Source organism: Halomonas sp. BLK-85 (assembly GCF_044792155.1).
In the GTDB taxonomy this organism is placed as follows: Bacteria; Pseudomonadota; Gammaproteobacteria; order Pseudomonadales; family Halomonadaceae; genus Vreelandella.
In genome coordinates, this window is the sequence record NZ_CP087731.1 from 1 (window position 1) to 115,343 (window position 115,343).

The following is a 115,343-nucleotide window of genomic DNA, read 5'->3' on the forward strand; positions in this document are numbered from 1 at the left end:
GTGTCTCTCGCGCTTTGGCAGCAATGTCTCGATTATCTGCAGGACGAGCTGAATTCGCAGCAGTTCAACACCTGGATCCGCCCTCTTCAGGCCGAGGAAGGCGAATCCAATGAGCTGTGTCTTTTAGCACCTAACCGGTTTGTACGTGATTGGGTCAATGATAAATATGCGAAGAGAATCAGTGAGTTAGTTAGAGAGCTTGCACCGGCAAAGCCGCCCAAGGTAAGTCTGACAGTGGGTAGCCGGCGCGTGGTGGCTGCCGCACCGCAACCGCGTCAGCTGGGCACTCCTGTCTCAGCCTCATCCAACAGGCCACCGTCACCCTCTGTTGCTACGTCTTCACGCACTCATATGAACGATGATCGCGAAATTGATCAATTACGCGAGGAGTCTGCTTCCAAACGCGCGGGTGAGCGTCAGGTGCAGGTTGAAGGCAGTCTGAAACACACGAGTGGCCTTAACCCTAACTTTACGTTTGAAACCTTTGTTGAAGGTAAATCCAACCAATTGGCGCGAGCGGCATCACGTCAGGTATCAGAAAACCCTGGTGGGGCTTATAACCCATTGTTTTTATATGGCGGTGTAGGTTTGGGTAAAACCCACCTGATGCATGCGGTGGGTAATGCGCTCGCTGAGCGGCGTGAAAATGCGCGGGTGGTGTATTTGCACTCAGAGCGTTTTGTCGCGGATATGGTCAAAGCCTTGCAATTGAATGCCATCAATGACTTCAAGCGTTTCTACCGGAGTGTTGATGCTCTTTTGATTGATGATATTCAGTTCTTTGCTGGCAAGGAGCGCTCTCAGGAAGAGTTTTTCCATACGTTTAATGCTTTATTGGAAGGTGGGCAGCAGATGATTCTCACCTCTGACCGTTATCCTAAAGAAATCAGTGGCGTTGAAGAACGTTTGAAATCACGCTTTGGCTGGGGACTGACGGTGGCTATTGAACCACCCGAGCTTGAAACCCGTGTGGCTATTCTGATGAAAAAAGCGGATCAATCGAAAGTCGATCTTCCTCATGATGCGGCCTTCTTTATCGCCCAGAAAATTCGCTCCAACGTCCGTGAGCTTGAAGGGGCCCTGAAAAAAGTGATTGCTGACTCACACTTTATGGGCAAGACCATCACTCAGGACTTTATTCGCGAATCGCTGAAAGACCTTTTGGCTCTCCAGGACAAGCAGGTGGGTGTGGATAATATTCAGCGCACAGTGGCAGAATATTACAAAATCAAGGTTGCCGATCTGCTGTCCAAAAGGCGTTCTCGCTCTGTTGCAAGGCCGCGTCAGGTGGCGATGGCACTGGCCAAAGAGCTTACTAATCACAGTCTGCCGGAGATTGGCGACGCCTTTGGTGGGCGTGACCACACCACTGTGTTGCACGCTTGCCGTAAGGTAAAAGCTCTACAGGAAGAGAATGCGGATATCCGCGAGGACTATAAAAACCTGTTGCGTCTGCTGACCAGCTAATTACCGTTTAATCTGGAGCGTTAATGAAATTTTCCATTTCCCGAGAGGCGTTGCTGCGTCCACTGACACTGGTAGCCGGCGTGGTTGAGCGTCGCCAAACGTTACCTGTCCTCTCGAATGTACTCATTGAAATCGAAGGTGATCAAGTCGCCTTGACGGGCACAGACCTTGAGGTTGAACTGATAGGGCGCACGGTCGCCAGTGCTGTTGAACAGGAAGGAGCCGCGACTGTTCCTGCCCGTAAGCTGATGGATATCTGTAAATCGCTGCCCGAACAGGCTGAGGTTCAACTGGCTGTCGAAGAGGGTCGAGCGGTATTACGTAGTGGTCGCTCACGCTTTACACTTTCTACGCTTCCAGCGGCAGAATTCCCGAGTATTGAAGAAGCGGAAGGAGGTCAGGAATTAAGCGTTCCAAGAGGCACGCTCAAACACCTGATAGATTCGACGGCATTTGCCATGGCTCAGCAGGATGTACGCTATTATCTGAACGGGCTGCTACTGGAAATACAGACCAACCTGCTGCGTGCTGTTGCCACTGACGGGCATCGTCTGGCGATGTGTTCACGTTCGGTAGAGGTTGTTGTCGAGCAGTCACAGAAGTTGATTGTGCCGCGTAAAGGTATTCTTGAGCTATCTCGCTTGCTGGATGACAGCGACGAGCCGGTCAGTTTGACGCTGGGCTCAACGCATGTGCGTATACATACCGGTGATTTCACTTTTACGTCCAAATTGATTGATGGCAAGTTCCCTGATTACGAACGGGTTGTACCGCGTAACGGCGACAAGGTACTCCTTGCTGAACGCGCGGATCTGCGCCAGATGCTGTCGCGCACAGCCATTCTTTCCAATGAGAAATACCGGGGCGTGCGGCTCTACCTGGAACCCGGCAACCTCAAGGTCATGGCAAACAACCCTGAGCAGGAAGAGGCTGAGGAAAATATTGCGGTTGAATACAATGGTGCCGCGATGGAAATCGGTTTTAATGTCGGTTATCTCGTCGACGTGCTTTCGGTATTGAATGAAGATCGCATGCAAATGACGCTGGCAAATTCAAACAGCAGCGCTTTGATGGAAGAGCCCGGTGGTGGTGATGCCCTGTATGTTGTTATGCCAATGCGTCTGTAGTGATTGGCTTGGCGTTTTTTCCATTCATCATCGTATTTTTGATTCGGCGGCGCCACTTCTTCATGGTGGCTGCTGTCTGTGTAATCATGCCTGCCAATAGCACCTCCACAGGGTTGCGTCTCTGATGAGCATCCAGCAGCTCAATTTTCATGGTATAAGGAACCTCCAGCCGGTTACTGCCTTTCCCTCAAGCCGGATCAATATCATTAGTGGTGTCAACGGGAGTGGTAAAACCAGTCTGCTTGAAGGAATCCACATCCTCGGACTGGGGCGTTCATTTCGTACTCGTCAGCTAAAGAATGTCATCCAGCAAGGCGTCTCTGAAATGACATTGTTTGCTCGGCTCCATGACGATCAGGCAACTACCCTGGGTGTTCGTCGCCTACGTGAACAACGCGAATTAGAGCTGCGTATTAAAAACCGCAAACAGGTTCGTCTGGTTGAACTTGCTGAAATAATGCCACTGCAACTCATCAACCCGGATGCATTCCGCTTGCTTGAAGGCCCACCTGCCGGAAGAAGAGAGTTTCTGGATTGGGGGGTGTTTCACGTGAAACATGAATTTTTCAGTGTCTGGAAACGGGCGAGGCGAGCACTGAAACATCGGAATGCGCTTCTCAGGCGTGGTAGAATACAACCTGACGAGCTTGATGTATGGGAGAAAGAGCTGGCAAACAGCGGTGAAAGAATCGACCAGCAACGTCGCGAATGGTTTAGCAATTTTTTGCCGGTGTTTGAAGAAACCTTGCAATCATTATTATCGTTACAAGGCTTGACGCTCCATTATGCGCGAGGGTGGGATAAAAATCGCCCATTGGCGGATGTCCTGGCATCAAGTCGTGCAACGGATGAGCAGATGGGATTTACTCAGCAGGGCCCGCAGCGCGCCGACCTGAGAATAAAGATTAACAAGCAGCCAGCCATTGAGGTGCTTTCCAGAGGTCAGCAAAAGTTAGTAGTGAGTGCCCTTAAGCTGGCACAAGGTCGATTTCTGGAAAGAACGGCCAAGAGGCATTGCGTGTACCTGATTGATGATCTGCCAGCTGAACTGGATGAGCAACACCGCCAGCGGTTTTGTCAACTTCTTGAATCTATTCAATGTCAGGCATTTATAACGAGCGTCGAACCAACCGCCTTACAGAGTCAATGGCTTTCCGATACTGAAGTGAAGATGTTTCACGTGAAACATGCCGAGCAGAATGGGGGAGTGCACTCATTGTTAGGCCAGCTAAATGAAACTGGGCAGTGAACTTTGCGAGATACGTAAATCACCAGGCAAAAGTGAAACCAGGCGGTTCGGTGAGACGGACAAGACAGAATTCACGATGGAGTGGTCAATGAGCGAGCAGGCTTACGATTCATCAAGTATCAAAGTGCTCAAAGGGCTGGACGCAGTTCGCAAACGTCCAGGGATGTATATCGGCGACACAGATGACGGGACAGGTTTACACCACATGGTGTTTGAATTGGTGGATAACTCCATCGATGAAGCCTTGGCAGGTCACTGCAGCGAAATTCGCGTTATCATCCATCCTGATGAATCTATCAGCGTTAGCGATAATGGTCGAGGTGTGCCCACCGAGCTGCATGAAGAAGAGGGTGTATCAGCCGCCGAAGTCATCATGACGGTGCTTCACGCCGGTGGTAAGTTTGATGATAACTCCTACAAGGTCTCGGGTGGCCTGCATGGGGTCGGGGTATCGGTTGTCAACGCACTCTCATCAGAGTTGCGATTGACGATTTGGCGCCAAGGTGACGTGTTCGAACAGATCTACCACCACGGTGTGCCACAGGCACCACTTTCTATAGTGGGTAAAACGGAGCAAAGTGGTACCAAGGTTCATTTCCGGCCCTCAACTGATACGTTTGCCAATATCGAATTTCACTACGATATTCTCGCCAAGCGTTTGCGTGAGTTGTCATTCCTGAACTCAGGTGTCGCTATTCGGCTGATGGATGAACGCAGCGGCAAAGAAGAGCTTTTCCATTACGAAGGTGGCCTTAAAGCATTTGTCGACCACCTTAATAGTAAAAAGACTGTGCTCAACCCTGTGTTCCATTTCAATGCCGTGCGCGAAGATGGTGTCGAGGTGGAGGTTGCCATGCAGTGGAGCGATACCTTCACTGAAAGTATCTTCTGCTATACCAACAATATTCCCCAGCGGGACGGTGGCACCCACTTGGCGGGTTTTCGTGCTGCGTTGACACGTACGCTCAATCACTATATCGAAGCGGAAGGCCTGCTCAAGAAATCCAAGGTGAATACGTCAGGTGATGATGCACGTGAAGGGTTAACGGCAATTATCTCTGTCAAGGTGCCTGACCCCAAGTTCTCATCCCAGACCAAGGAAAAACTGGTATCCAGTGAGGTTAAAACAGCTGTAGAACAAGAGATGGGGCGGTTGTTTTCTGACTACCTGATTGAAAAGCCAAACGAAGCCAAGTCCATCGTTAACAAGATGCTGGATGCTGCCCGCGCCCGCGAAGCCGCGCGCAAGGCGCGCGATATGACGCGTAGAAAGGGCGCACTGGATATAGCAGGGCTACCTGGAAAGCTGGCCGATTGTCAGGAAAAGGATCCCAGCTTTTCTGAACTCTATCTGGTCGAGGGTGACTCTGCCGGAGGAAGTGCCAAGCAGGGACGTGATCGTCGGACACAGGCCATATTGCCGCTGAAGGGTAAAATCCTCAACGTCGAAAAGGCACGTTTTGATAAGATGCTGTCTTCAGCTGAAGTGGGAACGCTGATTACGGCCTTGGGCTGTGGTATTGGACGGGAAGAATTTAACCCGGACAAGCTACGCTACCACTCAATTATTATCATGACCGATGCGGATGTGGACGGTTCACATATCCGTACCCTGTTGCTGACATTTTTCTTCCGGCAGATGCCAGAGCTGATTGAACGTGGCCATGTGTTTATTGCTCAGCCGCCGCTGTACAAAATCAAGCGGGGCAAGCAGGAGCTTTATCTCAAGGATGAACAGGCCATGGTGGATTACCTGACATCTACCGCGTTAGATGGCGCTCGCTTGCATGTCAATGCGGATGCGCCTGGTATTGCCGGCTCTCAGCTGGAAGCTCTGGTGACTCAATATCGTGGTGTGATGAAGCGCATTGATCGCTTGTCTCGGGTTTATCCTATCGAGGTGCTAAAGCAGGTGGTGCATGCGTCCGGGCTTATGGGTGAAGAAAGCCTGAAAGATAACCTGACCATGCAGAACTGGATTGCAGAATTGCAGAAAGCCATGGATGATCAGGTTGCCTATGAGGGCGGGCCTCGCTATCACTTCCATCTTAAGGAAGATACTGAGCGCGGCCTTTTTCTACCCACCGTGTCTTTGCTTGCTCATGGTGTCACCACAGACTATATCTGGGGCCTGGATTTCTTTGAAAGTGCTGACTATCGCGCCATGGTAGCTTTGGGTGAAACGCTGAATGGTCTATTGGAAGAAGGCGCCTATATCGCTCGAGGTGAGCGCCAGAAACCCGTCAGGCAGTTTGCTGATGTGTTGACCTGGCTAATGCAGGAAGGGCAGCGAGGCCTCTCTGTACAGCGTTATAAAGGGCTGGGCGAGATGAACCCGGACCAGCTATGGGAAACTACCATGGACCCGGACAGCCGGCGTATGCTCAGGGTTACCATTGAAGATGCCGTAGCCGCTGATATGATGTTCAATACCCTGATGGGTGACGAGGTTGAGCCGCGTCGCGACTTTATTGAAACCAACGCGCTTGTTGCTAACCTTGATATATAGTCAGCAATGAGCCTGAGAAAGTAGACGATGTTTCACGTGAAACATCGTCTGCCTCTCTGATTTAAAGTAGATTACGCAATCGAAAACGCCGTTGAACCATTGGGTTCGGCGGCGTTTTGCTTTTATCCATGAAGAGTCAGTAACCAGTCAGCAAAGGCCGCGAGATCATCAAAGATTTTGCCTGCTCCAGGCCTTGGGCCTTTTACCTGTGTTTGCCTGCTTTGCCCTAGGTTGTAGTAAGCGATATGAGCAATTTTTCGCATAAATTGGCATGACGCGGTTCAGTGTTTCACGTGAAACATCGTCAGTGAGTAAGACATAAAAAAACCCGGCATAGCCGGGTTTTCGATTAGCATATATAAACTTAATGCGTCAGCGTATTACTGAGGCAGTTCAGAAATATCGGCAACTTCAAGGAATAACGCCTGCAGGCTGGCCAACAATGCCAGGCGATTGTTACGCACGGCAGTGTCGTCTGCCATCACCATTACCTGATCAAAGAAGTCATCAATTGGTCGGCGTAGTGTTGCCAAGGTGTCGAGAGCTTCCATGTAATGACCCCCTGCAAGCAGCGGAGCAACACTTTCCCGCCGATTGGTAATTTCATGGTAAAGATTCTGTTCAGCCTCTTCATTCAACAGGCTGGCATTTACCTGGGCGCTACCCTCATGAGGTTGCTTGGTCAGGATGTTGGAAACACGCTTGTTGGCAGCGGCGAGGGCGGCTGCTTCTTCACGCTGAGCAAAGGCTTTTACCGCACGTAGGCGGCGGGCAAAATCAAGGGGCTTGGTAACCGGACGGGCACGAACAGCAAGGTACATTTCAGCGCTGATACCTTCTTCCTGACCCCAGGCGCGGAAGCGATCCATCACATAGGTCAATACATCCTCTACCAGGCCCTCTGTTTTGGGAAGATCATCATGTTGCTCAGCGGCACAGGCGAACAGCTCGCGCAAATCCAGATTCAGCTCGCCCTTGATCAGGATGTTGAGCACACCAATAGAGGCGCGGCGCAGAGCGAAGGGATCTTTGGCGCCGGTTGGGCGTTGCCCAATCCCAAAAATGCCTACCAGGGTATCCAGGCGGTCAGCAAGCGCCAGCGCCTTGCCGGTCGAGGTATGTGGGATATCATCGGTGGCAAAGCGAGGTAGGTACTGTTCTTCCAGCGCTGTTGCTACTTCGTGGGGTTCGCCATCCTGTTTGGCATAATAGTGGCCCATAATGCCCTGCAGTTCAGGGAATTCCAATACCATTTCAGTGACCAGGTCACACTTGGCAAGTTCGGCGGCGCGTTGGGCCAAAGCCGGATCACCGCCAATCTGAGTGGCAATCAGTTGGGCAATGGTGCTTGTACGGCGCGCCTTATCCGCCAGGGTGCCCAGCTTCTGCTGGAAGACAACGCTTTCCAGCATGGGAATACGGCTGGCCAGGGTGCGCTTGCGGTCTGTTTCATAGAAGAAAGCAGCATCAGCCAGGCGGGGTCGAATGACCTTTTCGTTACCCTGGATAACCTGATCCGGATCCTGGCTTTCGATGTTGGCAATGGTGATAAACAGCGGTTTGAGCTGGCCGCTGTCATCGACCAGGTGGAAGTATTTCTGGTTGGCTTTCATCGAAGAGATCAGACATTCGGCAGGCACTTCCAGGAAACGCTCATCGAAGCTGCCGGTCAGAGCAACGGGCCATTCAACCAGGCCACTGACCTCTGCCAGCAGTGACTCGTCAATCACGGCGGTGGCTTCCTGAACTTCCGCCTCAGACAGGACCTGTTCACGAATTCGCTCCCGGCGCCTGTCGCGGTCGGCCAGTACATAGGCATCTTCAAGCGCTGCCAGGTAGTCATCTGCATGAGCCAACTGGATGGCATCCGGGGCGTGGAAGCGGTGGCCGAAGGTGGTGCGGCTGGCTTCAAGGCCCAGGGCTTCAGCGGCAATGACATCACTGCCATACAGGGCGACCAACCAGTGAACCGGTCGGGAGAACTCAACCCGTGAGGCCCCCCAGCGCATGTTCTTGGGTACGGGTAGCCCGCCAATGGCCTTGCGCACGATCTCTGGCAGTAAAGCCTGAACGGTCTCACCGGCTTGCTGTTCGTGATAACCCAGCCAGGTACCTTTATCGGTTTCGAGGTGGATCAGCTGATCAACCGTAACACCGCAGGAGCGCGCAAAGCCCTCAGCGGCCTTGGTGGGTTGGCCATCCTTGAAGGCCGCGGCCAGGGCTGGCCCGCGGCGCTCCACGTTACGGTCCGGCTGTTTCTCGGCCAGTTCGCGCACCTGGACGGCCAGGCGGCGTGGGGTGGCATAGGCGATGACGTTATCAAAGGCGACACCGGCGTCTTCCAGGCCGCGCTGAATGCCATTGGCAAAGGCATCTGACAGCGTATCCAGCGCCGAGGGCGGAAGTTCTTCTGCGCCAAGTTCCAATAGAAGCGTATTAACAGCCATTATGCGTCTCCCAGATCGGCCAATAGTTCACGCCGTAAGGCCTCTGGCGCCATGGGGAAACCTTCGGCTTTGCGTGAGTCATAATAGGAATGGGCAACATTGCGCGCCATGGTACGTACCCGCAGGATAAAGCGTTGACGCTCGGTCACTGAGATGGCGTGACGGGCATCCAGCAGGTTGAAGGTATGAGATGCTTTCAGCACCTGTTCGTAAGCGGGTAACGGTAGCTTGGCGTCAAGCAGCTTGCCGCACTCCTGTTCCTGATGGTCAAAGGCCTTGAACAGTTGCTCAACGTCGGCATATTCAAAATTATAGGTGGATTGCTCCCGCTCGTTCTGAAGGTAAACGTCGCCATAGGTGACCTTGCTGCCATCCGGTGCGACGGTCCATACCAGATCATAGACGCTGTCCACGTCCTGCAGGTACATGGCAATCCGCTCGATGCCGTAGGTCAACTCACCGGTGACAGGGAAGCACTCAATGCCGCCTGCCTGCTGGAAATAGGTAAACTGGGTGACTTCCATGCCGTTCAGCCAGATCTCCCATCCCAGGCCCCAGGCGCCCAGAGTAGGGGATTCCCAGTTGTCTTCGACAAAGCGGATATCATGCACCAGGGGGTCGAGCCCCAGACGCTTCAATGAGCCCAGGTAAAGCTCCTGAAAGTTGGCCGGTGATGGCTTCATTACCACCTGGAACTGGTAGTAATGCTGCAGGCGGTTAGGGTTTTCACCATAGCGGCCGTCAGTAGGGCGGCGTGACGGCTGAACATAGGCAGCATTCCAGGTTTCAGGACCAATGGAGCGCAAAAAGGTGGCCGGATGAAAGGTACCCGCGCCAACTTCCATATCCAGTGGTTGTAGCACAACACAACCTTGCTCTGCCCAATATTGCTGCAGGGCAAGAATTAGTCCTTGAAAGGTCGACACATCAGGTGCCGCGCTAGGGGTTGAATCACTCATCGGAAAAAGCACCATTGGCCATGAATTCAAAGAGCGTCAAGTATACAATTACTCGCAGGCAGGTTATAGGCACATACAATATCCGGTACTGTCAGTTAAGCCATGCCCATCCTTTTTCGTACTTCGGAGCACGTGATGAATGAATGAGCCTGTAAAGCGGCTATTGGTCATGGGTCCAAGCTGTCTGGCAGAACTTGTCATGGCGCAAAGTCTATTCATCACCCTGAAACAGCGTGAACCGGAGGCGACGCTGGGTGTAGTGGCGCCTGCGTGGTCCCAACCGATTATGGCGCGCATGCCAGAGGTAGATGAGGTATGGTCGTCAGGCCTTCGGTATGATGAGTTCGATATCAGATCAAGCTGTGAACTGGCTGCCAAGCTTAAAGGGCGCTATGACCGCGCAATAGTACTTCCGCATTCTTGGAAGGCCGCTCTGATACCATTTCTGGCGCGTATTCCTGAGCGTATCGGCTTTTTAGGTAAGCAACGCTATGGCGTGCTCAACGAGCGTCGCAGACTCGATAACCTGGTGCTTGACCAGACGGTGAAGCGTTTTGTGTCATTAGGATTGCCGGAGGACGAAGTCAGTACGGGTCAGTTTGCCATTCCACGCCCGCGCTTGACGATTGATCGCGATAATCTGGTCAATCTACGCATTGCCCATCAACTGTCTTCGCGGCCCGCGATCGGCCTGATGCCTGCAACTCAATGCGGCTCTGCCCAGCAGTGGCCACCGGCCAATTTTCATCAGCTGGCAGAGCGTCTGGTGAATGACGGCTATGAGGTGCGTATCTTCGGTGACCCCAAGGATCAAGTGGTCGGTGATGCGATTGCCCAAGGGTTGCTGCATACCCATAATCTGTGTGACAAGACGGGCCTTGCGGATGCCGTTGATCTTTTGGCGGATTGTGTCCAGATGGTGACCAACGATTCGGGGCTGATGCACGTTGCCGCTGCAGTCGGTACTCGGGTGCATGCTGTTTGTTCTTCATCACCTGCCTGCACGCCACCCTTGACTGCCAACGCACAGATTCACTATCAGGCACTGGAAGGTTCTCCCAGCTTTCAGCGTGAATGCCCGCTGGGCCACACAAACTGCTTGAAGAACCTGGACGTTGAGAGTGTCTATACGGCTGTTAGCGCCACGCCACGTCCAGTGAGGTTTAATGCGCAATAGGATGTTCTTCCGGAGTGTCCTGCGGGGTTTCGAGTACCTGTGACTCTGTGCCTGGTCGGCTGTCGGATTCTGACGACCTTTGAGGCGCCAGCCCTTCCCAGAGTCGCTCCTGAAGCTCGCTTTCTGCATGTAAACGTTCATTGATAGATTGAACCCCGTGACGCTCAACCAGTGTTTCCGCATCACTGAGCAGAGAAACGCCCAGGCCTGCCTGTGAGTCATTGGGAGTATAACCAAGCGCATCCAGCAGGGTCGGAAAAATGTCCATGGTGGAAGCACTGCGCGATATACGCTGTGGCGCCTGATCGGTACCCAAGAGAATAAACGTATTGTCCCGATCCAGAGTGGTCAGCTCATCCCACACTGAAACGCGCATGGTGAGATGATCACTGAGAATCGCTACCACGGTGTTATCAAGCAGACCACCTGCTTCGAGGCGTTCAACAAGGTTGCGCGCCAGCCAGGCCGAACATTCCACAGAATACAGGATATCAATCTCATCCCATGCGCCTTGTCTTTCAACACAGCTCTGGGCTGGATATCCGTTGGGCGCATGACCGGTAATACTCAGGTTAACGACCCCCCAAGGCTGGTCAGACTGGCTTTCCATGCGTTCAATCTCTTCCACTGTCAGGTCATAGAGGGTGTCATCATAAAGCCCCCAGTCATTGACGTATTCGGGATCTTCCAGACGGCTCTGTAGCGCCTTAAAACCGAAGACATTCTCAAACCCGTGATCGCTGTAAAAACGTCCTTTACCGGCGAACTCGGTACTGGCACCGCCCAGAAAGCTTAGCTGATAGCCTTGTGCACTGAGCAGGTCGCCCAGGCATTCAACCCCGGGTACCACCGATGAAAGGGGCTCAAACTGTCGGTCATGCAGGAGTCCGGCAGGCATCAAGGGGGCTCCGCACTGGCTGGCAATCATGCCGGCCATTGTCCAGCCGGTATTATCAAGCTGCTTGACACCTTCAAATACCAGGCCCTCTTCACCCAGATGGGCGAGATCTGCATAGGCATCACCAAAGACAGGATGACTATAAGTGCGCTCAATGCTTTCCAGGTATAACACCAGCAGGTTGGGAGGCGAAGACTGTGAAGAAATCTCAGGCGTGATATAACGCCTTTCCAGCCAACCATGGTCATCCGCCACCACCACCGCACCGCGCTGGCCGAGGCTGTAAAGCAGCGGATTCGTAGCCAGCAACAATACGGCGAGAAAGGGTTCTGAACGTCGCCAGCGCCAATCATTGCGTGCCAGCCAGGTGATTGAGATCAGCATTGCCAGCATGGTCAGGGTGTACAGAACTGCTGCCACGAGTCGCCCCGAGCCTCCATGGTCTTCCATGCCTGCCTGGAGATGGTAAAAAACAGCTCCGATGTCCACATCTCCGAAGCTGTCAGCCAGGTAAATGTACAAGCCCCAAAGGCACAGTGGCAGCAATGACCACGGAGTCAGCTTGCGATAACGACGATAGCATGGCTGCCCGCTTCCCAGACGGCGTCCAAGCCAGACAAAGGCGATGGCTACAAACGCAAACGACCACCAGGGTAACCGGGTCAATATGACAATGGCATAGCCCAGCCCGATACCGATAATAACGAGTGGTAACCAGGTGCCAGGTGGCGGAAGTTTGAATCGGGGCATGGGGCTCCTACATAGCTAGGATTCAAATGGCTACTCAGCCTATGCCAATGCTTCTCACGGCATGGCTGTTAAATACAGTGAAAGCTTACCATGAGAAAGGGCCTGGCGGGCGATGAAGGGGGTGTGCGGCCAGGACAGATCAGTCACCCACTACGCTGGATAAGCGCGTCAAGGCGGGGAACTACACACACTGAACGGGATCGATGAATTCTGTTTGCGCTTTAGCCTGGAAATGATGCCTCAGCGGTTAAGAGAAACCGTCAGATATGCCAGAATGCGTTGTCATGAAAGAAGAGAAGTGCCGTCGAAGGCCGATTGTGCAAGAATTATAAACCTGTGACTGCTCGTTTGAGCTTTTTTTTAACGTTTATGGAGCATCCATTTGACTACTCTGGTGACTGGCGCGGCAGGATTTATTGGGTCTGCAGTCGTGAAGCGCTTGCTTGAAAATGGCGAGAGTGTTGTCGGTCTGGACAATCATAATGCGTATTACGATCCCGAACTGAAAGAAGCGCGGGTGTCACGTCTTGTTGGTCATAGCGGCTATGCACATCTGCGCATCGATGTAGCAGACCGGGAAGCAATGGCAGATGTATTTCGGCGGTATTCCTTCAGCCGTGTGATTCATCTGGCCGCCCAGGTAGGCGTGCGCTACTCACTCGAGAACCCTGCTTCCTATATTGACAGCAATCTGACTGGGTTCGGCAATATCCTTGAAGGTTGCCGACAACAGGCCGTCGATCATCTTGTTTACGCCAGCAGTTCCAGTGTATACGGCGCCAATGAAGAGATGCCCTTTTCTACCCATCACACTGTCGACCATCCGATAAGCCTTTACGCAGCGACCAAGAAAGCCAATGAATCCATGGCGCACAGTTACAGTCACCTGTATGGCATTCCGACCACAGGTCTGCGTTTCTTTACAGTCTATGGCCCATGGGGACGCCCTGACATGGCTCTTTTCAAATTCACTCGAGCGATTTTAGCCGGAGAAACCATCCCGGTGTATCACTTTGGTCAGCATCGGCGCGATTTCACCTATATTGATGACATTGTGGAAGGCATTATTCGCGTACTGGAAAAGCCTGCGCAACCCAACCCTCAGTGGTCAGGCCAATCCCCGGACCCGGCCACCAGTATGGCTCCCTGGCGTCTTTACAATATCGGCAATCAGGAGCCTGTTGTGCTGATGGATTATATTGCTGCCCTGGAGGGTGCGCTGGGTATCAACGCCAACAAACAGTTGTTGCCCATGCAGCCCGGTGATGTGCCGGATACCTATGCGGATGTGGAGGATCTGGTTGAACAGTTTGGTTACCAGCCTGCCACCCGCGTTGAGGATGGCGTAGCAAAGTTTGTGGCCTGGTATCGGGACTTTTATTGTGTTTGATTTGCTGATTAATACCAAAATCATAATGAAATATTCTGTAATAAAGAAAATATTATGAATACAAGAGTTGAATTACGAAATAGCTATTACAAACCGGTAATCCATATTGTTGTTATTGAGTTTCATCACCACAGCGAGCTCATATGTAACCTTATAAGGGTGCTTGAGCTTGAGAGCTTCAAAATTTCTTTAATCACAGTGCCAGAAGTGCTACAGCAAATTGATAGAAAAGCTCTAGACGAAATAAGCCAGTTAACTGTGTTTTGCAAAAATGATAACGAAAATATAAATTCATTCATAGAAAGCATGAATTCTGTTTTTGAGTCAGCAGATATACTCTACTTTAATACAGTAAGGCATTTTTGGTCTGAGTTATGTAACATACCCATTAAGGCACCGGCAATCATTCGTATTCATAACTCTCACGCGGATCTTGCACCGTCCAGCCATTTTTATCGGCCGATGTTAAACTTTCCTGCCATATTTTCACATATGGTAAGAAAGGTTTGGATTTCTGGCGAATGGCGAAATAGAGAGAGGTTTCTTAGTCAGATTGACTACTTCATGTTTCCTAACCAAGCAATAACTGATTATGTTTCAGGTAAAGGTTGGGTAAATAACGATAGAATACTGCCACCTGTTATGCCATTTGGTTTTCTCGGAAATGCTGAGGTTTCTATAGATAAAAAAATAAATGAACGTATAACTATAGCAATTACGGGTAAAGTAGATAGCACAAGAAAAAATTATAATCTTGTTTATGACGCGCTAAAAATCTGTATTAATAGACTGCATTATCCTGTTCGTCTGGTGTTGCTTGGGAAAGCAAGTGGTAAGCAAGCCTCCCGTATTATTGAAAATTTAAAGTCTCTTGAGTCTGATAGGTTTTCTCTAGAATATAGTAATGACTATATTTCACAAAAGAAATTTAATGACATCATCTCTGAAGTTGATTTTATATTGGCGCCAATAGAAGTTCAGACCCGGTTTAGAAAATATAGAGAAATATACGGTAAAAGTAAGATGTCAGGCATTGAAAACGATATTCTTTTGTATAGAAAACCTTCTATCATAACGTCTGAGTACATAATTAAAGGAGAAATTAGTAAAGTTGTTAAATTCGTGGAACCTTTACCTGAGGATTTAGCGGATGCAATAGTTGAGTGGGTGAACAAAAAAAGGTACGTTAAGTTAAAAAGAAATTTCTCCGAGATGAAAGCTTATCAACCCGAATCCGTGGCCAAAATGTTTTATGAACTGTGCTCAAATTTAATTCGCAAGTAGCCTGGGCTTCTAAGTGTAAAGTTGTTTAAATAACGCTTTAAATTTTTTTAAGAAAGTTTTATTACAAATTTTTTACAAATGATCATAAAGCCAGTATATAGCTTGCTTAAAAATCTTGGTTTTTACAATACTTACCATTGTTTTTTGTAATTATCATCACAAATACCGTCTTGCTATTGTTTCAAGCTGGTTGAACTTTTTTAGGAAGCTAGTTCTAGTCAGTGGATTATATGACCAAGGCTTTGGTGGTTCGTACTGTACACAATGTAGAAAATCTTCAGCAATAGGCAGGATTTCATGAGGTCTGTGTTTTAGATTATTTGCTTCTTGTTTAGTCAGTGGCATGAAAGGATAGTAACCGCACTTTCTTTTCTTTTCTGCTATTTTCAGGGCAATGGTTTTCTTTTTTCCTCGATAAGCAGGTACTTCAGGAAGCCACATTGCAAATGGAGCGTAGAGGTACCCTAATTTTGAGAATCTTTTTTCTGCTGCGCTATTATTTGCGGGTTCTGATCTTAAAAAGGACCATTGTGCAGTAATAAGGCGTTCTGGTTTTGTTATCAGTAGAGCAGAAAAATATGTACCTGAACTACGCTTTGAATTCTCTCTGAAGTAAAGGTTGAGATCTTTATTATATGAGTATTGCGCTCCTTTTGTAAGATTTATTCCACGTATAAAACATGGACTGATAAATCCTAAAGAAGGTGAACTTGCGAATGCTCTTTTAATCTCAATTATATCTTCTTCATCAATAGGTCTTACTAGTTGGGTGTCATCTTGTAGGTAGCAAAGCAGTTCAGCACTTGAATATGCCTCAAATGCTTTCTGCATATTTCCATACAGCCCTCCCAGGTGATGTCTTGAATTAATATTTTCATCAGGCTGATAAACCATATACTTTTTTTTAATTTCTTTCAGTATTTCAATTGTTTCGGGGTCATCGCTATTGTCATCAAATATAGCGACTGTGTGATTTGGAGCACACTTTTCTATTGAAGATATACAGTTTTGTAGAAAACGCCCTCTGTTAAAAGAGAATACGCAAAAAATCATTTTATTTCCTCAAGTTGTCTTAAACCGCAAGGTGTCTGTTTGATATTATTCTTTTTTGAATTAATTCTGAGTGCTTTGTTTTCAGCTACTAATTCAGGATCTTTATATCCACGTTTATGATCTAGATGAATGACGATAGCATTATAGCGAACATGTTTTGGACGGACCCCTGAATTTACAAGCCTTATACCAAATTCTCGATCGAGCCCACCCCATGGCATTCTTTCGTCAAACCCATTGACGTTGATAATATCTTTAAGCCAAACAGAGCCATTAGATCCTTTAAAGTTACAAGAGGTTGGTGTTAGTTTGTTATAAATTTTTGCTTTGATCTGACCAGCGGTAAGTTTGCTGTTTTTATAGCTCTTTTTCAGCCCGTGTTCTTTCAGCCAATCAATATTAAAGCACTTACCTGAGGTGATGTGTTCACGAGTAATTGCTTTGCTCGTACTCATAGGTAATTTATGGTATCCACCCGATAAGTAAGTGTCAGGACATGCCTCTTGCGCGTGTACTTTTAAAAAATCAGACCGTGGTATACAATCTCCGTCAGTGAAAACTACGTATTCCGAATCTACCTGACGAATAGACTTATTGAGTATGCGACATTTACGAAAACCCTTGTCTTCTTGCCACACATGTTTTATTAGCAAATTCGTTTCGTTGCGTAATCGATCAATTACCTGTCGTGTCTCTTCACTTGAACCATCATCACCGATAATGATTTCGAAGTCTTTATGCTGTTGGACACTGTAGCCCCATAATACCTTTTCAAGCCAGACCGGTGAGTTATAAGTCGTCATAATAACTGATAGTTTCATTTTCTTTCCTGATTCAGCCCGTGATGAGGGTTGTCAAAAAAAACCTAGCTTTAGCTTTTTATCATTATCTTGTAAATAAAATATGTTCTAATATATCATATTGATTCTTAATGTTGAACCTTGGTGAAACACTTGCGCTGATTCTTTTTATATACGCTTATGATAACATTGCTTTTTTTAACCCCTGTCATTTTAATTGGTGCTGTAAAGTCAGACTTTGACCAATAAAATATCCCGAACCTCTGCCTGTATCGGGCAAGAATTTATGAGCTATTTAGTTACGATTTATTTTTGGCTACTGTCTTAAACACTTGATTCGGGACGCGGGCAATATGCGGCGAGCATTCTCTCATATACTTGCCTACTTGGTATAGTGGCATTCTACCAAGTTATGAGCTAATTGTATGAAAGGCATGAGGCACCGCCTTACTTAATAAGTATCGTTCCGAAGTAAAGTAGGTGGTACTTTCACTTTAATTCCGAATATCTATTTAGTTTGCACCACATCCAAATATAAACTACAGGAAACCAGATTATTATCCAGTACGTCTTCACTGAGTATATTATTCCTTGGCCTGTAGTAGAGCCTAGTAAAGAAACAAGTAATAACAGGCTTAAGAGCCTGATTTTTATACTAGTGCTATATGGAACATAGAAAATACTTTTTATTACTATTATGCACATGGTTATCATAAATAGCGAGCCAATGATGCCTGTTTCGAATAAAGTTCCCAAAAAAATACTGTGGGGGTGAGTAACTACGACATCGTTAGGCTCCCAATACGCGTTTGTTGCAGGCAGCATTTGAGGATCATTGTCCAGCCCAAAACCTATCCACCACGAGTCAGGCGGAAAATTTAAGTAACCATACCAAATATCTAACCGATATGACATGCCTCTTGATAAAAGATCAGCAACGTATTGTTCAGTACCATTTATAGCTACTGCGATTATGCATCCTGCCAGAAAAAAAGAAAGAACAGATAGACCAAACTTTATATTCGCCCTAGCCCAAATTTCGATAGATGCTATAAATATAGTGTATATAAATAATGCTCCTATTGGACCTCGGCTCTCTGAAAAAAGCACTGCCAAGACAACACTTAATGCAGTGACTGAAAATAATATAAGGTGAGGTTTATTATTCAATTGCTTGTTCGTGACCAACATGAAATGGGAAATCGCCAAAAGTATAATCAGGACGCTACTAGCCTGAATTGGATTATGGAGACCTCCAAGGCCCGATAGTCGCCCCTCTAAATTATCGAATAGCAAGAATTTAAAAATGGCAGCAAGTGCTGAAAATAAAGTAATCCACAGCAGGAATTTAGACCACCATTCCTGTTTTGTAATAACATTTGGCATCCAAATCCAGAAAGCAAGTAAACAGAATGATACTTCGATTGTCCAACGTATTGCCCTTATTTGAGATTGGGTATTACCATAATCTGTAAAAAACGTAGCTGCAGCTGCGTATAAAAAAAAGAGTAATGCTGTAAACAGCAGTGGGTCCTTATAGTTCGTTATATTCTTTCTTTTAAAAAATAAAATTACTAGGGAAGGAATAACTATTACATGAAAAAAAATTTTATACATTTCTTGGTGTGGAGCCAAAACAGCTAAAAACAGCCAAATTGGTAAAAGAAGCTGTATTTTATCTTCGACTAATTGAGATGCATATTCCCAAACTGTCGTTTGCGGGTTATCTTGCTTCATTTATGAGTAAGGCCTTTATAATATAAAAAATTTTAGCAAATTTTATTTTTTTTATCCCGCCAACGAGATTGCCACACGCGTAATATCTTTCTTAACTTACTGTGTGCTTTATTTTCACCATACCGCCCTTTGGCCACATGTCGGATTCGGTAGACGCCGGGTATGTTGATAGGCTTTCCCTGGGTTCTGAGTAACCAGCGGAAAGCGCGGTCTTCGTGACATTTGGCGAAGCTGTTCACCGGTTGTTGATACAAGCCAATGGCTTGGCAGTAGCCCACTTTTCGGCACACATCGCCGTGGGCAATCTGTAACGGTCCGGTGGCTTTAGTAATGGTTCTGGACGTAAACGCTGTCGTATCAATATCCAAGACCTTTGGTTCTTTGTTTCCTGTCTGCAGCATGGGATTATTTTCTGCCAGCAGGTCTGTTGTACGTTCTTCTTGTGGAAACAGTAATGCATCCTGGCGACCCTGAAGGCTGGCAGCGAGGCTGTCGAGGCAGTTTTCGCGGAACATAAGGTCACAGTCAGTAAACCAGACCCAGTCCGCGGTTGTTGCAAGCGCTGCACGGTTTCGTCCAATGCTCCGCCGAAATAACGACTGTTTTGGAATAGGCTGCCAGTTCCAGGTTACCCCGGGCACCTGCTGTGTTTTGAAGAAGGCCAGCAGCTGGGCTGTGTGTACATCCTCGGGGCTATAGAACACCGTCATGGTGACATCAAGCTTGTGAGGCGGAAATAAAACCAGTGAACTGAGCTGATAAACAAGGAAATGAGAATAATTCCAGCAGTGGCTGACAACTTCCAACTGAAGCTGTCCGGTGTTAGCTGCCCTGTTCTGTCGCAAGGGGAGGTTAGGTTCGAACCATTGTGCTGGTACCTTACCGCCGGCTGCAAAACGGAAGAAAGCCAGTTTTATCGTATTCCACATCATTAATTTTCCTGGCAGTGCTGTTTCATGTGGCTGAAGGTAAATCGTGCTTTGCAGCCGCGCCGTCAAGGGGGCATGGATATTAACATAGCAGATTAATTCATATCATCTTAAGACAAGCGTGGAGTGCCTAATAATGGCGTTGCGATCACCATGGGTCAGTCGGTTGTTCGGTATCCTTGAAGTAGAGGCGTGACCGAGACGCTTGGATCAAATTTGTGTATGGAGCTTTCAATTCTGTTCAGGTTTGCTTTTTTCCATTCCCCGGGGCGTCGTAACCGACATCGGTCCAGATCAATCAGCCAGGGTTTGTGTTGTGAATCAATCAGAATATTGCGTGCGTTAAGATCTACATGATCCAGGCAGTGGTCATGGAAGCGGCGAATCATGCGCCCAACGGCTATGAGCAAGGCTTTCAACGTGTCTTTTGATATCTGCTGGTCGTTTAAGCAATCTGCCAACGCGCGGGCACCCGGTATGCGCTGGGTAATAAGCGCAGCCTCATAGGTGAGTCCATGACGACTGACCCAGGCGGCAATTGGACGAGGAACGGGCAGTCCCCGTTCAAAAAGATGTGCATTCAGGCGCATTTCAGCAAAGGCGCGAGTGCGTTCGCGTCCCATCCATAGATACTGGTTACGGCTTAGCCTGGCAATCAGTCCGCCGCGCAGGTAATGGCGAATGACCCATTCCTGGTAGCAATCGGGATCTGGCTTCACGAAAAGACTGTTGCCACGGCCGGGGGCCTCACCGGTTATGCGGCCACGTCTCTGCCAGTAGGAGGCGGTAAACAGTGCTGGCTGAATCTGGTGCGACCCTGCTGCATCACATAAACTGTCTGCATCGTATAAGATCAGGCAGTCCTGCTGTTGTATAGTGGTTAAGCGCATGAGGTTCTCTTTGCTCGGCCAAGCCCGTTCAGGCTTCGTCATCAGACGAAATATGCAACAGGGTGCCGGCCGTTCGGGCTTGCCAGTGTTATTGTCATCAGGCGCTTATTACCTGAATAATCAATTTGATGGTGTACAGTTTACTGGCTTGGGGGTGAGCGGTCGAGGTGGTCGTTTCTGGTAGATTCTCTCCCCATTGATTGAAACCCCATGCTGGACATATTGCTGGGGAGAACCGCCATGCGCCAGAGGAGGCGACGTTATAGTGCTTAGCTTTGAAGGCCGAATTTTCATCACGGCAATGATCGCCACCATACTGGATCGTGAAGGGTGAGGGTGGACTGGCCGCGTTTAGGTTATTCAGCCGCTCTGTATGCGCTGTCCCCGTTGGTCTGGTGGCGGGTGTGGGGTGAGCAAGTGCCCACTTACCAACGCCGGCAGCGGCTTGGCATTGAGTCGTCAGCACGTTCAGGGCATGCCTATATCTGGCTGCACTGCGCGTCAGTGGGTGAAGTGCGCGCCGCCCAGCCGCTTATCAAGGCGTTGCTGGCGCGTTATCCAGGCCATCATCTGTTGTTGACTACCATGACCGCTAGCGGCGCACAGCAGGTGCAAGCACTTACTCACCTATCCTCGCGATTGATTCACCGTTTTATACCACTAGACTTCCCTGGCAGCGCCAAACGCTTTATACACCACTGGCAGCCTGCGTTGGCCATCCTGTTTGAAACCGAGCTTTGGCCCAATCTGATTGCCTGCTGTCGGCTAAATCACATCCCCGTCGCTGTGGTCAATGGCCGACTGTCGCCCCGGGCATTCGAGCGTTATCAGCGAATTCGCCCGTTAATGGCCAATACCTTACGTCGTATTAACTGGCTGGCAGCCAAGTCTCAAGCCGATGCCGAGCGTTTTGAGTTACTCGGCATGTCAGCCAAACGGACTCAGGTCGTTGGCTCGCTCAAGTTTGAAATTACCCACAAAAAAGGCACTGAAATTGATAGTAAGTGCTTACTTCGTGAGCTGGGGCTGGATACCAGTAAACGCCCTGTCTGGGTCGCTGGCTCAACTCGGGAAGGAGAAGAAGCCGTGCTGCTTGCGGCCCACCGCAAGCTTTGCCAGCGGTACCCTGATGCGTTATTGATACTCGCGCCGCGTCATCCGCAGCGCTTTGGCACGGTGGCACAACTGTGTGAGGCGGCGGAGTGTGTTACAGCGCGTAGAAGCCTGCAGCAGCCGGTAACATCACAAACCCAGGTGTACCTGGCAGATACCCTGGGTGAACTGGAGCAGTTCTACACAGTAGGGGATGTGGCCTTTGTCGGCGGTAGCCTGGTGCCTTTAGGTGGCCATAACGTGGTGGAACCGGCAAGCCTAGGGCGCTTCACCCTCTGCGGTCCGTCTCTGGAGAACTTTGAGGATGTGGCCAAGCCTCTGCACGCTGCCGGAGCGCTGGAAAGCGTGGCCGATGAGCAGGCACTTGTGGCAGTACTGGTAGACGCTTTTGATGACCCCGAGGAGGCGGCGCGCAAAGGGACCTTGGGGCAGCAGGTTGTCGAACAGCAGCGCGGCGCGCTTGAGCATACGCTGGCAGGTCTGGTTCAGTTACTGCCAGCGGATGGGCAATATCCGGATTAGCGCAGCGCAGTTCGCTCGACGCCCTTTGGCGTGCCCAATAGCAGCGTATCGGCACCACGAGCGGCAAACAGGCCATTGGTCACCACGCCGACAATATTGTTCAGGCGAGTTTCCATGCCTTCTGGATCATCAATCATGAATTCATAGCAGTCGATGATCTGGTTGCCGTTATCCGTCACCACCCCTTCACGGTAAACCGGCTCAGCGCCGAGTTTGACAAGCTCACGGGCCACATAGGAGCGTGCCATGGGAATCACTTCAATGGGCAGGGGGAATTCACCCAATCGAGCCACGGACTTTGAGCCATCCGCAATGCAGATAAAGCGCTCAGCGCAGGCGGCGACGATTTTTTCCCGCGTCAAGGCTGCACCGCCGCCCTTGATCATATGTAAGTGAGCATTTACTTCGTCTGCGCCATCGATATAAAAAGGGAGCGTGCCAACCGAGTTAAGTTCGAGCACGTCAATGCCCTGTGCTTTCAGGCGGCTGGCACTGGCATCAGAACTGGCAACAGCGCCCTTGAAACGGTCACCCAAACGTCCAAGGCGGTCGATAAAGAGGTTGGCTGTGGAACCTGTGCCAATGCCCAGCACAGAATCTTTTTCAAGCCATGGTTCGATTTCCTTGATAGCGGCATCTGCTACTGCCGCTTTGAGTTCATCCTGGGTCATGGTCAGCCTTTTTAAGCAATAAAAACCAAAAAGTGTGTCGTCATACATGCAGTATAAAGGTTCAAACAGTCCTAGACGACACTGGCCAGAATCTGCTAACAATATCCGCTTTATCTTAAATCAGTCTGATAAGCCGCCAACGAGAAACCTACATGCTTGAAGCTACAGTGAAAAAGATCCTTAACGCTCGCGTTTACGGCGCTGCGCGTGAGACCCCCATTTCTTCCGCGCCTCTTCTGTCACGTCGCTTCAACAACAAGATTCTGATAAAACGCGAAGACCTGCAGCCGGTGAATTCTTTCAAGATTCGCGGCGCCTTCAACAAGATGTCCCAGCTGACAGAAGAACAGAAGGCCAAGGGCGTGATAGCGGCATCAGCGGGAAATCATGCCCAGGGGCTGGCCATGGCAGCCAAGCAGATGGGTGTCAAGGCGGTGATTGTCATGCCGCGTATCACGCCGGAGATCAAGGTACAGGCTGTACGCGGTTGGGGCGCCAAGGTGGTACTGAAAGGTGATGCCTTTGCCGCTGCGGCTGAACATGCCCAAACGCTGATAGCCGAGCATGGTTATACCTACATTCCCCCCTTTGACGATATTGATGTGATTGCTGGCCAGGGCACCATAGCGGTGGAAATGCTGCGCCAACATCCCGAACCGATCGATACCCTTTTTGTGGCGGTGGGCGGCGGCGGGTTACTGGCCGGCGTTCTGGCTTATGTCAAGTATCTTCGTCCCGAGATCAAGGTAATAGGTGTGGAATCAGAGGATAGCGCCTGCCTCAAGGCCGCCATGGACGTCGGTGAGCGGGTGGTGCTGGATCAGGTGGGGGTCTTTGCTGAAGGGGTGGCGGTTGCTCAGGTCGGAGAAGTGCCTTTCAGCATTATTCAGGGGCTTGTGGATGATGTCATCACTGTCAATGCCGACGAAATGTGTGCTGCCGTTAAGGATATTTTTGAGGATACACGGGCAGTTCCCGAGACGTCCGGAGCGCTTTCCCTGGCGGGGTTGAAAAAATATGTTCAGCAAACAGGGGTCGAAGGCCAGACGCTGATGTGCATCAACTGCGGGGCCAATATCAATTTTGATCGCCTTCAGCATATTGCCGAACGTGCCTCCTTGGGTGAGCAGCGTGAAGCTATTCTGGCGGTCACCATTGATGAAAAGCCCGGCAGCTTCAAGAAGTTCTGTCGCACTCTTGGCAAGCGCATGGTAACGGAATTTGGCTACCGCTATTCGAATGCCAGCGACGCACATATCTTTGTGGGTGTGCAGGTCAAGCCGGGGGGAGAAGACCGCCTGGCGGTTATCGAAAAGCTGGAAGAGGCGGGCTATCAGGTTGAAGACCTGACTGAAAACGAACTGGCCAAACTGCATACCCGTCATCTGGCAGGTGGGCGCCCAAGCGAGCACTTTGAAGAAGAACTTTATCGCTTTGAGTTTCCTGAGCGTCCGGGGGCACTCATGAACTTCCTGACCAAGCTGCCTCATGATTGGAACATTTCACTGTTTCATTATCGCAATCATGGCGCAGCTTATGGGCGCGTACTGGTGGGTATGCAAGTGCCTAATGGTCACCGAAAATATGTTGAAACGAATCTGGATGCCATCGGCTATCGCTATTGGAAGGAAAGCGACAATCCGGCGTATCGCCTGTTTATGGCCTAGGGTCTGTTGACGGCATGTCAGTTGATTGTTGATGGGTCTGACGCCCTGAGTGATGCCAATAAAATTAATCAGAGTTAAGTTTACGTTGAAGAGCGTTGGGATTCCTGATTGGGCATTGATTGAAGGTACCCATTGGCTCTATAGTCGACGCATCAACTTATCTACTATTCATTTGTTCTCGCCATGGGTGATACGTCATTATCAGGCTTGAACCTTTTGAAGTGCACTTGAATAGTCATCTTGATCACTGCAACCATTCTTGGAGAAGGACAACATGCGCCGTAAAAAGCCGGATGCGATCATGGCATTATTCGTGATCTTTGTACTGGGAGTCTTGGTCACCGGGTACGCTCAGGCGTTATCCGGTAACTGACAGGCGAGTATACAGGGCTGCATTCTTCCCAGGGTGCGTCTTCTTCTGGAACTTCTGGCGTCCGTGTCGGCTACTGACTGACACGGACGTTTTTATTGGCTTGAATGTCACTGCTGCGGAGAGGGGCTGGGCGGATAACTCTCTTATCTGTCACGATCGCGCTGAGCGGGATGTCCCAGGGTTCGACAGGAAGCGAGTCAACTTCCTGGCAGGCGTGGGCAACTCCCATCAAGCGTGGCGCAGGTCGACGGTGACGAACAAATGCCAGGGTGCGATCATAATAGCCCCCTCCCATTCCCATCCGGTTGGCCTTTGCATCAAAGCCGACCAAGGGCACCAGCATCGTATCCAGTGCCCAGGGGGGGATACGGTTGCGCTTGTGAGCACTGAACTGGGCGGCAGGTTCCCAGATGCTATAACGGTTCTTTACCATGGGCGTATCTGGCCGGTAAGCGACAAACCATAATGTATTATCTGCCAATGGACGCAATACAGGTAGGTAAACCTTAACACCTCGGCGATATAGCCAGGGCAGCAAAGGCCTGGGGTCAATTTCACCGTTGAGCGGTAAATACAAACTGATGCGACGGGCGCGCTGGATTTCGGGCAATTGCTTTAATTGCGCGCATAGTTTGTGCGAGGCAAGGCGTTGAGCCTGGATTGAAAGGCTTTTCCGGCGGCGTCTGAGTTCGCGGCGTAAAGAAGCCTTGTCTTTACCTGATGCCAGAATCACTGTGGGCGCCTGAGGCAGCGCTGGCGAGGCGAAGCTGTCGTGCGTCATATTAAGGTTCCCCAGAATGCCGCTGTCGTTCTGGCCCTGAACCCAAAGGTTCAGGTGGGTGGCCGCAGCCAGCCCATCAGGCTTTCCGTCACGCGGACATGCACACAGGACTGGCTAGCATTTGGCCCCCTAGGTATTGCGCATAGGCTCAAGGGACGTAAACGACTGGCGAACACCCCAGGGAACTGGACCATACTAACAGAGCCACTCCATATCCCAAAGATGAGCTGCACATTTTGCGAACTGATTGTGCAATGGTTGGCTAACCCGCATTTGGAAACAATACGTTGTGGTTGTCATGATGGTTTATCGGTGCCGCTGGCCGGTTCGCGGCTTTTTGTCAGTGCGGTTTCCAGGCGTTCACTCAGTCGGGTGATATCGGCCTCGTAATTTCGTTGGGCGTCTCTGGTTTCCAACAGTTCATTGGTAATGTTGAGCGCGGCCATAATGGCAACCCGTTCGGTACCCAACACACTGCTCTGTGCCTGGATGCCCTGCATGGCACGGTCCAGGTAGCGAGCGACCCGCTCGAGTTTCTGCTCTTCACCCGGGTCACAGGCAATGGTGTAGTACCGCCCTAACAGGGTGATATTCGTGGTTGGACGCTTGGCGTCACTCATTGATAGCTCCGGCGCGGGCCAGCGTGGGCCCGATGCGTTAATATCAACGCATGGAAACATGCGCACAACCTCAACTATAAGGAGCCACTGTTGCGGGGTCAATCCACGCCGTCAGCAAGACGAGCGCAGGCGACAGTCGCACCAGGGTAATACGCACTCTTACATACCCCAACACCTGATGGATTCTTTTATGTCCCTGATCGATGAACGCCAAGAGTTTTCTGATATTGCTGATGTATTTCTGCTGCATGGCAGCATGCAGTCGCCCGCTTTTCTTGACGGTCGCTTATGCGGGCTGTTGGCGCTTCGAGATATTTCAGCGTCGGCATGGCTGGAAGAGGTATGCCTGAGTCTGGGCGTCGAACAGCCGGCGGATACCCGCAGTGGTGAGCGTCTGCTGGGTTGGCGCAAGCAGACGCTGGAGGCCTTGAGTGCCAGCGATCTCAACTACACCCCCTTGCTGCCGGATGAGCTTTTCTCTCTGGCAGAGCAGGCACAAGGGCTGAAGGACTGGGCGCAAGGTTTTAATGAAGTCATTGACGATGTGGTGGATGATGAAACGCGTAAGCGCTGGTCCCAGCCCTTGTGCGAGGCCCTTGATGATATGCCAGCCATTGCAGGGATCGACGCCGATATTGATGATAGCCCTGAAAATGAAAACGATCTGTTTGCGCTGACCGAGCACGTGCGTATGACGGCAATGTTGCTGTATACCGAACAGCACCCCGGCCAGCCGCAGGTTGAACAGGCCGATGCGCCCACTCACTAGATAGAGGCAGGTTACTGGACACAAGCAAGATATTGAAAAGCTGACATGACTGGAGACGCTATGCAGTCCGATTTGATGTTACCGCCCGCCCCGATTGCACCACAGGTTTATCAGGCACGCCGTGCGCGGTTGATGCAGAAGCTGCCAAGCCACTCGGCGGCCTTGATCCCGGGGGCATGCCTGGTAACCCGCTCCCGCGACAGTGAATACCCGTTCCGCCAGGACAGTGATTTTTATTACCTGACCGGCATCGTCGAGCCTGACGCCCTTCTGGTGTTGTTGCCTGACGGTAGCGATGAGGGGGGGCAGAGCGTGGTGTTCTGCCTGGATCGTGACCCGACCATGGAGGCCTGGACGGGTCGACGCCTGGGGGCTGAAGGCGTTATGCGTGAGCATTTGATTGAGCAAGCATTTGAAAACGCAGAGCGTGAGAAGCAGCTCAACAACCTGCTTGGTGGGCGTGAAATGCTTTATTTTCCCTTATCCAATCCAGAGGCTCAAAGGTTGGCCGAACAAGCCTATCGGCAAGCGCAGGCGGCTCAAAGGCGCGGGCACCCGACGCTACAAGGTTGGTTGGATATTGCGCCCTTGATCCATTCCATGCGACTTATCAAGGGTGAAGAAGAGCTCACCTTGCTTCGTCATGCGGCCGCTATTTCGGCCCGAGCTCACTGTCGTGCCATGCGCGTTGCCGCACCCGGGCTGCATGAATATCAACTGCAGGCTGATCTGGAACATGAGTTCGTGTGGCAGGGCGGCAGCGGTCCTGCCTACAGCACCATTGTGGGCAGTGGTGCAAACGCTTGTGTTCTGCACTACATTGAAAATGCTGCTCCGCTCAAAGCGGGGGAACTGGTGTTGATAGACGCTGGCGCAGAATATGCCCTTTATGCCGGCGATATCACGCGCACCTTCCCTGTGTCAGGTGTCTTCAGCACGCCACAGCGGGCACTTTATAGCCTTGTTCTCGAAGCTCAAAAAAATGCGGTTGCAGCTGTTCGCCCTGGGACAACGCTTAATGAGATTCATCAGGGCGTCGTGGATGACCTGACAAAAGGCCTGATAGCGCTGGGATTGCTTGAAGGTGAGCTTGATGAGTGCATCAAGGCTGAAAGCTATCGGCGCTTCTATCTGCATTCCACTTCTCATTGGCTGGGTCTGGATGTCCATGATGTGGGCACTTACCGCCTGGACCCTGACACCCCTCGTCCCTTGGAGGCGGGTATGGTGATCACTGTTGAGCCAGGGCTTTACATACCGAACGACGATGACATTCCTGACGACTATCGTGGCATCGGCATACGCATCGAGGATGATGTGGTGGTGACTGCTGAAGGCCACGAGGTGATCACCTCTGATGTGCCTAAGGAGATGGACGATATTGAAGCTCTGATGGCTAATAAATAACCGTCTGCCGGCATGGCTTATTATCTATTATGTAATTTACATTACGATATAAATAGTTGATTTTTAATTATTATGCTTACTGCTGAGCTTTCAGCCTGGAAAGCATAACGAAGGTCTAGGACTGAGAGGGCGCAACGATGGCGATGTCCAAGCAAACAGTCACTCACGATATTGTGATCATAGGAGGAGGACTGGTGGGTGCCAGCCTGGGCTGTGCGCTGGCACCCCTGATCAAGCAATACGGGTTGCGCGTGGCGGTGATTGAAGCAACCACCCTGCCTGAGGCTACTGAACCGCCTGGCTGGCAGCCAAGTTTTGATGCCCGTGCCAGCGCAATAGCCGAGGGTTCAGCGCAGCGTTTTCGTCGCTTGGGTATATGGGAGGCGATGCAACAGGAAGCCTCTCCGATCCGGCGCATTCACATCAGTGAGCGTGGGCGGTTGGGCGCAACGCGGTTGAATGCGCAAGATGTTGGCGTTGCGGCGTTGGGGCACGTCATTCCGAATGCCTGGATGGGACGCGTCTTGCATCATGAACTAAGCGGTTTGCCGCTTGAATGGCATTGCCCGGCGCGCGTTGAGCAGCTGGCTCCGGTGGTTGAGGGGCACCATCTGACATTATCGGATGGCAGTAAACTGGTAGCAGGACTAACGGTGCTGGCGGATGGTGGTCGCTCAGGGCTCAAGGAACAACTGGGTATTCCCAGTGCGCAGACGTCCTATCAACAGACGGCCCTGATTACTCATGTAGGTGTCAGCCAGCCCCATCAAGGCATTGCCTATGAGCGTTTCACAACGGATGGCCCCATTGCACTCCTGCCGTTGCCGGGCAATGCCATGGAACTGGTATGGACGCACCCCAGCGGGGATGAAAAGGCCAGGTTAGCGCTGAGCGACAGTGATTTTCTTGCCCAGTTGCAAAAGGCGTTTGGTGACCGCGCCGGGCGTTTCACCCGGGTAGGCAAGCGGCATGTCTATCCGCTCAAACTCACTACCGCAGATGAGCCGGTCAGGCCCGGCCTGGTGGTGTTAGGTAATGCGGCGCATGCGCTACACCCAGTGGCCGGGCAAGGCTTTAATCTGGCGTTGCGAGGGGTGATGGATCTTGTCGACACCCTGACTCAAGCCCTGGCACAGGCCCGTTTTGAGAAAGCGGAGAATCACTTGAATGTTGCGGATACTCTGGGTGCGATGGAGACGCTGACCCGCTTTGAACAGTGCCGCGAACGCGATCGCGCTAACGTGATCCGCTTCAGCGACGGTCTGGTAAAGCTGTTTGGCCTCGATTGGCCGCTGTTGGGACATGCGCGTGCGGCGGGTTTGATCGGCCTTAATCTGGCCGGGCCGCTGCGCCGCAGCCTGGCTCGCCGGGCAATGGGTATAGAACGTTGAGTAAGCAGCTGTCAGAAAAAGGACGACCAGAAACGTATTGCCATAGGATGTCGAGTCAATGCAATCAGTGGATCAACAACGAGCGGCATTTGATGTCGTGATAGTGGGAGCCGGTATGGTGGGCGCCAGCTTGAGTGCTCTTTTGAGCAATGCCGGCATGCGGGTTGGGCTGGTAGAAACCCGGCCAGCGCCGCTGATGCCAGCAGAGCGGGGTGTTGATACACCGCCAACGCCCAGGGTCAGCGCCTTGACGCCTGTTTCCCAGCGTTTGCTGGCCCATCTTCAGGCATGGCCCGATATGCAGGCTGACCGTGTCACGCCTTATTTCTTCATGCACGTCTGGGATGGAGAGGGCAGCGGAGATATTCATTTTTCAGCCGATGAAGCCGGGGTGGCAGTGCTTGGGCATATTGTTGAAAACGACGTCACCCTGGCGGCACTGAATCAGCAGTTGATCCATCACCCCAAGGTGACACGTTTTAATGGCGCAACGGTGCAGGCCTTGCAGACGGGCGCCAGGCAGCGCTATCTGGTACTTGATGATAGCCGCCAACTTCAGGCGCCTCTGGTCGTTGCAGCGGACGGAGCGCGTTCACTGCTAAGGGAGATGGCAGAAATCGAAGTGCGCGAAGAAGATATGGGACACACTGCAGTGGTGGCCACGGTGCGCTGTGAAAAGCCTCATGGCAATACCGCGCGGCAGGTGTTTGTGGAGGGTCAGCCATTGGCCTTTCTACCCTTGACGGTACAGGGTGATGATCATTATTGCTCGATTGTCTGGTCTGTTGAGCCCTCCAGGGCTGAAGAGCTGTGTGCTCTATCCAGCGATGGTTTGGGCAAGGCGCTGGCAACCGCCCTTGAGCATCGACTTGGCGAGGTCGACGTGCGTGATCAGGCCCATTGCTTTCCATTGGTTCAGCGCCATGCGCGGCATTACGTGTCAGCGAATTTTGCACTCGTGGGTGATGCGGCACACAGCATTCACCCGCTAGCCGGGCAAGGGGTTAACCTTGGCCTGATGGATGCAGCTGTATTGGCAGAAGAGGTTATCAATGCCTGGCAGCGTGGTGCCGCCTGGGGTGATGAGCGTATCCTCAGCCGCTATGAGCGTCGCCGCCGTACAGACAACACGGCCATGCTGGCGCTGATGAAAGGCTTCAAGGCATTGTTTGGCTCGCGGCATCCAGCCCTGATGCTGGCGCGGAATATGGGCATGAGCAGTGTCGATCACCTGGCGCCTCTCAAGCGTGCTCTTATGCACCAGGCAACTGGCGAGCGGGGCCGCCTGCCCGCCAGCTGCCGCTGAGGCTTTTGTCAACGTCGGCGGCGTTCCACCACATTCAGCGCTTTGAGCAGGTTGAGTGCTTCGCCCAGCTGATAATCATCGCGCAATCGCTGCGACATTGCCTGGCGGTCGCGGGCTTCATTTTGCGACTCAAGGTGTCCTTCAAGGTCGGCTTCGCGAACTTCCCGACGGCTTTCAGCGACTTCCAGCCGACCGCGCACAACATCAACATCGGGGCTGATGCCTTGTGCCTGAATGGAGCGACCGTCAGGCGTGTAATAAAGCGCAGTGGTCAGCTTCAGGCCTTCGCCATTGTCCAGCGGCATAATCTGCTGTACTGAGCCTTTACCAAAGCTGTCAGTGCCCATGATGACACCGCGGCGTTGATCCTGAATGGCACCTGCGACGATTTCTGCCGCTGAGGCGCTACCGCTGTTGATCAGCACCACCAGTGGAACTTCGGCAGCCGGCGTATCAGTAGTCGCTGAATAGGACATCTGTGTATTCGACAGGCGCCCCTCGGTATAGACGACCAGGCCGTCATCCAGGAAAAGATCAGCAATATCCACAGCACTTTGCAGGATACCGCCAGGGTTATTACGTAAATCCAGCACCAGGCCCTTAAGCGCTTGGTCAGCGGACATGCGTTGTAGTGCCTGACGTGCCTGCTCGGCAGTACGCGACTGGAACTGGCTGATACGCAGGTAGCCATAACCGCTTTCGAGCAGTTCATGCTTGACGCTTTCGCTGCGAATGGCTTCACGGATCAGGGTGACATCCCGTGGGGTCTCCTCACCAGGGCGCAGGATGCCCAGGGTCAATTCGCTGCCTGGTTCGCCGCGCATCAGGCTGACGGCTTCCTGCAGCGACATGCTGTCAGTCGGTGCGTCGTCAATACTGATGATCAGGTCTCGCGACATCAGCCCTGCGCGGGAAGCTGGGGTGTCGTCAACCGGCGTAATAATGGTTAACTGGCCATTTTCCATGCCCACCTCAATACCGATACCGCCAAATTCACCCTGTGTCGACTCTCTCAGGCTGGTGAACTCGTCTTCATCCAGGTAGGCAGAGTGTGGGTCGAGCTCACTGAGCATTCCGCGCATGGCATTACGTAACAGGGTACGGTCATCAACGTCTTCGACATAGGCGCGCTTGATGCGCTCAAACACTTCGGCAAAGGTCTTGATTTCCTCAAGTGGAAGATCGTCAAACTGACCTTCTGCATCAGGGCTGATAGAATCAGGCGACTGTGCTGTGGCAATGACCGGAGCCGTCAGCAGAGTAACGGGAATAAGTACCGCCAGTGCCTGCTTGACGAGGGTTCTTACCACCTCAACTGATAGCGTCATGATGACTCCGCAAAGCGTTAGGCAGTTATGCTGCCGAATGTATGTTGGCTAATCATGCCGTTCGCACAGCAGACAACACATTAGCCGCCCCAGCTTATCCCGTCAGCGCCGTGCAATCCATTGCTCTGGATTGGTAGGCTTACCGCTCTGGCGTACTTCAAAGTAAAGCCCTGCTCGAGGCTGCCCGCCAGTGTCACCCACCCGGCCTATTTCATCACCGCGCTCAACGGCTTGGCCCGGGCTGATACTAAAGCGCTGCAGGTGAGCGTAAAGCGTCATCATATGGTCACCATGGTCAATAATCAGCAGGTTGCCAAAACCGCGCATCCAGTCAGCAAAGACCACACGCCCTTGGTGCACGGCGGTGACCGGGGTGCCGGCACTGGCCTGAATCATGATGCCCTCACGGTGTACCCCGGTGTCCTGATGAAAACCTTGTTGCAGGCGACCCTGAACCGGCCAGGGCATATCGCCCTGAGTCTGAGTGAAACGGGTACTCGGTGATGGGCTGGAGAGGTTCACCATTTCCTCTCGAATGCGCTGAAGTGTTTTACGTGCTGCTTCCTGATCCGCCTCTAATGCAGCCAATCGTTGTTCTTCGTTTTGATGGCGGGCATCCAGCTGACTGACCAGCTGCTGTCGCTGAGCGGTTCGGCTGGCCAGTGCTTCACGCTGCGTTTCCAGCTCGCTGGCAAGTTCATCCAGACGGGCCTGGTGGGTCTGCAGTTCATCCGCAGAGCTGGCCAGGCGGGTATCCAGTTCGGCAATTGCCGCCATGCGCCTTTGGCGTGCCTGGCCAAGCCGGTTCAGATAGGCTTGCATGCGGTCCAGCTTTGCTGGGTCTTCCTGGTTAAGTAGCAGCTTGATCTGTCGGGTTGGCCCCAGCCGATGAAGCGCGACGAGTTGTTCACTCAGAGCCGCTGTCTGCCGGTGGCGCTCTTGTATTAGCTGCTCACGCTGTTGACGCACTTGGCTGGCTTTGTCGTCAAGCTCTCTTCGTTCGCGCTGAAGTGCGTCCAGGCGCTTGTGTGTCTCGGCAAGCTCAGTTTCGATCGCCTGGAGCTCGCGGCTGGCCTTGTCGCGCTCTGAGCCTGTGGCGGTCAAACGTTTGGCGACGTTTTCAATCTTCTGACCAATGCTTTCCAGTAGTCGTTGGGCACCGGATTCACTTTCCGCCTGCCCCAGGGCTGGTGTGACCAGCCCTATGCAGCATATAAAACCCAATGCGGCAAAACACTTCATGATGATCTCTCAGTCGAGGGAGATCAGCGGGGTTCCCGTCATGGCGTCGGGCACTGGCTGATCCATCAGCGTAAGCAGGGTAGGGGCAAGATCACAAAGCCGTCCATTGGTTAATGTTCCCGAGCGTTCACCCACATAGACAAGCGGCACAACAAAAGTGGTATGGGCCGTTTGAGGCTCACCGGTTTGCGGGTGAACCATCTGTTCGGCATTGCCGTGATCCGCCGTGATCAGGCAGGCGCCATGGACGCGCTCAATGGCCTCAACAACACGGCCAACGCATTCATCAACGGTTTCAATGGCTTTGACGGCGGCAGCAAAATCACCGGTATGGCCGACCATATCGCCATTGGCGTAATTGCAGACAATCAGGTCAAAGCGATTATCGTCAATGGCATCAACCAGTTTGTCGGTAATGTCCCGTGCACTCATTTCGGGCTTTTCATCATAGGTGCGCACATCCTGTGGAGATGGCAGCAGGATGCGTGTTTCGCCGTCGAATTCGTTTTCCCGGCCACCCGAAAAGAAGAAAGTCACGTGCGGGTATTTTTCTGTTTCAGCAATGCGCAGCTGGGTCAGCCCACGCTTGGCGACCACTTCACCCAGCGTATCGTTGAGATCTGATGGCGGGAACGCCGTTGGTGCAGGGATATCAGCGGCGTAGCGGGTCATCATTACCAGGCCATCGCCTGCCAGCCGGGGGCAGGTGCGGCGCTCAAAACCACTAAAGTCGGGTTCAGCGAAGGCGCGGGTCAACTCACGTGCCCGATCAGCGCGGAAGTTGGCAAAAATCGCGGCGTCACCGTTTTGCAGCGTGACTGACTCACCGTTATTGACAATACGGGTCGCTGATACAAATTCGTCGGTTTCTCCGCGCGCGTAAGCCTCCTGCAGAGCCTCTTCAGCACTGGCGGCGGTAAAGTCGGCACGGCCTTCGGTCAGCAGTTCATAGGCCTGACTGACGCGTTCCCAGCGATTGTCACGATCCATGGCGTAAAAACGCCCAATCACTGAGGCAACAAAGCCATTATCGGCCCCAACCAGCGTTGCCAGGTGAGCATTGGCACGTTCAATAGACGGGCGTGCGCTTTCCGGCGGCATATCGCGACCATCCAGAAAGGCATGGATATAAATGTGCTTGGCGCCGCGCCGTGCCGCGAGTTCAGCCAGGGCCAGTAAATGATCTTCATGGCTGTGAACACCGCCGGGTGAGAGCAGCCCGATCAGGTGGACGGGGCGCTGGTTAGCCACGGCAGCGTCAATCGGCTGAGTGAAGACCGGATTGCCATCCAGGTCGCCGTCTTCAATGGCCTTGGTAATGCGGGTGAAATCCTGGTAAACAATGCGTCCGGCACCCAGATTCATATGACCGACTTCCGAGTTGCCCATCTGGCCGTCAGGCAACCCGACATGGCGACCATCGGTATGTACGAAAGCGTGGGGGCGCTGAGACAATAACGCATCCATGACAGGCGTATTGGCGCTGGCGACAGCGTTATGTTGAGCATCAGGGTTGTGGCCGTAGCCATCCAGGATAATCAGCGCAACTGGGCGCGGTGTACTTGTTGTGTCCATTAAAGCCTCTTTATTGCCGAATGCAGATCGGTTCGGGGGTCGCGACTCACCGACGCTTCGGGCATCATAGCGCAGGCCGTGCGGGTTCGTCATGATATCAGCCTGCGCACAACCGTATGTGGCGTGTATACTGTGGCGTTTAAACGGCGGCAGTGCCGCTTTATTTCCGCATTGACCAAGAGATTTTGCACGCGATGATCGATCAGCTGTTCGAATTCGTACAAAACCATCCCTTGCTGGTGGGCGCTTTTCTGCTCGTTCTTACCGCCTGGCTTGTCTATGAAACGCGTAATGCTGCTACCAGCGGTGTGACGTCTACTCAGGCGACCCAGCTTATCAACCGTGAAGATGCAGTGGTGCTTGATCTGCGCGAAAGCAAGGATTACAAGGCCGGGCATATCGCGGGTGCGTATAATATCCCGCAAAGCAGTCTTGATAGCCGCATGAACGAACTGGAAAAGCATAAAAGCAAACCGGTAATCGTTGTCTGCAAACATGGCCAGAGTTCAGGCGCCGTACAGGCGAAACTGACCAAAGCCGGGTTTGAGCGTGCGGTGAAGCTCAAGGGCGGCATGATGCAATGGCAGGCGGATAGCCTACCCATGGTGAAAAAATAACCCCCGATCCAAATTGAATTCAAGGAGTCTCCAATGGCAGAAGACAACAATACCAACCAGGCAGCCGGTGCCCAGTCTGAAGACAAGCCGCAGCTGAAATTCTCGCTGCAGCGCATTTATGTCAAGGATATTTCGTTTGAAGCGCCGAATTCGCCCGAGGTCTTCAAGCAGCCGTTCAAGCCCAAGGTGAACCTGGATCTGAACACTACCAGCAATCAGGTGGCAGATGATCAGTTTGAAGTCGTCGTCAAGGTCACTGCGCGGGTCGATGATAACGAAAGCGGGACGGCATCCTTCCTGGTTGAAGTCGAGCAGGCCGGCCTGTTCCGTATTTCCGGTATTGAAGGGGCCCAGCTGGATCAGACCCTGGGTGCATTTTGCCCGAACCTGCTGTTTCCCTACGCACGTGAATGTGTCGATAGCCTGGTCAACCGTGGCGGTTTCCCGCCGCTGATGCTGGCGCCCGTCAACTTCGAGGCCATGTATGCCCAGCGCAAGCAGCGTGAAGCACAGCAGGCAGAAGACACTCAAGCCTGATCAGCATGGATAGCGTTGAGTGGTCTTCTGAATATGCCAGAATGCCACGTATCCATGTGCCAGCGGCTCTGACTGAAGGGGCCACATTGGCCTTGCCCGAAGGACCGGCGCGTCACATCACCCGCGTGTTGAGAATGTCGCCGGGGGCGCCGCTGGTGATCTTCGACGGTCACGGTCTTGAGGCCGGCGTGCGTCTGGCAGAGGTGACACGCAAGCAGGTCACGGTAAGCGTGGAAGCCTTGTGGCCCGGGCAAGGTGAGTCGCCGCTGATGATTCACCTCGGCCAGGCCGTTTCCAAAGGTGATCGTATGGACTACGCCATTCAGAAGGCGGTGGAGTTAGGCGTGAGCTGTATCACGCCGCTCTATACGCAACGCACCGAGGTGCGTCTGAAAGGCGAGCGGCAAGCACGCAAGCAGGCTCACTGGCAGGCTGTTGCGGCCAGTGCCAGTGAGCAGTGCGGGCGCGCCGTGGTTCCTGAAGTACATCCTCCCCAAACGCTCGCGAGCTGGCTTGAGCAGCGCGATGAAACGCTGCGATTGATGCTGCATCTGGCCACCGGGCGTCCTTTTCATTGTGCTGAGACACCTGCCAGTGTGGCCTTGCTGATTGGCCCGGAGGGTGGCCTGGCAGCTGACGATATCAAGGCAGCTGAACGTGTCGACTTCACCCCATTGACGCTGGGGCCGCGTGTGTTGCGCACTGAAACCGCCCCTGTTGTTGCCCTGTCGCTGCTTCAATATCATTTCGGTGATCTTTAGCCCTGATGCTGGGCAGACATGCTTCTCTTTTCTCATTATCTTCAGGACACCTTCGCCATGGCTTCTGATCCACGCTCTTCTTCCCCTCCTGCCTCCGCCGTCAGCGCGTCAATCGGAGAAGTTGCCTACCTGACCGTGACGGCTGTCACCAGCGTGGGTGCCTTTCTGCGCTGGGGGCCACCCAAGGATGTCCTGCTGCCTTACAGCGAGCAATCATTCCGTCCGGAGGTTGGCAAACGTGTTCTGGTCAAGTTGTATGAGGATGATCAGCAGCGTCCGGTGGCCTCGATGCGCCTTGAGCGCTTTTTACAGGATGAAGCCTGGTCGCTTTCCCAGGGTGACCAAGTGACTCTGGTGGTGGCAGAGCGCACAGATCTGGGCATGAAAGTGGTGGTTAATCACACCTATTGGGGGCTGATCTATCAGGATGATCTCACTCAGCCACTGCGTCGTGGTCAGGGGCTGACCGGTTTTGTCAAAAGGCGTCGTGAAGATGGCCGTCTGGATATCTCGTTGTTACCCCCCGGTGAGTCTCGGCTGGATGTGGTCGGGGAAAAAGTGCTTCAGGCGTTGCGTGAAAGTGGGGGGTATCTGCCTCTGGGCGATAAAAGTAGTGCCCAGGAGATAAAGGCGCGCCTGGGTGTCAGCAAAAGTGCCTACAAGCAGGCGATAGGGCGCCTTTACAAGCGTGAACTGATCACTATTGAACCGTTGGCCATTCGCCTGCAGCCGGGTGTGGCCGCTACCCTGATGCAGTAATCAGCCCGATAGGCGTCAGGTTTGGCGTCAGGCACACCCTGTTGCATACTGCCTGTCAAGAAAGCAGAACCTGTTTACCAGGGGCAACTACTTACCTGTCTAATTCCGGAAGCACTGTTCAATGAGTCAATCAAGTCTCCGTCTGGGCGTGGTGATGGATCCCATCGCCGATATTGCCTACAAGAAAGATACTACCCTGGCTTTGCTGTGGGCCGCTCAGGATCGCGGCTACCAGCTTTATTACATGGAGCAGGAAGACCTGTTCCTTCAGGAGGGGAAAGCATTTGCCCTTATGCGCCCGCTGAATGTCCATCGCGATGCCGGGCACTGGTATGATCTGGGGGATGCTGAAGCACGCGCGCTGTCCGAGTTGGATACTATTCTGATGCGCAAGGACCCGCCGGTCGATGCAGACTTCGTCAATGCGGTTCACCTGCTGGGGTTTGCTGAGCGGGAAGGGGTTCAGGTTGTTAATCCCACCGCTGCCTTGCTGCAATGCAATGAAAAACTGTTTGCCCAACAGTTTCCGCAGTGCTGTGCGCCTACCCTCGTCTCCAGCCGAGATGAGGTGCTCCGTACTTTTCAGGCAGAGCATGGCAACGTGATCTTCAAACCGCTAGACGGTATGGGCGGTACTGGCATCTTCCATATTGGCCCGGATGGTCGCAATATTGGTGCTGTGATTGAACAGCTGACCCTGCGTGGCCAGCGTCAGATTATGGCCCAGCGTTATCTGCCGGAAATCAAGGATGGCGATACGCGTATTCTTCTGGTGGATGGCGAGCCTGTGCCCTTTGGTCTGGCGCGCATACCCTCAGCGGGTGAAACCCGTGGTAATCTGGCTGTCGGAGGGCGGGGTATCACCCGAGAACTAACCGAGCGCGATCATTGGTTGATCCAGCAGGTACAGCCGATGATCCGTGAAAAAGGACTGCTGTTTGTGGGGCTGGATGTGATCGGTGACTACGTCACCGAGATTAATGTCACCAGCCCTACCTGCGTACGCGAAATTGACGATCAGCGTGGTACCCATATTGCCGGTCTGCTGCTCGATGCTATTGAGCGCCGAGTCATACCGTCAGCCCGAGACTGAAAAATTTGCCCGTAAAGGTAAATGTTAGGAGCCGCATGCAAAGTCTGAAACATCATTTCCTGTTGGCCATGCCGCATATGGAAGATGCCAATTTTGCTTCCAGCCTGGTGTATCTCTGCGACCACGATGACAATGGTTGCATGGGTGTCATTGTCAATAAACCACTGGAAGTCACTCTGGATGCGCTGTTTGATCAGCTTTCTCTGGGAGGCGAACGTAGCCTGCATCGCAGTGAGCCTGTTTATTATGGCGGTCCCATGCACAAGGATCGCGGTTTTATCCTTCACCAGGGTAGCAGTCAGGAGTGGGATTCAAGTATTCAGGTGACCGCCGATATCGCGCTGACAACGTCCATTGACATACTTCAGGCACTGGCCAATAACACAGGGCCGAAGCATTTCTTGATCTGCCTGGGATGCGCCGGTTGGGATGTGGGTCAGTTGGAAGACGAACTGAAGGATAACGCCTGGTTGACGGTTGATGCTGCCCTGGGCGTGCTGTTTGAAACGCCGCCTGCCGAACGGCTCTCCGGCGCCGCAGGCATTTTAGGGGTTGATCTTAATCTGATGACCCGGGATGCGGGGCACGCCTGATGGCGACCTTGGGGCAACGCCTGGTGCTGGCATTTGATTTTGGTACGCGGCGTATTGGTGTTGCCGTGGGTAATGAACTTTTAAAAAGCGCCAGAGAACTCACGCCGCTTCCAGCGCGTGATGGCATTCCCGACTGGAACCAGTTAGCACGACTAGTCGAAGAGTGGCAGCCGGATCTTTTCGTGGTGGGTTTGCCGCTTAACATGGACGGCAGTGAATCAGCCATGAGCACTCGGGCACGCAAGTTTGGCAACCGTCTGCATGGCCGCTACGGCAAACCATGCACGCTGGTGGATGAGCGTGGCACCACACGAGAAGCCAAGCAGATTGCGCATGCATCCGGTCATCGCGGCAACTATCGCGAAGACAGCGTTGATGGCATTGCCGCTGTGCTTATTCTGGAAGGCTGGTTTGCTCATCTGGAAGGGTTGCCAGAGGGGCGTGAATCTCAGTAGCCAACCCCCTCTCATCACGCCTGCAGTCAAAGCCTGGCGACAACCGCGATAGCTTGCGTAGGTTAGCGGTCCAGCGTGCCCGTCTGCTCAGGAACAAACCAGCGCACTGGTCGCATGTCTTTTTCGATCAATTCATCGACCTGTAATAGCGTAGCGAAAATCGCCATGCGCATTGGAATACCATTGTCTGTCTGGCGGAAGATAGCCAGACGCGGGTCACCGTTCAGGTTCACATTCAGATCATTGGCCCCCGGGCGGCTATCGCGGGGCAGCGGGTGCATGATAATGGTGCTTTGGCTACAGCGCTGATCAACAAAGTCCCGGTTAACCATGTAGTCCTGAGAGAGCCCCTGAAAGCTCTCATTCATCTCATCGGTAAAACGTTCTTTCTGGATGCGAGTGGTATAGACAACGTCCAGATCTGAAAAGTCGCAGGCCAGGGAATCACGCTGCTCGACACTGTGGCCGCGGGAGATGACCCGGTCAATCAAGGTTGATGGCATTTCAAGGCCTGGCGGAGACACCAGGGTAAAGCGCAGCGGGTCATAAAGGGAAAGCAGCTTGATCAACGAATGCACGGTGCGTCCATACTTCAAATCACCGGTAAGCAGGATATGGGCGCCCTTGAGTGATTTACCCAGTCGCTGGAACTCTTTGTCAATGGTGTAGAGATCCAGCAGTGCCTGACTGGGGTGTTCGCCCGGGCCATCACCACCATTAATAACCGGCACGTTGGTCGCTGCTGCAAACTCTGCCACTGAACCCTGATCTGGATGACGCATGACAATGGCATCGCAGTAGCCGCTCATGACACGGCTGGTGTCATAGAGTGACTCCCCCTTGGCCATAGAAGAAAAGGTAAAGCCGGTAGTATCACAGACGCTGCCGCCCAAACGGCAGAAGGCCGCGTTGAAGCTTACCCGTGTGCGTGTGCTGGCTTCAAAGAACAGGTTACCGAGTACCGCACCCTCTAGTACTCGCGTAACCTGACGGCGACTGGCAATCGGCTCCATGCGCGCGGCGACGCGTAACAGGTGATCGACACTTTCTCGGTTTAAAGAATCGATGGTTAGCAGGTGCTGGCTCATCGTGGACCTCGGGTTCAGGCAAGAATGCGGATATCAACAAAAATAGATGCATAGTGTAACTGGCAACCAGCCAATGCTCGAAGCGCTTTTCATCGGCGTTTTTGATGAAGGTGAGTTCAAGGAAGAAATCGATCAGGTGACGTTTTTCCATAAAGCCCTTGCATCCTGTGCAGCGAAGCCTTAGAGTACGCATCCGCTGCCGGGGACGCACACTGTCACCTGCGGTGGATGAAGGTAAAACCTTCGGTTTGTCAATAAGTTAGCGAGTGGTGGTAATAAAGCACGCTGGCGACGCCGCTGAAATCAGTCGTTGACAAACACACAGGAAGCCGTAGAATATGTCTTCCTCGCTGAGGCAAGCCAATCAGGTCATCGACTGGCAAGGCAGTATCGCCGCCTCGCGAACAGCTCTTTAACAATTTGATCAGGTAATTCATGTGGGTGCTTGCCGATGAGGGTGATAAATCACCAACTATCAAGGCAAGCGGTCATGACAATGTAAATTGAAATGAATTCGTTTGACCCTTGAGCCAAGTTTGATGCGCTTCTGTTGCCCCAGGGTGACAGGTAAGCATCACAATGATTTTAAACTGAAGAGTTTGATCATGGCTCAGATTGAACGCTGGCGGCAGGCCTAACACATGCAAGTCGAGCGGTAACAGATCCAGCTTGCTGGATGCTGACGAGCGGCGGACGGGTGAGTAACGCATAGGAATTTACCCGATAGTGGGGGATAACCTGGGGAAACTCAGGCTAATACCGCATACGTCCTACGGGAGAAAGGGGGCCTTGGCTCCCGCTATCGGATGAGCCTATGCCGGATTAGCTGGTTGGTGAGGTAATGGCTCACCAAGGCGACGATCCGTAGCTGGTCTGAGAGGATGATCAGCCACATCGGGACTGAGACACGGCCCGAACTCCTACGGGAGGCAGCAGTGGGGAATATTGGACAATGGGGGCAACCCTGATCCAGCCATGCCGCGTGTGTGAAGAAGGCCCTCGGGTTGTAAAGCACTTTCAGCGAGGAAGAACGCCTGGCGGTTAATACCCGCCAGGAAAGACATCACTCGCAGAAGAAGCACCGGCTAACTCCGTGCCAGCAGCCGCGGTAATACGGAGGGTGCAAGCGTTAATCGGAATTACTGGGCGTAAAGCGCGCGTAGGTGGCTTGATAAGCCGGTTGTGAAAGCCCCGGGCTCAACCTGGGAACGGCATCCGGAACTGTCAGGCTAGAGTGCAGGAGAGGAAGGTAGAATTCCCGGTGTAGCGGTGAAATGCGTAGAGATCGGGAGGAATACCAGTGGCGAAGGCGGCCTTCTGGACTGACACTGACACTGAGGTGCGAAAGCGTGGGTAGCAAACAGGATTAGATACCCTGGTAGTCCACGCCGTAAACGATGTCGACCAGCCGTTGGGTGCCTAGCGCACTTTGTGGCGAAGTTAACGCGATAAGTCGACCGCCTGGGGAGTACGGCCGCAAGGTTAAAACTCAAATGAATTGACGGGGGCCCGCACAAGCGGTGGAGCATGTGGTTTAATTCGATGCAACGCGAAGAACCTTACCTACTCTTGACATCCTGCGAACTTGGTAGAGATACCTTGGTGCCTTCGGGAGCGCAGAGACAGGTGCTGCATGGCTGTCGTCAGCTCGTGTTGTGAAATGTTGGGTTAAGTCCCGTAACGAGCGCAACCCTTGTCCTTATTTGCCAGCACGTAATGGTGGGAACTCTAAGGAGACTGCCGGTGACAAACCGGAGGAAGGTGGGGACGACGTCAAGTCATCATGGCCCTTACGAGTAGGGCTACACACGTGCTACAATGGCCGGTACAAAGGGTTGCGAACTCGCGAGAGTCAGCGAATCCCTTAAAGCCGGTCTCAGTCCGGATCGGAGTCTGCAACTCGACTCCGTGAAGTCGGAATCGCTAGTAATCGTGCATCAGAATGGCACGGTGAATACGTTCCCGGGCCTTGTACACACCGCCCGTCACACCATGGGAGTGGACTGCACCAGAAGTGGTTAGCCTAACGCAAGAGGGCGATCACCACGGTGTGGTTCATGACTGGGGTGAAGTCGTAACAAGGTAGCCGTAGGGGAACCTGCGGCTGGATCACCTCCTTAAACGATGCATCATCCTCGCGGTAAGCGCTCACAATGAATTACCTGATCAGATAATAGAGCAAACGGTAGAAGCTTGACCCCCTCTTGGGTCTGTAGCTCAGTTGGTTAGAGCGCACCCCTGATAAGGGTGAGGTCGGCAGTTCAAGTCTGCCCAGACCCACCAAATTCCTGCGATACTGCGTTAAAATGCTCCTCGTATAGCAGGCTATACGTCGTCGCATTTTGCCTTGTCTCACAGAAATTTATGGCAAGAGGAGGGCTTATTAGCAAAAGCTTAGCAAAAACATTGGGGCCATAGCTCAGCTGGGAGAGCGCCTGCCTTGCACGCAGGAGGTCAGCGGTTCGATCCCGCTTGGCTCCACCATTACGTCCGATGCTGGGCTGACCATGTTGGGTCAGCGGTTCGAGCGAAACGTCGCACCGCCCGCTTGGTTCCACCATTACCTGCCATGCTAGCAACCGTTTGTTGTTGTTTTGTGACCATTGATAAGTCAGTTCGCCCGCGGGCGTTGCCTTATCACTGTTCATCGAACAGTCGCTCTTTAACAAGATATAGCAATGCTGATAATCCTTCTGAAGGTCAGCGATTCACAACGCACCGCGTGGTGAGTCCCTGCCCGACGAAGGTGTACGTAATAGTGTTATGTGATACGTCTCAAGCGTATCCGGCACTCGTTATCATTGTGCGACCAGACTCCTTCGGGTTATAGGGTCAAGCAATGAAGCGCACACGGTGGATGCCTAGGCAGCCAGAGGCGATGAAAGACGTGGAAGCCTGCGATAAGGCTCGGCGAGGTGGCAAACAACCTGTGACCCGGGCATTTCTGAATGGGGAAACCCACTCACCAACAGGTGAGTATCTTGCGCTGAACACATAGGCGCAAGAGGCGAACCAGGGGAACTGAAACATCTAAGTACCCTGAGGAAAAGAAATCAACCGAGATTCCCCCAGTAGCGGCGAGCGAACGGGGAGCAGCCCTTAAGCATGTGACTGATTAGACGAAGGCGCTGGGAAGCGCGGCCATAGCGGGTGATAGCCCCATAGTCGAAAATCTGATCATGTGAAATCGAGTAGGTCGGGGCACGAGAAACCTTGACTGAAGACGGGGGGACCATCCTCCAAGGCTAAATACTCCTGGCTGACCGATAGTGAACCAGTACCGTGAGGGAAAGGCGAAAAGAACCCCGGAGAGGGGAGTGAAATAGACCCTGAAACCGTGTGCGTACAAGCAGTCGGAGCGGACATGTTCCGTGACGGCGTACCTTTTGTATAATGGGTCAGCGACTTATATTCCGTGGCAAGGTTAACCGATTAGGGGAGCCGTAGCGAAAGCGAGTCTTAACTGGGCGAAGCAGTCGCGGGATATAGACCCGAAACCGAGCGATCTATCCATGAGCAGGGTGAAGATTGAGTAACATCAATTGGAGGCCCGAACCAGGATCTGTTGAAAAAGATTTGGATGACTTGTGGATCGGAGTGAAAGGCTAATCAAGCTCGGAGATAGCTGGTTCTCCTCGAAAGCTATTTAGGTAGCGCCTCAGGCAGCACCACCGGGGGTAGAGCACTGTTTCGGCTAGGGGGTCATCCCGACTTACCAACCCGAGGCAAACTCCGAATACCGGTGAGTGACGCGTGGGAGACACACAGCGGGTGCTAACGTCCGTTGTGAAAAGGGAAACAACCCAGACCGTCAGCTAAGGTCCCGAAATCCTGATTAAGTGGGAAACGATGTGGGAAGGCTCAGACAGCTAGGAGGTTGGCTTAGAAGCAGCCATCCTTTAAAGAAAGCGTAATAGCTCACTAGTCGAGTCGGCCTGCGCGGAAGATGTAACGGGGCTAAATCAGGTACCGAAGCTACGGGTTCACACTTAGGTGTGAGCGGTAGAGGAGCGTCGTGTACGCCAATGAAGGTGAGTTGAGAAGCTTGCTGGAGGTATCACGAGTGCGAATGCTGACATGAGTAACGATAAAGGGTGTGAAAAACACCCTCGCCGGAAGACCAAGGGTTTCTGTTCGACGCTAATCGGAGCAGAGTGAGTCGGCCCCTAAGGCGAGGCCGAAAGGCGTAGTCGATGGGAAACGGGTCAATATTCCCGTACCGGACATGATTGCGATGGGGGGACGGAGAAGGCTAGGTGAGCCAGGCGTTGGTTGTCCTGGTGAAAGCATGTAGGCCGAGCGCTCAGGTAAATCCGGGTGCTCAACGCCGAGATGCGAAACGAACTGACCACGGTCAGGAAGTCATCGATGCCACGCTTCCAGGAAAAGCCTCTAAGCTTCAGATCATGTGCGACCGTACCCCAAACCGACACAGGTGGTCAGGGTGAGAATCCCCAGGCGCTTGAGAGAACTCGGGTGAAGGAACTAGGCAAAATGGTGCCGTAACTTCGGGAGAAGGCACGCCGGCCTAGGGTGACAGGACTTGCTCCTCGAGCCCGAACCGGTCGAAGATACCAGGTGGCTGCAACTGTTTAGTAAAAACACAGCACTCTGCCAAGTCGCAAGACGACGTATAGGGTGTGACGCCTGCCCGGTGCCGGAAGGTTAAGTGATGGTGTTATCCTCGGAGAAGCTCCTGATCGAAGCCCCGGTAAACGGCGGCCGTAACTATAACGGTCCTAAGGTAGCGAAATTCCTTGTCGGGTAAGTTCCGACCTGCACGAATGGCGTAATGATGGCCACGCTGTCTCCACCCGAGACTCAGTGAAATTGAAATCGCCGTGAAGATGCGGTGTACCCGCGGCTAGACGGAAAGACCCCGTGAACCTTTACTATAGCTTCACACTGGACGCTGATGTTGCCTGTGTAGGATAGCTGGGAGGCTTGGAACCCCGGACGCCAGTTCGGGGGGAGCCAACCTTGAAATACCAGCCTGGCATCATGGGCGTTCTCACTCAGGTCCGTTATCCGGATCGAGGACAGTGTGTGGTGGGTAGTTTGACTGGGGCGGTCTCCTCCCAAAGCGTAACGGAGGAGCACGAAGGTACCCTCAGCACGGTCGGACATCGTGCAATGAGTGCAAGAGCATAAGGGTGCTTGACTGCGAGACAGACACGTCGAGCAGGTGCGAAAGCAGGTTCTAGTGATCCGGTGGTTCTGTATGGAAGGGCCATCGCTCAACGGATAAAAGGTACTCCGGGGATAACAGGCTGATACCGCCCAAGAGTTCACATCGACGGCGGTGTTTGGCACCTCGATGTCGGCTCATCACATCCTGGGGCTGAAGTCGGTCCCAAGGGTATGGCTGTTCGCCATTTAAAGTGGTACGCGAGCTGGGTTTAGAACGTCGTGAGACAGTTCGGTCCCTATCTGCCGTGGGCGTAGGATGTTTGAGAAGGGCTGCTCCTAGTACGAGAGGACCGGAGTGGACGCACCTCTGGTGTTCCGGTTGTCACGCCAGTGGCATTGCCGGGTAGCTAAGTGCGGACGGGATAACCGCTGAAAGCATCTAAGCGGGAAGCCCCCTTCAAGATGAGACATCCCTGAGGCCTAGAGCCTCCTGAAGGGCCCAGCGAGACCAGCTGGTTGATAGGCACGGTGTGGAAGCGCTGCAAGGCGTTGAGCTAACGTGTACTAATGGCCCGTGAGGCTTGACCCTATAACACCCAAGGGGTCTGGTCGCAGTGATAACGACGCGCGAAAGCGCAGAGCTTGCAACAGCAGAACTTGCAACAGCAAGAAAGCGAAACGCAAGAAAGCCGGATACGAAGAGACGATCACAGACATTACGCAGTGGCCCAGAACGCCGCTGAATCAGCCTGCTATATCACCTGTTACGCCTGACGACCATAGCGAGTGGGAACCACCTGATCCCTTGCCGAACTCAGCAGTGAAACCGCTTAGCGCCGATGGTAGTGTGGGGCCTCCCCATGCGAGAGTAGGTCATCGTCAGGCACTTATTAAGAAAAACCCCGGACAGGTACCTGTTCGGGGTTTTTTGTGTTCACGAATCACGACTCACGATTCACCATTCGATGGATTCACCCGCCCAATCCCAGAAGCTACCTGTGTCATCGGGTGTACGTTGCGACATGACGTCCAGGAGACTTGCCGCCACAAAGTCAGGTGTAAACAGCTTATGCTCAGGAACACGCCCCTGAAAAGGCCTGGAAAGCCCCGTATCTGTGGTGCCTGGATGCAAGCTAAGGACAATAGACTGCTTGTTGAGCCGTTTAAGCTCGATCGAAAGCGTCTTCATCAACATGTTGTGGGCTGACTTGCTGGCACGATAGCTGTACCAACCTCCAAAGCCATTATCGCCAATAGACCCCACGCGCGCTGACAGACTGCCAATCACGACAGGATGTTTACCTTGCAGGGAACGCTTGATAGCGGCCAACAGCAAGGCAGGCGTGGCCGCATTGATATGCATGACCCTGGCAAAATGATCAGCGTCGATGTCGTCCATGCGCTTTTCAGGGGCGATACCATCAGTGTCATCATGAAGGATACCGATGGCATTGAATACCAGGTGGACGGGTTGTTTATCGAGATGCTGTTGAAGAGCAGTACGGCCATTTTCCTGACTGAGATCAGCAGTTAATGCTTCGATACGCGGGTCAGAAAACGTTAGGGGTGAGCGACTGACAGCAATGATACGCGAAGGTCGCTGTGAATCAGATAACGCCTTGACCACTGCCTGACCGATACCACCGCCAGCGCCGACTACCACGGCAGTAAATGCATCAGGTAAATGGGGCAATAACATAACAAGCTCCAGTCAGTAAGTATCCTACTATTGAAGCTTTTTGTATAACATTTGTCCATGCCCAATACAAATACTGGGAAAAAACCAGGATGTTGAACCGCGCTGATGAGTCAGTACTTGCTATGGTGTCGGTCAGCGCCATGGGACATAGTATGGCTTGCTATAGTAAAAGCTGGATGACGTCAGAGTCATCATGGATTCCTACTTACGGCCAAACATTGGGCGATAAAGCATAGGTGGGGGTAACCGTTTGACAACCGGAAGACCGCTGGGAACTCCTGGTGGCCTTGGCTGATCAGGCCAAGAACCTTAACAACATGCCGTGCCTAGCCGGTTAGATGGGGCTGAAGGGGGTCTAGCATAATGTTACGCGCTCTGCTGAGCCGCTGGATGTCACCACGCCGCGCCACCTGGAGCGCTTGTGCGCTGCTGGCCGGTCTGCTGGGACTGGTTGCCTGGGAAATGCGCCATTATTATTACAATCAACAGCAACTGGCTCAGGCGCGTACCGAATCCAGCGCCCAGATGGTAGCCCAATGGCTGGAGAGCGCGCTAAAGACTTCGCTGCATTCACTGCGCGGGGTCAATGAACTGTATCAACTCATGGCCTTAGGGCATCTGTCGGCTCATGAGCTGAACAGGCTGATGGACAGCCGCCGCCATAGCCTGCCGGTCTGGAACGAGGTGACGCTTATCACGCCGGAAGGCAGCGTCATAGCCGGCACTCATGGCATTTCTCTTTCTGCGGAAGATTGGACGCTACTGCTTGCCTTGAACACCGATAACGGCCAGCAAAGTGGTGTCTCTCGGGTTTTTCACGTCAACGATGACGAACAGACGCCCTACCTGCTGCATGCGTTACGAATTGAAAACAGTGAAAGGCAATTGGAAGCTCTGGTGGTGGCCTGGCTATCGCCCAACCATCTGGTGAATCTGGTCAATCAATTGCCCTTAGGTGACGGTAACAGCATAGCGCTGTTGGACACTTCCCGGCTTTTGATGGTGCAGCGCAGCGGCGAGGATGGTCAGGCGTCCACCCTGATTGACAAAAGGGTAGACACACCGCAACTGGCCAGGTTTCTGGAATCCCACCATCACAGCGATAGCTGGATACGTCGGTCACCGCAGGATGGCGATCAGCGCCTGTTTACCGGCTACAAGTTGGCAATGGCGCCTTGGTTGGTGATCGTAGGAGAAAATACCACTGTCTACCTGTATGACTGGTGGCGGCGTTTCTGGGCATTGCTGATAGGATGCCTATTATTGATTGGCACGGGCATCCTGGCATTGCGCCACTATCGCCAGCTGTATGAGGCCGAGCAGGATCTGCGCGAGCATCGCAACCAGCTGGCCAAGGAAGTAGCTGCTCGCACCCAGGCCCAGCAGGCTACCGAGCTTGAAGCTGCCCAGCTCAAGATTGCTGCCATGGCGTTTGAAACTCATCTGGGCATGTTTATCGCTGATGCCCACAACCGCATTATTCAGGTTAACCACACTTTTAGCGATATCACCGGCTACCGCGAAGACGAGGTAATGGGTAAAACCCCAGCGCTGCTCAGCTCCGGTCAACATGACAAGGCCTTCTACCGTGCTATGTGGCACGATCTGAACAAGTACAACCGGTGGCAGGGTGAAGTGTGGAATCGGCGCAAGAGTGGCGACGTTTACCTGCAATGGTTAACCATCAGTGTGGTGCGCAATGACCAGCATGAGGTGACCCACTATGTAGCCACGCTGAGCGATATTACCCAGCGTAAGGCCGCCGAGCAGGAGATTCATCAGCTGGCCTTTTACGATTCGCTGACCCTGTTACCCAATCGCCGCCTGCTGATCGACCGCCTGGAAGCCGCCCTCAAGGAAACTCAGCGGGAAGGGCTCTATAGTGGGCTGATGTTTATTGACCTGGATAATTTCAAGACCATCAATGACAGTCTCGGCCATTATCTGGGAGATGAACTGTTGAAAGGGGTCGCTGAGCGGCTGGCAAGTATGGTCAGAGACAGCGATACCGTGGCGCGCCTGGGCGGAGACGAATTTGTGGTCTTGCTCCACGAGTTGGGCGAGAGTGAAGCGGCCGCCACGCAGGGCGCCGACGCCACTGCCCGGAAACTGCTGGATGCCCTGCTGGAACCCATTGAGGTAGAAGGCCACACCTTGCAGATCAGTGGCAGTATCGGGATTACCCTTTTTCATGGCGATGCTATCGGGGTCAGCGCGATTCTCCAGCAGGCCGACCTGGCCATGTATCAGGCCAAGGCCGCCGGACGCAACGCGCTGCGCTTCTTCGACCCCTCGATGCGTGCAGCGGTGGTTGACCGCGCCCAGCTGGAAGGTGATCTGCGCTATGCCTTTGAGCGTCACGAATTGGCGCTTTTCTACCAGACCCAGGTCAACGCAGAAGGCGATGTGATGGGCGTTGAGGCACTGGTGCGCTGGCATCATCCTGTTCGCGGTGTAGTGCCTCCAGATATTTTTATTCCGGTCGCTGAAGAGAGCCACCTGATCGGTGAAATCGGGGAGTGGGTGCTCGAAACGGCTTGCCACCAGTTGGCGCAATGGGGCTGTTCAGCGGCCACCCAAGGATTGACGGTAGCGGTCAATGTCAGCCCCAATCAGTTCCGCCAGCCGCATTTTGTTTCTCAGGTGGAAGCGGTGCTTGAGCGAACCGGCGCCAACCCTCACCGGCTCAAACTGGAAGTCACCGAAAACCTGCTGATGGAGGATCTTGACGTGATTCGCGCCCGGATGAAGCAGTTGCGCCAGCTGGGGGTGCGCTTCTCGCTGGACGATTTTGGTACCGGTTACTCATCACTGGCGTATCTCAAACGTCTGCCGCTGGATCAGCTAAAGATTGATCAGTCCTTTGTACGCGACGTATTGGAAGACCCGGCGGATGCGGCGATCGTACGCACCGTCATTGCTCTGGCCCACAGTCTGGAACTTGAGGTCATCGCTGAGGGCGTGGAAACCTGCGCCCATCGCGATTGGCTGTACGCTGAAGGCTGTCGGACCTATCAGGGTTATTGGTTCTCGCGACCATCTCCCATCGAGACGCTTTCGCTGTAAAGTGACGTCGGCGGGTGGAACTCGTCTCGTTCATCCTTACGACCATCATTGGAGCAGCCTGCCTGGAGGCGGGTCAAAGCGGCGCCGGCGCCTTGCAGGCTGAACGTCATGTGCCAGGGGTCGCGCTCATCCTGTTCAAAGGCCACAAACAGCTGATCGCCAGCTGGCATTTCTTCCAGCAGATTATTCAGGTCGTTCAGGTAAAAGTGAACGTAAAAGCCGTCGTCGCCACGCTGGGTGATAAACTCGGCTACCCCCTGATGAATCGGTCGGTCGTCGACACGTACCAGGGTAGGCACCATATTCACAGTGGTGTCCTCACCCTGAAGGTTTTCCAGGGTAACGCGCAACTCAAGCCAGGGCAGGTCACAAATGCCCTGGGTGGCATTGACGCTGAAGGTGGCATCCGAATAGCTATGGGTTTCTACCGCGCGAAAATGCCGCTCATCCCCAAGCGATAGCGCCATTGACTGCCAATGTTGATGGCGCTGGGCCTCGCTGATGTTGTAGGGCGTGGCCAGCGCCAGGGCGGGTAAACAGCCAATAGCCAAAAGGGTAAAGGATAATGTCTTACAAAAGGTGCGCGTACCCATGGCAGGTTCTTCCCAGGCAAAAATGCTAGCCTACAACGGCATTGGCTGAGGCAAAAGGCTAAGCTGCTGATTTTTCTATATCTAGTATTTTTTTACAAAAAAATTAGCCTATATGGTGTCTATCATGTCTATACTTCTGAGTTGTTGATCGTATAATGCCCAGCGTTTTGGGCCGAGAATAACCCGTAGATGAAGGAGTTTTGCCACATGAGTACTGCTGCCAACGCCGTAAAGACATCCAATGCTGTTCCCTTGCAGGCGCCTTCACAGGAAATCTGGGACTCCAAGTATCGGCTCAAGGACCGCCACAGCCAACCGGTGGATCAGGATGTCAGTGCCACTTATGAGCGCGTGGCCCGCGCCCTGGCAGCGGTAGAAGGTGACAAGGCGGATGAGTGGCTGCCGCGCTTTCAATGGGCGCTGGAGCACGGCGCCATTCCGGCAGGGCGGATTCTGTCCAATGCCGGGGCTGAAGCGTACAAACCTGCCGTCAGTCTGATCAACTGCACCGTGTCGCGCACCATCCGCGATTCCATGCGTGATATTCTCGACTCGGTTGTTGATGCCGGCATGACGCTGAAGTCCGGGGCGGGCATTGGCTATGATTTCTCGACCCTGCGCCACAAGGGCGCTTTTGTGTTCGGTGCCGGTGCCGGCACCAATGGCCCTCTGGCGTTCATGGATATCTACGACAAAATGTGTTTCACCGTGGCTTCCGCCGGTGGTCGTCGTGGTGCCCAGATGGGCACCTTCGATGTCGGCCACCCGGACGTGCGTGAGTTCATTCAGGCCAAGCGTGAGTCTGGTCGTCTGCGTCAGTTCAATCTCAGCCTGCTGATTACCGATGAATTCATGGAAGCGGTCAAGGACAATGCCGATTGGCCGCTGGCGTTCCCGCTACATCCGGGCGAGAAGGACGACGTCAAGCCGGAAGACTTGATCTACCGGGACTGGCCGGTAGTAGAAGACGGCTACACGCTTGACGATGAAGGCCGAGTGGCCTGTCGCATCGTGGAAGTTATCAAGGCGCGCGAGCTGTGGGACACCATCATGTCGTCCACCTATGACTACGCAGAACCGGGTTTCATCCTGATCGATCAGGTTAACCGCATGAACAATAACTGGTTCTGCGAGGATATCCGGGCCACCAACCCTTGCGGTGAGCAGCCGCTGCCGCCGGAAGGTGCGTGCCTTTTAGGCTCTGTCAACCTGACCAAGTTTGTGATTGACCCCTTCGGTGACAAGCCCCGCTTTGACTGGGAGCGCTACCGTAAAGTAGTAGCGGTGTTCACCCGCATGCTCGACAACGTAGTGGAAATTGCCGGCCTGCCGCTTGACCAGCAGCAGCGTGAAATCGAAAACAAGCGCCGTCACGGCATGGGTTTTCTGGGCCTGGGATCCACCATGACCATGCTCAAGATTCCCTATGGTTCCAGGGAATCACTGGCCTTCACCGAGGAAGTCAGCCGCCACCTGGCGCTGGAAGGCTGGAAGCAGGCGCTGGAGCTGTCCAGGGAAAAAGGTATGGCGCCGGTGCTGGCAGAAGAGCACACCATTACCGCCAAGATGATGCGTGAGCGCCCCCAGCTGAAAAAAGACGGCTACGAAATCGGTGATAAAGTGCCAGGGCGCATTCTGCATGCCCGTTACAGTCAGTATATGGCCAAGGTCGCTGAGCTTGAACCGGAACTGGTTGCCCAGCTGGCGGAGCACGGCGCGCGCTTTACCCACCATAGCTCGATCGCCCCGACCGGCACCATTTCGCTGTCGATGGGCAATAACGCCTCCAACGGCATCGAGCCTTCGTTCTCGCACCGTTATTTCCGCAATATTATCCAGTCAGGCAAAAAGACCAAGGAGCAGGTCGAGGTTGTCTCGTTTGAGCTGGCCGCCTACCGTCACTTTATTGCCTCGGACGCGGTAGAAAGCGATCTGCCGGATTACTTTATTACCGCTGATGCGGTGACCCCTGAGCAGCATGTTGCCGTTCAGGCGGCTGCCCAGCAGTGGGTGGATTCAGCGATTTCTAAAACCGTTAACGTGCCCACTGAATTCCCGTTCGAGAAGTTCCAGGATCTTTACCTGCAGGCCTATGAAAGCCGTTTGAAAGGCTGCACCACCTTCCGCTTCAACCCGGAGGCCTTTCAGGGCGTACTGGTACGCGAAGATGACCTGAAAAACACCACCTATGTGTTTGAGCTTGAAAATGGTGAAACCGTCGAGCTGAGCGGTGATGAAAAAGTCATTTACGATGGTGAAGAACACAACGCCGCCAACCTGTTTGATGGCTTGAAAGAAGGCACTTACGGCAAATGGTAAGGGCCGCCCGCTGCGCCGCCGGGCGTAGCGGATGCCCTATACTGCTACCATCACTTGCTTGGTTTCGTGGAGAACACACATGACGGTTGAAATTACCTCGAAGATTGTCGGTTATCGCATCAAACAGGACGAGCCTGCCCCTCAGGCGGCAGCGTTGCTGGAAGAGGACCCGCTGACGGTGCGCATTCCGTCGCGTCCGGAAGGCACTCTGGAAGCGGTGTCTGAAAAGATTTCCTATGTGGGCGCTGAGGGCCGCAAGAAAGTCTATTTGCTGGTGTCCTTCATGCCGGTAGAGGGCGTGGTTGGTGGCAAGCGGGTGGTGATTGAGCGCCCGGTAGAGTTCTTTTTCCCCTCCGGCCAGCTTTCCAGCGAGCACCAGTGGATCACCGCGACCATGCGTAGTCTGTCACTGGCCGCACGCGGTGGTTATGTGACTCAGGCTGTGGCCGATCTGCGCAAGGTCGCCTGGGACAAGGGGCTGGTGCGCTGCGGTTGGAACCGCTGGGGCAAGCCCATGTTCCACGATTCGGAAGTCTCGGCGATTGCCTGGTCGATCCAGCAGATTCTTTACCGCCGCGGGTTTCTTGACCAGGACGGAAATCAGGTGCCGGTGGAAACCCTGGTGGAGCGCTATCATCACCGTATGCAACACGGCCACGCCTGGCAGCCGCCCGCGAATGAGCCGGAAGCGGATACCGCAAGCGGTGCCGTTGAGCCGATCGGTGGCGCGGCCAACGAGGCAGATAGCAGCGCAAAAAAGCCTGAAGGCAGTGGCCCCGCTGTGGTTGGCCACTGCCCGGAATGCCGCGGCGAGCTGATCATGATGGACGGCTGCCCCACCTGCTATGCCGGTTGCGGCTGGTCGAAATGCGGTTGAAGTCTGGCTAAATAGCCCATCTGAAAGCCCGGAAGCGCTCCTCGTTTCCGGGTTTTTCTTTTTCAGCCCAGCAAGTGTTCGATCAGCCGATGGTAAAGCGGTATGCCTAACATGACGTTAAGCGGGAAAGTAATGCCCAGCGACGCCAGCATGGCCAAACCGATATTGGCCTGGGGAACCGCTGCGCGCATGGCGGCAGGCGCGGCAATATAGGAGGCACTGGCGGCCAGGGCGGCCAGAATCACCACCGAGCCCAGCGGTAAACCAATCAGCATGCCGACCAATATGCCCAGCATTGACAGCACCATCGGCGTGACCAGGGCAAAGGTGACCAGCCGCCAGTGGTGCCAGGGAACAGGGCGCAAGGTCTGTGCGGCGGTCAGGCCCATTTCCAGCAGGAAGAGCGCCAAAACGCCCTTGAAGGCATTGGTAAAAAGATCGGTGACCGCAGCGCCTTGAACAGGGCCGTAAAGTGCACCGATCAGCACACCGCCGGTCAGCAGAATCACCCCTCGGTTGGTCAGGGTTTCATGCCATAGCTTGCTGGTGCTTTCCTTGACGGCAGCGCCCTGGTGGCGCCGGAACAAGGCAATCGCCACCATGATGGCCGGCAGCTCCATGGCCACCAGGTACAGCGTCACCTCGCTGCCGACTGTCAGTTGACGCGCTTCCACATAGGCCAGTGCCACTGCGAAGGTGCCCGCGCTGACCGAGCCGTAGTGGGCCGCAATGCTGGCGCTATCAGCAGAAGACAGGCGTACCACACGGCGCAGTATCGGCATCAGCATCAGCGGAATGAAGGCTGACAGCAGCGCCACTCCCAGCAGTTCGGGCACCAGCCCCCAGTGGATATTGCCGTAAAGTGCCATGCCGCCCTTCAGGCCGATGGTCAGCATTAACAGCAGGCTCAGGGTGTCGTAGGTGGCCTTGGGCACTTCAAGATCGGATTTCACTGCCCCGGCAACCAGCCCCAGCAAGAAAAACATCACCACAATATCCGGCATACAAGGCGCTCCTTAGCGTCGGCAAAGCTTGAACCACAAAAAAGAAGCTGCATTTTGCGAGCGAGTTCACTAGATAACTAATAATATATTCAATGAACAGTATAGATAATTATCTATGTAAACCCAGGAAGCTTTGCTGTGAACATACGCCATCTCACGTTTCGGCTGCTGCAAGTCTACGTCACCGTTGTCCGCTGCGGTTCAGTGAGCGCGGCGGCACGCCAACTGCATCTTACCCAGCCCACCGTGTCGCAACAGCTCAAGCGGCTGAGCGAAGCGGTCGGCAGCCCGCTGCTTGAACAGCATGCTCAGGGGCTAACTCTGACGGCAACCGGCCAGGCACTGTATCAGGCCAGTCGGGACGTGCTGGGGCGCTTTGACGATTTAGCCGACCAGCTGAGTGATTTGCAGCATGGTCGTAAGGGCCGCTTCAGCATTGTGCTGGTGAATACCGCCCAGTATGTGCTGCCGCGGCTGCTGGGGCCCTTCAGCCAGGCGTTTCCCGATGTGGATGTGACCGTGCATATCGGCAATCGTCGCCAGGTGCTGGCACGTTTTGACCGTCATGAAGATGATCTGTATGTGTTCAGCCATCCGCCTGCATTGGCCCATGCGGTGGCAGCGCGTTTTATGCGCAACCCTTTGGTAGCCATTGCGGCCGTAGACCATCCGCTGGCACAGCAGCCGGCGATCAGCCTGGAACAGCTTTTAACAGAACGCTTACTTCTGCGGGAGCCCGGCTCAGCCACCCGTATGCTGCTGGATAGCTGGTTGCAGGAACAGGGCGTGAGCATGCAGAAGACCTTGCAGATGGCCAGCAATGAGGCCATCCGCGTGGGCGTTGCCGCCCGTATGGGCGTGGCGGTGTTGTCAGAGCACGTCTTGCCCAAGGAGCACCCCGAGCTTGCCGTGCTGCCAGTGGAAGGCTTGCCGATTGAAAGCCACTGGCAGTTTATCGTGCGCAGCGATCAACGCCTGCCGCAATCAGCCCAGCGTTTTCTGCATTACGTCCATGAGCACCTTGGCCACTGGATCGAACCGCGCTTTGTGTGTAACGAACTGGATAGCCTGCTCGCCGCCTACCCGGCTTTTCCCCTGCGCAACTGACGCTCCAGCAGTGGCTTGAGAAAACGCCCGGTGTGGGAAACATCCTGTTGGGCGACCTGTTCAGGGGTGCCTTCAGCGATGATCTGCCCGCCGCCGGAGCCGCCTTCCGGGCCAAGGTCAATCAGCCAGTCAGCGGTCTTGATCACATCCAGGTTGTGCTCGATCACCACAATGCTGTTGCCATGATCACGCAGGCGATGCAGGACCGTCAGGAGTTGACGGATATCCTCGAAATGTAGCCCGGTAGTGGGCTCGTCAAGAATATACAGGGTCTTGCCGGTATCACGCTTGGCCAGCTCTCGAGCCAGCTTGACCCGCTGGGCCTCGCCGCCAGATAGCGTGGTTGCGCTCTGCCCAAGACGAATATAGGACAGCCCCACATCGAGCAGAGTCTGCAGGCGTCGGGCGATGGCAGGCACCGGGCTGAAAAACGCCAGAGCGTCTTCCACGGTCATTTCCAGCACCTGATGGATGGTTTTGCCCTTGTAGTGGATATCCAGAGTCTCGCGGTTATAACGCTTGCCTTTGCACACATCACAGGGCACGTAGATATCCGGCAGAAAATGCATTTCCACCTTGATCATGCCCTCACCCTGGCAGGCCTCGCAGCGTCCGCCCTTGACGTTGAACGAGAATCGCCCCGGCTTGTAGCCCCGCGATCGGGCTTCCTGGGTGCCCGCAAACAGCTCACGAATGGGGGTAAAAATGCCGGTATAGGTGGCCGGGTTGGAGCGCGGTGTGCGGCCAATCGGGCTCTGATCGATATCAATGACTTTATCGAGTTGATCCAGCCCCGCGATCTTGCGGTAAGGCGCGGCCTTCAGGGTAGTGGCCCGATTCAGCTCGCGGGCGGCAATCGGCATCAGGGTGCCGTTGATCAGCGTCGATTTGCCCGAGCCGGACACCCCGGTAATGCACACAAAGCAGCCCAGCGGCAGGTTCAGGGTGACATCCTGCAGGTTGTTGCCGGTGGCACCGCTTAGCACCAGCTGCTTTTCAGGGTTAGCGGGGATGCGGTGGGGCGGCACGGCAATCTCGCGGTTACCGGAAAGGTATTGGCCAGTCAGCGAATCCGGGTTATCCATGATCTGTTGGGGCGTACCCTGGGCAACGATCTGGCCACCATGTACCCCGGCGCCGGGGCCGATATCCAGCACATGGTCGGCGGCGCGGATAGCGTCTTCGTCGTGTTCCACCACGATCACGGTATTGCCCAGATCACGCAGGCGCTCCAGGGTTTTCAGCAGGCGATCGTTGTCGCGCTGGTGCAGGCCGATGGAGGGCTCATCGAGAATATACATGACCCCGACCAGGCCGGCGCCGATCTGGCTGGCCAGGCGGATACGCTGGGCCTCACCGCCGGAAAGGGTATCCGCGCTGCGCTCCAGATTGAGATAATCCAGCCCGACGTTGACCAGGAATTCCAGCCGCGCATGGATTTCATTGACGATCTTTTCAGCGATTTCACCCTTGCGGCCGGGCAGTGCCAGAGAAGCAAAATAGCGCCAGGCCTCGCCGATGGGGAAGTGGACGATATCGGCAATGGTATGGTCATCGACAAACACATGGCGCGACTCCTTGCGCAATCGCGAGCCCTGGCAGGTGGCGCAGGGCTGCACGGCAATGTATTTGACCAGATCATCGCGCACCATGTTGGATTCGGTTTCCCGATAACGGCGCTGCAGGTTGGGCAATACCCCTTCAAAGGGGTGTTCTCGGGTAACCTTACGGCCTCGGTCGCTGACGTAGCTGAACGGCACCGGCTCATTACCGCTGCCGTTAAGAATCAGGTCCCGGTCATACTGAGTAAGTTCCTGCCAAGGAGTTTCCAGCTTAAATCCATAGTGCTTGGCCAGCGCCTGCAACTGGGTGAAGTAATAGACACTGCGCCTGTCCCAGCCCTTGATCACCCCTTCGGCCAGGGAAAGTTCCGGGTGGCTGATGAGTTTTTCAGGGTCGAAATACTGCTGCACGCCCAGGCCATCACAGGTCGGGCAGGCGCCTGCGGGGTTGTTGAATGAGAACATGCGAGGTTCAAGTTCAGCCAGGGAGTAGCCGCACACCGGGCAGGCAAACCGCGACGAGAAGGCCAGGTCTTCCTGGTCGCCGTCCATAAAGTGGATCATGGCCGTGCCGTCGGCCAGATTGATGGCGGTCTCGAAGGATTCCGCCAGGCGCTGGGCAATATCATCGCGCACCTTGAAGCGGTCAACCACCACGCTGATATCGTGTTTCTTGCGTTTGTCCAGCGGTGCAATATCGTCCAGTTCCAGCACCTGGCCGTCGATCAGCACGCGCACAAACCCCTGGGCACGCAGTTCCGCCAGCAGCTGCAGATGTTCACCCTTACGGCCTTTTACCACCGGCGCCAGCAGCATCAGCTTGGTGCCCTCGGCCAGGTTCATGACCTGATCGACCATCTGTGAAATGGTCTGGGCCTCGAGGTCCTCACCGTGTTCCGGGCAGCGTGGCGTTCCGGCACGAGCAAACAGCAGGCGCAGGTAATCGTAGATCTCGGTGATGGTGCCCACAGTGGAACGCGGATTGTGGGAAGTTGACTTCTGCTCGATGGAAATTGCCGGTGACAGGCCTTCAATATGGTCAACGTCGGGCTTTTCCATCATTGACAGAAACTGGCGTGCATAGGTCGACAGCGATTCCACATAGCGCCGCTGGCCTTCCGCATACAGGGTGTCAAACGCCAGCGAAGACTTACCGGAGCCGGAAAGCCCGGTAATCACGATCAGTCTGTCGCGGGGAAGCTCAACATCGATCTCTTTGAGGTTATGGGTGCGGGCACCCCTGACCAGAATGCTGTCCATCAACACCTCGTGGTGTACGGCAAAAGGATAATTATACGTTTCTTATACCTCATGGGGCAAAAAGGATGCGTAATCAAACCACGTCTTTACCGCGCGGATAATGTCAACGTTGCCCGCAAAGCGTTAGAATAGCAGGCTGCCTTGCGTACTTGTGCGGTGTTTTTTGATTCGCGCGGTGTTCGGATCAAGCCTGTTTTAATCAAGACTGTTTTCAAGGACTCAGTCCCTCAAGGACCTTATGCGACACGTTTTTGCACACTTGCTGACGTCTGAGCGCCGCGCGATCAGTGGCCTGGCCGGGCTTTATGCCTCGCGCATGCTGGGGCTGTTCATGGTGTTGCCGGTGCTGGCGCTCTCTGCAGATGAGCTGGCTGGCGCCACCCCGCTGTTGGTTGGCCTGGCGCTGGGGATTTATGGCTTGACCCAGGCGTGCCTGCAGATTCCGTTTGGCTGGCTGTCGGATCGTTTTGGCCGCAAGCGCATGATTGTGATTGGCCTGGTGCTGTTCGGGCTGGGCAGTGTGGTTGCGGCGCTGGCGGATTCCATGACCGGGATCATCATCGGCCGCGCCCTGCAGGGCAGCGGTGCCGTGGCGGCGGTGATCATGGCGCTGCTGGCCGACCAGACCCGCGAGCAGGTGCGTACCCTGGCCATGGCGGCCATCGGTTTGTCGATCGGCCTTTCCTTTGCCCTGGCCATGGTGCTTGGCCCCTGGCTGGCCGCACGCACCGGGCTTGCCAGCGTTTTCTGGTTTACCGCCTTGTTGACGCTGGTGGGGCTGCTGGTGCTGTGGCGTTGGGTGCCGGCCGCTCCCCGGCGGCTGAAGCACCGCGATGTCGGTATGGATCATCGCCAGTTGCGCCATGTCATCACCCGGCCTGACCTGTGGCGCCTGGATATATCGATCTTTGCGTTGCACCTGGTACTGATGGCGATCTTCGTCGCGGTGCCGTTTCGTCTGCTGGACGCGGGTATTGGCGTGGAGCGTCATGGCATGGCCTATCTGGCCATCATGGGGGCTGCCTTTGTGTTGATGCTGCCTCTGGTGGTCATCGCCGAGAAATATCAGCATATGAAGGCGGTCTGCCTGTTGGCCGTGGGCGCCATTACCCTGAGCCTGGCGGCGCTGGGCCTGCCGTTGGCGGAGGACAGGGGGCTTTTTGTCTGGCTGCTGGTGTTTTTTACCGGGTTTAACTTGCTTGAAGCCACCTTGCCTTCCATGCTCAGTAAACTGGCGCCTGCGGGGGCAAAAGGTACGGCCATGGGGGTTTATTCCACCGGGCAGTTTCTGGGCGCCTTTATAGGCGGCACTCTGGGCGGTTTTCTGGCCCATCACTGGGGGCTGGATGCGGTTTTTTTCGGCAGTGCCGGCCTGGCCCTGCTGTGGTGGCTGGTCATGTGGTCGATGCCTGCGCCGCCGCCGCTTTCCAGTGAAGTGGTTGCCCTGGGTGATAACCATGGCGACACGCTTGACACCCTGATGGCGCGTCTGGCGGATGTGGCCGGCGTGGAAGATGTCATGGTCGTGCCGGAAGAGCGTCTGGCTTACCTCAAAGTGAATCGTAAGCAACTGGATCAGGACGCATTAACGCGTCTGCTGACACCCCCACGGCAGTAAGGCGGCCAAGCGAGTGGGCGGCCCTCACATTATTACGAATGGTATCAAGGAGCATTATTTATGGCGCGCGGAATCAATAAAGTCATCCTGATCGGCAATCTCGGCCAGGATCCAGAAGTACGTTTTACCCCCTCGGGCACGGCCGTGGCCAACCTCAGTCTGGCGACCAGTGATACCTGGATGGACAAGCAGACCGGCCAGCGTCAGGAACGCACCGAGTGGCATCGCATTGTGCTGTTCAACAAGACGGCAGAAATCGCCCAGCAGTACCTGAAAAAAGGTTCCAAGGTCTACATTGAAGGCCGCCTGCAGACACGCAAATGGCAGGATCAGAACGGCCAGGATAAATACAGCACGGAAGTGGTTGCCAACGACATGCAGATGCTTGACTCGCGCGGCGGCGGTGATTTTCAGGGCGGCGGTAGCTACCCGAACAATCAGTCCCAGCAGGGTGGCGGCTACCCGCCGCAGGGTAATAACCAGTTCCAGGGCAATAACCCGCCCCCACAGCAGCAGCCACAACGCCCGCCTCAGCAACAGCCAGCACCCCAGCCACCTCAGCAGGGCGGCCAACCGAATCACCAGCAGAATAATCAGGGTGGTCAGTACGGTGCGCCTGATCCGGGCAGCTTTGATGATTTTGATGACGAAATTCCCTTCTAGCCTAAAACCAGCTGAGCGACTGCGTCTGTCTCGACAAAGCCTCTTTTCAGAGGCTTTTATGGTTTAGGCGCCGTTGCTGCAGCTCAGATGTTTGAAACAGCAGACTCAATTTTCTGAACGCAGTTGTTCCAGCTCGGGGCTCAGGGTCACGGAATAACCACTTTTGCCGTCATCAAGCGCAAGGGCATCGGCTGGCAGCTGTGTCAGTGCCTGGGCAACGCGCTCCCTGGCATCATCGGCGTGGGCCATCTCGTCGGCGTCGAGCTTGCCTGCCACTACCAGGGGCCGAAGTAAGGGCTCACATCGTTCAGCGCTGTTGTCCAGGGCTTCATCGCGCAGGGCGATCACATCACCGAGATAGCCGCCGTCGTCGGCGTAGCGGCGATAGACCTGCTTGCCACAGGGCAGGTTGGTCTTGCCGGTGGAGTGCTTGACGCGTGGTTGGCCAGCGTAAGCCACCAGCTTGTAGGAAAGGTCAATCACGGGCGCATCCGCCGAGACGCCCATCTGGGTGCCCACACCAAACGCATCAATGGGGGCGCCGTCTTCCAGCAGGGTATTGATAGCATGCTCATCAAGGCCGCTGCTGGCGATGATACGCACCTTGCTGTGCCCGGCGTTATCCAACAGCTGGCGGGCCTGTTTGGCCAAGTCGCCAAGGTCGCCGGAATCCAGGCGGATGGCCTGCACCCGTATGTCGGGCTCCTCACGCATCAGCTCAATCACCTTGCGGACGCCTTCCAGAGTGTCGTGGGTATCAACCAGCAGGGTGGTGTCCGGGTAATGGCGGGCGAACAGCCGGAAGGCCTCGTATTCATCGTCGTGGGCAAGTATATAGCTGTGGGCCATGGTGCCGTTGATGGCCAGGCCGTGGCGCAAGCCGCCCAGCACATTGCTGGTGCCCGCCAGCCCGGCAGTGCGGTAGGCCCGCACGCCGCGCACGGCGGCATCGATGCCGTGCATACGGCGCATGCCGAAATCCACTACTGGGCGGCCCTGGGCAGCAATTACCAGGCGCACCGCCTTGGAGGCGAGCACGGTTTCCAGCTGCACCAGGTTCATCAGCAGGCTTTCCAGCAACTGGGCATGGGCAATCGGCGCATCCACTTCAAGCAGCGACTCGTTAGGAAACACCGGGGTGCCTTCGGGCAGGGTGTGAATATCCCCTTCAAAGCGCCAGTCGTGCAGCCAATCCAGAAAGCCCGTCTCGAACAGGCCCGTCTCAGCAAGTTTTGCCAGCGCGGCCTCGCCAAAGCGCAGTTCATTGACCAGGGCAGCGGCATGCTGCTGGCCGCAGGCAAGCATGAAGCGCCGCGCCGGTGGCAGTTTGCGAAAGAACAGGCTGAAAGTGGCGCGCTGGTCATAGGCTTCTTTCCAGTACGCCTGGGTCATGGTCAGCTGATACAGATCTGTGAGCAGGGCCAGTTCGCTATCGTCGACCCTCGGGGAGCCCATCATGCGCGCACCTCGGCACCGGCGTCGTGAAATGCCTGACGACAATTCGGCACGGCCTGCGGGTCAACGGCAGCACTCAGGGGTTCCAGCAGCAGGGTGGCAAAGCCTTCCTGGCGGGCATCCAGCACGGTGGCGTGAACGCACACATCGAGTGCCAGCCCGCACACGACTACGGTCTTGATGCCTTTTTCCCTGAGATAGCCACCCAGGCCAGTGCCATCGAAACCGGAGTAGGCGTCCGCATCAAAGGCGCTGGCCTTGCTGACGCGAATGACCTCAGCGGGCAGTTGCAGATCCGGGTGGAAATCCGCGCCCGGGGTATCCTGCACGCAGTGTACCGGCCAGGGCCCACCGCGATGCGCAAAACTCACATGGTCGACCGGGTGCCAATCGCGGGTCGCCACCACCAGCGCACCAGCGGCTTGGGCGGCCTCAATTTCAGCGTTGATACCCGGCACCAGGGCAGCGCCACCGGCCACCCCCAGGGCACCGCCTTCACAGAAATCGTTTTGCATGTCGACCACAATCAACGCAGTCGTCGGTGTGTAATTAACCTTCATGCTCATCAGGCACCTCCCGAAGGGGTTGTGGCTAAGTTACCAGAGGTTTCAGTCTCGCAGTGTGACGCCCGAGACTCAAGGGTGGCTTATCTCACCAGCCCCCAGGCAAAAAGAAATTTCCTTGCTATTTTTTACTTCCCTCGTTGTGTGAGTCCGCGCCTACCTTCTTTCAGTCAAGGTTACTCAGCGACCTTACCGCTGAACTGGTAGAGTATGCGCGCGTGTCAGGTTGCCCACCCGCTGGGCAACCGTCATACACCTCTGCATACCACAATAGGGAGAGCTGGCAAATGAAGCCACCCAGGTTGCCCGTGCCCCGAAAGGCCGGGTTAATTCAGCGCGCCGGCCATTACCGCACGATTGGCCGGGGCTTGCTGGTGTGCGTGACCATTGCGCTGGCGACCACCTTCATTGCCGATCATTACGGTGGTCCGACGCTGCTTTATGCGCTGCTTTTGGGGATGTCGTTGCACTTTCTGAGCGAGGAGGGGCGTTGCCAGGCGGGCATTGAATTTGCCGCACGTAGCGTGTTGCGCCTGGGGGTGGCCTTGCTAGGGGCGCGGATGACGTTCGAGCAGGTGGGCGCGCTGGGTATCGGCCCCGTGCTGATGGTGGTTGCCACGGTGGTCTGTGTAATTCTGGCCGGTGCCGTGATGGCCAGGATGCTGGGGCTTTCGCGTGAGCTGGGGCTGTTAACCGGCGGTGCGGTGGGCATCTGTGGTGCCTCGGCGGCGCTGGCGCTGTCGGCGGTGATGCCGCGCGACGCGAACACTGAGCGCAATACCATTCTTACCGTGGTGGGGGTCACCACCCTGTCAACGCTGGCCATGGTGATTTACCCCCTGATTGCCGGTGGGCTGTCATTGGCCAACCCCCAGGCCGGTATTTTTCTGGGCGCTACCATTCACGATGTTGCTCAGGTGGTGGGCGCCGGGTATATGATTTCCGAGCAGACTGGTGATACCTCAACGCTCGTCAAGCTGGTGCGGGTGGCCATGCTGGTCCCCGCGGTCATGGCGTTTATGTGGCTTTTTCGCGCCTCGCGCCAGGTACAGGGCGGTGCGACCAGGGTGCCCATGCTGCCCGGTTTCCTGGTCGGTTTTGTGGTGCTGGTGGTGATCAATAGCCTGGGGCTGATTCCCGAGGCAGTCAGCGAGGGCATGTCGACGCTGTCCCGCGGGTGCCTGGTAACGGCCATTGCCGCCCTGGGCATCAAGACCTCCTTCCAGAAGCTGGCCGTGGTGGGGTGGAAACCGGTGATCCTGATGGTGCTGGAAACCCTGCTTTTACTGGGCCTTGTATTGGGTGTGGTGGTGTTGGCAGGGCTGGGTACCTGAGCCGCTGAAAGGCGTGCGCCGCGCGTCAGCCTTGCCTTGCAGCATGGCGGTGATCACACGGCATGTGCCGATTTGTCCGTTAGGGTTTAGAATGGTCATCCACAAACACTATCGGATACAGCGTGGTGATCAACACGCCCAAAGGGAGAGGCTTTCGTGAAGCTGCTGATTCTGGATGCGGGACACTGTCTGAGCCTGGCGCTGGCGCGGGAAGCCTGCCGCCGCTCGGATACCGAGTTGGTAATAGAAGCAGGAACGGCGCTGAGTGCCAAGCGGGTGGCGGCAGTATCGCCCGATGCCGTGATTATCCCGCCCTTGGCGCATCCTCTGAACATGGTGCCTGCCGAGGTGACCGCCCATGCTGATGCGGTGGATGCCTGCCTGGATGCCTGCAAGGCTCATCAGACAACGCTGGTGTGGTGCGTCTCTGATCAGCTCTATGAGGAGGGGTTTGAGGTACCGATTGACGAGCACCTGGTGCCGGCACCCAGGGATGAAAGCCTGCGCCGCCTGGTCAGGACCGGGGATCGTATTCGCGCTGAATATGCCCAGCACCTGATTGTGCGCCTGGGGCCACTGTTTGCGTTGGAAGGCAGCCATGCCTGGCTGAACGAGGTAATCGACAGCCTGGTCATCGGGGAGAATGTCAGCGCCGCCGAGGATGTGATTTTCTGCCCCACCAGTACCGATGCCGTGGCGCTGGCGCTGGTGGGCATGCTCCAGCAGCTTGGCTGTGGGGTACAAGCCTGGGGGGCCTATCATCTGGCGGGCACGGAGCCGGTCAGTGCCTTCACCTTTACCTCCATGGTGCGTACCCAGCTGGGGACCCGCCTGGAAGGTCGCGGTGAAGAGGTGGCGCTTGGCGAAGTACAGGCACAGAAACACCATCACGATGCCAAGTTGCGCCGAGTGTTGAACTGCCGGCGCGTACTGGAAACCTTTGGTGTCCACCAGAAGCCCTGGCGGTTGGAAGTCGGACGCATGCTGGATGCCTGGTGCATGATGCGCGATGACGACCATACCCGCGCAGCGGAGGGTCGCCCGCGATGAATGTGCTGCGCAGTGTGATTTTTTATATCGGCTACTTTGCTGCCATGCTGTTGATTGGCCTTCTGTGTTTGCCTGTCGCACCCTTCCTGCCGCTTGCCGGGCGCTATCGCCTGCTGAACCTCTACAACCATTTTTTGATGGTCTGGTTTCGCGTGGCCTGCGGCGTGCGCTATGAAATTGAAGGACGAGACAACCTGCCTGATGGCCCCTGCGTGATACAGGCCAACCATCAGTGCGAGTGGGAGACGGTGTTTTTGCAGGTCATGAAGCCGCCGGTATGCACGGTGCTGAAGCAGGAGCTACTGCGTTTCCCGATTTTCGGCTGGGCGCTCAGGCTGCTCCATCCGATCGCGCTTGACCGTTCGCGGCCTGCCCGTGCCATGAAGCAGGTACTCACTCAAGGGGTCATCCGGCTGCAGAGCGGGCTATCCGTGCTGATTTTCCCTGAAGGCACGCGGGTGGAGCCCGGGGTTCGCAAGCGTTATAACAAGAGTGGCAGCGTGATTGCCTGCCGTGCCGGCGTGCCGGTGCTGCCCGTGGCGCACAACGCGGGTGAGCGCTGGCCGGGGCGTCACTGGGTCAAGCGCCCGGGCGTTCTGCGCGTACGCATTGGCGCACCGATCACCACGCACGGTAAAACGTCTGATAGCGTGAATGCCGAAGTGGAAACCTGGATTGAAGCCCAGCTGCAGGAAATTTCAGACGTGCCGCGTCCGCTTAAAGTGTCCTGACCGCAACCGGGCTGCAAGCTCTGGAACCAGAACGGCGCCAACCTTGTGGGTTGGCGCCGTTCTGTCAGTGCCGGATTGTCGGATGCGATAGCCGATCAGCTGGCATAGCGCTGGAACACCAGGCAGGCATTGGTGCCGCCAAAGCCGAAGCTGTTGGAAAGCACGCGCTGCAGGTTAACGCCATCCCGGCGCTGGGTGACGATATCAAACCCATCCGCCTGTTCATCAAGCGTGTCAATGTTCGCTGACGCAGAGACAAAGTCATGCTTCATCATCAGCAGCGAGTAGATGGCTTCCTGCACCCCGGTCGCCCCCAGTGAATGGCCGGTAAGTGACTTGGTAGAGCTCATCGCCGGGGTAGTATCGCCGAACAGCGCACGCACTGCCTGAAGCTCGGCGACATCCCCCACCGGCGTTGAGGTCCCGTGAGTGTTGATGTAATCAATGTCGCCGTCGACAGTATCCAGGGCCTGCTGCATGCAGCGCACAGCGCCTTCGCCGGAAGGCGCGACCATGTCGTAGCCATCGGAGGTGGCGCCATAGCCCACCAGTTCGGCGTAGATGTGGGCACCCCGCGCCTTGGCATGCTCAAGCTCTTCCAGTACCAGCATGCCGCCGCCGCCGGCAATCACGAAGCCGTCGCGCGTCTGGTCGTAGGGGCGCGACGCTTTCTCAGGGGCCTCGTTATATTGGGTGGACAGGGCACCCATGGCATCGAACAGGCAGGTAAGCGTCCAGTGCTCCTCTTCGCCGCCGCCGGCAAAAACAACATCCTGCTTGCCCAGCTGGATCTGCTCCATGGCACTGCCGATACAGTGAGCCGAGGTGGCGCAGGCCGAGGAAATCGAATAGTTGACGCCCTTTATCTTGAACGGTGTGGCCAGACAGGCGGATACCGTGCTGCCCATGGTACGGGTCACGCGATAGGGGCCGACCCGGCGCAAGCCTTTCTCACGCAGTACATCAGCCGCTTCTACCTGATTGGCACTGGAGGCACCGCCCGAGCCGGCAATCAGGCCGGTGCGTTCGTTGGAGACCTGTTCTTCCGAAAGGCCAGCGTCTTCAATAGCTTGCGCCATGGAGACATAGGCATAGGCGGCCGCGTCGCCCATGAAGCGCAACAGTTTGCGGTCAATCAACTCATTCAGATCAATATCGACGCTGCCGGCAACATGACTGCGCATGCCGCGTTCGGCGTACTCTTCCTTGAAGCTAATGCCACTGCGCCCGTTCTTGAGCGCATCCAGGACCTGTTGCTGATCATTGCCGAGACAAGACACGATGCCCAGGCCGGTGACTACCACTCGTCGCATGGGAGCCTCCTGTTAAAAATTCGCAGTGGAGGTAAATAGGCCAACGCGCAGGTCGTTTGCCTGATAGATTTCACGCCCGTCGACGGTCACTGTACCGTCGGCAATGCCCAGTATCAGGCGACGGGTAATGATGCGCTTGATATTGATGTTGTAGGTAACCTTTTGAGCGCCGGGCAGAATCTGGCCGGTGAATTTGACGTCACCACAGCCCAGGGCTCGCCCGCGACCCGGGTGACCCAGCCAGCCGAGATAGAAGCCGACCAGTTGCCACATGGCATCCAGACCCAGGCAGCCAGGCATGACCGGATCGCCCGGGAAGTGGCAATCAAAAAACCACAGGTCCGGGGTGATGTCCAGTTCGGCAATAAGCTCACCTTTATTACTTTCACCGCCGTCTTCGGTAATGCTGGTAATGCGATCAAGCATCAGCATGTTGGGTGCTGGCAATTGGGCATTGCCCGGGCCAAAAAGCTCGCCGCGTGAGCAGGCCAGCAGTTCATCGCGATCAAAAGAGTGTTGCTTGGTCACTGAAACGTTCCGAATATCGAGATTATTGTTGGCCGCGTGCGGCACCCAAGCCGAAGCGGAGTGCCAGTGCACAGGCCGCAAGGCCATCACTAGTTTACTTCCCGACGCTTGCGAATGCACGTCGACTGTTCAGCCAAGACTGCCAGAATGCCTTCTTGCAAAGCCATACAAGGCACTAATGGCTTGCAGCGTGACACTTTCAGGCCGGGTGATGCAAACAGCGTTGAGGCCGGCTGATCAGCAGCACTGCGCAAATGATGCCCGATCATCGCTCAGGAAGCGAGGGCCCGTCAGAGATCTCGCCATTTTGTCATCATGGTTTACATAGCCGAAAATGGAAAAAGCCTATAAGCGATAGCCAGCTGATCCTCTAGGGTGTCTTTCTTGCATCTCACAGTGATGCCTCCTAGACTTCCTGTTCAACAGCTTGACGGGGTGCCGGTGAATCCGGCTGAGATAGCGCAGGGCGTATCCTTCTGATATTTGCCAAAGCGCTGGTCCCGCTGAACCTGATCCGGCTAATGCGCTGCGGCTTACACAAGTTCGCAGCGCGGGTACCGGCGTAGGGATCAAGCGATGGCCGCGGCTATCCTCACGCCACCTTCCGGGCCATTTTCTCGGTCTTGTGCTTACGCCTACCCTCCGGATCCTTATTTCTGGAGGCCTTATGGGTTATTGCTTTACTGATCTGACGACTAGTTGCCACACCGACTGGCGCGCCTATATTGAGCATGATTTTGTGCGTCAACTGGGCATTGCCACGCTTCCCGAACCCGCGTTTCGCCACTATCTGAAACAGGATTACCTGTTTCTGATTCACTTTGCCCGCGCCTATGCCTTGGCCGCCTATAAAAGCCCGACGCTGGCTGATCTGCGCCAGGCCCATGAAGGGTTGAAAGCCATTGTGGATGTCGAACTCGGCCTGCACGTGAGCTTTTGCCAGGAGTGGGGCATTTCCGAAGACGAGCTGGCCCAGCTGCCGGAAGCGCGCGCCACCCTGGCCTATACCCGCTACGTGCTGGATACCGGCAACCGCGGTGACCTGCTCGATCTGCACGTGGCACTTGCCCCTTGCCTGGTGGGCTATGGGGACATTGCCAACTGGCTGAATGCCCAGCCTTTTACCCTGCGTGGTGCGAAAAACCCCTATGACGCCTGGATCGCCATGTACGCAAGCGAGGAGTATCAGGCCGCCAGACAGGCCGAGCTGGAATGGCTCAACGCCCGTCTGGCTGATGTGACCCCCGCCCGCTTTGCCGAGCTTAGTCGTATCTTCCACGATGCCACTCGCCTGGAAATCGACTTCTGGCAGATGGGGCTGGATCTTGCTCATTAACCCCGCGAAGCCAGACATCACGACGAAATCCTGCCCAAGGATTCTGCCAAGGTGGCGCACTTCTGCTCCCACCCGTTCAATCGGTAAGCACTGCGCAAGCCGGTTGTTGGTCAGCGCGCGCGTGACAACCCCAGCACGATAATCCCACCGATGACCACGGCGCCGCCTACCAGCTGGCCAGGGGTCAGCATCTGCCCCAGAAAGAGATAACCCAGCAGTAGAGACGCCACCGGTTCGAAATTCATGACCGGTGCGTTTCTCGCCATATCCAGGCGCGGGACACTGATAAACAGGATGGAAAACGCGCTGCCGTACAACACTGCCAGCAGCATCAGCCCTGTCCAGCCGGTGGTGTTGTCCGGCAGGTTCATGCCGCCGGGCATCGCGCCCAGCAGCCCACCCAGGATCATGGCAATAAACACCGTCTGCATGGTCAGCCAGCTGCGTAGGGTACTGCCTACCCTGGCCAGCCGGTGTTCGGTAATCCATAGGGTGCTGGCCAGGGCGAAGGCGGCGGCCAATCCAAAGCCAATACCTGTCAGCCATTCAGGCCCCATGGCCGCCGCATTGGCCAGCCAGGCAGGAATATCAAGCACCACAAGGAGCCCGATCAGGATGGTGCCCATGATCAGGCAGCTGCGCAGTGAAGGCCGTGGCCCACCCAGCGCCCAGGTCAATAGCGCCAGCTGGAGGGGAAAGGTGTTCACCAGCAGCAGGGCGATGACCACGGGCAGGCGGGCAACCGCTGAATAGAGGCAGACGCTTTGAATGGCAATCAGCACGCCTGCGGCAAGCTGCCATGGCCAGGTGCCGGGTGGCAGCCAGAAACGCTTTTTCTGCATCATCAAAAGCGCCAGCAGGATCAGGCAGGCCACTCCTGAGCGCATCAATACCGCAAGCAACAGGCCCGTGCCATTATCAAATGCCAGCCGCGCCGCGACATGGTTGGCGGCAAACAGGGTGGCGACCGACATGATCAAGGGGATGGCCAGGTGGCGGGGCAGAACGTCAGATGATGCGGCGGAGGACATAATGTTTGATCCAACCTGAGCAGGATAATAAGCACAGCAAAGTGAAAGTCAGCCAGATCAAGCATACTATGCAGCCTATGATAGGAGAATTGAATGGCTGCAGATTCCAATGCCCTTAATGTAGCACTATCCCTGTTGATCAACCTGGATGCGGCGCTGGTCGATATCGTGCTGCTTTCCTTGCAGGTATCGCTCCTGGCGGTATGCCTGGCGGCGGTGATCGGTTTCCCCATGGGGGCGGCGGTGGCACTATGGCAGTTTCCTGGCCGCGGCCTGATGGTGGTGGCGCTGAATGCCTTGATGGGTTTGCCGCCCGTGGTAGCCGGCCTTGCCGTGTACCTGCTGCTATCCCGGGCCGGCCCGTTGGGCGAGTGGGGGCTGCTGTTTACCCCGAGCGCCATGGTGATTGCCCAGGTGGTGCTGGTACTGCCGATCCTGGCGGCGCTGTCGCGTCAGAAGGTTGAAGAACTCCTGGCTGAGTATCAGGAACAGTTTGTGTCGCTGGGTATGTCACGCCTGCGCATGATGCCGACCCTGCTGTGGGATGCGCGCTTTGCGTTGCTTACCGTGCTGTTGGCCGGATTCGGGCGGGCCAGCGCGGAAGTCGGCGCGGTCATGATGGTGGGCGGCAATATAGACGGAGTGACCCGAGTCATGACCACCTCCATTGTGCTTGAAACCAGCAAGGGCAACCTTCCGCTGGCGCTCGGCTTGGGGATCGTGCTGTTAACTCTGGTGTTGATGATCAATGCGGCGGCCTATCTCGTCGGTGAGTGGGCGCGGAGGCGAACCGGATGACCGTTTTACAGCCACTGGATACCCATGTTGACGTGTACCCACGAGCATCACTGATATTTGACCGGGTCACGTTCAGTTATCAGGGTAAACACCTGTTGGGCCCCTGCTCGTTTACGCTTCAGGGGGCTGGCCCGACCCTGGTGATGGGTCCCAACGGTGCGGGCAAAAGTTTGTTACTGCGCCTGGCCCACGGCTTGCTGGCGCCTGCGTCCGGACGCGTTCACTGGTTGCCGCAGCGCCCGCGCCAGGCCATGGTTTTCCAGCAGCCCGTCATGCTACGCCGCTCGGCCATTGCCAACCTGATGCATGCGCTGGCGGTTAACAAGACACCGCGCCGCCAGCGCCGTGAAATGGCACATGCGGCGCTGACGCGCTTCGGCCTGGCAGCCAGTGCGGAGACGCCAGCCAGGGTACTTTCCGGCGGTGAGCAGCAGCGTCTGGCTCTGGCGCGTGCCTGGGTGCTGGCCCCTCAGGTACTGTTTCTGGATGAGCCGACCTCCGCTCTTGATCCTGCCGCTATCAAGGCAGTGGAGGAAGCCGTGTCCGCTTTTCAGCGCCAGGGCACACGCGTGGTGATGACCACCCATGATATTCATCAGGCACGGCGGCTTGCCGCCGATGTCCTGTTTATGGCGGGTGGCCAGGTGCTTGAGCATACGGTTGCCCAGCGCTTTTTTGAACAGCCTGCCTCACCCGGCGCGCAGGCGTATCTACGCGGTGACATTATTGAGTAATGCCGATGCCCCAGATGTTAAATGGCATGTTCAAGAGACATGCAGTGCTTAAAGCCCTGACGCTGGCGACCATGATCAGTGGCGCTTTGATGACTCAGGCCCACGCCGATGATTTTATTACCCTGGCATCCACCACCTCGACGGAGAATTCGGGGCTGTTTGCAGCCATTGTGCCGGCTTTTGAAGCCGCAACAGGGATTGAAGTGCGAGTGGTGGCGGTGGGTACCGGCCAGGCGTTCGAGATCGCCCGGCGTGGCGATGCCGACAGCCTGCTGGTGCATGACACGATCGGTGAGGAGCAGTTTGTGGCCGAGGGTGGCGCCAGCGAACGTGCGGATGTGATGTATAACGATTTTGTGATCATTGGCCCTTCTGATGATCCGGCAGGTATTGCCGATGCCAAGAGTGCGACAGATGCGTTAGCCCTGATAGCGGATGCCAAAGCGCCTTTTACCTCCCGTGGGGATGATAGCGGCACCCACCGTGCCGAACAGCGCTTGTGGGAAAAGGCAGGGATGGACCCCGAGGGCGGCTGGTACCGTGAACTGGGTAGCGGTATGGGGCCAACCCTGAATATTGCCGCCGCTATGGATGCCTACGTAATGGCAGACCGGGCTACCTGGGTGGCGTTTGAAAACCCTCAGAATCTGGCGTTGCTGTTTGCCGGCGATGAGGGGCTCTTCAATCAGTATGGCAGCCTGGTGCTGTCTGCCGAGCGCCACCCGCACCTGAAGCATGATCTGGCAGCGCAGTGGCAACGTTGGCTACTCTCGGAAGACGGTCAGCAGGCGATTGGCGCCTTTGAGGTAGACGGCCAGCCGCTGTTCTTCCCCAATGCGCAATAATGTCGCAGGGTTGGGGGCTGAGGTTGTAATATCGCTGCCGCGTACCCATGGTATAGGCTATATAGGTGGCGCATGCTGGCGCCTGCCATTAGTCAGCTTGCGGTTGTTCAACTTGCTTGAAATAAGGAGTATGTGATGTCGTTACGCATTAATGAAGTTGTGCCGGATTTTGAAGCCGATACCAGCCAGGGGCCGATTCGCTTTCACGACTGGATTGGAGATAGCTGGGCGATTCTTTTTTCACATCCCAAAGATTTTACGCCGGTCTGCACCACCGAGTTTGGCGCGGTGGCTACGCTGGATGCCGAGTGGAAAAAGCGCGGTACCAAGGTGATTGGTGTTTCCGTTGATGGTGTTGAAGAGCATAAGCGCTGGATCAACGACATCGAGACGTATTGCGGTAACGATGTTCACTTCCCGATCATTGCTGATGAAGAGCTGAAAGTATCCAAGCTGTTCAACATGCTGCCAGCAGAAGCCTATATGCCGGATGGCCGCACCCCGGCAGACAGTGCGACGGTGCGCTCTGTCTTCATTATTGGCCCGGATAAGCAGCTGAAGCTTTCCATGACTTACCCGATGACGGTTGGCCGTAACTTTGCCGAAGTACTGCGCGCCCTGGATGCCCTGCAGACCAGCGCCAGCCACGGGGTTGCCATGCCAGCCGACTGGACCCTGGGCCAGGATGTCATCATTCCTACCAGTGTTTCCGAAGAAGACGCCAAGACGAAGTTTGGTGAATATGACACTGTCTTTCCTTATCTGCGCAAGGCCAAACTGCCTGAGTAAGTGGCGAGTCTAATATTGGCTATAAACCTGAACCACCCTGACGGTCAGCCCGCCAGGGTGGTGTTATATATCAGGTAGTGGTGGTACAGAAAGCTATCTCAGCCAGCTGACCGTATCCCAGGCATGCTGCTCAGGCGTCAGTATGTTCTCGCGCGCTTTTTCCAACTCATCTTGGCTGATATCACCCAACCCATAGGCGTGCCCATGGCGTTTGGCATGACCTTCAATCCACCCATTGGTATAGCGAAACCCGGGAATGCCTTTTTGGGTTTCATGAGGCTGGCCTTGCTCACCATCAAGAAAGCCACGAATCCAGGCACGACGATAGCTATAGATGAACATGTAGATACCTTGATTACCCGACTGGATAAACAGACGCTTTTTAGCGTTTGGTTTTAAGCTAATAGTATAATATTGTAAAATATCTTATGTTGCAATGCAGCGTTAATTCACAGCGTCAAGCAGGCCCGTAGAGGAGATGGAAGTTGATGACAGCATGGTATCTGGCAGGCTTGCTGGCAGGATTGGTACTGCTGGGCGTGGCATTGCAGCGGCGTTTTCACCGTCGTCTTCATCGCGAGTTGGCGGCCCCTCGAGAAGCCGTCAACCGCTCGTTGGAAGACGTTGGGCTGCAGGGTGAAACCGTGCATTTCATGACAATGAGAGAGCGGATGCTGGAAGCCTGGTGGCTGCCTGCAAAGGCACCAGAGGGGCAAGTGGTGATTACCCATGGCTGGGGAGCCAACCGTGAGACGCTGCTGCCGCTTGCGCCCTTGCTGCTCGAGGCGGGATGGAGTGTCTTGCTGATTGATGTGCGCAACCACGGCAATAGCGATGATGATACCTTCTCCTCCATGCCGCGCTTTGCCGAAGATATTGACGCCGCCCTGAGCTGGCTGAAGCACCATCAGCCCGCTTTGCCTACGGCACTGATTGGCCACTCGGTCGGGGCTGCGGCGACCTTGCTATGCGCCTCACGGCGCGATGATATTGCCGCTGTGGTCAGCCTGAGCAGCTTCGCCCATCCGGATGGCATGATGCGCCGCTGGCTGGATGCCAAAGGCTTGCCGTTCTTCCCGCTGGGCTGGTACGTGATCCGCTATGTGGAAAAAGTTATCGGCCATCGCTTTGAGGCCATCGCCCCGGTCACGACACTCCCTCAGATCTGCTGCCCGGTCCTGCTGGTGCATGGCGAGAGCGACGATATCATTCCGTTAAGCGACGCGCAGCGGCTCACCCGGAAACAGACGCCCGGTGTGACCTTGCGGGTGGTGCCCGGAGGGCATGATCTGAGCGACAGCCTGGCGCGTCATGGTGATGAGCTGCTGGCGTTTCTGAATGCCGCCATTGATACGCCCGCCAGCGAACGCTGTGCATAAACGAAAAAGCGCTCTTCAGCGAGCGCTTTTAATTTCCTGGATGGGAATGCCATCAGTCCTGCTTGGAAAAACTGTCAAAGGCTTCCAATGCCTGTGCGGCATAGGTGTAGGCCGGGCCACCGCCCATATACATACATACGCCCAGCATTTCCATGAACTCTTCACGGGTAGCGCCCAGTTCGGCGGCTGCCTTGGAGTGAAAAGCAATACAGCCGTCGCAGCGGATGCTGATGCCAATGGCCAGCGCCATCAGTTCCTTGTGTTTGTGTGACAGCGCCCCTTCCTTGTTGGCACCCTTGGCCATCTGCGTGAAACCCTTGGCGACATCAGGAATGTTCTTGCCGATTTCCTGCATCAGGGCGGAAAGGTCCTGGGTCGTTTTCTGCCAGTCTTTATGCATGTGTTTTTTGCTCCTTTCAAGAAATCATTGTGCCTGGAAAAGCCGCATTGTAATCGATGGTTATGCTATTTAATAATCAATATATTCAACATTTGATGCAGGTCAGATTAGCCACCCTCGGGGGGCGTAATCAGGCTAGCCGGTGTCGTGCATAACCATGTCCAGTACGGGGAATTAGCCTACCATCGCCGCATAACGTTTATCGGGGTGGTGGTATGTTTGATACGTCAATAAACACCAGGCGGATGAAAAAGACGGCGCTTGATAGCGCCGATATTCGTATCCTCAGCGCCCTGCAGCGCCATGGTCAGCTCAGCAAGACCAAGCTTGCCGAGCTGGTCAACCTTTCCCCTACGCCCTGCTGGGCACGTCTGGATCGCCTGAAATCGGCGGGCTATATCCGGGGTTACCATGCCGATATTGCCCTTGAGCGTGTACTTGATATCACCCGTGTCATGGTCACTCTGTCGTTGATGCATCACCGCAAGGAAGATTTCGAACGTTTCGAGAGCTATATCCGCAACGTTGAAGAAATCACCGAGTGTTACGTCACCGGCGGGGGAATGGATTATGTATTTCAGGTCGTGGTGCCAAGTCTCGCTGCCTTCCAACACCTGATGGACCGACTGTTATCCGAAGACCTGAGTATCGATCGCTACTACACCTATTTCATCACCCGCCAGGTCAAGTCTACCCAGCCGAACCTTTCGGCCCTGACACCTCATTCCAGCCCATAACCAATTGGTCTGCAGTCAATCAAAAACGAGTCTTTTCGGTCGTCTAAAGAACCTGTTTTCAGTCTGCATGATCAATTTCCAGGCGCTATTCTTCTCGAACAATTAAACATCACGGTACGTCGTGCCGCTGATTGAAAAAAGAGGCCAACGTCATGTCATCATCCGTCAACACCGGTTTCGGTACACAGATCCGTAAATCCCCTTACTTTGATGCCACTGTGCGGTGGGGTGTACAAGGGTTTTCTGTTTATAACCACATGTATATTCCGCGCGATTTCGGTAGCCCGGAGCAGAATTTCTGGAACCTGGTGAATACCGCCATCCTGTGTGATGTGGCCGTTGAGCGCCAGGTTGAAATTACCGGGCCTGATGCAGCGGTATTCACCCAGTTGCTGACCCCGCGCAACCTGTCGAACATGGCCGTTGGGCAATGCAAGTACGTGCTGATCACCAATGCCAGCGGCGGTATTCTCAATGATCCTATCCTGCTGCGTTTAGGCGAAAATCACTTCTGGCTGTCGCTGGCCGATAGCGACATCCTGTTATGGGCCCAGGGCGTTGCTGTGAATTCGGGGCTGGATGTCACCATCAGCGAGCCGGATGTTTCGCCTCTGCAGCTGCAGGGCCCGGTGTCGGGCGAGATCATGAAAAGCCTGTTTGGTGAAAGCATCATGGATCTGCGCTATTACTGGCTGCGCGAGGTGGAACTGGACGGTATCCCGATGATCGTTTCCCGTACGGGGTGGTCCAGCGAGTTAGGGTATGAAATCTACCTGCGTGATGGCAGCCGGGGTGATGAGCTGTGGGAAAAAATCATGGCGGCGGGCCAACCCTTCGGGCTTCAGCCCGGCCATACCTCGACTATTCGCCGAATTGAAGGCGGCATGCTGTCCTATCATGCCGATGCCGATATTCATACCAACCCCTATGAAGTGGGCCTGGGTCGTCTGGTGGATTTGGAAATGGAAGCAGACTTTATCGGCAAGGCGGCGCTCAAGCGCATCCAGCAGGACGGGGTTCGCCGCAAGCAGGTGGGTCTGTGCATTGATGGTGTGGAGCCGTTGAGCAGGCCGAATAGTGATTTCTGGCCGATTGACTGCCAGGGTAAAACAGTGGGCAAGGTGACCTCTGCAGTCCATTCCCCGCGTCTGGCACGCAACATTGCATTGGCCATGGTGGATATCGACTATGCCGACATTGGCACCCAGGTGGAAGTGATGATCGCAGGGGAACCGGTGCAGGCTATTGTGGCTGAAAAGCCGTTTTATGACCCTAAAAAGCAGCTGGCCGCGGCCTGAATGTAGTCATCGGAAAGGAAAACTGTATGTCAGCACTCTCTATCGAACTCGAATGGACACGCAATGCCGATGAACTGACACCGGGTGCCTATGCCAATGCGCATCGAATTGACTATAACGATGACACCGCGGTAATGGTAGACGCGGCCCCGGACTGGGGAGGGCATCCGGCCAATACCAACCCGGAACAGGCCCTGGCGGCGGCACTTTCCAGCTGTCATATGATGACGTTTCTGGCGCTGGCGGCGAAGGCAGGCTGGCCGGTTGCCCGCTATCATGATCAGGCAACTGCCGAGCTTGGCAAGAATGCCAAAGGGCAGATGTCGGTCACCCGTATCGACCTGCACCCACACGTCCATTTTGACGCGGGTTTTGAGGTGGATGACGCAGAACTGGACAAGATGCAACAACGCGCGCACCGTTACTGCTTTATTGCCAATACCCTGGCCAGCGATGTTGCCATCGGTATCCAGTCACGTTAAGGACAGCCGCGCCTATGAACAATCATTACAATAATAATGATCGCCAGGCCTCGCATACGGCCGGGAAAGCCCCTAACCCGTATAACCAGGGGCTGGATCGCAACCCGGCCAACTTCCAGCCGCTGACGCCGCTGCAGTTTCTGGAACGCGCTGCCAGCGTCTTCCCTGAGCATATTGCAATCGTGCATGGTCGCCTGCGCCGTAACTATGCAGATTTCTATGCCCGCTCCCGCCAACTGGCATCAGCGCTTACCGAGCGCTATGCCATTGGCCGCGGCGATACGGTCAGCGTAGTGTTGGCCAACACGCCGGAAATGCTGGAATGCCATTACGGTGTGCCGATGTGCGGTGGCGTATTACACTCGATCAATACCCGCCTGGATGCGGCGACGATTGCCTTTCAGCTTGATCATGCCATGTCGAAAGTGGTGATTGCCGATCGCGCTTTCATGGTGTTGGTGAAAGAGGCACTGGCGTTGGCCTCTGTCAGGCCTGTACTGATTGAGGTCAATGACCCTGAAGACGATTCGCCCCTTTCCTCTGCTGAGCTGCCGGGCGATATCCCCGACTATGAAGACGTGATCGCCACCGGCAGCCCATACTTTGCCTGGCTGATGCCGGAAGACGAATGGGACGCGATTTCCATCAATTACACCTCGGGCACTACCGGCAACCCCAAAGGTGTGGTCTCTCATCATCGCGGTGCCTATCTGCTGGCGCAGGGCAATGCGCTGACCACGTCGATGCAGAAACATGCCGTCTACCTGTGGACGCTGCCGATGTTTCACTGCAACGGCTGGTGCTTCCCGTGGACACTTTCGGCGATTGTCGGTACTCATGTTTGCCTGCGTCAGGTGCGCGCCGAGCCCATCTGGGCAGCGCTGGCCGATGAAGGCGTCACGCACCTGTGCGGTGCGCCGATAGTGATGTCGCTGCTGATTGATACCCCTGAGGCCGAACGGCCTCCGTTGGACCGTCAGGTGCAGTTCTTTACTGCCGCTGCCCCGCCGCCCGAGCGGGTGCTGGCCAGCATGAACACCCTTGGGTTTGATGTCACTCACCTCTACGGCCTGACAGAAACCTATGGCCCTGCGGTGGTGAATGACTGGCACCTTGACTGGTCAGACTGCACCCAGGAGGAGCAGGCGCGGCTCAAGGCCCGCCAGGGCGTTCGCTACCTGCCGTTGGAACAACTGGAGGTGCTTGACCCGATCAGCAGCGAACCGGTTCCCCATGACGGTGAAACCCTGGGCGAGGTGATGTTCCGCGGCAACGTGGTGATGAAAGGCTACTTCCGCAACCCGGACGCCACGGCTGAGGCGTTTGCCAACGGCTGGTTTCATTCCGGTGACCTGGCGGTAGTGCACCCGGACGGCTATCTGCAGCTCAAGGATCGCACCAAGGATGTGATTATTTCTGGCGGCGAAAACATCTCGTCCATCGAGATTGAGGAAGTGCTCTATCGTCACCCCGCCGTCAGCGTGGCAGCTGTAGTCGCCATGCCCCATGAAAAGTGGGGGGAGACGCCTTGCGCCTTTATTGAGCTTACCCCCAACAGCGAGGCAGATGAAGGCACCTTACGGCAGTGGTGCCGCGACCACCTGGCGCCTTACAAGGTACCGCGTGAATTTGTGTTCGCCAGCATTCCACGCACCTCCACCGGCAAGATCCGCAAGGTCGCGCTGAGAGATCAAATGCGCGAACCTTCTTAGGCATTATTAAGTGCTTAGGCATTATTAAGTGCTAGGTAGTGTGAAATGCTTAGGTATTGTGAAAAGAGTAATGACCAAGCTAAAAAAGCCCCGAATCATCGGGGCTTTTTACTGCGAGCCTGCTAAGTGTCGTGTCACCACTTATCGTTGCGTAGTCTGATCGATGGCAAACACCGTGGTGGTGCCGCTGACTTCATTACCGACAATCAATAGCGGCCGACCGTCAGCATCCGGGCTCTTGTCGGCAGACACAAAATACAGGCCCTCTGCTCCAAGGTCAGTCTGGGTCAGCGCTTCAGGCTCGTTGGCAAGACTGAAATCACGGTGGTTGATGTAGTCCACCAGGGTGGTATCAGCCGGTGAAGTGATATCGTACATCATGATGCCACCGATCCTTTCCAGGCCGACAAAGGCATAGGTGCTATCATCAATGTGGCCGATCGCAATGCCTTCAGGCTCAGGGCCTTTGTCATCTGAACGTGCGTCAAAGCTGTCGTTTTCATCGTTGTTTGAATTGAAGTCATCCGGGAACATCGCCGCGATGGTTTCTTCCATCTGTGATCCAGTGTCGAAGACTTTCTTAAGGCCGTCAGCAGTCACCTGGAAAATGGACATGGAGCGTGCTCCATAGGCATACAGGGTGTCGTAAACGCACGCACGTTCAATATCCGTTGACAGGGCCGACGGGTCGCAGCCGTTACTCACACCCAATGTCGAGGTTACGCGCAGACGGCCAAGATTTTCTTCCTTCTGGAGAGTGTCAGCATCCGGGAAGGCAGTCGGGTCCAGTTGCAGGTCCTTGACCCGGAATTCCTCACTCCAGGCATCATAATCACGGGCATCACCTTCATTGGCGGTGACGACATACGTCTCGCCGTCGGTCTCGTAGACGCGAATCGTATCGGGCTGATAAACGCCCATGACTGGCCAGTGCTGGATGTTGATGGCGTCATCCCGGTTGCTGGCGTCGAGCCCCTTGCCCGACCAATCACCATCAGCGGACCAATCCTTGAAACCTAGTGGGAAAACATCGCTGACCGTTGCAGATGCGATATCGACAACCCCGATGGCATTGTTTTCCTGCAAAGAAATATAGGCGGTGCTGGAATCGGCGGAAACCTCTACCCATTCAGGTTCCATATCCTGGGCGGCACTGGCGCCTGGGCCAAAGATCCGCACACCTGCTTCACGCAGGGCATCTTCCTGGCCGTTAAACGCTTGAAAGTGGGCGTGACGAACGTCTGCCTGGGTCAGGTTTTCAATACCGACGGAAAGGTCAATGACCGAGACACTGCCTTCAGGGTCAATAGTATAGTCGTCATTGGGCTCGCCTTCGTTGGCGACGACGACGTAACGGCCGTCTGGTGAGAAGGTCAGGGCATCAGGAAGGGCGCCAGCTTCAACAAAGCTCAGGCGATTGCCGTTGGTGTCATAAAAAGCCACGACGCCGGGGTTCGTGGCTTCCTGGGCTTCTACCGCGATCGCGAGGGTGCCATTCATGACGGCAATACTGTTGGCGTCCGCCCCCAGGTCTGAAACATCAATGGTGGACACCCGTTTCAGACGGCTGGGATTGCTCATATCGAAAATATCAACTTGACCGCTGGCCGCGTTGATGACAAAGGTGCGCTCAGACGCTGGGTCAAACGCGGTAATTTCAGCGGCGCTTTCGTCAAAAACACCGCTTTGATAGTGACCAATGGCAGAAAGCGTATGCGCTTTGGTTGGCTGAGCAGAAACGTTAGCCTGGGCGTAACCGGCCACAAAAGCACCGTTGACAAGAGTGGCCAGAATAGCGGCGGCGAGAGGTTTGGGCTGCATAAAGGGAAATCCTCTATCAATCAACAGTGAAGGTCAGAGCGAGCGGCGAACACGCGTAAAGAGAGTGAATGCCGCAAAGTACTGTTAATACTCTATGCCGCTCAGATGACAGTCAGATGTCGCTATCTTTGCCATCTAATCAGGCAGCATCGATCGGTTTGTCAGCGAATGCGGGGATATAAATTTAGTGGTGCCTTTAGTAAGCAGCAATGTATTACTATGTTGCTTTTAAACTGGCTAATACAGGAAGGCAGAATGAAAAAATGGTTAGCACTGGCGGGCGTGATGGTGATTACCAGCGGTTGTCAGAATATGGATGCGATGGGGCCCTTGATGGATGCCGGCTCGCAAATGGGCGCTATGTCCGGCGAGAGTGAGGCGTCTCCTCTGGCCAGTGGTATCAAGCAGGCGCTGGCGCTTAGCTCAGAGCGGGCCAGCGACAACCTTTCCATGCCTGGCGCCTTCGATATACCGCTTCCTGGCCCTGGGCAGCAGATTGCCGATACCCTGCGCCAGTTGGGTATGGGGCAGTATGTCGACCCGGTGCAGAATGCCATGAATCGAGGGGCTGAACAGGCCGTGGCCGAAGCGGCACCGGTGTTCAAGACAGCGGTGCAGGAAATGAGTGTGGATGATGCCATGGGCATTATTCGCGGTGGCGATACCGCGGCTACCCAGTACTTCCGTGCCAATACGGAAGATGCCCTGCGTTCACGTTTCGCACCTATTGTGCAAAGCAACCTGGAACAGACGGGCTTTTATGATCAGTACCAGTCGATGTTGCAGGTCTACGATCAGCTACCCATGACCAACCTGCCGGAGATGGATCTGGAGCGCCATGTCGTTGATAACAGTATGGAAGCCCTGTTCAGTGAGATTGGCGCACAGGAAAGCCTGATTCGCCAGGACCCAGCGGGGCAGGGAAGCGCCCTGATCGGTCAGGCGTTCGGGCTGCTGGGTAATCAGTCCGAATAGATCGAACAGCGGTAAGCGACTTCGCCGGAGGTTGTCGGGGCGTTTTCAGGCTTCGTCAACCAGCAGTTTGACCATCTTGTCATGGCCTTCCAGGGCTGCCCAATGCAGGGCATTCTGGCCGTCCTGGTCGGCCAGCAGAGGGTCGGCGCCGTGGTCAAGCAAGGCGTTGGCCAGGCCAAGGTTATTTTGCTTGGCGGCCCATATCAGCGCTGTCCAACCCAGGTCGTCCTGATGATTGGGGTTGGCGCCTTTTTCCAGCAGGATGCTGGCGATGGCGGGCTGTTCGCTGACAACCGCAATCATCAAGGGCGTGTACTGGCTGTCATCCTGGTGCTCCAGGCTGGCGCCTGCCTGATAAAGCGCTTTGACCATAGCCATATTGCCCAGCGAGGCGGCTTTCATCAGCGGGGAAAATCCACAGTTATCGGCCATATCAAGGGCGGCGCCGCGTTTTATCAGAGCTTCAACGTCATCCTGCTGCTGTTTTTCCACGGCCAGAAAAAGTGCCGTGCGGCCGTAGTGGTCGCGCTGGTTGATATCGTGGGTGGCCAGTTGATACAGGCCGACAAGCATGGCGCCAACCAGTAAGGTTGACGCCATGCCTGCCAGCATTGGAAATTGCTGCAAAAATGCTTTGAAAGCTCTCATTAATGAGAACTTACTCGCGTTTTTCAATGAGAAGATAGCTTAAAGGATGCACGGTAAAGAAGGTAATGACCATAGTGGCGATCACGCCCCCTATGATGGCAACCCAGTCAAAAACGGTATCCACATAGCCTAACTCTGAGTTGGTAAACCACGGTATCCAGAACAGGGCAGAAAGACCCAGCGCAAGCGCCAGGAGCATTGCCACGATGCTATGATGTTGACTGAATTGATAGCCGCGTAGATAGGCAAACAGGTGTATCGCCAGAAAAATGGCAACTCCTCCCGCAATCAACCAGGCAAAGGGTGCCAGGGCATACATGAGAATGGTCATTGCACCGGTAAATGTCATAATACGATCTCCTGTCAGGCCTGGCCGTCAAGCACGGCATAATAAGCGGGTTGCAGCATGCGATCCTTCATGACCCAAGCCGCCCAGGATTCGTCTTTAGGGTCAATGAACGGGAAGGACGGCATAAAGGCAAAATTGTCGTCATAGCCAAATTCCACCAGCATGGCCTTACCAACACCCGTAATCAGCGGGCAGGAGGTATAGCCATCGTGGCGTGCCGTCAGGCTCTTGCCCTGAATGGCTGAAAGCAGGTTAGCTTCCACGACCGGTGCCTGTGCCTTGACGCTGGCGGCGGTCTTGTTGATGGGTGCACCGATAACATCACCAATGCCGAAAACTTCCGGGTACCGCTTGTGCTGCAGGGTGTGGATATCCACATCCAGCCATTCCCCCTGATGCGGCCCATCCTTGGCAATCAGGTCGCTTTGTTTGACGAAATCAGGCGCGCTCATGGGGGGCACAACGTGGATAAAGTCATAATCCGCGATAATGGTGGGTTTTCCCTGGTCATTATCGTCGCCTGCACGCAGGTCGTCAGGGACTGCAAGGCTGTCTTTCTCACCTTCAAAGGTAAACTCTGCCTGCTTGGCCTGTGGGTCAATAGCCGAAAGGCGATAATGGTGGCGGCGGTTGACGCCTTGCTCATCAAAGCGCTGTTTGACGAAGTCGTTGACCCAGGGTTGAGAAAAAAGCCCGCCTGTCGGGGACATGAAGTCAACATCAAACGCATCCCGATGACCACTTTCTTCCAGGTGTGTCAGTGTAGTGAAGGTCATTTTCAGCGGCGCGCCCGCGCATTTCACTGCCGTCGGGGCGGCGGTAAAAATGCCCTTGCCTTCACCCTTGTCGATCCAGCCCTTGATCGCCTGGCGGGTGCGGGTAGCTCCTTCGATACTGGCATAGACACTGCCAATACCGTGTTGCCCCACCAGATCGGGCGACATACCGTCAATCAGGTTGTAGTTAAGCTGCAGGCCGGTTGCAACTACCAGGTAGTCATAGTCCAGGCTCTCACCATTGGCCAGATCAACACGGCGGTTTTCGGCATCAATACCGGCGGCGTATTGACGTACCCAGTTAATACCTTGCGGGATGAAATCAGCGTTGGGGCGCATGGTCTTGTCTGGGCCCCATATGCCGGAGGCGACAAGCGTCCAGCCGGGCTGGTAGTGATGGGTATCGCGCGGTTCAATCAGGGTAATGGTGCCACCACGCAGACGGGTAGCAAGGCGGTTGGCCATGGCCATGCCTGACGCACCACCACCGACTACCACGATGCTTGCCTGAGTATCGATGGTATTGGCCTGCAGCGCGCTGGTGTAGAGCAGACCGCTGGCGCTGAGACCCGCGCCGGCCTTGAGCAGCTGGCGACGGCTGAGAGTGAAAGGGGAATTTTTCATAACGAGCTCCGAGATGTGTGCCTCGATGAAATTTGGTTATATTCTTATAATTAATATAGCGTTAATCCGGTCAGTCTGTCATCGTCATTTAGTCCAAAGGGCCGCAATACGACCGTTGACAGGCACTGGCCTTATAATTAACCACTGTTTAAATAAAATTAGCAATAGCTAATAATAAGGCATCGAGTAGCCTAAATTGAAAGAAATCAAAACAGAGTGTCGATGATGTGGGCGGGCAGATAGGCACGTTTAAGCGGGTAACCGTTTGGGGTAAATACCCGGCATGGGTGCCGGGCAATCATCAAGCGTGCTGGGTGTCCGTCCTTCGATATCCGGAAGTGACGATCAGAATTCGAAAACCGGAATGGCCGGGTCGCGCATCATTTCGGCCATCGGGCCTGGCGAAGCAACCCCGACACCTTCAAGAAGATCTTCTTCCTCATGATCGGTATTGGGAAGATAGATGGCGCAGACATCCACTGAAACGCCTTCGCCCATCATCATTTTAAGCAGGCCTTCCGGGGCGAGCTTTTCCATGGGGTTGCCGGGCGGCGTGTTGATGGGTGCTTCGCTGGCATAACCATCAACGGCCAGGTCACCGGCTGTATCGCACAGCAGAATGTGCAGGTCAGTGCCTTGCTGACGCATGGCATTGCCCAGGATCATGGCCATGCTCTGGGTTTCAATCGCATCGCTGGTCACAATCATCAGAGCCTGATCATCTGTCTCAGCGTGATCGCCATGGTTTTCGGCCAGGGCATGAGTAGAAAGGGCAGCAGTGGCTGCGAGAGTGGCGGTTGCAATCAGTGTAAGGCGCATAATGTCTCCAGTCGCTAAGTTGTGGTGCATGAACAATCAAAACACAGGGTGAAACAGATCAGGATTGATAAGTAAGTTTAATCTTCTGCGTGCCAGGCAACATCAGGGTCAACCGAATAGCTCCAGGGCAGATCAGAGTTGCGCCAACCATTGCGGGCACGAACACCCTCTGAATCGCCTTCGGCCAGCTTGCCGCCCTCAAAGCCATCGCTTACTGAGTAAACCTGAGAAAAGCCCATCTCGGTAATCGCATCAGCGGCAGGTGCACTGCGCGTGGCGCCCGAACGGCACATGACGATAATGGGGGTATCTTCCTCAGCGCCATGTTCTTCAAGAGCGCTACGGATCTGGGCGTCGAAATCGTTATTACGGCTGATCGGCCAGGTCTGGGCATCAGCATCAAACTGGGAGCGGTCAGCCAGTACCCAAGGCACATGAATGTCCGTAGGTTCGGCAGAACCGGTAAACTTGATCTCGATCGGGTCGCGTACATCAATCAAGAGTGCGTCGTCTTCCTGCTGGATCAGGTCATAGGCTTCCGCGGCGGTGACATACAGACCCAACTGGGTCTCACGGTAGGCAGAAGCGTCTTCTTCAGCCTGAGCGTTGGTACTCACCGCCATGGCGGAAACCAGCGCCAGTGGAATGGCAAAGCGAAAAATGGAATGTTGCGGTGTTTGACGACTATTTTTCATAGCTAATCCTTATAAGTAAATAACTATAACTTCAGGATAGCTGAGAATGACGTCTAACAAATGTGGTTTTTTGCCGCATAGGCAAAGGTCTCATGGAGCTGGGCAGTATCGTGTATGGAGTGCTTTAATGGATCGCATGCTGGAAGGCATACATAGCAAAAAATGCCAGCACAACGGTGGTGGCGACTGAGCTGGAAGGCGCATTTTCAAGGGCATCAGGGAGAATCTCCGAGAACACCATCCACATCATGGCGCCCGCTGCGAGGCCCAGCCCAATAGGCAGGAAGGGGGCAAACCAGGTCACAAACACAAAGGCCGGAATGGCCATCAGGGGTTGCGGCAAACTGGTGAAGATACTCCAGCCTGCTGCCTTCATAACGGACATACCCCGTGGAATCAGAATCAGGCTGATCGCTAACCCTTCAGGGATATTATGGATGGCAATGGCGGCACTGATAAACATGCCCAAGGACTCACCGCCGCCGTAAGAAACGCCGACGCCAACCCCCTCGGCAAAGGAGTGCATGGTCATGATGCCCAGTATCAGCAAGGCTTTGCGTGCATTGGCACCGTTGAGTTCACTCACATCAGGCGAACCACGCCGCTGAATACCCCAATCTGAAATAATGACCAATGCAAGGCCGATCGCCATGCCGGCAAGCGTTAACCAGGGGGCATCGCGGCTGCCTTCGCTGACCAGGCTATGGCTGGCGGCCAGCATCAGGCCGGCAGCCAGGGCATTGAACAGGCTCAGCCAGCGGGCACTGAAGGTTTTTACAAACAGAAAGGGCAATGCCCCAAGGCCAGTCGCCAGCGCGGTAATCAGGGCAGCGACAAACACAACCCATAGGGTGACATCGACCGACATGCAAATGCCCTCTCATTGGCTCAATCGTTGATACCCCGTCTGTATCGTGTTGTCACAAAGTGGTGGTGAGGTTTCAGCGTTGATGGGTGGCCGTCTGTTCAAGTAAAGCACGCCGCTCTTCGAGGTCGTGGCCGGCTTCACGCGCAGCGGTCAAGAGAGCAGGAATATCACAGCTGGCGGCCTGACTTTTTGAATGTGCCCAGAGGTGAACGGCACGCTTGCCACTCCGGCAGAAGGCCAGAATCGGCGTTGACAGGTCATCAAGGGCCTTGCCAAACGCGGCAATATCAGCCTCGCTGTAGTTGCCCGGCGTCACCGGGATGCAACGCCATTCGATGCCCAGCGCCTTGGCCCTGGCACTCAGGTCAGCATCATCCGGGTGATCGTCAGCTTCGCCGGGTCGGCGATTGCAGATCACTGATTTGAAGCCGCGCTGGGCCACTTCATCCAGATCACCGGGGGTAAGGGCCTCACTGATGGCAAAACCGGGCTCAAGTTCGTGAATATTCAAGGGTATCTCCTTAGCATCAAACGCCATCGCGGTGTCTGCGATGGCGTTATTGAGTATAGCACCGCACGGCTGCGTTATTCCCAGGCGGCGCCTTCCAGGGCGTCGAGAGGAATTTTCAGGTAGCGCTTACCGTTGGCTTCCGGTTCGGGCAGGCGCCCACCTCGGGTGTTGACCTGCAGGGCATGCAGAATCAACTTGGGCATCGGCAGTTCGCTGTCGCGCTGGTTGCGCAGGGCAATAAAGCCTTCTTCACTGACATTGGCCAGATGAGGATTGACCGCCTTCTGCTCTTTTACCGTGCTTTCCCACTGGGGCTCACGGCCATCAGGCATGTAATCATGGCCGGTAAACAGGCGGGTGTCGTCCGGCAGGGCGAGAATGGCCTGAATGGAATCCCATAGCGTCTTGGCGCTGCCGCCGGGGAAGTCCGCCCGGGCGGTGCCAAAATCCGGCTGGAACATAGTGTCGTGGATAAAGGCGGCATCGCCAATCACGTAGGTGATGGAAGCCAGCGTATGGCCGGGAGAGAACATGACGCGTGCGTCCATATCACCCAGCTTGAAGGTATCACCCTCGCTGAACAGGTGATCCCACTGGCGGCCATCGGCCGGGAAGTCAGGCCAGTGATAGATACCCTTCCAGAGCTCCTGGACATCTTTGACATAACGGCCGATGGCGGTGGGCGCTCCGGTTTTTTCCTTCAGATAATGGGCGGCGGAAAAATGATCGGCATGGGGGTGGGTGTCAAGGATCCATTCGATTTCAAACCCCTGTTCTGCCACATACGCCAGCAATTCGTCAGCATGATGGGTAGCGGTAGCGCCTGATTTTTCATCGTAATCAAGCACCGGGTCAATAATGGCGCATTTTTTCGTTGCCGGATCGCTGACGATGTACTGGACGCTGAAGGTACGTGGCTCAAAAAAGCCCGCGACGTCCGGGGTATGGGCGCCGGTGCTGCGAGAGAGAGAGAATTTTTGCATGTCAGCCTCCTGGAATGTCTGCGCTGGAGCCGCAAGGGTGGGCTGGCCACCCCAGAGGACAGGATATATCAAAAAGTGATGAGTTTATGCACTTGTCTGCCTATATGCTGGTGACAGGGTGCTTTTACAAGGTGCCGATATGTTTATTGCTCCAGCCGGATCAATGTCGTCGGGTCAGGGCAAGTGTTACACTTTGCCTTATTGTTATAATCTTAGCATATTTTATTATATAAACAAGTGTATCCAGATTATCAATAAGATAGGCGCAGATTATGTCGATCTTGAGGCCAAAAAAAGGCGCCACTTGGGGCGCCTGAAGTCCGGCCACCTGGCCAGAGGAGAAAAGGTCGATCAGCTATCAGTGGTAGCCTTCGCCCACCTTGACCTTGCCGCGGAAGACCCAATAGGACCAGGCGGTGTAAGCCAGCACAATAGGGATGACAAACAGCACGCCAATCAACAGGAACAGCTGTGATTCCGGCGCTGATGAAGCATCCCAGATGGTGTAGTCGGGCGGGACAATCACCGGCCACTTACTGGCAATCAGGCCCAGGTAAGTGAAGATGAACAGGCCCAGCGACATGACAAAGGGCAAGCCTTCGTCCTGACGCTTGACGGCCCTGAAAAGCAGGCCCGCACAGAGCAAGGCAAGAATCGGGAAGACCCAGATCAGGTGTAGTTGGCTGAGCCAGCGCTCGCGCACATCAAGGCTGACCAGCGGCGTCCACAGGCTGACGATGGCAAACACGGCCAATACCGCGAGCAGCAGCTTGGGCGTGATGCGGTAAGCCCACTGCTGGACGTGCCCTTCCGACTTCAGGATCAGCCAGGTGGCACCCAGCAGCGCATAGCCTGCCATAAGGCCAAGCCCTGTCAGAACAGTAAAGGGCGTCAGCCAGTCCAGCGCGCCGCCGACGTAGACAAAGTCCTCGACCGCGAAGCCCTGGATATAGGCACCGACCACCGCCCCCTGGGCAAAGGTGGCAATGGCGGAGCCCCAGCAGAATGCGCGGTTCCACCAGTGGCGGTTTTTCTTTGACTTGAAGCGGAACTCAAAGGAAATGCCGCGAAAGATAAGTCCGGCCAGCATCAGGAAAACCCCAATGTAAAGCGCTGGCAGAAAAACCGAGTAGACCAGCGGGAAGGCGCCGAGCAGCCCGGCGCCCCCGAGTACCAGCCAGGTTTCATTGCCATCCCAGACGGGGGCAACCGAGTTCATCATCACATCCCGGGACTCTTCATCCGGGGCAAAGGGGTAGAGAATCCCCAACCCCAGATCAAAGCCGTCCATGATGACGTACATGATGATGCCAAAGCCGATGATGCCGGCCCAGATAATAGCCAGGTCAAAGGTAATCATGCTTTAGCTCCTTCAATGCTATCGTCCATGTCGTCATCAAACGGTGTGTGGGCGGCTGAGAACGGACGCTTGGCGCGTTCGACTTCGCCCTCAACTTCTGCAGGTTCTTCCAGCATGCCGTTACGCACCACCCGGCTCAGGTAGTAGGCACCGATCAGGAAGACCACACTATAGACGCCGACATAGCCGATCAGGGTGAACAGGGCCATGCCGCCGGTCAGCGAGGGCGTTAAGCCTTCGGCATGGGACATGACGCCATACACCAGCCAGGGTGCGCGGCCTGCCTCGGTCACGATCCAGCCTGCCAGCACGGCGACAAAGGGCGAGGCAATCATGCCGACCAGCACTTTATGAAAGAGCGGGCTTTCAAAGACGCGGCCTTTGCGACGCAGGAAGAGCCCCGCAAGTGCCACCCCTATCATCAGAAAGCCCAGGCCCACCATTATGCGGAACGACCAGAACACAATCGCCACCGGGGGCTGCTCGTCTTCGGGTACTGCACTGACGCCCGGTACTTCACCCTCGGCACTGTGCGTCAGCACAATGCTTGCCAGGTTGGGAATGCCAATCTCGAACAGGTTGCTCTGGGATTCACTGTCAGGGATGGCAAACAGCAACAACGGTACATTACTGCTGGTTTCCCAGTTACCTTCCATGGCCGCGACCTTGGTCGGCTGGTGCTCCAGGGTATTCAGGCCATGGAAATCGCCAACCACTGCCTGGGCAGGGGTCAGGATGAGCAGCAGCCACAGGCACATGGACAGTGCTTTCTTGTTGGCTTCCACGTCACGCTTGCGCAACAGGAACCAGGCGCTGACGCCTGCCACCACAAATCCACCGGTCAGGAAGGAAGCCAGCCCCATGTGAGTGAAGCGGTACCAGAACGACGGATTGAAGATCGCTTCAGTCCAGGAAACGATATGGAAACGACCGTCGATCATTTCAAAGCCTGCGGGTGTCTGCATCCAGCTGTTGGCCGACAGAATCCAGAACGATGAAATAAAGGTACCGATGGCCACCATGATGGCCGCAAACAGGTGAACACCTTCCGGCACCTTGTTACGCCCAAACAGTAGAACCCCGAGAAAAGCGGCTTCCAGGAAGAAGGCCGTCACCACTTCATAACTGAGGACCGGCCCCAGGAAGTTGGCGGTGGCATAGGAGAAATTACTCCAGTTGGTACCAAACTGGAACGACATCACGATGCCTGATACCACGCCCATACCGAAGACCACGGCAAACACCTTGGTCCAGAACAGTGCCAACCGGTCCCAGGCGGGGTTCTCCGTCTTGTAGAACAGGCCATGAAGCACGGCGATATAGGATGCCAGTCCGATGGTGAACACCGGAAAGATAGCGTGGAAAGACACCACAAAGGCGAATTGCAGCCTGGATAACAATAGCGGATCTAGGTCCATGTTGACCTCCAGCTTGTTTCAGGAAAAACCGATGCAAATATTCTTTTTAAGAATAAGTTTATTGCATAATGCGTATTTTAAAGTAAAGCGGTACAACTGACAGCTTTTAAAGCGCGTTTTGGCACGGCGTATTGTCGCAGTGTCTCTTTTCGTGTATGCACCGCCTCCATCAGTCTCCATCAGTGCGTTGCAAGCGCCAGCTGTCGGCTAACACCGGGCAGATAGCGCTCACCCTGCCGGGATGAAGGGCGCTGACGCTGATGGACCAGATAGATAACGCTGCGCTGTTGTAGCCAGGCATCCAGCCTGGCGGCTAACCGCTGTGCCGTTGCGCTGTCGACGCCGGCAAAGGGTTCATCCAGCAGCACCAGATCCGGGTCACGCAGGTAAAGGCGTGCCAGTGCCACGCGGCGCGCCTGGCCGCCGGAAAGCTGACGGCCCCCTTCACCGACACGGGTACGCAGGCCCTTGGGCAGGCTTTTAGCCCAGTCGCCAAGGTCGACGTTTTCCAGTGCCTGCCAGAGCAAGTCATCATCGGCTTCAGGGCAGGCCACGCGCAGGTTGGCCGCGAGACTGTCGTCAAACAGCTCGCTGTGCTGGGTGAGAACAGCCACCCGCTGGCGCAGCTCATGTTCAGGCCAGTCAGCCAGGTGGATGCCACTCAATAGGATGCGCCCCTGAGTGGGTGCCAGCTGGCGGCTGATCAGCGCTGCCAGGGTGGATTTGCCTGACCCTGAGTTGCCGGTAACCGCCAGGCGCTCACCGGGCGCCAAGGATAACGACAGCGTATCCAGCGCTGGCTGCAAGGCGCCTGGATAAACGACGCTGACCGCGTCGAGCGTAAGCGTTCCAGCCTCCTGCGGTGGCGTCGTGGGGCTGGCTGAATACGTCACCCGCTTGGCGTCCAGCTGATTCAGGCGAGCCGCTGCCCCCTTGGTCGCGCCCAGCCAGGTGAAGGACGCTGGCAGCGCACCGAGAGCTTCATTCATGGCCAGCACTGCCATGGGCAGCATGACCATGACGGCCCCGCTGATACTGCCGGCTTGCCAGGCCAGCGCGGCCAGCCACAGGGTCATCAGGGTCGCGGCGCTGACCAGCCAGGCCTGAAGAGCATTCCCCAGGGCGGCATAATGGCCCAGCTGACGCTGATCCTGCTGCAGTTGCTGTTCGATGGCGACCAGTTTGCGGCGATGATCATCAAGACCTGAGTAGGCCTCCAGTTCTGCCAGCCCCTGGAGCTGCTCGATCGTCCGACTGCGCAGTGCCTCCAACTGGTGAACATGCCGCTCACTGGCGGCCATGCCCAGCCGTGCCTGGCCCAGGGTCAGCCACAGCCAGCCAATCAGTAGCACACCACCGAGCAGCAGCCCGGCCCGGGGGACGAATATCGCCACACCACCGCTGAGCAACAAGATCGCCAGCAGGGCGACCGCCGGCGGCGCCATCAGGCGCAGGTATAGGCTATCCAGGGTATCGATGTCGGCGGTCAGGCGATTGAGCCAGTCACTGGCGCGACGCTTGGCCAGGCTGTGACCGTCAAGTTCAGACAGAACACCGAACATCTGGGTACGTAAGTCAGCCAGCAGGCGCAGCACGGTATCGTGGTTGTAGATGCGTTCGATGTAGCGGGTAACGGTTCGGCTGACAGCGAAAAAACGAATCGCGCCCCCCGGGATGTAGACTTCCAGGCTGGCGGCGATTCCCGCCGCCAGCAGTAAACCGGTCATCCCGGTGGCGGTAATAAACCAGCCAGACACCGCCAGCAGGCCAAGAGCAGACAGCAGCGTCAGCAGCATGATGAAGCCGCCCAGCCACAGGCGCTTGCGCCGCCTGTTCAGCGCGGCCAGCCAGGGGCGTAAGGTGACAATCAAGCTATCATGTGTCGTCATGCTGGGCCTCCGCTGCGCTTTCACGCTCGCTGAACTGGCCTTGGTCGATATGCCAGCGACGATCTGCCAGCGCCATCAGTGCCGGGTGGTGAGTGGCAATCACCAGGCTGCGGCCTTCCTGCTGAAGCGCCTTTAGCGCGCTCATTACCGCTTGTTCAGTGGCTTCATCCAGGCTTGCGGTGGGCTCATCAAGCAGTACCAGCGGTGCCTGGGAAAGGAAAACACGTGCCAGCGCCAGACGCTGAGCCTGGCCACCGGAGAGTCCGACGCCCCGTTCGCTGATGGCGCTATTGATACCCTCAGGCAATTGGCGTATGAGTTTTCCCAGATGGGCTTTTTCCAGCGCTTCAAGCAGAACGGCATCGCTGGCCTCCGGCGCGGCAAGGCGCAGGTTATCGGCCAGGGTGCCCTGAATCAGCAGTGGGCGCTGGTCCATCCAGGCAAAGCGCAGGTCGGCAGCGCAATGGCGCTGGCCTTCCCCTGCATCAATGAAGCCTGCCAGTAGCTGGAGTAATGTTGATTTGCCACTGCCTGATGGGCCTGTCAGTACGACAGTTTCTCCCGCCTGGAGTTTCAATGTCAGCGGCCCAAGCACACGGCCGCGCCCAGGGTGTGTCACCGTTGCGTTTTTCAGGCTCAGCAAACCCTCAGAGGGTGATACGGCTGGGGTTGCCTGATCTCCAGTCTCGCGATTGGGCGGCGGCGCTTCATCGAGCAGTTTGGTCAGGCTATCGGCAGCGCCCAGGGCGGCTGCACGGTCATGATAGTGCTGCGCCAGGCTGCGCAGCGGCTGGAAGAACTCCGGAGCCAGCAGCAGAATCAACAGGCCGCTGAACAGGGTGAGCTGATCAGAAGGGCCATAATCGATATAGCCCAGCAGCCCGAAGCCGATGTAGATAGCCACCACGGCAATCGCGACCGACGCGAAAAATTCGAGTACGGCCGAGGACAGAAACGCCAGCCGTAGAGTGCGCATACTGCGGATACGATACCCGTCAGAGGCCAGGTGAACGCTTTGCTTTGCGCTGGCCGTCTGACCAAACAGCTGAAGTGTGGTCAGGCTGCGCACGCGATCAATAAAGTGCCCGGAAAGACGCGCGACGGCGGCAAACTGGTCACGATTGAGGCGTTCGGCGCCCATGCCGACCAGCGACATGAAAAGCGGAATCATCGGCGCGGACAGAAACAGAAACAGCGCTGCCAGCCAGTCAAGGCTCAAGGTGATGATCAACACGCCCATCGGCAGCAGGACCGAGAGCCACATCTGCACCCGGAAACGGGCAAAATAGCCGTCCAGGGCTTCCACCTGCTCAACCAGCTGATGCGCCAATGACGCTGAATGGTAGCTGGCCAGGCGCACAGGCCCAAGCGCTGCCAGGTGAGACAACAATTCGCCGCGCAGGCGCTGGCGAATGGCCAGCGACGCCTGCTGGCTGACTCTCTCCTGTACGTAGCTGAGCAGGCCGCGCAACGGCAGAATCAGCAGCCACAGCACAAACAGCGACGTCAGGCTTTGCAATGATTGTGAGTTGACCACCAGAGCACTGACCAACCAGGCAAACAGCAGCATCTGTCCCCAGGTCATTGCGCCTGCCAGGGTGCCGCACACAACCGCTATCGCCAGGCGGTGCCGCTCGGTCGCTGCCAGCCGAGTCAATAATTGTTGTGCGCCGGGCGCCGCCATAATCATTCCTTAATTGCGTGTACAAACTATGTACTGGAATTAGAGACTACGACGAAAGATGAGTTTCACCAAGGGGAGTGCGTCAAAGCGACTCGTAGGTCAGAATACACACATTTGCTGAACAGTATCATTACAAGAAACTGATTGATCTGCTGGCTGCCAGCAACCATCGCTCACCCATTAACGGCAGCTTAAGGCCTCAGGTTAAGGGTACCACCCACCCTAGCCTGTCGATGCCCGCTCGCATCAACCATGAAACAGGTCACAGGAGTCCTGGAGTCTATGTTGGAAACATACGGTGCCGGCCTACTGGCCGGGCAGTTTTTTGGCCTGGTGGCCCTGGCCATCTGCATAGCCGCCTTTGCCAGCAAGCAGGATGACCGCTTGATGGTGCTGCTGATTTCCGCCAATGTGGCCTTCGCCCTGCAGTTCATGTTCTTTGCCAGCTGGACGGCTGCCGTGCTGACCCTGCTGGTCATCGTGCGGATCATGCTGGCGCGCCATTATGTGGGCAGCCGCAAGGTGCTTGCGGCGGTTCTGCTCGCCAACCTCTTGGCGGCAGCGCTCACCTGGCAACACTGGGTCGATGTGTTTCCGCTGATTGCCGCGATTCTGGGGTCGTTGAGCATGTTCCTGCTGCGTGGCATTGCCATGCGGGTCGGCCTGGGGCTGGCAGCGCTTGCGTGGATGCTTAATAACATCCTGATCGGCTCGGTTGGCGGCACCCTGGCAGAAGGCTTGGTGGTGGTGACCAATGCCATTACCATCTGGCGTCTGTTGAGGATTCGGCGCAAATACCCGGCAGTATTTGATGCCAGCCTTGAGGAAGCCGCCGGCGAACCCCGCCCCTGATCCATCCTGCCCGTCAGGATCGATCATCCGGATGGCGCGTATCTGCACGAAGAGCGAGAATTTTCGAACGAGCAAGTGACGCCAGTGGTTTATGGTAAGAAGTGGATTCTTGTCATTTTCTGGAGTGCCTCATGACCTTGTGGGTTAGCCCCGATCATATACGCGACCGCTTTTCCCAAGCGATGTCGGCCATGTACCAGCGCGAAGTGCCTCAATATGGCACCTTGCTGGCGCTGGTAGCGAGCGTCAATCAGCAGGTGCTGTCCCAGTCGCCTGAACTGCATAGCCGCCTGCAGCAAGGTGGCGACTTGCCCCGCCTGGGCGTGGAGCGTCACGGCGCCATTCGGGTGGGCACGCCCGCAGAGCTTGCCATGTTGCGCCGCCTGTTTGCGGTGATGGGCATGTTCCCGGTGGGATATTACGATCTCTCGGAAGCCGGTGTGCCGGTTCATTCAACCGCCTTTCGGCCAATTGACGACGCATCTCTGCGTTACAACCCCTTCAGGGTGTTTACCTCTCTGTTGCGACCTGAGCTGATTGATGACCCGGCACTGCGTGAGCAGGCCATTGCCATTCTGGCCGAGCGGGATATTTTCACGCCCGAGGCCAGGGCACTGGTTGAACGCTATGAGCGCCAGGGCGGCCTGAACCAGCAGGATGCTGAGCAGTTTGTTGAACAGGCGCTGGAGACGTTCCGCTGGCATGAAGAGGCAACGGTAGCGGTGGGCACCTATCAGGCGCTTAGCCAGGAACACCGCCTGATCGCCGATGTGGTATGTTTTCGCGGCCCGCATATCAATCACCTTACGCCGCGCACCCTGGATATTGATGCTGTGCAGCAGCAGATGCCGGAACACGGCATCGACCCCAAGGTGGTCATTGAAGGCCCACCCCGCCGCCAGTGCCCCATTCTGCTGCGCCAGACCAGCTTCAAGGCGCTGGAGGAGCCAATTCGTTTTGCGGATGCCGCTGAAGGCTACCACAGCGCCCGTTTTGGCGAGATTGAGCAGCGCGGGGTGGCCCTGACGCGGAAAGGCCGGGCCCTGTATGACCGCTTGCTGGCCAAGGCACGCCAGACGCCGGCGGCTGACAACGCTGCCCATCAAGCTGTACTGCAGGACGCATTCAATGACTTTCCCGATGATGAAACCACGCTGCGCCGCGAAAAACTGGCGTTCTTTCGCTATCAGGCTGTTCCGGGCGTGAACGTCACCCCTTCACAGGATGTCGAGTCGCTGATTGGTGCGGGCGCTTTGCTTGCCACCCCCATGATCTACGAAGATTTTCTGCCTATCAGTGCTGCCGGTATCTTTCAGTCCAATCTGGGTGATGCCCAGCGTGACGAGTATCAGAGCCGCTCACACCAGGCAGCGTTTGAACAGGCGCTGGGCGGCCAGGTAACCGACGAGATCAGTCTGTATGCAGAGCGTGAAAAAGCCTCGCTTGATCAGGCGCTGGCGGCGCTAGGCATGAGTGAACAGCCAGCGACGGGCTGATGGGGATTGCAGCTCATGCCCGGCCGTGATGTAGTTCTTCGCCTTGATGGATACAAAAGGCAGGTAAGTGGATGATACACACAAATGGATTTTTTGAAGGCATAGGAGAAACTATTGGCGAGGTGATCAGCGCTCTGGTAACCGGGCTTCTGTCCCTGTCGGACGGATCCCTGGGTGCCTTTGAAGACTTTATCAGGGGGCTGGCCGGGTCGCTGGGCATAAGCCCGTCATTTTTCAGCATACTGGTGCTGGTGATCGGGCTCTGGGCACTGTGGCGGGGCATCAACGCTCTGCTGCGCGGTGCACTGCTGGGCGCCATCGTGCGCATTGTGCTGGGGCTGATGATTCTTTCCTGGCTGCTGACCTGACCGCTTCAAAATGAGCCTAGCGCAGTGCCAGCAGATGCCTTTCCAGCGCCATGATGTGCTCATCTTCGACGGCCATCTCGCGTAGCGCCTGGGCCAGGTTAAGCAGGTAATCGCGGTTCGGGCCACTTGGGCCGTGGGCACGATCAATCTGCTCAGCAATAGCCGCGAGGGGAGACTCCCCCAGGAAAGCCGGATTATCCTGAGTGGCCATGTAGACCAGGCCGCTTGCGGTACTGTCATCGCGGAAATGCAGGCGAACGGTTTCCCGCAAATAGCCGTTTTTTTCACGGATATCCAGCGGTTTGAGTGTCTCGCCGCTGATCCGGTAGGCCATGCCATGGCAGGGCATGCCCGGCGAGGCAATCAGGGTTGCCACCCGGCCCGGTGATGCAAGGGTGCCGCGGTGGTCATGGGAGCCTTGCCAGAAGCGCCGCTCCCAGCCATAAATAGTGGCGCGCCGACACTCCAGATAAGGGAAGTCCACTTTCCAGATTAGCGAGCCATAGCCAAACAGCCAGACCGATTCGTCATCCCCAATCGGATGGCGCTGCTGGTTGAGCGCGCTGGTATCCTGCATCATGGGCGTTTGCTCCCGTGTGAAATCGAGTGTCTGACAATGCCGCTGACCGTTATTCATCATCCTGGCTACACCATAGAGCTGCCAGATAACCATCCTTTTCCGATGCTCAAATTTCGGGTGCTGCGCGAGCAGTTGGCCAAGGCGCAGCTGGCGATGCCCATCGGTTGGGAAACGCCACAGCCAGTCAGCTTGCAGGCGTTACATCGCGTACACAGCGAAGAGTATATCAGTGCGCTGATCAACGGGCAGCTTGACCCTGCCGCCCAGCGGCGCAGCGGCTTTGGCTGGTCGCCTGATCTGGTTGAGCGGGTGCGGCTTGAAACCGGCGGCACCCTGCTGACGGTGGAAGCGGCACTGGCTACAGGGCTTGCTTGCAATTCCGCCGGCGGCACTCACCATGCGCATGCGGATGCAGCCAGTGGCTACTGCCTGATCAATGACCTGGCGGTGGCCGCCGCCGATGCACTCGCCAGGGGCTGGGTCTCCCGGGTGCTGATCGTGGATCTCGATGTGCATCAGGGCGACGGCACGGCGCGGCTGTTTACCCATGAGATGGGCGTATTTACCTTGTCCGTGCATGCTGGTCGCAACTTTCCGGTGCGCAAGGCACGCAGTGACCTGGATATTGCCCTGGCGAATGGCCTGGAAGACGCTGACTATCTCAGTGCGCTCCAGGCGCGCTTGCCGGGGCTGCTCGCCGCCTACCAGCCGGATCTGGTGCTGTATGATGCCGGGGTGGATGTACACCGGGATGACCGGCTGGGCTACCTGTCGCTGAGTGATGCTGGCCTGTATCAGCGTGACTTTTACGTGCTCGCCGCCTGCCGCGAGCGTAATATTCCGGTTGCGGCGGTGATCGGTGGTGGTTACGACCGTGATATTGCCGCGTTGGCTGCGCGGCATGCCCAGCTGCATCGTGCCGCCGCTGATGTGTTAGCCAGTGGTTGAATCCGTATCCCCTACATAGTCAGGAGACAGCATGCAGGCAATTTTTCTGGTCGATAACGGTTCCTTGCGGCCCGAGGCTACCCTCAATCTGCGCCGCGTGGCGGCCCTGTTGAGTGAACGTAGCGGTTACTCTGTGCAGGCGGCCTCACTGTTGCACTCCAACAAGGTGCCTGCCGAGGATCTGGACGGTGAACCCGCTGTGACGCTTGGGCCTGCCGTTGAGAAAGCGGCTCAGGCAGGTGTTGATGAGGTTATTGTGCTGCCGTTCTTTTTCGGCCCCAGTCTTGCCCTCACCGACTACCTGCCGGAACGTATGGCGGCAGCACAGGGACGTTTTCCGGGGCTGCGCGTGCGGGTGGCCATGCCACTGGTGGATGAGTTGGGCAAGGTGGATACGCGCCTGGCGCAATGGCTGGCTGACAATGTACGTGAGCAATTGACGCCGGAGACCCGGCCCAGCGTGGTGCTGGTGGATCACGGCAGCCCTATCCCGGAGGTGGCGGCCATTCGTCAGCGCCTGACCGGGCAGTTGAGCATGCTGCTGGCAGACGAGGTGGGGTGTGTCACTTCGGCCTCCATGGAGCGCCGTGAAGGCGATGCCTACCGCTTTAACGACCCCCTGCTGGAAACCCTGTTGGCTAATCCGGCTCTGCCAGAAGGTGAAGTCATTCTCGCCATGCTGTTTTTATCGCCGGGCCGACATGCCGGTGAAGGCGGGGATATTGCCGCTATTAATGCCGCTGCCATGAGTGAACGTCCGGGATTGAACATTGTTCCCACGCGTCTGGTGGGTGAGCATGTCGGTATTGTGGACCTGCTTCAGTCCCGGTTGCAGGCAGCACTGCTAGGCGAGTGTCTGGTTGAGTGTTAACGCCGCTGCCAGGGCCAGCGGCGTTTTTTTGTCTCGTCAATATGCAGGATGGCTGCGTCAAGCGGTTCCAGAATGGCGCTGAGCTGACGGTAGCAGACGGCACTACTGAGCACTCCCGGGCACTGCTTGAGCAGCAGGTCGCTGCCCTGTGAAGCGACCAGCAACTGTTTGGCGAGGAGCAGATCGTTAAATGTCGCCTGTTGATAGCAGCGTTTCAGTTCACGGCTCAACAGGGCGAGCAGGCTGGCATCCATCCAGCAGGGGAGGGGATCATCCAGGCGCCCCGCCATGGAGCCTTGAATAGCCTCGAAGGAGGTGCGAATAAAGATCAGCGTTTGACGCAGTTGACGCGTTTCAGAGTTCATCGTGCCAAACCTTTGAAGACCCCGGCGGTTTAAGGATAACGACTCAGGCCGAAGGAGGGTTGCAAATAATATTTATTCTCATTTAATCTAGACGCATAAGCCGGTTCTGTCAATCCGCACGGCAAAATGGCCATATCTGATAAAAGCTGTCGCACTGGAACTCACTTTCACAGCGCGCCAGCTGCCCGCGGTAACGGTTGGCCCGCTGAGCGACCTGACGTGCGGCCCGCTGAACGGCCGGTTTTTGGCGATAGCTGCCACGCTGATAACCACCTGCGCCTTCATGATAGGCCAGATACAGATGTTCAGGGTTATTCAGTGATATCCCCGTCTGAGCCTGGGTACGGGTGTTATACCAGCCGATAAAATCGGTGGCATGTTTCATGTGAGTGCGGCGCGCAAAGGTGCTGCCTGCCTGATCACGGTATTCTCCCCATACCGGGTCCTGGGCCTGGGCGTAACCTTTCGCTGACGACGGCCTGGGCCCGGGAATGAAGCCCAGAATCTTGCTGCGCGGCGGTTTGACATGGCTTCTGAATGACGATTCCTGCTGGATGAATGCCATCTGTGTGGCAATCGATGTGCCCCACTTTTTCTGGGAATCTTTGGCATGATCATACCAGTCTGGCTGTTCACGAAAGATCTCGCAGATGTTGCTTTGTTCCTGTGGCGGGCTGGGGGCCATGATCGCGCAGCCTGTCAGGGTAAACACCAGCCCTGTCAGGCTGAACATCCGTAGCAGCAATTTTCGGTGCATGATCGTTAACCGTTTTGTCCTGGCGTAAGGTGGTTTGAAAGGGGCAACCTGACTGGGTGTCAGTCTACTACTTGCCGCCGAAAGACGCTCATGCGTCTGCGTCTAATCTTCCTCAGCGTGCGTGCTGTCAACGAAAAGTGTCAGCTGACGACTGGATACGCTGCGGCGTGACGAACGTCGCCGCCCTTTAGTGGCACTCTGGCTGGCAAGCTTGCCCAGCAGCATCTGGCTTTGCTGGCGCGCCTGCGGTGTCCGCCTTAGCTGATAAAGGCAATCTTTCCAGTGGCGTGCTTCGGGTTCGAAATCATGTGGTAAAGGGTAGTCCCTTCCCGGCTGAAACCCGAAGTGCTGGCGTAAGGATGTTGGCAATGCCCAGGGCTTTCTGCGCCAGTCAAGCGGCAAGGTCGTCAGCTCCGGCACCCAATGAGCAACGAAATCCCCATTCGGGTCGTTGTCTTCCGCCTGTTTAAGCGGGTTGTAGACACGCAGCGCATTGGTACCCGTGGCGCCTGATTGCATCTGGATCTGAGGGTAGTGAATGCCAGGCTCGTAATCGGTAAACAGCCGTGCCAGATGCAGCGCGGGTTCCCGCCAGTGTAGCCCCAGCCCAAAGGTGGCGAAGGAGATCAGCATGGCGCGCATGCGAAAATTCAGCCAACCGGTGGCGCTCAGGCTACGCATACAGGCATCGACCAGCGGTACCCCGGTCTGCCCCTGCTGCCAGGCCAACAGGCGCGGGTGCTGGGGATCACGTTCACGCAGGCCGCGAAGCGCGGGGTGAAGCGTGCGGTATTCCATGTCCGGCTGGCTCTCCAGCTTCTGGATAAAGTGGCAGTGCCAGTAAAGCCTTGATGTAAAAGCCTTAAGAGAAGCCGACCAGCGTGGGTCATTCGGGTGCTTTTGACGTTGACGGCGCAGTGACTGGACGACTTCACGCAGTGACAGGGTTCCCCAGGCCAGGTGTGGTGACAGGCGCGAGCCATACTCCCAGGCCAGCAAAGGGTTGGAAAGTGAGCCGCGATAGCGCCGCCCACGGTGTTGCACGAAACTGCGCCAAAGGGCCCGGCCAGCCTGGCGGCCGCCAGGCTGGCGCTGGGGGCAGGGCGTCTGATCGTGACCCAGAGAAAGTGCAGTGAGCGCGGTGAGGCTGACGTGATGAAAATTTTCCCAGCCGTCAGCCGGATCGGCGCGTGGGGGGGCGGGGGAAGTCGCTGCTGCCATCAAGGTTTCCCACTGGGCTTCCCACTGCTGGCGCTGCGTCAGTCCACGTATAACGCCATGCTGGCGGGCCTGATGCCAGCTGACTGCGTTTGTCTGACACCAGGCAGCCACGGCGTCATCGCGGGCATGGCTCCAGGCGTTGCCGGTTTCCTGGTGTGAATGCAGGACAAAGTGGCCATAGCGTGTTTTAAGCGCCTCGAGCAGCGCCAGCATACTGCCCTGCCAGCAGCACAGTGGCAGGCCTAACCCGGCAAGTGCCTCGGCCAGGTCCACAAGGCACTCAGCCGCGAACTGCCAGTGGCGCAAGGCGCTATCCGGCGTTTGCCACTGCGCAGGCTCAATGGCAAAAACAGGCAGTACCGGGCCATCGGCGGCTGCCTGATGTAAGGGCTGATGATCATGTATCCGCAGGTCGCGTTTGAACCATACGACCTGAACAATACGGTCTTCTGGCATGGGGCATCCTGTTGGCGACCCTTGCTGGGCCAATGGCACCTGGCGCTTGAGATGTCATTCCTGATCATGGCGCATGGGCATGACCGGACGCACCGATGCATCCATTTCCAGCGTTTCGCCATTATCAAAGTTCAGGCTCAGCTGGACCTGATCACCTTCGGTGACAGAGGTCTGCAGGCCAATCAGCATAAGATGCAGGCCACCGGGTGCCAGCGTCGTAGAAGCACCCGCGGGTACCTCAATGGCTTCAACCTGACGCATTTGCATCACGCCGTCTACATCAACATGGTTATGCAGCTCGGTATGCTCGGCAATACTGTTGTCGGCACTGATCAGACGAACCGCACGCTCACTGTTATTGTGCAAGGTCATGAAGGCGGCGGTGGCAGGAGAGCCAGGCGGCACCTCACGCACGTAAGGGTCATCAACGGCCAGGTTATCGGCACTGGCCGTGGCAGCCACTAACAGGGTGCCCAGGGCAAGCATTGCAAAGCGTAATCTTGGCATAAGAATTCTCTGGTGTGGTAGTGGAAAAAGCAGTAGAAAAACAGTGGTCGCTAATGTCCATAGTCTACTGTTTTTATTATAGGCGTTTTAATGGGATATCTTCGCTGCTGTGCGACACTTCGCTCCAGGCGGACGAAGATGGGCACCAGCCTTGCTGCCATAAACGATGGTTTTCAAGGGTGCCGGAACAGGGTAGCGTTAACCTTTTTCAAAATCAGAGGCTCATTTCAAGGAGGCATCAGGATGTATATCGCCATGAACCGTTTTCGTATTGCGCCGGGTCGGGAAGAGGACTTCCTGGACATCTGGCGTAACCGTGACAGCTATCTGGATGAAGTGCCGGGCTTCAAGTCGTTTCATATGCTCCAGGGCGAGCGCAAGGAAGACTGCACAGTCTTTATTTCCCACAGCGAATGGGCATCGGAAGACGCCTTTCGCGCCTGGACCAGATCCGAGGCGTTCCGCAAAGCGCATGCCAACGCCAAGGCGCCTGAGGGTATCTACCTGGGCCCACCGCAGTTTGAAGGCTATGAGGTCGTGCTTTGAGCCAACACCTCTGGTAGTGACGTCTGATCCGTGTCGGCCCGTCGGTCCCGTCGGGCCTCCTCAACCAGCCAGTCATGTACGGCAGCCACGCGGCGGTCATCCAGTGCCCCCGGCGCATGCACAATGCCATATTGTTTGCCGGTGGCCACACGCTGGCCAAACAGTGTGGTCAAGGCCCCACTTTCCAGCTCATCGGTGATCAGGGTGCGTCGGGCAATGGCAACCCCCATACCGGCAATGGCGGCTTCCATGGTCAGTTGATTGCGGTTGAAGGTATAACCGCGGTGCACGTTGATATGCGGCGCCGCGATAGCGTTCAGGTAATGCTCCCACTCGGCGTAGTCATGGCTGCCGCGCCAGGCCGTCACGTCGTGCAGGAGCGGAAAATGCGCCAGGTCTTCCGGGCGCTCCAGCGGTGGGCGGCCTGCCAACAGGGCGGGGGCGCATACCGGGAAAATCAGTTCATCCATCAAAGGGGTAATACTGAAGCCCGGGTAATAGCCGTCGTTGAGATCAATCGCCAGGTCAAAATCCCCGTCGCGCAGTGAGATATTGCTGTCTTCGGCGATAATCTGCAGTTCAATATCCGGAAAGCGTGCCTGAAGCGTTGGCAGGCGCGGCATCACCCATTTGTTCAGAAATGACGGTACGCTGCGCAGGCGCAGAATGCCGCTCATCACCCCTGAGCGCAGCCGGTGCACCTCCTGTTCCACTGCCTGATAAGCCTCCCCTGTCACTGCCGCCAGGCGTTGTCCTTCGTCGGTGAGCTCCAGGCGTCGGGTCAGGCGCCGGAAAAGACGGAACCCCAGGCGCGATTCAAGCTGCTTGATCTGCTGGCTGATAGCCCCCGTAGTGACATGCAGCTCTTCAGCTGCGCGGGTGAAGGATAGGTGCCTGGCGCTGACGCTGAAGACCTTGAGCCAGGCATGGGTCTGGGCATTGAGGTGTCGGTTCATCGTTTAGTTTTACTAAATTCAGGGAGAGATATTTTCGATTGTATTGCCTGGCTGCCCCATCAACAATAGGTTTCACGTTTAACTGAAGCTGATGGACTGAAAGATGCTTTAGTAAAATTAACTTATAACCATAACATTGTCTTGAAGGCGATGCTCGGTGTCGCCTGGGGGTAAGCAGGATGTCAATCAGTGTGTTCGATCTGTTCAAGATAGGTGTAGGGCCATCAAGCTCGCATACCGTGGGGCCAATGCGTGCGGCCTTTGATTTTCTGGCTGAACTGCGTGTTCAGCAAGTGGTGTCTCAGGTGGCGAGGGTTGAAGTGCAGCTCTATGGTTCCTTGTCTGCCACCGGCATTGGGCATGGTACCGATCGGGCCGTGATCATGGGGTTGATGGGAGAGCGCCCGGACCGGATTGACCCAGGCGTGATCGGATCGCGTATTGAAACCCTGCTGGCCACCCAGACATTGCTGCTCGACAACCGGTTGGCCATTTCCTTCGACTGGGTGAGGAATATGCAGCTACACGATGAATCTCTGCCTCATCATCCGAACGCCATGCGCCTGATTGCCTACGGTGCCAGGGGTGAGCTGTATCGCAATACCTATTATTCGGTGGGCGGCGGCTTTGTGGTGGACGATGCCCAGGCACAGGAGGGTGTTCTGGATAGTGACACCACCGTGCTGCCCTATGATTTCAACTCTGCCGCCGAACTGATGGCACTGTGTCACCAGCATGGCCTGAGCATCAGTGGCTTGATGCTGGAAAACGAGAAGGCCTGGCGCAGCGAAGCCCAGGTGCGCGCCGGGCTGTGGGAGATCTGGCGGGCCATGCAGGCCTGCGTGGAAGCCGGATTGCAGAGCACGGAACGTATCCTGCCGGGCGGTTTGAACGTCAGGCGCCGGGCAGCCAGCCTGCATCGGCGGCTGGAGATCTTTGAGGATAACCCCAGCCTGATCACCTCGACGTTTTCGGCCATGGACTGGGTCAACGTCTTTGCCCTGGCAGTCAACGAAGAGAACGCCGCCGGTGGGCGCATGGTCACTGCTCCCACCAACGGGGCCGCCGGAATCATCCCTGCCGTGCTGCACTATTATATGAAATTTCAGCCGGATGCCTGTGAACGCAATGTGGTGGATTTTCTGCTTGCGGCCGGAGCGGTGGGTATTCTGTGCAAGAAAAATGCCTCTATTTCCGGTGCCGAGGTAGGGTGTCAGGGAGAAGTCGGCTCGGCCTGCGCCATGGCCGCTGCCGGGTTGGCCGAGGTGATGGGTGGCAGTGTCGGCCAGGTGGAAAACGCAGCTGAAATTGGCCTGGAACATAATCTGGGGCTGACCTGCGACCCGGTAGGCGGGCTGGTGCAGGTGCCGTGTATCGAGCGTAATGCGATTGCCTCCGTCAAGGCGATCAACGCTGCCCAGATGGCGCTACGCGGCGACGGTGAACACTTTATCTCTCTGGATAAGGCCATTCGTACCATGCGCGATACCGGCCGTGACATGCAGGACAAGTATAAGGAAACCTCCAAGGGAGGTCTGGCGGTCAATGCCATTGAGTGCTGATCATTGAGCGTCTGATTAACGTTTGGAGAGGCAGTGGATAACACCCTGGTCAGAGAAGGGAGTCACCTCCCGCGTGTCTTTTCTGACCAGCCTCGAGAGCGACACTGGCATATGCAAAAGCGACGCTTGTCGAGCCTGGAAGCGCTGAAACATGAATTTGTAGAAAATGCATATGCCAAAATGCCTCATAAGCGTTACATTCGCGCTAGGCATGCCTTTCGGCGACAGACCACCCACAGGCCAGGTCGCAGAAAGACTGAAAACAGATACAAAAAATCGCTGAAGCGATGGGTGGCTGAGAGGAGGTTCAATCATGACAACCAACAAGGAGAGGACGGGTGCGCCTGCGGTACAGACCATTGGTTTTTTACTGTTGGATAACTTCACACTGATTTCATTGGCGTCAGCCATCGAGCCGCTGCGCATGGCCAATCAACTGGCAGGTCGCGAGCTCTATCGCTGGTTCACCATCAGCCTGGAGGGCAAGACGGTGAACGCCAGCGATGGTCTGAAGACCGTGCCGGATGCCAGCACTTCAACGCCGCTGGCGCTGGATATGGTCATCGTTTGCGGAGGCGTAGGCCCCAGCCGCAGCGTGCAGCGTGAACATATCAGCTGGTTGCAGTCCCAGGCGCGAGCATCACGGCGTCTGGGGGCGGTTTGCACCGGCAGCTGGGCGCTGGCCAAGGCGGGCTTGCTGGATGGCTATGAAACCAGTGTTCACTGGGAGTGTCTTGCGGCCATGCAGGAGGCGTTTCCCCGAGCAGCACTTTCCACCCGCCTGTTTACCATTGATCGTGACCGGGCAACGGCCTCCGGTGGCGCCGCACCGCTGGACATGATGCTCAACCTGATCGGGCGCGACCATGGGCGTGAACTGTCGGCAGGGATTTCCGAGATGTTCATCTGCGAACGGGTACGCGGCGAGCAGGATCTGCAGCGGGTCCCGCTCAAGCACGTGCTTGGCACCACCCAGCCCAAACTGCTGGAAATCGTGGCGCTGATGGAGGCCAATCTCGAGGAGCCGATTGGCCTGGACGAGCTGGCGCAATATGTCAGTGTTTCGCGACGCCAGCTGGAACGCCTTTTCCAGAAATACCTCCACTGTTCCCCCTCGCGCTACTATCTCAAGTTACGCCTGACCCGTGCCCGCCAGCTGCTCAAGCAGACCTCCATGCCGATCATTGAAGTGGCCACGGCCTGTGGCTTTGTATCCACGCCGCACTTTTCCAAATGCTATCGTGAATTCTTCGGGATCCCGCCCCGGGATGAGCGTCTTGGGATCAATGGCCGGGCGCCGGTGAAATCAGTGCTGGAAATGAGTGCTCTTGACCCTTTACGTAACGATGAACCCGCCGCGCCGGTATCCAGCGCGGTACTGGCGCTGGCTCAGGCCCAGGGTGAACCGACCTACGCCAGCGTCCGCCTGCTATAGCCCCGGGCAGAAGAGGGTTTTGACTGTCCGCAAACCGCGCCTTATGAGAATGGGGCGCGGTTCATTTTTTGTGCGCTATTTCCGAGCGTTGCGCAATTACGACACCGCTGACGCTTTTGGAATTCCACCTGTCGTTTTCAAACGCTGTGGCACGGGTGGGGGGCGCTATGCTGCCGACACATTAATTGCATAGACGTGTTGGAGCCCCAGCCATGACCCCGCGTGAACTACACGATGACAGCATCATTATTGACGGCCTGGTGATTGCCAGATGGAACCGTGAACTGCTTGAGGATATGCGCCGCGGTGGCCTGACAGCAGCCAACTGCACGGTATCCGTGTGGGAAGGGTTTCAGGCCACGGTGGACAACATCGTCAGCACACGCCAGCTAATGGCGGAAAGCAGTGACCTGGTGCGGCCTGTTCACACCACGGCCGACATCCTGCGCGCCAAGCAGGAGGGCAAGACAGGCATTATCTTTGGCTTCCAGAATGCTCACGCCTTTGAAGATCAGATCGGCTACGTGGAGATCTTCAAGCAGCTTGGCGTTGGCATCGTGCAGATGTGCTACAACACCCAGAACCTGGTCGGCACCGGCTGCTACGAACGAGACGGTGGATTGTCCGGGTTCGGGCGCGAGATTGTGGCCGAAATGAACCGTGTTGGCATGATGTGCGACCTTTCCCATGTGGGCAGCAAAACCTCTGAAGAGGTGATCCTCGAATCGCAAAAGCCGGTGTGCTATTCCCACTGCCTGCCCTCCGGGCTCAAGGAACATCCGCGCAACAAGTCTGATGAAGAACTTCGCTTCATCGCCGACCACGGCGGTTTTGTCGGCGTCACCATGTTCACTCCCTTTCTGCGTGCGGGCGTCAACGCCACTGTGGATGATTACGTGGAAGCCATTGACTACGTAATGAATATTGTCGGAGAGGATGCCATCGGTATCGGCACCGACTTTACCCAGGGGCATGATCAGGCCTTCTTTGAATGGCTGACCCATGACAAGGGCTATGCCCGCCGCCTGACCAGCTTCGGTGAAATCATCAACCCCAAGGGTATCCGTACCATTGGTGAGTTTCCCAACCTGACGGAAGCACTGCTGAAACACGGCTTCAGCGAATCCCAGGTGCGCAAGATCATGGGCGATAACTGGGTGCGTGTTCTCAAGGATGTCTGGGGTGAATAGGTCCTGAAAGCGAGACAGACATGCAGACAGATGCCCAACCCATCCAACAACCAGCCAAAAATAACGCCATAAGGAACGCCGCTGTGACGACGACTGCCCCTGAACTGCCTATTGAAGTGGATTGCGAAACCGGTGTCTGGACAACCGATGCACTGCCCATGCTGTACGTGCCACGCCATTTTTTCATCAATAACCATATGGCGGTAGAGGACGCCCTGGGGGCTGAAAAGTATGCCGAGATTCTCTATCACGCCGGTTACAAAAGCGCCTGGCACTGGTGCGAAAAAGAAGCCGAGCTGCATGGATTAAGCGGCACCGAGGTGTTCGAGCATTACATGCAGCGGCTTTCCCAGCGCGGCTGGGGCCGGTTTATCACCGAGCAGATTGACCTCGAGGCCGGTACCGCTCGGGTGCGCCTGGAAAACAGCGCCTTTGTCTATCAGCTGGGTAAAACCGGGCGCAAGGTGGAATACATGTTCACCGGCTGGTTTGCCGGTGCCATGGATCAGATTCTGAAAGCGTCCGGAAGCGATCTGCACACCGTCGCCGAGCAGACCCAGAGTGCCGCCGAACCAGGCTGCAAAGTGGGTTACTTTGAAGTCACTCCGCGTTTGCAGTCCGCGCTTTAAAGGAGACAGTACCGATGGCATTCAAGGCAATCTTCCAGCCGATTGAGATTGGCAAACTCACTGTCCGTAACCGGGTGGTCAGCACCGCCCATGCAGAAGTGCATGCCACGGACGGTGGCATGACCACAGAGCGTTACGTCAGGTACTACGAGGAGAAGGCCAAAGGCGGGTGTGGCCTTTGCATCTGCGGCGGTTCATCGGTTGTCTCGATTGACAGCCCTCAGGGCTGGTGGAGCTCGGTTAACCTGTCCACGGATCGCATTATCCCGCATTTTCAGAACCTCGCCGATGCTGTGCACAGGCATGGCGGCAAGATCATGATCCAGATTACCCATATGGGTCGGCGTTCGCGCTGGGACGGCTTTGACTGGCCGACCCTGCTGTCGCCTTCCGGCATTCGTGAACCGGTTCACCGTTCCACCTGCAAGACCATTGAGGAGGAAGAGATCTGGCGGGTGATCGGCGACTTCGCTCAGGCCGCCCGGCGCGCAAAGGAAGGTGGCCTGGATGGCGTTGAGCTATCGGCCGTGCATCAGCACCTGATTGACCAGTTCTGGAGCCCGCGGGTCAATAAGCGCACCGATCAGTGGGGCGGCAGCTTCGAGAACCGCATGCGTTTTGGTATGGAAGTACTCAAGGCCGTGCGTGCGGAAGTCGGTGACGACTTTGTGGTGGGCATGCGTATCTGTGGCGACGAATTCCATCCCGATGGCCTCAACCAGGATGACATGAAGCAGATCGCGGCCTATTACGATGCTACCGGCAAGGTGGATTTCTTTGGCGTGGTGGGCTCCGGCTGCGATACCCATAACACCCTGGCCAACGTGATTCCCAATATGAGTTACCCGCCGGAGCCTTTCCTGCATCTGGCAGCAGGCATCAAGGAGGTGGTCAGCGTTCCGGTGATTCACGCCCAGAACATCAAGGATCCCAATCAGGCCCAGCGTATTCTGGAAGGCGGCTATGTGGATCTGGTCGGCATGACCCGGGCGCATATTGCCGACCCGCATATCATTGCCAAGATCAAGATGAATCAGGTCGACCAGATCAAGCAGTGCGTGGGGGCCAATTACTGTATCGACCGTCAGTACCAGGGGCTGGATGTGCTGTGCATCCAGAATGCGGCCACCTCGCGGGAATATATGGGACTGCCACATATTATCGAGAAGTCTGACGGGCCAAGCCGCAAGGTCGTGGTGGTCGGCGGCGGCCCGGGCGGGATGGAAGCGGCGCGGGTGGCCGCCGAGCGTGGTCATGACGTAGTGCTGTATGAGGGAGGGCCAGAGCTTGGTGGCCAGATCACCATTGCGGCCCAGGCTCCCCAGCGCGACCAGATTGCCGGTATCACCCGCTGGTACCAGCTGGAGCTGGCGCGCCTGAAAGTCGATGTACGTCTCAATACCCGCGCCGGCGCCGCGGAACTCAACGCCCTGCAGGCGGATGTCGTGGTGCTCGCCACCGGTGGTCAGCCGTTTCTGGACCAGACCCCGGAGTGGGGCTATTCGCCAGTGGCGGAAGACAGCCTGGTGGTCAGCAGCTGGGATATCCTCAACGGCAAGGTTGCGCCCGGCAATAACGTGCTGATCTACGACACCATCTGTGAATTTGCCGGCGTTTCGGCGGCTGATTTTCTGGCTGACAAAGGCGCCAGGGTGGAAATCGTCACTGACGATATCAAGCCCGGCGCGGCCGTGGGAGGCACCACTTTCCCGACCTATTACCGCAGCCTGTATGAAAAGGAGGTCATCATGACCTCGGACATGATGCTGCATAAGGTCTACCGTGAGGGCGATCAGCTGGTGGCGGTGCTGGAAAACGAGTACACCGGTCAGCAGGAAGAGCGGGTGGTCGATCAGGTGGTCGTTGAAAACGGTGTGCGCCCGGATGAAACCCTGTATTACGCACTCAAGGAACAGGCGCGCAATCATGGCCAGCTTGATCTTGAAGCCCTGTATGCTGCTCAGGCGCAGCCCTGCCTGAGCAGCGAAGGTGAGGGTTACCTGCTGTTCCGGCTGGGGGATTGCACCGCCCCGCGGAATATCCATGCAGCCATCTATGATGCCCTGCGGATCTGCAAGGATTTGTGATTGTCCAGCACTTGCGCTGCTCCAGAACGAGGTGATTGCCATGCTTGAAACGCTGCTGCCCATTGTCATTCTTGCGTCACTGGCGCTGGCCGGTATAGGCGCCTGGCGTCGCATCAGCCTGTGGCGCCAGGGGCGCGCGGCCCCGGTCGCTTTGTTCAAGGGGCTGATGGCACTGCCCCGCCGCTATCTGGTAGATCTGCACCATATTGTGGAGCGCGACCGCTATATCTCGCATACCCACGTGGCTACCGCGGGGGGCTTTGTGGCCGCTGCCGTGCTGACGCTGGTGGTTCATGGCCTGGGGCTGGCGGGCGGGGTGCTGGGCTGGTTGCTGTTGCTGGCCAGTGCGGTCATGTTTGCGGGCAGTATTCTGGTGGCAAAACGTCGGATCAACCCGCCCGCGCGCCTCTCCAAAGGCCCCTGGATGCGCCTGCCCAAGAGTCTGATGGCGTTTTCAGCGGGTGTCTTTCTGGTGACTCTGCCAACCGTCGGCGTGTTACCGCCGGACGCGGGCTACTGGCTGTTGGGCCTGGTACTTCTGGCGGTCGTCAGTGGCGGCCTCGCCGAAATGTTCTTCGGTATGACCTGGGGGGGGCCTATGAAGCACGCCTTTGCTGGCGCGCTTCACCTGGCCTTTCATCGTCGTCCTGAACGCTTTTCCACACCCGCGGGTGCTGGACGCTCCACTGGCCTTAAAGCTTTGAATCTGGACGATGACAAGGCACCGCTGGGAGTCGAGAAACCGACTGACTTTACCTGGAACCAACGGCTCGGTTTTGATGCCTGCGTACAGTGCGGGCGCTGTGAAGCGGTGTGTCCCGCCTTTGCTGCCGGGCAGCCGCTCAACCCCAAAAAGCTGATTCAGGATATGGTAGTCGGCATGGTCGGCGGCTCTGATGCCGGCTATACGGGCAGCCCCTATCCGGGCAAAGCCGTGGGTGAGCACCACGGCGACCCACACGGCCCCATTGTGGCCCGCGAAGGCCAGGCGCTGCTGGATGCCGAGACACTATGGTCCTGCACCACCTGCCGCGCCTGCGTGGAGGAGTGCCCGATGATGATCGAGCATGTCGATGCCATTGTGGATATGCGCCGTCACCTGACTCTGGAACGCGGCCAGACCCCCAACAAGGGCGCCGAAGTGCTGGAAAACCTGATTGCCACGGATAACCCCGGCGGCTTTGATCCCGACTCGCGCCTGCACTGGGCGGCGGATCTGAATCTGCCCAACATTGCCGATCTTGGCCAGGTGGACGTGCTGCTGTGGCTGGGTGATGGCGTCTTTGATATGCGTAATCAGCGCACCCTGAGAGCCTTCGTCAAGGTGCTGAGAGCCGCCGGTGTCGACTTTGCAGTGCTGGGTAATGCCGAGCGTGACAGCGGTGATGTGGCCCGGCGCCTGGGCGATGAAGCGACGTTTCAGGCCTTGGCCAAACGCAATATCGCCACTCTTAACCAGTATCAGTTCTTGAGAATTGTCACCTGTGACCCGCACAGTTTCCATGTGCTCAACAACGAGTACGGCGAGCTGGAGGGGAATTATCACGTCAATCACCATTCCACCTTTATTGCCGAGCTTTACCGCGAGGGGCGACTGGCCTTCAAGCCCTGGAAAGGCGGTAGCGTGACCTATCACGACCCCTGCTACCTGGGGCGCTATAACGGTGAATACGACGCCCCGCGTGACGTCTTGAAAGCGCTGGGTATCGAGGTCAGGGAAATGCAGCGTTCCGGCTACCGTTCGCGCTGCTGTGGCGGCGGCGGTGGGGCGCCGATCACCGATATCCCCGGCAAGCAGCGGATTCCTGACATGCGCATGCAGGACGTCGGCGACACCGGGGCTGACCTGGTGGCGGTGGGCTGCCCGCAATGTACGGCCATGCTCGAAGGCGTGGTGGATGCTACTGCCGAGGTGCGTGATATAGCCGAACTGGTGGCCGATGCTCTGGTGACGTCGCCTGCCAGTATTCAGGCTGAGGAGGTAACCGCATGATTGAACTCAAACGCCGTAATCCACGCCTTGAGTGGATTGCCCGCAACCGTCTGCATGCCGAGCATGCCCGCGTACTGGCCACACTGGGCCGGGGGCAAGCCAGCGAATGGCAGGGCCCCAATGGCCTGAGGCGCAGGAACCCTCATGCCATCGGCTTTACTGGCCCTAACGGCATCAAGCGGATTGACCGCAGCGGTGCCCAGCAGGAAGGTGCCCGCCAGGCCAGTGGGGCGGCCCAGGTGCCGGAAAGCCGCCGTGCGGTGGTGATCGAGTCGCCGGCCTTTTATGTCGCCGTGGTGCCGGATATGTCGGGCGGCCGCCTGTCATCCCACGATAAAGATCTGCTTGGCCTGGCCC

At 55.8% G+C, this 115,343-nt stretch carries 99 protein-coding genes, 2 tRNA genes, 3 rRNA genes, 1 other RNA gene and 1 riboswitch (1 of these 106 running past the window's edge); of the genes, 59 read left to right on the plus strand and 46 right to left on the minus strand.

Going from position 1 to position 115,343, the window contains the following annotated elements; genetic code table 11:
- From dnaA to gyrB, 4 genes are all read left to right on the plus strand, one after another.
- Window positions 1-1,467 (plus strand): chromosomal replication initiator protein DnaA, encoded by a 1,467-nt coding sequence (gene dnaA, locus LL947_RS00005; protein WP_499833563.1) that lies wholly within the window; start codon window positions 1-3, stop codon window positions 1,465-1,467.
- A gap of 23 nt (window positions 1,468-1,490) precedes the next feature.
- Entirely contained in the window at window positions 1,491-2,594 is a 1,104-nt protein-coding gene (gene dnaN / locus LL947_RS00010; protein ID WP_290823280.1) for a DNA polymerase III subunit beta, read from the plus strand.
- Window positions 2,595-2,718: 124 nt separating this feature from the next.
- Window positions 2,719-3,843: a DNA replication/repair protein RecF gene (gene recF, locus LL947_RS00015; protein ID WP_499833564.1), complete on the plus strand. Its 1,125-nt coding sequence runs from the start codon at window positions 2,719-2,721 to the stop codon at window positions 3,841-3,843.
- 88 nt (window positions 3,844-3,931) lie between these two features.
- On the plus strand, window positions 3,932-6,352 hold the full coding sequence (gene gyrB / locus LL947_RS00020; RefSeq protein ID WP_499833565.1) for a DNA topoisomerase (ATP-hydrolyzing) subunit B: 2,421 nt from the start codon (window positions 3,932-3,934) through the stop codon (window positions 6,350-6,352).
- A gap of 380 nt (window positions 6,353-6,732) precedes the next feature.
- Here gyrB and glyS read toward each other — a convergent pair whose 3' ends face one another.
- Together glyS and glyQ are read right to left on the minus strand one after the other, a co-directional pair.
- Window positions 6,733-8,799 (minus strand): glycine--tRNA ligase subunit beta, encoded by a 2,067-nt coding sequence (glyS, locus tag LL947_RS00025; protein WP_499833566.1) that lies wholly within the window; start codon window positions 8,797-8,799, stop codon window positions 6,733-6,735.
- Complete coding sequence (gene glyQ / locus LL947_RS00030) at window positions 8,799-9,758, minus strand: glycine--tRNA ligase subunit alpha (RefSeq protein WP_499833567.1); 960 nt, start codon at window positions 9,756-9,758, stop codon at window positions 8,799-8,801. Before glyQ ends, glyS begins: the two co-directional genes overlap by 1 nt.
- Before the next feature lie 139 nt (window positions 9,759-9,897).
- Between glyQ and waaF the strand changes: the two genes are divergently transcribed.
- The gene (gene waaF / locus LL947_RS00035; RefSeq protein WP_499833568.1) at window positions 9,898-10,935 is read left to right on the plus strand and encodes a lipopolysaccharide heptosyltransferase II; all 1,038 of its coding nucleotides are present in this window, start codon (window positions 9,898-9,900) and stop codon (window positions 10,933-10,935) included.
- Here waaF and LL947_RS00040 read toward each other — a convergent pair.
- Complete coding sequence (locus LL947_RS00040; protein ID WP_499833569.1) at window positions 10,922-12,583, minus strand: sulfatase-like hydrolase/transferase; 1,662 nt, start codon at window positions 12,581-12,583, stop codon at window positions 10,922-10,924. The two genes, waaF and LL947_RS00040, sit on opposite strands and share 14 nt — an antisense overlap.
- A gap of 382 nt (window positions 12,584-12,965) precedes the next feature.
- Here LL947_RS00040 and LL947_RS00045 point away from each other — a divergent pair, with 382 nt between their 5' ends.
- Complete coding sequence (locus LL947_RS00045) at window positions 12,966-13,973, plus strand: NAD-dependent epimerase (RefSeq protein WP_290823287.1); 1,008 nt, start codon at window positions 12,966-12,968, stop codon at window positions 13,971-13,973.
- Window positions 13,974-14,027: 54 nt separating this feature from the next.
- On the plus strand, window positions 14,028-15,257 hold the full coding sequence (locus LL947_RS00050) for a hypothetical protein (RefSeq protein ID WP_499833570.1): 1,230 nt from the start codon (window positions 14,028-14,030) through the stop codon (window positions 15,255-15,257).
- Between the two features lie 156 nt (window positions 15,258-15,413).
- On the opposite strand, the gene LL947_RS00055 is transcribed toward LL947_RS00050, so the two are convergent.
- The 5 genes from LL947_RS00055 to LL947_RS00075 form a co-directional block, all read right to left on the minus strand.
- Window positions 15,414-16,310: a glycosyltransferase gene (locus tag LL947_RS00055; RefSeq protein ID WP_499833571.1), complete on the minus strand. Its 897-nt coding sequence runs from the start codon at window positions 16,308-16,310 to the stop codon at window positions 15,414-15,416.
- Window positions 16,307-17,131: a glycosyltransferase family 2 protein gene (locus LL947_RS00060; RefSeq protein ID WP_499833572.1), complete on the minus strand. Its 825-nt coding sequence runs from the start codon at window positions 17,129-17,131 to the stop codon at window positions 16,307-16,309. Before LL947_RS00060 ends, LL947_RS00055 begins: the two co-directional genes overlap by 4 nt.
- A gap of 468 nt (window positions 17,132-17,599) precedes the next feature.
- Window positions 17,600-18,847: an O-antigen ligase family protein gene (locus LL947_RS00065; protein WP_499833573.1), complete on the minus strand. Its 1,248-nt coding sequence runs from the start codon at window positions 18,845-18,847 to the stop codon at window positions 17,600-17,602.
- Window positions 18,848-18,879: 32 nt separating this feature from the next.
- Window positions 18,880-19,779: a hypothetical protein gene (locus LL947_RS00070; protein ID WP_499833574.1), complete on the minus strand. Its 900-nt coding sequence runs from the start codon at window positions 19,777-19,779 to the stop codon at window positions 18,880-18,882.
- 155 nt (window positions 19,780-19,934) lie between these two features.
- Window positions 19,935-20,666, minus strand: coding sequence for a 3-deoxy-D-manno-octulosonic acid kinase (locus LL947_RS00075; protein WP_499833575.1), 732 nt, complete (start codon window positions 20,664-20,666; stop codon window positions 19,935-19,937).
- A gap of 336 nt (window positions 20,667-21,002) precedes the next feature.
- Between LL947_RS00075 and waaA the strand changes: the two genes are divergently transcribed.
- Window positions 21,003-22,301 carry a lipid IV(A) 3-deoxy-D-manno-octulosonic acid transferase gene (gene waaA, locus LL947_RS00080; RefSeq protein WP_499833576.1) on the plus strand — a complete coding sequence of 433 codons (1,299 nt, stop codon included), beginning with the start codon at window positions 21,003-21,005 and terminating at the stop codon, window positions 22,299-22,301.
- Here waaA and rpiA read toward each other — a convergent pair.
- Complete coding sequence (gene rpiA, locus LL947_RS00085) at window positions 22,298-22,972, minus strand: ribose-5-phosphate isomerase RpiA (protein WP_404415007.1); 675 nt, start codon at window positions 22,970-22,972, stop codon at window positions 22,298-22,300. The two genes, waaA and rpiA, sit on opposite strands and share 4 nt — an antisense overlap.
- 152 nt (window positions 22,973-23,124) lie before the next feature.
- Between rpiA and ilvA the strand changes: the two genes are divergently transcribed.
- Window positions 23,125-24,639, plus strand: a complete 1,515-nt coding sequence (ilvA, locus tag LL947_RS00090) for a threonine ammonia-lyase, biosynthetic (RefSeq protein ID WP_499833577.1) — start codon at window positions 23,125-23,127, stop codon at window positions 24,637-24,639.
- Window positions 24,640-25,082: 443 nt separating this feature from the next.
- Here the strand turns inward: ilvA and LL947_RS00095 are convergent, their stop codons facing one another.
- From LL947_RS00095 to LL947_RS00105, 3 genes are all read right to left on the minus strand, one after another.
- Window positions 25,083-25,793: a 5-formyltetrahydrofolate cyclo-ligase gene (locus LL947_RS00095; protein WP_499833578.1), complete on the minus strand. Its 711-nt coding sequence runs from the start codon at window positions 25,791-25,793 to the stop codon at window positions 25,083-25,085.
- A 4-nt stretch (window positions 25,794-25,797) separates the two neighbouring features.
- Window positions 25,798-25,980: non-coding RNA, 6S RNA (gene ssrS, locus LL947_RS00100), on the minus strand.
- Between the two features lie 109 nt (window positions 25,981-26,089).
- Window positions 26,090-26,413, minus strand: coding sequence for a cell division protein ZapA (locus tag LL947_RS00105; protein WP_290823214.1), 324 nt, complete (start codon window positions 26,411-26,413; stop codon window positions 26,090-26,092).
- Between the two features lie 190 nt (window positions 26,414-26,603).
- Here LL947_RS00105 and LL947_RS00110 point away from each other — a divergent pair, with 190 nt between their 5' ends.
- The 4 genes from LL947_RS00110 (at window position 26,604) to LL947_RS00125 (ending at window position 31,286) form a co-directional block, all read left to right on the plus strand.
- Window positions 26,604-27,182 (plus strand): UPF0149 family protein, encoded by a 579-nt coding sequence (locus LL947_RS00110; protein ID WP_290823215.1) that lies wholly within the window; start codon window positions 26,604-26,606, stop codon window positions 27,180-27,182.
- Window positions 27,183-27,242: 60 nt separating this feature from the next.
- The gene (gene pepP, locus LL947_RS00115; RefSeq protein ID WP_499833579.1) at window positions 27,243-28,589 is read left to right on the plus strand and encodes a Xaa-Pro aminopeptidase; all 1,347 of its coding nucleotides are present in this window, start codon (window positions 27,243-27,245) and stop codon (window positions 28,587-28,589) included.
- A gap of 137 nt (window positions 28,590-28,726) precedes the next feature.
- Window positions 28,727-29,980 carry a 2-octaprenyl-6-methoxyphenyl hydroxylase gene (gene ubiH / locus LL947_RS00120; protein ID WP_499833580.1) on the plus strand — a complete coding sequence of 418 codons (1,254 nt, stop codon included), beginning with the start codon at window positions 28,727-28,729 and terminating at the stop codon, window positions 29,978-29,980.
- A 58-nt stretch (window positions 29,981-30,038) separates the two neighbouring features.
- Window positions 30,039-31,286 (plus strand): UbiH/UbiF/VisC/COQ6 family ubiquinone biosynthesis hydroxylase, encoded by a 1,248-nt coding sequence (locus tag LL947_RS00125; protein ID WP_499833581.1) that lies wholly within the window; start codon window positions 30,039-30,041, stop codon window positions 31,284-31,286.
- Between the two features lie 8 nt (window positions 31,287-31,294).
- On the opposite strand, the gene LL947_RS00130 is transcribed toward LL947_RS00125, so the two are convergent.
- The 3 genes from LL947_RS00130 to gpmI form a co-directional block, all read right to left on the minus strand.
- Complete coding sequence (locus LL947_RS00130; RefSeq protein WP_499833582.1) at window positions 31,295-32,614, minus strand: S41 family peptidase; 1,320 nt, start codon at window positions 32,612-32,614, stop codon at window positions 31,295-31,297.
- A 102-nt stretch (window positions 32,615-32,716) separates the two neighbouring features.
- A complete protein-coding gene (locus tag LL947_RS00135; protein WP_404415031.1) occupies window positions 32,717-33,856 on the minus strand; it encodes a murein hydrolase activator EnvC family protein in 1,140 nt (379 codons plus the stop codon).
- Window positions 33,857-33,865: 9 nt separating this feature from the next.
- Window positions 33,866-35,431 (minus strand): 2,3-bisphosphoglycerate-independent phosphoglycerate mutase, encoded by a 1,566-nt coding sequence (gene gpmI, locus LL947_RS00140; RefSeq protein WP_499833583.1) that lies wholly within the window; start codon window positions 35,429-35,431, stop codon window positions 33,866-33,868.
- 194 nt (window positions 35,432-35,625) lie between these two features.
- Here gpmI and LL947_RS00145 point away from each other — a divergent pair, with 194 nt between their 5' ends.
- The 7 genes from LL947_RS00145 (at window position 35,626) to ruvX (ending at window position 40,246) form a co-directional block, all read left to right on the plus strand.
- Window positions 35,626-36,048, plus strand: a complete 423-nt coding sequence (locus tag LL947_RS00145) for a rhodanese-like domain-containing protein (RefSeq protein WP_404415037.1) — start codon at window positions 35,626-35,628, stop codon at window positions 36,046-36,048.
- Between the two features lie 33 nt (window positions 36,049-36,081).
- Window positions 36,082-36,585: a protein-export chaperone SecB gene (secB, locus tag LL947_RS00150; RefSeq protein WP_290823223.1), complete on the plus strand. Its 504-nt coding sequence runs from the start codon at window positions 36,082-36,084 to the stop codon at window positions 36,583-36,585.
- Between the two features lie 5 nt (window positions 36,586-36,590).
- On the plus strand, window positions 36,591-37,346 hold the full coding sequence (locus LL947_RS00155; RefSeq protein ID WP_499833584.1) for a 16S rRNA (uracil(1498)-N(3))-methyltransferase: 756 nt from the start codon (window positions 36,591-36,593) through the stop codon (window positions 37,344-37,346).
- Between the two features lie 57 nt (window positions 37,347-37,403).
- Window positions 37,404-38,105 carry a CvfB family protein gene (locus tag LL947_RS00160; protein ID WP_499833585.1) on the plus strand — a complete coding sequence of 234 codons (702 nt, stop codon included), beginning with the start codon at window positions 37,404-37,406 and terminating at the stop codon, window positions 38,103-38,105.
- A gap of 121 nt (window positions 38,106-38,226) precedes the next feature.
- Window positions 38,227-39,198, plus strand: a complete 972-nt coding sequence (gene gshB / locus LL947_RS00165; protein WP_499833586.1) for a glutathione synthase — start codon at window positions 38,227-38,229, stop codon at window positions 39,196-39,198.
- A gap of 35 nt (window positions 39,199-39,233) precedes the next feature.
- Window positions 39,234-39,791 carry a YqgE/AlgH family protein gene (locus LL947_RS00170; protein WP_404415048.1) on the plus strand — a complete coding sequence of 186 codons (558 nt, stop codon included), beginning with the start codon at window positions 39,234-39,236 and terminating at the stop codon, window positions 39,789-39,791.
- Window positions 39,791-40,246, plus strand: coding sequence for a Holliday junction resolvase RuvX (ruvX, locus tag LL947_RS00175; RefSeq protein ID WP_290823227.1), 456 nt, complete (start codon window positions 39,791-39,793; stop codon window positions 40,244-40,246). Before LL947_RS00170 ends, ruvX begins: the two co-directional genes overlap by 1 nt.
- A gap of 62 nt (window positions 40,247-40,308) precedes the next feature.
- Here ruvX and LL947_RS00180 read toward each other — a convergent pair whose 3' ends face one another.
- Window positions 40,309-41,334 carry an aspartate carbamoyltransferase gene (locus LL947_RS00180; protein WP_499833587.1) on the minus strand — a complete coding sequence of 342 codons (1,026 nt, stop codon included), beginning with the start codon at window positions 41,332-41,334 and terminating at the stop codon, window positions 40,309-40,311.
- A 46-nt stretch (window positions 41,335-41,380) separates the two neighbouring features.
- Here LL947_RS00180 and LL947_RS00185 point away from each other — a divergent pair, with 46 nt between their 5' ends.
- The 6 genes from LL947_RS00185 (at window position 41,381) to rrf (ending at window position 47,349) form a co-directional block, all read left to right on the plus strand.
- On the plus strand, window positions 41,381-41,518 hold the full coding sequence (locus LL947_RS00185) for a hypothetical protein (RefSeq protein WP_404415052.1): 138 nt from the start codon (window positions 41,381-41,383) through the stop codon (window positions 41,516-41,518).
- A gap of 403 nt (window positions 41,519-41,921) precedes the next feature.
- Window positions 41,922-43,454: ribosomal RNA gene (locus LL947_RS00190) — 16S ribosomal RNA — on the plus strand.
- Between the two features lie 86 nt (window positions 43,455-43,540).
- Window positions 43,541-43,617 (plus strand) — tRNA-Ile (locus LL947_RS00195).
- 125 nt (window positions 43,618-43,742) lie between these two features.
- A tRNA-Ala gene (locus LL947_RS00200) sits at window positions 43,743-43,818 on the plus strand.
- 346 nt (window positions 43,819-44,164) lie between these two features.
- Window positions 44,165-47,053 (plus strand): 23S ribosomal RNA (locus LL947_RS00205).
- Window positions 47,054-47,233: 180 nt separating this feature from the next.
- Window positions 47,234-47,349: ribosomal RNA gene (gene rrf, locus LL947_RS00210) — 5S ribosomal RNA — on the plus strand.
- The 16S, 23S and 5S rRNA genes sit together here with 2 tRNA genes alongside, the layout of an rRNA operon.
- Before the next feature lie 70 nt (window positions 47,350-47,419).
- On the opposite strand, the gene LL947_RS00215 is transcribed toward rrf, so the two are convergent.
- Window positions 47,420-48,163 carry an SDR family NAD(P)-dependent oxidoreductase gene (locus tag LL947_RS00215; RefSeq protein ID WP_404415055.1) on the minus strand — a complete coding sequence of 248 codons (744 nt, stop codon included), beginning with the start codon at window positions 48,161-48,163 and terminating at the stop codon, window positions 47,420-47,422.
- A gap of 363 nt (window positions 48,164-48,526) precedes the next feature.
- Here LL947_RS00215 and LL947_RS00220 point away from each other — a divergent pair, with 363 nt between their 5' ends.
- A complete protein-coding gene (locus tag LL947_RS00220; protein ID WP_499833588.1) occupies window positions 48,527-51,229 on the plus strand; it encodes a bifunctional diguanylate cyclase/phosphodiesterase in 2,703 nt (900 codons plus the stop codon).
- Here LL947_RS00220 and LL947_RS00225 read toward each other — a convergent pair.
- Window positions 51,184-51,822, minus strand: coding sequence for a hypothetical protein (locus LL947_RS00225; protein ID WP_404415060.1), 639 nt, complete (start codon window positions 51,820-51,822; stop codon window positions 51,184-51,186). The genes LL947_RS00220 and LL947_RS00225 overlap by 46 nt on opposite strands.
- A gap of 207 nt (window positions 51,823-52,029) precedes the next feature.
- On the opposite strand from LL947_RS00225, the gene LL947_RS00230 reads away from it, so the two are divergent.
- Entirely contained in the window at window positions 52,030-54,141 is a 2,112-nt protein-coding gene (locus LL947_RS00230) for an adenosylcobalamin-dependent ribonucleoside-diphosphate reductase (protein WP_404415063.1), read from the plus strand.
- 79 nt (window positions 54,142-54,220) lie between these two features.
- Complete coding sequence (locus LL947_RS00235; RefSeq protein ID WP_499833589.1) at window positions 54,221-55,018, plus strand: ribonucleoside-diphosphate reductase; 798 nt, start codon at window positions 54,221-54,223, stop codon at window positions 55,016-55,018.
- A 62-nt stretch (window positions 55,019-55,080) separates the two neighbouring features.
- On the opposite strand, the gene LL947_RS00240 is transcribed toward LL947_RS00235, so the two are convergent.
- Complete coding sequence (locus tag LL947_RS00240; protein WP_290821841.1) at window positions 55,081-56,022, minus strand: sodium-dependent bicarbonate transport family permease; 942 nt, start codon at window positions 56,020-56,022, stop codon at window positions 55,081-55,083.
- Window positions 56,023-56,160: 138 nt separating this feature from the next.
- On the opposite strand from LL947_RS00240, the gene LL947_RS00245 reads away from it, so the two are divergent.
- Window positions 56,161-57,129, plus strand: a complete 969-nt coding sequence (locus LL947_RS00245; RefSeq protein ID WP_404415070.1) for a LysR family transcriptional regulator — start codon at window positions 56,161-56,163, stop codon at window positions 57,127-57,129.
- On the opposite strand, the gene uvrA is transcribed toward LL947_RS00245, so the two are convergent.
- Window positions 57,102-59,951, minus strand: a complete 2,850-nt coding sequence (uvrA, locus tag LL947_RS00250; protein ID WP_404415073.1) for an excinuclease ABC subunit UvrA — start codon at window positions 59,949-59,951, stop codon at window positions 57,102-57,104. The two genes, LL947_RS00245 and uvrA, sit on opposite strands and share 28 nt — an antisense overlap.
- Before the next feature lie 238 nt (window positions 59,952-60,189).
- On the opposite strand from uvrA, the gene LL947_RS00255 reads away from it, so the two are divergent.
- Entirely contained in the window at window positions 60,190-61,569 is a 1,380-nt protein-coding gene (locus LL947_RS00255) for an MFS transporter (RefSeq protein ID WP_499833590.1), read from the plus strand.
- Between the two features lie 60 nt (window positions 61,570-61,629).
- A complete protein-coding gene (gene ssb / locus LL947_RS00260; RefSeq protein WP_290821833.1) occupies window positions 61,630-62,232 on the plus strand; it encodes a single-stranded DNA-binding protein in 603 nt (200 codons plus the stop codon).
- 105 nt (window positions 62,233-62,337) lie between these two features.
- Here ssb and LL947_RS00265 read toward each other — a convergent pair whose 3' ends face one another.
- Window positions 62,338-63,690 carry a nicotinate phosphoribosyltransferase gene (locus tag LL947_RS00265; protein WP_499833591.1) on the minus strand — a complete coding sequence of 451 codons (1,353 nt, stop codon included), beginning with the start codon at window positions 63,688-63,690 and terminating at the stop codon, window positions 62,338-62,340.
- Entirely contained in the window at window positions 63,687-64,253 is a 567-nt protein-coding gene (locus tag LL947_RS00270; RefSeq protein WP_499833592.1) for an isochorismatase family protein, read from the minus strand. Before LL947_RS00270 ends, LL947_RS00265 begins: the two co-directional genes overlap by 4 nt.
- 284 nt (window positions 64,254-64,537) lie before the next feature.
- Here LL947_RS00270 and LL947_RS00275 point away from each other — a divergent pair, with 284 nt between their 5' ends.
- The 3 genes from LL947_RS00275 to LL947_RS00285 all read left to right on the plus strand — a co-directional run bounded on the left by LL947_RS00275 (window position 64,538) and on the right by LL947_RS00285 (window position 67,365).
- The gene (locus tag LL947_RS00275) at window positions 64,538-65,584 is read left to right on the plus strand and encodes a YeiH family protein (protein WP_499833593.1); all 1,047 of its coding nucleotides are present in this window, start codon (window positions 64,538-64,540) and stop codon (window positions 65,582-65,584) included.
- A gap of 156 nt (window positions 65,585-65,740) precedes the next feature.
- Window positions 65,741-66,634: a sugar nucleotide-binding protein gene (locus LL947_RS00280; protein WP_404415090.1), complete on the plus strand. Its 894-nt coding sequence runs from the start codon at window positions 65,741-65,743 to the stop codon at window positions 66,632-66,634.
- Window positions 66,631-67,365: a lysophospholipid acyltransferase family protein gene (locus LL947_RS00285; protein ID WP_404415093.1), complete on the plus strand. Its 735-nt coding sequence runs from the start codon at window positions 66,631-66,633 to the stop codon at window positions 67,363-67,365. Before LL947_RS00280 ends, LL947_RS00285 begins: the two co-directional genes overlap by 4 nt.
- A gap of 95 nt (window positions 67,366-67,460) precedes the next feature.
- On the opposite strand, the gene fabB is transcribed toward LL947_RS00285, so the two are convergent.
- Window positions 67,461-68,678, minus strand: coding sequence for a beta-ketoacyl-ACP synthase I (gene fabB / locus LL947_RS00290; protein ID WP_499833594.1), 1,218 nt, complete (start codon window positions 68,676-68,678; stop codon window positions 67,461-67,463).
- A 12-nt stretch (window positions 68,679-68,690) separates the two neighbouring features.
- Window positions 68,691-69,206, minus strand: coding sequence for a 3-hydroxyacyl-[acyl-carrier-protein] dehydratase FabA (gene fabA, locus LL947_RS00295; protein WP_290821810.1), 516 nt, complete (start codon window positions 69,204-69,206; stop codon window positions 68,691-68,693).
- A 421-nt stretch (window positions 69,207-69,627) separates the two neighbouring features.
- Window positions 69,628-69,792, plus strand: a riboswitch (TPP riboswitch).
- Between the two features lie 81 nt (window positions 69,793-69,873).
- On the opposite strand from fabA, the gene tenA reads away from it, so the two are divergent.
- Window positions 69,874-70,542: a thiaminase II gene (gene tenA, locus LL947_RS00300; RefSeq protein WP_290821808.1), complete on the plus strand. Its 669-nt coding sequence runs from the start codon at window positions 69,874-69,876 to the stop codon at window positions 70,540-70,542.
- A 110-nt stretch (window positions 70,543-70,652) separates the two neighbouring features.
- Here the strand turns inward: tenA and LL947_RS00305 are convergent, their stop codons facing one another.
- Window positions 70,653-71,573, minus strand: coding sequence for an EamA family transporter (locus LL947_RS00305; protein WP_290821806.1), 921 nt, complete (start codon window positions 71,571-71,573; stop codon window positions 70,653-70,655).
- 93 nt (window positions 71,574-71,666) lie between these two features.
- Between LL947_RS00305 and LL947_RS00310 the strand changes: the two genes are divergently transcribed.
- The 4 genes from LL947_RS00310 to LL947_RS00325 all read left to right on the plus strand — a co-directional run bounded on the left by LL947_RS00310 (window position 71,667) and on the right by LL947_RS00325 (window position 74,739).
- A complete protein-coding gene (locus LL947_RS00310) occupies window positions 71,667-72,371 on the plus strand; it encodes an ABC transporter permease (protein ID WP_499833595.1) in 705 nt (234 codons plus the stop codon).
- On the plus strand, window positions 72,368-73,105 hold the full coding sequence (locus LL947_RS00315; RefSeq protein WP_499833596.1) for an ATP-binding cassette domain-containing protein: 738 nt from the start codon (window positions 72,368-72,370) through the stop codon (window positions 73,103-73,105). Before LL947_RS00310 ends, LL947_RS00315 begins: the two co-directional genes overlap by 4 nt.
- Window positions 73,106-73,110: 5 nt before the next feature.
- Complete coding sequence (locus tag LL947_RS00320; RefSeq protein WP_499833597.1) at window positions 73,111-73,950, plus strand: ABC transporter substrate-binding protein; 840 nt, start codon at window positions 73,111-73,113, stop codon at window positions 73,948-73,950.
- Window positions 73,951-74,085: 135 nt separating this feature from the next.
- Entirely contained in the window at window positions 74,086-74,739 is a 654-nt protein-coding gene (locus tag LL947_RS00325) for a peroxiredoxin (RefSeq protein WP_499833598.1), read from the plus strand.
- 93 nt (window positions 74,740-74,832) lie between these two features.
- Here the strand turns inward: LL947_RS00325 and LL947_RS00330 are convergent, their stop codons facing one another.
- Window positions 74,833-75,081 carry a hypothetical protein gene (locus LL947_RS00330; RefSeq protein ID WP_290821798.1) on the minus strand — a complete coding sequence of 83 codons (249 nt, stop codon included), beginning with the start codon at window positions 75,079-75,081 and terminating at the stop codon, window positions 74,833-74,835.
- A gap of 146 nt (window positions 75,082-75,227) precedes the next feature.
- On the opposite strand from LL947_RS00330, the gene LL947_RS00335 reads away from it, so the two are divergent.
- Complete coding sequence (locus tag LL947_RS00335; protein WP_499833599.1) at window positions 75,228-76,118, plus strand: alpha/beta hydrolase; 891 nt, start codon at window positions 75,228-75,230, stop codon at window positions 76,116-76,118.
- Window positions 76,119-76,170: 52 nt separating this feature from the next.
- On the opposite strand, the gene LL947_RS00340 is transcribed toward LL947_RS00335, so the two are convergent.
- Complete coding sequence (locus LL947_RS00340) at window positions 76,171-76,518, minus strand: carboxymuconolactone decarboxylase family protein (RefSeq protein ID WP_171702843.1); 348 nt, start codon at window positions 76,516-76,518, stop codon at window positions 76,171-76,173.
- 215 nt (window positions 76,519-76,733) lie between these two features.
- Here LL947_RS00340 and LL947_RS00345 point away from each other — a divergent pair, with 215 nt between their 5' ends.
- From LL947_RS00345 to LL947_RS00360, 4 genes are all read left to right on the plus strand, one after another.
- Window positions 76,734-77,255 (plus strand): Lrp/AsnC family transcriptional regulator, encoded by a 522-nt coding sequence (locus LL947_RS00345; protein WP_499833600.1) that lies wholly within the window; start codon window positions 76,734-76,736, stop codon window positions 77,253-77,255.
- A 152-nt stretch (window positions 77,256-77,407) separates the two neighbouring features.
- Window positions 77,408-78,553, plus strand: coding sequence for a glycine cleavage T C-terminal barrel domain-containing protein (locus tag LL947_RS00350; protein ID WP_499833601.1), 1,146 nt, complete (start codon window positions 77,408-77,410; stop codon window positions 78,551-78,553).
- 26 nt (window positions 78,554-78,579) lie between these two features.
- The gene (locus tag LL947_RS00355; RefSeq protein ID WP_290821791.1) at window positions 78,580-79,035 is read left to right on the plus strand and encodes an OsmC family protein; all 456 of its coding nucleotides are present in this window, start codon (window positions 78,580-78,582) and stop codon (window positions 79,033-79,035) included.
- 14 nt (window positions 79,036-79,049) lie between these two features.
- Entirely contained in the window at window positions 79,050-80,747 is a 1,698-nt protein-coding gene (locus LL947_RS00360) for an acyl-CoA synthetase (protein ID WP_499833602.1), read from the plus strand.
- 141 nt (window positions 80,748-80,888) lie between these two features.
- On the opposite strand, the gene LL947_RS00365 is transcribed toward LL947_RS00360, so the two are convergent.
- A complete protein-coding gene (locus tag LL947_RS00365; RefSeq protein ID WP_499833603.1) occupies window positions 80,889-82,568 on the minus strand; it encodes a choice-of-anchor I family protein in 1,680 nt (559 codons plus the stop codon).
- Between the two features lie 255 nt (window positions 82,569-82,823).
- Here LL947_RS00365 and LL947_RS00370 point away from each other — a divergent pair, with 255 nt between their 5' ends.
- Window positions 82,824-83,543, plus strand: coding sequence for a DUF4197 domain-containing protein (locus tag LL947_RS00370; RefSeq protein ID WP_404415132.1), 720 nt, complete (start codon window positions 82,824-82,826; stop codon window positions 83,541-83,543).
- Between the two features lie 45 nt (window positions 83,544-83,588).
- On the opposite strand, the gene LL947_RS00375 is transcribed toward LL947_RS00370, so the two are convergent.
- From LL947_RS00375 to cydD, 12 genes are all read right to left on the minus strand, one after another.
- Complete coding sequence (locus tag LL947_RS00375; protein ID WP_499833604.1) at window positions 83,589-84,143, minus strand: ankyrin repeat domain-containing protein; 555 nt, start codon at window positions 84,141-84,143, stop codon at window positions 83,589-83,591.
- A gap of 58 nt (window positions 84,144-84,201) precedes the next feature.
- Window positions 84,202-84,540: a hypothetical protein gene (locus LL947_RS00380; protein WP_290821781.1), complete on the minus strand. Its 339-nt coding sequence runs from the start codon at window positions 84,538-84,540 to the stop codon at window positions 84,202-84,204.
- Between the two features lie 14 nt (window positions 84,541-84,554).
- Window positions 84,555-85,940, minus strand: a complete 1,386-nt coding sequence (locus tag LL947_RS00385; RefSeq protein WP_499833605.1) for an NAD(P)/FAD-dependent oxidoreductase — start codon at window positions 85,938-85,940, stop codon at window positions 84,555-84,557.
- Between the two features lie 345 nt (window positions 85,941-86,285).
- Entirely contained in the window at window positions 86,286-86,759 is a 474-nt protein-coding gene (locus LL947_RS00390; RefSeq protein ID WP_290821778.1) for a DsrE family protein, read from the minus strand.
- A gap of 77 nt (window positions 86,760-86,836) precedes the next feature.
- Window positions 86,837-87,454, minus strand: a complete 618-nt coding sequence (locus LL947_RS00395) for a rhodanese-like domain-containing protein (RefSeq protein ID WP_499833606.1) — start codon at window positions 87,452-87,454, stop codon at window positions 86,837-86,839.
- A gap of 124 nt (window positions 87,455-87,578) precedes the next feature.
- Entirely contained in the window at window positions 87,579-88,322 is a 744-nt protein-coding gene (locus tag LL947_RS00400; protein WP_290821774.1) for a ZIP family metal transporter, read from the minus strand.
- Window positions 88,323-88,395: 73 nt separating this feature from the next.
- A complete protein-coding gene (locus LL947_RS00405; RefSeq protein ID WP_499833607.1) occupies window positions 88,396-88,833 on the minus strand; it encodes a protein tyrosine phosphatase family protein in 438 nt (145 codons plus the stop codon).
- A gap of 74 nt (window positions 88,834-88,907) precedes the next feature.
- Window positions 88,908-89,816 carry an MBL fold metallo-hydrolase gene (locus LL947_RS00410; RefSeq protein WP_499833608.1) on the minus strand — a complete coding sequence of 303 codons (909 nt, stop codon included), beginning with the start codon at window positions 89,814-89,816 and terminating at the stop codon, window positions 88,908-88,910.
- Window positions 89,817-90,174: 358 nt separating this feature from the next.
- Window positions 90,175-91,176: a cytochrome d ubiquinol oxidase subunit II gene (gene cydB / locus LL947_RS00415; protein WP_499833609.1), complete on the minus strand. Its 1,002-nt coding sequence runs from the start codon at window positions 91,174-91,176 to the stop codon at window positions 90,175-90,177.
- Window positions 91,173-92,594 (minus strand): cytochrome ubiquinol oxidase subunit I, encoded by a 1,422-nt coding sequence (locus LL947_RS00420; protein ID WP_499833610.1) that lies wholly within the window; start codon window positions 92,592-92,594, stop codon window positions 91,173-91,175. Before LL947_RS00420 ends, cydB begins: the two co-directional genes overlap by 4 nt.
- Before the next feature lie 179 nt (window positions 92,595-92,773).
- Window positions 92,774-94,483, minus strand: a complete 1,710-nt coding sequence (cydC, locus tag LL947_RS00425; protein ID WP_499833611.1) for a thiol reductant ABC exporter subunit CydC — start codon at window positions 94,481-94,483, stop codon at window positions 92,774-92,776.
- On the minus strand, window positions 94,470-96,167 hold the full coding sequence (gene cydD / locus LL947_RS00430; RefSeq protein ID WP_499833612.1) for a thiol reductant ABC exporter subunit CydD: 1,698 nt from the start codon (window positions 96,165-96,167) through the stop codon (window positions 94,470-94,472). Before cydD ends, cydC begins: the two co-directional genes overlap by 14 nt.
- Before the next feature lie 282 nt (window positions 96,168-96,449).
- On the opposite strand from cydD, the gene LL947_RS00435 reads away from it, so the two are divergent.
- The 3 genes from LL947_RS00435 (at window position 96,450) to LL947_RS00445 (ending at window position 98,883) form a co-directional block, all read left to right on the plus strand.
- Window positions 96,450-97,019 carry a YgjV family protein gene (locus LL947_RS00435; RefSeq protein WP_499833613.1) on the plus strand — a complete coding sequence of 190 codons (570 nt, stop codon included), beginning with the start codon at window positions 96,450-96,452 and terminating at the stop codon, window positions 97,017-97,019.
- Between the two features lie 131 nt (window positions 97,020-97,150).
- On the plus strand, window positions 97,151-98,515 hold the full coding sequence (hglS, locus tag LL947_RS00440) for a 2-oxoadipate dioxygenase/decarboxylase HglS (RefSeq protein WP_499833614.1): 1,365 nt from the start codon (window positions 97,151-97,153) through the stop codon (window positions 98,513-98,515).
- A gap of 71 nt (window positions 98,516-98,586) precedes the next feature.
- Window positions 98,587-98,883: a hypothetical protein gene (locus tag LL947_RS00445; protein WP_404415179.1), complete on the plus strand. Its 297-nt coding sequence runs from the start codon at window positions 98,587-98,589 to the stop codon at window positions 98,881-98,883.
- A gap of 16 nt (window positions 98,884-98,899) precedes the next feature.
- On the opposite strand, the gene LL947_RS00450 is transcribed toward LL947_RS00445, so the two are convergent.
- Window positions 98,900-99,463 carry a gamma-glutamylcyclotransferase gene (locus LL947_RS00450; protein ID WP_290823106.1) on the minus strand — a complete coding sequence of 188 codons (564 nt, stop codon included), beginning with the start codon at window positions 99,461-99,463 and terminating at the stop codon, window positions 98,900-98,902.
- A gap of 36 nt (window positions 99,464-99,499) precedes the next feature.
- Here LL947_RS00450 and LL947_RS00455 point away from each other — a divergent pair, with 36 nt between their 5' ends.
- The gene (locus LL947_RS00455) at window positions 99,500-100,411 is read left to right on the plus strand and encodes a histone deacetylase family protein (RefSeq protein WP_499833615.1); all 912 of its coding nucleotides are present in this window, start codon (window positions 99,500-99,502) and stop codon (window positions 100,409-100,411) included.
- A 31-nt stretch (window positions 100,412-100,442) separates the two neighbouring features.
- Window positions 100,443-101,282 (plus strand): sirohydrochlorin chelatase, encoded by an 840-nt coding sequence (locus tag LL947_RS00460; RefSeq protein WP_499833616.1) that lies wholly within the window; start codon window positions 100,443-100,445, stop codon window positions 101,280-101,282.
- On the opposite strand, the gene LL947_RS00465 is transcribed toward LL947_RS00460, so the two are convergent.
- The 4 genes from LL947_RS00465 to LL947_RS00480 form a co-directional block, all read right to left on the minus strand.
- A complete protein-coding gene (locus tag LL947_RS00465) occupies window positions 101,279-101,647 on the minus strand; it encodes a hypothetical protein (RefSeq protein WP_404415215.1) in 369 nt (122 codons plus the stop codon). The genes LL947_RS00460 and LL947_RS00465 overlap by 4 nt on opposite strands.
- 109 nt (window positions 101,648-101,756) lie before the next feature.
- A complete protein-coding gene (locus LL947_RS00470; protein ID WP_499833617.1) occupies window positions 101,757-102,404 on the minus strand; it encodes a transglycosylase SLT domain-containing protein in 648 nt (215 codons plus the stop codon).
- Window positions 102,405-102,506: 102 nt separating this feature from the next.
- Window positions 102,507-104,081, minus strand: coding sequence for an FAD-binding domain-containing protein (locus LL947_RS00475; RefSeq protein WP_499833618.1), 1,575 nt, complete (start codon window positions 104,079-104,081; stop codon window positions 102,507-102,509).
- 54 nt (window positions 104,082-104,135) lie between these two features.
- Window positions 104,136-104,588, minus strand: coding sequence for a copper chaperone PCu(A)C (locus LL947_RS00480; protein WP_290823100.1), 453 nt, complete (start codon window positions 104,586-104,588; stop codon window positions 104,136-104,138).
- Between the two features lie 243 nt (window positions 104,589-104,831).
- On the opposite strand from LL947_RS00480, the gene hmuQ reads away from it, so the two are divergent.
- Window positions 104,832-105,134: a heme-degrading protein HmuQ gene (hmuQ, locus tag LL947_RS00485; protein WP_290823099.1), complete on the plus strand. Its 303-nt coding sequence runs from the start codon at window positions 104,832-104,834 to the stop codon at window positions 105,132-105,134.
- Here the strand turns inward: hmuQ and LL947_RS00490 are convergent.
- Entirely contained in the window at window positions 105,116-106,090 is a 975-nt protein-coding gene (locus LL947_RS00490) for a LysR substrate-binding domain-containing protein (protein ID WP_404415225.1), read from the minus strand. The two genes, hmuQ and LL947_RS00490, sit on opposite strands and share 19 nt — an antisense overlap.
- Before the next feature lie 179 nt (window positions 106,091-106,269).
- Between LL947_RS00490 and LL947_RS00495 the strand changes: the two genes are divergently transcribed.
- The 7 genes from LL947_RS00495 to etfA all read left to right on the plus strand — a co-directional run.
- On the plus strand, window positions 106,270-107,652 hold the full coding sequence (locus LL947_RS00495) for an L-serine ammonia-lyase (protein ID WP_499833619.1): 1,383 nt from the start codon (window positions 106,270-106,272) through the stop codon (window positions 107,650-107,652).
- A 313-nt stretch (window positions 107,653-107,965) separates the two neighbouring features.
- On the plus strand, window positions 107,966-109,087 hold the full coding sequence (gbdR, locus tag LL947_RS00500; RefSeq protein WP_290823096.1) for a choline metabolism transcriptional regulator GbdR: 1,122 nt from the start codon (window positions 107,966-107,968) through the stop codon (window positions 109,085-109,087).
- A 212-nt stretch (window positions 109,088-109,299) separates the two neighbouring features.
- Entirely contained in the window at window positions 109,300-110,277 is a 978-nt protein-coding gene (locus LL947_RS00505) for a dipeptidase (RefSeq protein ID WP_290823095.1), read from the plus strand.
- A gap of 83 nt (window positions 110,278-110,360) precedes the next feature.
- Window positions 110,361-110,906, plus strand: a complete 546-nt coding sequence (locus LL947_RS00510; RefSeq protein WP_499833620.1) for a DUF5943 domain-containing protein — start codon at window positions 110,361-110,363, stop codon at window positions 110,904-110,906.
- Window positions 110,907-110,920: 14 nt separating this feature from the next.
- Window positions 110,921-112,993 (plus strand): dimethylglycine demethylation protein DgcA, encoded by a 2,073-nt coding sequence (gene dgcA / locus LL947_RS00515; protein WP_499833621.1) that lies wholly within the window; start codon window positions 110,921-110,923, stop codon window positions 112,991-112,993.
- Window positions 112,994-113,033: 40 nt separating this feature from the next.
- The gene (locus LL947_RS00520; RefSeq protein ID WP_499833622.1) at window positions 113,034-114,986 is read left to right on the plus strand and encodes a (Fe-S)-binding protein; all 1,953 of its coding nucleotides are present in this window, start codon (window positions 113,034-113,036) and stop codon (window positions 114,984-114,986) included.
- Window positions 114,983-115,343, plus strand: the beginning of a protein-coding gene (etfA, locus tag LL947_RS00525) for an electron transfer flavoprotein subunit alpha (RefSeq protein WP_499833623.1). 908 nt of this gene lie beyond the right edge of the window; only the first 361 of its 1,269 coding nucleotides appear in the window; it begins with the start codon at window positions 114,983-114,985; the stop codon falls past the right edge of the window. Before LL947_RS00520 ends, etfA begins: the two co-directional genes overlap by 4 nt.

Excerpts from the sequence above, each read along its gene's own strand:
- LL947_RS00060 (WP_499833572.1), bottom strand. The coding sequence starts at position 17,131 with ATGAAACTATCAGTTATTATGACGACTTATAACTCACCGGTCTGGCTT.
- LL947_RS00220 (WP_499833588.1), top strand. The coding sequence starts at position 48,527 with ATGTTACGCGCTCTGCTGAGCCGCTGGATGTCACCACGCCGCGCCACC.
- LL947_RS00455 (WP_499833615.1), top strand. The coding sequence starts at position 99,500 with ATGCCGCTGACCGTTATTCATCATCCTGGCTACACCATAGAGCTGCCA.
- LL947_RS00395 (WP_499833606.1), bottom strand. The coding sequence starts at position 87,454 with ATGAAAAATAGTCGTCAAACACCGCAACATTCCATTTTTCGCTTTGCC.
- tenA (WP_290821808.1), top strand. The coding sequence starts at position 69,874 with ATGGGTTATTGCTTTACTGATCTGACGACTAGTTGCCACACCGACTGG.
- LL947_RS00445 (WP_404415179.1), top strand. The coding sequence starts at position 98,587 with ATGATACACACAAATGGATTTTTTGAAGGCATAGGAGAAACTATTGGC.
- waaF (WP_499833568.1), top strand. The coding sequence starts at position 9,898 with ATGAATGAGCCTGTAAAGCGGCTATTGGTCATGGGTCCAAGCTGTCTG.
- LL947_RS00390 (WP_290821778.1), bottom strand. The coding sequence starts at position 86,759 with ATGCGCCTTACACTGATTGCAACCGCCACTCTCGCAGCCACTGCTGCC.
- LL947_RS00305 (WP_290821806.1), bottom strand. The coding sequence starts at position 71,573 with ATGTCCTCCGCCGCATCATCTGACGTTCTGCCCCGCCACCTGGCCATC.
- LL947_RS00465 (WP_404415215.1), bottom strand. The coding sequence starts at position 101,647 with ATGAACTCTGAAACGCGTCAACTGCGTCAAACGCTGATCTTTATTCGC.
- LL947_RS00320 (WP_499833597.1), top strand. The coding sequence starts at position 73,111 with ATGCCCCAGATGTTAAATGGCATGTTCAAGAGACATGCAGTGCTTAAA.
- LL947_RS00185 (WP_404415052.1), top strand. The coding sequence starts at position 41,381 with ATGCATAGTGTAACTGGCAACCAGCCAATGCTCGAAGCGCTTTTCATC.
- LL947_RS00330 (WP_290821798.1), bottom strand. The coding sequence starts at position 75,081 with ATGTTCATCTATAGCTATCGTCGTGCCTGGATTCGTGGCTTTCTTGAT.
- hglS (WP_499833614.1), top strand. The coding sequence starts at position 97,151 with ATGACCTTGTGGGTTAGCCCCGATCATATACGCGACCGCTTTTCCCAA.
- cydC (WP_499833611.1), bottom strand. The coding sequence starts at position 94,483 with ATGACGACACATGATAGCTTGATTGTCACCTTACGCCCCTGGCTGGCC.
- ssb (WP_290821833.1), top strand. The coding sequence starts at position 61,630 with ATGGCGCGCGGAATCAATAAAGTCATCCTGATCGGCAATCTCGGCCAG.
- LL947_RS00145 (WP_404415037.1), top strand. The coding sequence starts at position 35,626 with ATGATCGATCAGCTGTTCGAATTCGTACAAAACCATCCCTTGCTGGTG.
- LL947_RS00180 (WP_499833587.1), bottom strand. The coding sequence starts at position 41,334 with ATGAGCCAGCACCTGCTAACCATCGATTCTTTAAACCGAGAAAGTGTC.
- ubiH (WP_499833580.1), top strand. The coding sequence starts at position 28,727 with ATGGCGATGTCCAAGCAAACAGTCACTCACGATATTGTGATCATAGGA.
- LL947_RS00385 (WP_499833605.1), bottom strand. The coding sequence starts at position 85,940 with ATGAAAAATTCCCCTTTCACTCTCAGCCGTCGCCAGCTGCTCAAGGCC.
- LL947_RS00075 (WP_499833575.1), bottom strand. The coding sequence starts at position 20,666 with ATGCGCTTAACCACTATACAACAGCAGGACTGCCTGATCTTATACGAT.
- LL947_RS00475 (WP_499833618.1), bottom strand. The coding sequence starts at position 104,081 with ATGCCAGAAGACCGTATTGTTCAGGTCGTATGGTTCAAACGCGACCTG.
- LL947_RS00275 (WP_499833593.1), top strand. The coding sequence starts at position 64,538 with ATGAAGCCACCCAGGTTGCCCGTGCCCCGAAAGGCCGGGTTAATTCAG.
- LL947_RS00255 (WP_499833590.1), top strand. The coding sequence starts at position 60,190 with ATGCGACACGTTTTTGCACACTTGCTGACGTCTGAGCGCCGCGCGATC.
- LL947_RS00315 (WP_499833596.1), top strand. The coding sequence starts at position 72,368 with ATGACCGTTTTACAGCCACTGGATACCCATGTTGACGTGTACCCACGA.
- LL947_RS00325 (WP_499833598.1), top strand. The coding sequence starts at position 74,086 with ATGTCGTTACGCATTAATGAAGTTGTGCCGGATTTTGAAGCCGATACC.
- ruvX (WP_290823227.1), top strand. The coding sequence starts at position 39,791 with ATGGCGACCTTGGGGCAACGCCTGGTGCTGGCATTTGATTTTGGTACG.
- dgcA (WP_499833621.1), top strand. The coding sequence starts at position 110,921 with ATGGCATTCAAGGCAATCTTCCAGCCGATTGAGATTGGCAAACTCACT.
- pepP (WP_499833579.1), top strand. The coding sequence starts at position 27,243 with ATGCAGTCCGATTTGATGTTACCGCCCGCCCCGATTGCACCACAGGTT.
- cydD (WP_499833612.1), bottom strand. The coding sequence starts at position 96,167 with ATGGCGGCGCCCGGCGCACAACAATTATTGACTCGGCTGGCAGCGACC.
- recF (WP_499833564.1), top strand. The coding sequence starts at position 2,719 with ATGAGCATCCAGCAGCTCAATTTTCATGGTATAAGGAACCTCCAGCCG.
- gpmI (WP_499833583.1), bottom strand. The coding sequence starts at position 35,431 with ATGGACACAACAAGTACACCGCGCCCAGTTGCGCTGATTATCCTGGAT.
- LL947_RS00050 (WP_499833570.1), top strand. The coding sequence starts at position 14,028 with ATGAATACAAGAGTTGAATTACGAAATAGCTATTACAAACCGGTAATC.
- LL947_RS00495 (WP_499833619.1), top strand. The coding sequence starts at position 106,270 with ATGTCAATCAGTGTGTTCGATCTGTTCAAGATAGGTGTAGGGCCATCA.
- LL947_RS00355 (WP_290821791.1), top strand. The coding sequence starts at position 78,580 with ATGTCAGCACTCTCTATCGAACTCGAATGGACACGCAATGCCGATGAA.
- LL947_RS00370 (WP_404415132.1), top strand. The coding sequence starts at position 82,824 with ATGAAAAAATGGTTAGCACTGGCGGGCGTGATGGTGATTACCAGCGGT.
- hmuQ (WP_290823099.1), top strand. The coding sequence starts at position 104,832 with ATGTATATCGCCATGAACCGTTTTCGTATTGCGCCGGGTCGGGAAGAG.
- glyS (WP_499833566.1), bottom strand. The coding sequence starts at position 8,799 with ATGGCTGTTAATACGCTTCTATTGGAACTTGGCGCAGAAGAACTTCCG.
- LL947_RS00095 (WP_499833578.1), bottom strand. The coding sequence starts at position 25,793 with ATGACGCACGACAGCTTCGCCTCGCCAGCGCTGCCTCAGGCGCCCACA.
- LL947_RS00065 (WP_499833573.1), bottom strand. The coding sequence starts at position 18,847 with ATGAAGCAAGATAACCCGCAAACGACAGTTTGGGAATATGCATCTCAA.
- LL947_RS00410 (WP_499833608.1), bottom strand. The coding sequence starts at position 89,816 with ATGCAAAAATTCTCTCTCTCTCGCAGCACCGGCGCCCATACCCCGGAC.
- glyQ (WP_499833567.1), bottom strand. The coding sequence starts at position 9,758 with ATGAGTGATTCAACCCCTAGCGCGGCACCTGATGTGTCGACCTTTCAA.
- uvrA (WP_404415073.1), bottom strand. The coding sequence starts at position 59,951 with ATGGACAGCATTCTGGTCAGGGGTGCCCGCACCCATAACCTCAAAGAG.
- LL947_RS00285 (WP_404415093.1), top strand. The coding sequence starts at position 66,631 with ATGAATGTGCTGCGCAGTGTGATTTTTTATATCGGCTACTTTGCTGCC.
- LL947_RS00215 (WP_404415055.1), bottom strand. The coding sequence starts at position 48,163 with ATGTTATTGCCCCATTTACCTGATGCATTTACTGCCGTGGTAGTCGGC.
- LL947_RS00135 (WP_404415031.1), bottom strand. The coding sequence starts at position 33,856 with ATGAAGTGTTTTGCCGCATTGGGTTTTATATGCTGCATAGGGCTGGTC.
- LL947_RS00240 (WP_290821841.1), bottom strand. The coding sequence starts at position 56,022 with ATGCCGGATATTGTGGTGATGTTTTTCTTGCTGGGGCTGGTTGCCGGG.
- LL947_RS00420 (WP_499833610.1), bottom strand. The coding sequence starts at position 92,594 with ATGGACCTAGATCCGCTATTGTTATCCAGGCTGCAATTCGCCTTTGTG.
- LL947_RS00265 (WP_499833591.1), bottom strand. The coding sequence starts at position 63,690 with ATGATGGGCTCCCCGAGGGTCGACGATAGCGAACTGGCCCTGCTCACA.
- LL947_RS00270 (WP_499833592.1), bottom strand. The coding sequence starts at position 64,253 with ATGAGCATGAAGGTTAATTACACACCGACGACTGCGTTGATTGTGGTC.
- LL947_RS00340 (WP_171702843.1), bottom strand. The coding sequence starts at position 76,518 with ATGCATAAAGACTGGCAGAAAACGACCCAGGACCTTTCCGCCCTGATG.
- fabB (WP_499833594.1), bottom strand. The coding sequence starts at position 68,678 with ATGCGACGAGTGGTAGTCACCGGCCTGGGCATCGTGTCTTGTCTCGGC.
- LL947_RS00505 (WP_290823095.1), top strand. The coding sequence starts at position 109,300 with ATGACCCCGCGTGAACTACACGATGACAGCATCATTATTGACGGCCTG.
- LL947_RS00365 (WP_499833603.1), bottom strand. The coding sequence starts at position 82,568 with ATGCAGCCCAAACCTCTCGCCGCCGCTATTCTGGCCACTCTTGTCAAC.
- LL947_RS00470 (WP_499833617.1), bottom strand. The coding sequence starts at position 102,404 with ATGCACCGAAAATTGCTGCTACGGATGTTCAGCCTGACAGGGCTGGTG.
- LL947_RS00435 (WP_499833613.1), top strand. The coding sequence starts at position 96,450 with ATGTTGGAAACATACGGTGCCGGCCTACTGGCCGGGCAGTTTTTTGGC.
- secB (WP_290823223.1), top strand. The coding sequence starts at position 36,082 with ATGGCAGAAGACAACAATACCAACCAGGCAGCCGGTGCCCAGTCTGAA.
- LL947_RS00105 (WP_290823214.1), bottom strand. The coding sequence starts at position 26,413 with ATGAGTGACGCCAAGCGTCCAACCACGAATATCACCCTGTTAGGGCGG.
- LL947_RS00130 (WP_499833582.1), bottom strand. The coding sequence starts at position 32,614 with ATGACGCTATCAGTTGAGGTGGTAAGAACCCTCGTCAAGCAGGCACTG.
- LL947_RS00110 (WP_290823215.1), top strand. The coding sequence starts at position 26,604 with ATGTCCCTGATCGATGAACGCCAAGAGTTTTCTGATATTGCTGATGTA.
- LL947_RS00460 (WP_499833616.1), top strand. The coding sequence starts at position 100,443 with ATGCAGGCAATTTTTCTGGTCGATAACGGTTCCTTGCGGCCCGAGGCT.
- LL947_RS00380 (WP_290821781.1), bottom strand. The coding sequence starts at position 84,540 with ATGACATTTACCGGTGCAATGACCATTCTCATGTATGCCCTGGCACCC.
- LL947_RS00450 (WP_290823106.1), bottom strand. The coding sequence starts at position 99,463 with ATGATGCAGGATACCAGCGCGCTCAACCAGCAGCGCCATCCGATTGGG.
- LL947_RS00070 (WP_499833574.1), bottom strand. The coding sequence starts at position 19,779 with ATGATGTGGAATACGATAAAACTGGCTTTCTTCCGTTTTGCAGCCGGC.
- cydB (WP_499833609.1), bottom strand. The coding sequence starts at position 91,176 with ATGATTACCTTTGACCTGGCTATTATCTGGGCCGGCATCATCGGCTTT.
- LL947_RS00230 (WP_404415063.1), top strand. The coding sequence starts at position 52,030 with ATGAGTACTGCTGCCAACGCCGTAAAGACATCCAATGCTGTTCCCTTG.
- LL947_RS00170 (WP_404415048.1), top strand. The coding sequence starts at position 39,234 with ATGCAAAGTCTGAAACATCATTTCCTGTTGGCCATGCCGCATATGGAA.
- LL947_RS00160 (WP_499833585.1), top strand. The coding sequence starts at position 37,404 with ATGGCTTCTGATCCACGCTCTTCTTCCCCTCCTGCCTCCGCCGTCAGC.
- LL947_RS00235 (WP_499833589.1), top strand. The coding sequence starts at position 54,221 with ATGACGGTTGAAATTACCTCGAAGATTGTCGGTTATCGCATCAAACAG.
- LL947_RS00360 (WP_499833602.1), top strand. The coding sequence starts at position 79,050 with ATGAACAATCATTACAATAATAATGATCGCCAGGCCTCGCATACGGCC.
- LL947_RS00375 (WP_499833604.1), bottom strand. The coding sequence starts at position 84,143 with ATGGCGTCAACCTTACTGGTTGGCGCCATGCTTGTCGGCCTGTATCAA.
- rpiA (WP_404415007.1), bottom strand. The coding sequence starts at position 22,972 with ATGACCCAGGATGAACTCAAAGCGGCAGTAGCAGATGCCGCTATCAAG.
- LL947_RS00310 (WP_499833595.1), top strand. The coding sequence starts at position 71,667 with ATGGCTGCAGATTCCAATGCCCTTAATGTAGCACTATCCCTGTTGATC.
- LL947_RS00225 (WP_404415060.1), bottom strand. The coding sequence starts at position 51,822 with ATGGGTACGCGCACCTTTTGTAAGACATTATCCTTTACCCTTTTGGCT.
- LL947_RS00155 (WP_499833584.1), top strand. The coding sequence starts at position 36,591 with ATGGATAGCGTTGAGTGGTCTTCTGAATATGCCAGAATGCCACGTATC.
- LL947_RS00480 (WP_290823100.1), bottom strand. The coding sequence starts at position 104,588 with ATGCCAAGATTACGCTTTGCAATGCTTGCCCTGGGCACCCTGTTAGTG.
- LL947_RS00350 (WP_499833601.1), top strand. The coding sequence starts at position 77,408 with ATGTCATCATCCGTCAACACCGGTTTCGGTACACAGATCCGTAAATCC.
- LL947_RS00335 (WP_499833599.1), top strand. The coding sequence starts at position 75,228 with ATGACAGCATGGTATCTGGCAGGCTTGCTGGCAGGATTGGTACTGCTG.
- LL947_RS00490 (WP_404415225.1), bottom strand. The coding sequence starts at position 106,090 with ATGAACCGACACCTCAATGCCCAGACCCATGCCTGGCTCAAGGTCTTC.
- LL947_RS00400 (WP_290821774.1), bottom strand. The coding sequence starts at position 88,322 with ATGTCGGTCGATGTCACCCTATGGGTTGTGTTTGTCGCTGCCCTGATT.
- gshB (WP_499833586.1), top strand. The coding sequence starts at position 38,227 with ATGAGTCAATCAAGTCTCCGTCTGGGCGTGGTGATGGATCCCATCGCC.
- LL947_RS00040 (WP_499833569.1), bottom strand. The coding sequence starts at position 12,583 with ATGCCCCGATTCAAACTTCCGCCACCTGGCACCTGGTTACCACTCGTT.
- LL947_RS00055 (WP_499833571.1), bottom strand. The coding sequence starts at position 16,310 with ATGATTTTTTGCGTATTCTCTTTTAACAGAGGGCGTTTTCTACAAAAC.
- LL947_RS00345 (WP_499833600.1), top strand. The coding sequence starts at position 76,734 with ATGTTTGATACGTCAATAAACACCAGGCGGATGAAAAAGACGGCGCTT.
- gyrB (WP_499833565.1), top strand. The coding sequence starts at position 3,932 with ATGAGCGAGCAGGCTTACGATTCATCAAGTATCAAAGTGCTCAAAGGG.
- ilvA (WP_499833577.1), top strand. The coding sequence starts at position 23,125 with ATGCTTGAAGCTACAGTGAAAAAGATCCTTAACGCTCGCGTTTACGGC.
- LL947_RS00125 (WP_499833581.1), top strand. The coding sequence starts at position 30,039 with ATGCAATCAGTGGATCAACAACGAGCGGCATTTGATGTCGTGATAGTG.
- gbdR (WP_290823096.1), top strand. The coding sequence starts at position 107,966 with ATGACAACCAACAAGGAGAGGACGGGTGCGCCTGCGGTACAGACCATT.
- LL947_RS00520 (WP_499833622.1), top strand. The coding sequence starts at position 113,034 with ATGCTTGAAACGCTGCTGCCCATTGTCATTCTTGCGTCACTGGCGCTG.
- dnaN (WP_290823280.1), top strand. The coding sequence starts at position 1,491 with ATGAAATTTTCCATTTCCCGAGAGGCGTTGCTGCGTCCACTGACACTG.